The organism is Metapseudomonas phytobenefica (genome assembly GCF_043392685.1).
Classification (GTDB): domain Bacteria; phylum Pseudomonadota; class Gammaproteobacteria; order Pseudomonadales; family Pseudomonadaceae; genus Metapseudomonas.
This window is the reverse complement of record NZ_JBHZGM010000008.1, coordinates 1-114,101: the sequence shown is the minus strand read 5'-3', so window position 1 is coordinate 114,101 and position 114,101 is coordinate 1. Positions and strand designations below refer to the sequence as shown.

109 protein-coding genes and 1 pseudogene (1 of these 110 running past the window's edge) are annotated in these 114,101 nt (G+C 62.5%); 10 read left to right on the top strand and 100 right to left on the bottom strand.

Translation table 11 applies throughout. The annotated features are described in order from the left end of the window. From ACFW0B_RS09500 to ccmA, 10 genes are all read right to left on the bottom strand, one after another. A protein-coding gene (locus ACFW0B_RS09500) for a hypothetical protein (RefSeq protein ID WP_449147660.1) crosses the window boundary here: on the bottom strand, positions 1-223 show its beginning. Its footprint begins 224 nt before the window's first position; only the first 223 of its 447 coding nucleotides appear in the window; its start codon is at positions 221-223; its stop codon lies off the left edge, out of view. Further along, positions 220-1,431, bottom strand: a complete 1,212-nt coding sequence (ccmI, locus tag ACFW0B_RS09495; protein ID WP_449147659.1) for a c-type cytochrome biogenesis protein CcmI — start codon at positions 1,429-1,431, stop codon at positions 220-222. Before ccmI ends, ACFW0B_RS09500 begins: the two co-directional genes overlap by 4 nt. Beyond that, positions 1,428-1,916 carry a cytochrome c-type biogenesis protein gene (locus ACFW0B_RS09490; RefSeq protein WP_449147658.1) on the bottom strand — a complete coding sequence of 163 codons (489 nt, stop codon included), beginning with the start codon at positions 1,914-1,916 and terminating at the stop codon, positions 1,428-1,430. The genes ccmI and ACFW0B_RS09490 overlap by 4 nt, the downstream gene beginning before the upstream one ends. Further along, positions 1,913-2,449: a DsbE family thiol:disulfide interchange protein gene (locus ACFW0B_RS09485; protein ID WP_449147657.1), complete on the bottom strand. Its 537-nt coding sequence runs from the start codon at positions 2,447-2,449 to the stop codon at positions 1,913-1,915. The genes ACFW0B_RS09490 and ACFW0B_RS09485 overlap by 4 nt, the downstream gene beginning before the upstream one ends. Then, on the bottom strand, positions 2,446-4,419 hold the full coding sequence (locus tag ACFW0B_RS09480) for a heme lyase CcmF/NrfE family subunit (RefSeq protein WP_449147656.1): 1,974 nt from the start codon (positions 4,417-4,419) through the stop codon (positions 2,446-2,448). Before ACFW0B_RS09480 ends, ACFW0B_RS09485 begins: the two co-directional genes overlap by 4 nt. Before the next feature lie 4 nt (positions 4,420-4,423). Beyond that, positions 4,424-4,870, bottom strand: a complete 447-nt coding sequence (ccmE, locus tag ACFW0B_RS09475) for a cytochrome c maturation protein CcmE (protein WP_449147655.1) — start codon at positions 4,868-4,870, stop codon at positions 4,424-4,426. Beyond that, on the bottom strand, positions 4,867-5,043 hold the full coding sequence (gene ccmD / locus ACFW0B_RS09470) for a heme exporter protein CcmD (protein ID WP_449147654.1): 177 nt from the start codon (positions 5,041-5,043) through the stop codon (positions 4,867-4,869). Before ccmD ends, ccmE begins: the two co-directional genes overlap by 4 nt. Beyond that, on the bottom strand, positions 5,043-5,795 hold the full coding sequence (locus ACFW0B_RS09465; RefSeq protein WP_449147653.1) for a heme ABC transporter permease: 753 nt from the start codon (positions 5,793-5,795) through the stop codon (positions 5,043-5,045). Before ACFW0B_RS09465 ends, ccmD begins: the two co-directional genes overlap by 1 nt. Before the next feature lie 73 nt (positions 5,796-5,868). Beyond that, the gene (gene ccmB, locus ACFW0B_RS09460; protein ID WP_028626578.1) at positions 5,869-6,540 is read right to left on the bottom strand and encodes a heme exporter protein CcmB; all 672 of its coding nucleotides are present in this window, start codon (positions 6,538-6,540) and stop codon (positions 5,869-5,871) included. Further along, complete coding sequence (gene ccmA, locus ACFW0B_RS09455) at positions 6,537-7,190, bottom strand: cytochrome c biogenesis heme-transporting ATPase CcmA (RefSeq protein WP_449147720.1); 654 nt, start codon at positions 7,188-7,190, stop codon at positions 6,537-6,539. The genes ccmB and ccmA overlap by 4 nt, the downstream gene beginning before the upstream one ends. 134 nt (positions 7,191-7,324) lie before the next feature. Between ccmA and fliK the strand changes: the two genes are divergently transcribed. Both fliK and ACFW0B_RS09445 read left to right on the top strand, forming a co-directional pair. Further along, a complete protein-coding gene (fliK, locus tag ACFW0B_RS09450; protein WP_449147652.1) occupies positions 7,325-8,863 on the top strand; it encodes a flagellar hook-length control protein FliK in 1,539 nt (512 codons plus the stop codon). 58 nt (positions 8,864-8,921) lie between these two features. After that, a complete protein-coding gene (locus ACFW0B_RS09445) occupies positions 8,922-9,251 on the top strand; it encodes an EscU/YscU/HrcU family type III secretion system export apparatus switch protein (protein ID WP_449147651.1) in 330 nt (109 codons plus the stop codon). On the opposite strand, the gene ACFW0B_RS09440 is transcribed toward ACFW0B_RS09445, so the two are convergent. The 67 genes from ACFW0B_RS09440 to ACFW0B_RS09110 form a co-directional block, all read right to left on the bottom strand. Beyond that, positions 9,232-9,669 carry a rhodanese-like domain-containing protein gene (locus ACFW0B_RS09440; protein WP_449147650.1) on the bottom strand — a complete coding sequence of 146 codons (438 nt, stop codon included), beginning with the start codon at positions 9,667-9,669 and terminating at the stop codon, positions 9,232-9,234. The genes ACFW0B_RS09445 and ACFW0B_RS09440 overlap by 20 nt on opposite strands. A 241-nt stretch (positions 9,670-9,910) precedes the next feature. After that, a complete protein-coding gene (locus ACFW0B_RS09435) occupies positions 9,911-10,321 on the bottom strand; it encodes a DUF2802 domain-containing protein (RefSeq protein WP_449147649.1) in 411 nt (136 codons plus the stop codon). 1 nt (position 10,322) lies between these two features. Beyond that, complete coding sequence (locus ACFW0B_RS09430; protein WP_449147648.1) at positions 10,323-10,802, bottom strand: chemotaxis protein CheW; 480 nt, start codon at positions 10,800-10,802, stop codon at positions 10,323-10,325. 94 nt (positions 10,803-10,896) lie between these two features. Next, on the bottom strand, positions 10,897-11,751 hold the full coding sequence (locus ACFW0B_RS09425; protein WP_449147647.1) for a CheW domain-containing protein: 855 nt from the start codon (positions 11,749-11,751) through the stop codon (positions 10,897-10,899). 87 nt (positions 11,752-11,838) lie between these two features. After that, the gene (locus tag ACFW0B_RS09420; RefSeq protein ID WP_449147646.1) at positions 11,839-12,627 is read right to left on the bottom strand and encodes a ParA family protein; all 789 of its coding nucleotides are present in this window, start codon (positions 12,625-12,627) and stop codon (positions 11,839-11,841) included. A gap of 5 nt (positions 12,628-12,632) precedes the next feature. After that, a complete protein-coding gene (gene motD / locus ACFW0B_RS09415; protein WP_449147645.1) occupies positions 12,633-13,565 on the bottom strand; it encodes a flagellar motor protein MotD in 933 nt (310 codons plus the stop codon). 10 nt (positions 13,566-13,575) lie between these two features. Beyond that, entirely contained in the window at positions 13,576-14,316 is a 741-nt protein-coding gene (locus ACFW0B_RS09410) for a flagellar motor protein (RefSeq protein ID WP_449147644.1), read from the bottom strand. A gap of 16 nt (positions 14,317-14,332) precedes the next feature. After that, positions 14,333-15,445 carry a protein-glutamate methylesterase/protein-glutamine glutaminase gene (locus tag ACFW0B_RS09405; protein ID WP_449147643.1) on the bottom strand — a complete coding sequence of 371 codons (1,113 nt, stop codon included), beginning with the start codon at positions 15,443-15,445 and terminating at the stop codon, positions 14,333-14,335. A 44-nt stretch (positions 15,446-15,489) separates the two neighbouring features. Beyond that, positions 15,490-17,700 (bottom strand): chemotaxis protein CheA, encoded by a 2,211-nt coding sequence (locus ACFW0B_RS09400; RefSeq protein WP_449147642.1) that lies wholly within the window; start codon positions 17,698-17,700, stop codon positions 15,490-15,492. Positions 17,701-17,714: 14 nt separating this feature from the next. Then, complete coding sequence (locus ACFW0B_RS09395) at positions 17,715-18,503, bottom strand: protein phosphatase CheZ (protein WP_449147641.1); 789 nt, start codon at positions 18,501-18,503, stop codon at positions 17,715-17,717. A gap of 20 nt (positions 18,504-18,523) precedes the next feature. Then, on the bottom strand, positions 18,524-18,898 hold the full coding sequence (locus tag ACFW0B_RS09390) for a chemotaxis response regulator CheY (RefSeq protein ID WP_003083073.1): 375 nt from the start codon (positions 18,896-18,898) through the stop codon (positions 18,524-18,526). 83 nt (positions 18,899-18,981) lie between these two features. Next, positions 18,982-19,728, bottom strand: a complete 747-nt coding sequence (gene fliA / locus ACFW0B_RS09385; protein WP_449147640.1) for an RNA polymerase sigma factor FliA — start codon at positions 19,726-19,728, stop codon at positions 18,982-18,984. Next, complete coding sequence (gene fleN, locus ACFW0B_RS09380) at positions 19,725-20,558, bottom strand: flagellar synthesis regulator FleN (RefSeq protein WP_449147639.1); 834 nt, start codon at positions 20,556-20,558, stop codon at positions 19,725-19,727. Before fleN ends, fliA begins: the two co-directional genes overlap by 4 nt. A 75-nt stretch (positions 20,559-20,633) precedes the next feature. Beyond that, on the bottom strand, positions 20,634-21,983 hold the full coding sequence (gene flhF, locus ACFW0B_RS09375; RefSeq protein ID WP_449147638.1) for a flagellar biosynthesis protein FlhF: 1,350 nt from the start codon (positions 21,981-21,983) through the stop codon (positions 20,634-20,636). A 15-nt stretch (positions 21,984-21,998) separates the two neighbouring features. Then, a complete protein-coding gene (flhA, locus tag ACFW0B_RS09370; RefSeq protein WP_449147637.1) occupies positions 21,999-24,122 on the bottom strand; it encodes a flagellar biosynthesis protein FlhA in 2,124 nt (707 codons plus the stop codon). Positions 24,123-24,385: 263 nt separating this feature from the next. Further along, positions 24,386-25,522 carry a flagellar biosynthesis protein FlhB gene (flhB, locus tag ACFW0B_RS09365; RefSeq protein ID WP_449147636.1) on the bottom strand — a complete coding sequence of 379 codons (1,137 nt, stop codon included), beginning with the start codon at positions 25,520-25,522 and terminating at the stop codon, positions 24,386-24,388. 41 nt (positions 25,523-25,563) lie between these two features. After that, positions 25,564-26,340 (bottom strand): flagellar biosynthetic protein FliR, encoded by a 777-nt coding sequence (fliR, locus tag ACFW0B_RS09360; RefSeq protein ID WP_449147635.1) that lies wholly within the window; start codon positions 26,338-26,340, stop codon positions 25,564-25,566. Between the two features lie 2 nt (positions 26,341-26,342). Continuing rightward, positions 26,343-26,612, bottom strand: a complete 270-nt coding sequence (fliQ, locus tag ACFW0B_RS09355) for a flagellar biosynthesis protein FliQ (RefSeq protein ID WP_449147634.1) — start codon at positions 26,610-26,612, stop codon at positions 26,343-26,345. A 10-nt stretch (positions 26,613-26,622) separates the two neighbouring features. Beyond that, on the bottom strand, positions 26,623-27,378 hold the full coding sequence (gene fliP / locus ACFW0B_RS09350; RefSeq protein WP_449147633.1) for a flagellar type III secretion system pore protein FliP: 756 nt from the start codon (positions 27,376-27,378) through the stop codon (positions 26,623-26,625). After that, positions 27,378-27,803 carry a flagellar biosynthetic protein FliO gene (gene fliO, locus ACFW0B_RS09345; RefSeq protein WP_449147632.1) on the bottom strand — a complete coding sequence of 142 codons (426 nt, stop codon included), beginning with the start codon at positions 27,801-27,803 and terminating at the stop codon, positions 27,378-27,380. Before fliO ends, fliP begins: the two co-directional genes overlap by 1 nt. 4 nt (positions 27,804-27,807) lie before the next feature. Then, positions 27,808-28,272 (bottom strand): flagellar motor switch protein FliN, encoded by a 465-nt coding sequence (gene fliN, locus ACFW0B_RS09340; RefSeq protein WP_459251695.1) that lies wholly within the window; start codon positions 28,270-28,272, stop codon positions 27,808-27,810. Between the two features lie 42 nt (positions 28,273-28,314). After that, complete coding sequence (fliM, locus tag ACFW0B_RS09335) at positions 28,315-29,286, bottom strand: flagellar motor switch protein FliM (RefSeq protein ID WP_077521914.1); 972 nt, start codon at positions 29,284-29,286, stop codon at positions 28,315-28,317. 13 nt (positions 29,287-29,299) lie between these two features. Further along, positions 29,300-29,824 carry a flagellar basal body-associated protein FliL gene (gene fliL / locus ACFW0B_RS09330; protein WP_449147630.1) on the bottom strand — a complete coding sequence of 175 codons (525 nt, stop codon included), beginning with the start codon at positions 29,822-29,824 and terminating at the stop codon, positions 29,300-29,302. Between the two features lie 172 nt (positions 29,825-29,996). After that, complete coding sequence (locus ACFW0B_RS09325; protein WP_449147629.1) at positions 29,997-31,244, bottom strand: flagellar hook-length control protein FliK; 1,248 nt, start codon at positions 31,242-31,244, stop codon at positions 29,997-29,999. Positions 31,245-31,325: 81 nt separating this feature from the next. After that, on the bottom strand, positions 31,326-31,679 hold the full coding sequence (locus ACFW0B_RS09320) for an Hpt domain-containing protein (RefSeq protein WP_449147628.1): 354 nt from the start codon (positions 31,677-31,679) through the stop codon (positions 31,326-31,328). A 32-nt stretch (positions 31,680-31,711) separates the two neighbouring features. Next, complete coding sequence (locus ACFW0B_RS09315) at positions 31,712-33,406, bottom strand: ATP-binding SpoIIE family protein phosphatase (RefSeq protein ID WP_449147627.1); 1,695 nt, start codon at positions 33,404-33,406, stop codon at positions 31,712-31,714. Between the two features lie 11 nt (positions 33,407-33,417). Beyond that, entirely contained in the window at positions 33,418-33,723 is a 306-nt protein-coding gene (locus ACFW0B_RS09310) for an STAS domain-containing protein (RefSeq protein WP_151132628.1), read from the bottom strand. Positions 33,724-33,882: 159 nt separating this feature from the next. Further along, the gene (gene fliJ / locus ACFW0B_RS09305) at positions 33,883-34,329 is read right to left on the bottom strand and encodes a flagellar export protein FliJ (protein ID WP_449147626.1); all 447 of its coding nucleotides are present in this window, start codon (positions 34,327-34,329) and stop codon (positions 33,883-33,885) included. 6 nt (positions 34,330-34,335) lie between these two features. Further along, positions 34,336-35,688 carry a flagellar protein export ATPase FliI gene (gene fliI, locus ACFW0B_RS09300; RefSeq protein WP_449147625.1) on the bottom strand — a complete coding sequence of 451 codons (1,353 nt, stop codon included), beginning with the start codon at positions 35,686-35,688 and terminating at the stop codon, positions 34,336-34,338. Further along, entirely contained in the window at positions 35,678-36,475 is a 798-nt protein-coding gene (gene fliH / locus ACFW0B_RS09295; RefSeq protein ID WP_449147624.1) for a flagellar assembly protein FliH, read from the bottom strand. The genes fliI and fliH overlap by 11 nt, the downstream gene beginning before the upstream one ends. Before the next feature lie 10 nt (positions 36,476-36,485). Next, positions 36,486-37,502, bottom strand: coding sequence for a flagellar motor switch protein FliG (gene fliG, locus ACFW0B_RS09290; RefSeq protein WP_449147623.1), 1,017 nt, complete (start codon positions 37,500-37,502; stop codon positions 36,486-36,488). Next, positions 37,495-39,282, bottom strand: coding sequence for a flagellar basal-body MS-ring/collar protein FliF (gene fliF, locus ACFW0B_RS09285; RefSeq protein ID WP_449147622.1), 1,788 nt, complete (start codon positions 39,280-39,282; stop codon positions 37,495-37,497). Before fliF ends, fliG begins: the two co-directional genes overlap by 8 nt. Positions 39,283-39,296: 14 nt before the next feature. After that, on the bottom strand, positions 39,297-39,629 hold the full coding sequence (fliE, locus tag ACFW0B_RS09280; protein ID WP_449147621.1) for a flagellar hook-basal body complex protein FliE: 333 nt from the start codon (positions 39,627-39,629) through the stop codon (positions 39,297-39,299). Positions 39,630-39,856: 227 nt separating this feature from the next. After that, on the bottom strand, positions 39,857-41,272 hold the full coding sequence (gene fleR / locus ACFW0B_RS09275; RefSeq protein ID WP_449147620.1) for a sigma-54-dependent response regulator transcription factor FleR: 1,416 nt from the start codon (positions 41,270-41,272) through the stop codon (positions 39,857-39,859). Positions 41,273-41,278: 6 nt separating this feature from the next. Then, on the bottom strand, positions 41,279-42,484 hold the full coding sequence (locus ACFW0B_RS09270) for a sensor histidine kinase (protein ID WP_449147619.1): 1,206 nt from the start codon (positions 42,482-42,484) through the stop codon (positions 41,279-41,281). Positions 42,485-42,594: 110 nt separating this feature from the next. Continuing rightward, positions 42,595-44,067 carry a sigma-54 dependent transcriptional regulator gene (locus ACFW0B_RS09265; RefSeq protein ID WP_449147618.1) on the bottom strand — a complete coding sequence of 491 codons (1,473 nt, stop codon included), beginning with the start codon at positions 44,065-44,067 and terminating at the stop codon, positions 42,595-42,597. 219 nt (positions 44,068-44,286) lie between these two features. Then, positions 44,287-44,583 (bottom strand): flagellar protein FliT, encoded by a 297-nt coding sequence (locus ACFW0B_RS09260; RefSeq protein ID WP_449147617.1) that lies wholly within the window; start codon positions 44,581-44,583, stop codon positions 44,287-44,289. Between the two features lie 25 nt (positions 44,584-44,608). Next, entirely contained in the window at positions 44,609-44,989 is a 381-nt protein-coding gene (fliS, locus tag ACFW0B_RS09255; protein ID WP_449147616.1) for a flagellar export chaperone FliS, read from the bottom strand. A 95-nt stretch (positions 44,990-45,084) separates the two neighbouring features. After that, entirely contained in the window at positions 45,085-46,488 is a 1,404-nt protein-coding gene (gene fliD, locus ACFW0B_RS09250) for a flagellar filament capping protein FliD (RefSeq protein ID WP_449147615.1), read from the bottom strand. 72 nt (positions 46,489-46,560) lie between these two features. Then, positions 46,561-46,941, bottom strand: a complete 381-nt coding sequence (locus tag ACFW0B_RS09245) for a flagellar protein FlaG (protein WP_449147614.1) — start codon at positions 46,939-46,941, stop codon at positions 46,561-46,563. A gap of 77 nt (positions 46,942-47,018) precedes the next feature. Beyond that, the gene (locus ACFW0B_RS09240; protein WP_449147613.1) at positions 47,019-47,867 is read right to left on the bottom strand and encodes a flagellin domain-containing protein; all 849 of its coding nucleotides are present in this window, start codon (positions 47,865-47,867) and stop codon (positions 47,019-47,021) included. A 274-nt stretch (positions 47,868-48,141) separates the two neighbouring features. After that, positions 48,142-51,699, bottom strand: coding sequence for a glycosyltransferase (locus ACFW0B_RS09235; protein ID WP_449147612.1), 3,558 nt, complete (start codon positions 51,697-51,699; stop codon positions 48,142-48,144). 9 nt (positions 51,700-51,708) lie between these two features. Next, on the bottom strand, positions 51,709-52,497 hold the full coding sequence (locus ACFW0B_RS09230) for a class I SAM-dependent methyltransferase (RefSeq protein WP_449147611.1): 789 nt from the start codon (positions 52,495-52,497) through the stop codon (positions 51,709-51,711). A 147-nt stretch (positions 52,498-52,644) separates the two neighbouring features. Then, on the bottom strand, positions 52,645-53,844 hold the full coding sequence (locus ACFW0B_RS09225; RefSeq protein WP_449147610.1) for a hypothetical protein: 1,200 nt from the start codon (positions 53,842-53,844) through the stop codon (positions 52,645-52,647). Then, entirely contained in the window at positions 53,804-54,922 is a 1,119-nt protein-coding gene (locus ACFW0B_RS09220) for a DegT/DnrJ/EryC1/StrS family aminotransferase (protein ID WP_449147609.1), read from the bottom strand. The genes ACFW0B_RS09225 and ACFW0B_RS09220 overlap by 41 nt, the downstream gene beginning before the upstream one ends. Positions 54,923-55,071: 149 nt before the next feature. Next, on the bottom strand, positions 55,072-56,313 hold the full coding sequence (flgL, locus tag ACFW0B_RS09215) for a flagellar hook-associated protein FlgL (protein WP_449147608.1): 1,242 nt from the start codon (positions 56,311-56,313) through the stop codon (positions 55,072-55,074). Positions 56,314-56,324: 11 nt separating this feature from the next. Then, complete coding sequence (gene flgK / locus ACFW0B_RS09210) at positions 56,325-58,397, bottom strand: flagellar hook-associated protein FlgK (RefSeq protein ID WP_449147607.1); 2,073 nt, start codon at positions 58,395-58,397, stop codon at positions 56,325-56,327. A gap of 10 nt (positions 58,398-58,407) precedes the next feature. Then, a complete protein-coding gene (gene flgJ, locus ACFW0B_RS09205) occupies positions 58,408-59,565 on the bottom strand; it encodes a flagellar assembly peptidoglycan hydrolase FlgJ (protein ID WP_449147606.1) in 1,158 nt (385 codons plus the stop codon). A gap of 9 nt (positions 59,566-59,574) precedes the next feature. Further along, positions 59,575-60,675 carry a flagellar basal body P-ring protein FlgI gene (locus tag ACFW0B_RS09200; protein WP_449147605.1) on the bottom strand — a complete coding sequence of 367 codons (1,101 nt, stop codon included), beginning with the start codon at positions 60,673-60,675 and terminating at the stop codon, positions 59,575-59,577. A gap of 11 nt (positions 60,676-60,686) precedes the next feature. Continuing rightward, positions 60,687-61,400: a flagellar basal body L-ring protein FlgH gene (gene flgH, locus ACFW0B_RS09195; RefSeq protein ID WP_449147604.1), complete on the bottom strand. Its 714-nt coding sequence runs from the start codon at positions 61,398-61,400 to the stop codon at positions 60,687-60,689. Between the two features lie 18 nt (positions 61,401-61,418). Continuing rightward, on the bottom strand, positions 61,419-62,204 hold the full coding sequence (gene flgG, locus ACFW0B_RS09190; protein ID WP_449147603.1) for a flagellar basal-body rod protein FlgG: 786 nt from the start codon (positions 62,202-62,204) through the stop codon (positions 61,419-61,421). Positions 62,205-62,249: 45 nt separating this feature from the next. Further along, positions 62,250-62,993 carry a flagellar basal-body rod protein FlgF gene (gene flgF, locus ACFW0B_RS09185; protein ID WP_449147602.1) on the bottom strand — a complete coding sequence of 248 codons (744 nt, stop codon included), beginning with the start codon at positions 62,991-62,993 and terminating at the stop codon, positions 62,250-62,252. A 274-nt stretch (positions 62,994-63,267) separates the two neighbouring features. Further along, positions 63,268-64,605 carry a flagellar hook protein FlgE gene (flgE, locus tag ACFW0B_RS09180; protein WP_449147601.1) on the bottom strand — a complete coding sequence of 446 codons (1,338 nt, stop codon included), beginning with the start codon at positions 64,603-64,605 and terminating at the stop codon, positions 63,268-63,270. 45 nt (positions 64,606-64,650) lie between these two features. Next, positions 64,651-65,334: a flagellar hook assembly protein FlgD gene (flgD, locus tag ACFW0B_RS09175; protein WP_449147600.1), complete on the bottom strand. Its 684-nt coding sequence runs from the start codon at positions 65,332-65,334 to the stop codon at positions 64,651-64,653. Positions 65,335-65,353: 19 nt separating this feature from the next. After that, positions 65,354-65,800 (bottom strand): flagellar basal body rod protein FlgC, encoded by a 447-nt coding sequence (gene flgC, locus ACFW0B_RS09170; protein WP_190830190.1) that lies wholly within the window; start codon positions 65,798-65,800, stop codon positions 65,354-65,356. Between the two features lie 14 nt (positions 65,801-65,814). Further along, positions 65,815-66,222 (bottom strand): flagellar basal body rod protein FlgB, encoded by a 408-nt coding sequence (gene flgB, locus ACFW0B_RS09165; RefSeq protein ID WP_449147599.1) that lies wholly within the window; start codon positions 66,220-66,222, stop codon positions 65,815-65,817. A gap of 324 nt (positions 66,223-66,546) precedes the next feature. Beyond that, positions 66,547-67,251 (bottom strand): NAD(P)H-dependent oxidoreductase, encoded by a 705-nt coding sequence (locus ACFW0B_RS09160; RefSeq protein WP_449147598.1) that lies wholly within the window; start codon positions 67,249-67,251, stop codon positions 66,547-66,549. A gap of 90 nt (positions 67,252-67,341) precedes the next feature. After that, positions 67,342-68,532, bottom strand: a complete 1,191-nt coding sequence (locus tag ACFW0B_RS09155; RefSeq protein WP_449147597.1) for a pyridoxal phosphate-dependent aminotransferase — start codon at positions 68,530-68,532, stop codon at positions 67,342-67,344. Between the two features lie 21 nt (positions 68,533-68,553). Then, positions 68,554-70,161, bottom strand: a complete 1,608-nt coding sequence (locus ACFW0B_RS09150) for a 5-guanidino-2-oxopentanoate decarboxylase (protein WP_449147596.1) — start codon at positions 70,159-70,161, stop codon at positions 68,554-68,556. A gap of 101 nt (positions 70,162-70,262) precedes the next feature. Then, positions 70,263-72,347, bottom strand: coding sequence for an acetate--CoA ligase family protein (locus ACFW0B_RS09145; protein ID WP_449147595.1), 2,085 nt, complete (start codon positions 72,345-72,347; stop codon positions 70,263-70,265). A gap of 74 nt (positions 72,348-72,421) precedes the next feature. Then, complete coding sequence (locus ACFW0B_RS09140; RefSeq protein ID WP_449147594.1) at positions 72,422-73,582, bottom strand: acyl-CoA dehydrogenase family protein; 1,161 nt, start codon at positions 73,580-73,582, stop codon at positions 72,422-72,424. Between the two features lie 18 nt (positions 73,583-73,600). Then, positions 73,601-74,383, bottom strand: a complete 783-nt coding sequence (locus tag ACFW0B_RS09135; protein WP_449147593.1) for an enoyl-CoA hydratase/isomerase family protein — start codon at positions 74,381-74,383, stop codon at positions 73,601-73,603. Between the two features lie 440 nt (positions 74,384-74,823). After that, positions 74,824-76,221 (bottom strand): amino acid permease, encoded by a 1,398-nt coding sequence (locus ACFW0B_RS09130; RefSeq protein ID WP_449147592.1) that lies wholly within the window; start codon positions 76,219-76,221, stop codon positions 74,824-74,826. Between the two features lie 178 nt (positions 76,222-76,399). Beyond that, positions 76,400-78,646: an ATP-binding protein gene (locus ACFW0B_RS09125; protein ID WP_449147591.1), complete on the bottom strand. Its 2,247-nt coding sequence runs from the start codon at positions 78,644-78,646 to the stop codon at positions 76,400-76,402. Further along, a complete protein-coding gene (locus ACFW0B_RS09120) occupies positions 78,643-79,416 on the bottom strand; it encodes a substrate-binding periplasmic protein (RefSeq protein WP_449147590.1) in 774 nt (257 codons plus the stop codon). The genes ACFW0B_RS09125 and ACFW0B_RS09120 overlap by 4 nt, the downstream gene beginning before the upstream one ends. Before the next feature lie 4 nt (positions 79,417-79,420). Then, the gene (locus ACFW0B_RS09115) at positions 79,421-80,134 is read right to left on the bottom strand and encodes a response regulator (protein ID WP_449147589.1); all 714 of its coding nucleotides are present in this window, start codon (positions 80,132-80,134) and stop codon (positions 79,421-79,423) included. Between the two features lie 83 nt (positions 80,135-80,217). Continuing rightward, positions 80,218-80,868 carry a TetR family transcriptional regulator C-terminal domain-containing protein gene (locus ACFW0B_RS09110; RefSeq protein ID WP_449147588.1) on the bottom strand — a complete coding sequence of 217 codons (651 nt, stop codon included), beginning with the start codon at positions 80,866-80,868 and terminating at the stop codon, positions 80,218-80,220. Positions 80,869-81,017: 149 nt separating this feature from the next. Between ACFW0B_RS09110 and ACFW0B_RS09105 the strand changes: the two are divergent. From ACFW0B_RS09105 to ACFW0B_RS09090, 4 genes and pseudogenes are all read left to right on the top strand, one after another. Beyond that, positions 81,018-82,112 (top strand): annotated as a pseudogene (locus ACFW0B_RS09105) (polyamine ABC transporter substrate-binding protein). Positions 82,113-82,143: 31 nt separating this feature from the next. Further along, the gene (locus ACFW0B_RS09100) at positions 82,144-83,562 is read left to right on the top strand and encodes an aminotransferase (RefSeq protein WP_449147587.1); all 1,419 of its coding nucleotides are present in this window, start codon (positions 82,144-82,146) and stop codon (positions 83,560-83,562) included. A 43-nt stretch (positions 83,563-83,605) separates the two neighbouring features. Beyond that, positions 83,606-84,454 (top strand): helix-turn-helix transcriptional regulator, encoded by an 849-nt coding sequence (locus ACFW0B_RS09095; RefSeq protein ID WP_449147586.1) that lies wholly within the window; start codon positions 83,606-83,608, stop codon positions 84,452-84,454. A 317-nt stretch (positions 84,455-84,771) separates the two neighbouring features. Then, the gene (locus tag ACFW0B_RS09090; protein WP_449147585.1) at positions 84,772-85,197 is read left to right on the top strand and encodes an organic hydroperoxide resistance protein; all 426 of its coding nucleotides are present in this window, start codon (positions 84,772-84,774) and stop codon (positions 85,195-85,197) included. Positions 85,198-85,238: 41 nt separating this feature from the next. Here ACFW0B_RS09090 and cheR read toward each other — a convergent pair whose 3' ends face one another. Together cheR and ACFW0B_RS09080 are read right to left on the bottom strand one after the other, a co-directional pair. Then, positions 85,239-86,066, bottom strand: coding sequence for a protein-glutamate O-methyltransferase CheR (cheR, locus tag ACFW0B_RS09085; protein WP_449147584.1), 828 nt, complete (start codon positions 86,064-86,066; stop codon positions 85,239-85,241). Between the two features lie 42 nt (positions 86,067-86,108). Further along, positions 86,109-87,041, bottom strand: coding sequence for a chemotaxis protein CheV (locus ACFW0B_RS09080; protein WP_449147583.1), 933 nt, complete (start codon positions 87,039-87,041; stop codon positions 86,109-86,111). Between the two features lie 109 nt (positions 87,042-87,150). On the opposite strand from ACFW0B_RS09080, the gene flgA reads away from it, so the two are divergent. The 4 genes from flgA to ACFW0B_RS09060 all read left to right on the top strand — a co-directional run bounded on the left by flgA (position 87,151) and on the right by ACFW0B_RS09060 (position 89,702). After that, complete coding sequence (flgA, locus tag ACFW0B_RS09075) at positions 87,151-87,879, top strand: flagellar basal body P-ring formation chaperone FlgA (protein ID WP_449147719.1); 729 nt, start codon at positions 87,151-87,153, stop codon at positions 87,877-87,879. A 129-nt stretch (positions 87,880-88,008) separates the two neighbouring features. After that, on the top strand, positions 88,009-88,347 hold the full coding sequence (gene flgM, locus ACFW0B_RS09070; RefSeq protein ID WP_449147582.1) for a flagellar biosynthesis anti-sigma factor FlgM: 339 nt from the start codon (positions 88,009-88,011) through the stop codon (positions 88,345-88,347). A 49-nt stretch (positions 88,348-88,396) separates the two neighbouring features. After that, positions 88,397-88,864, top strand: coding sequence for a flagella synthesis protein FlgN (locus tag ACFW0B_RS09065; RefSeq protein ID WP_449147581.1), 468 nt, complete (start codon positions 88,397-88,399; stop codon positions 88,862-88,864). 88 nt (positions 88,865-88,952) lie between these two features. Next, positions 88,953-89,702, top strand: coding sequence for a flagellar brake protein (locus ACFW0B_RS09060; RefSeq protein WP_449147580.1), 750 nt, complete (start codon positions 88,953-88,955; stop codon positions 89,700-89,702). A gap of 61 nt (positions 89,703-89,763) precedes the next feature. On the opposite strand, the gene ACFW0B_RS09055 is transcribed toward ACFW0B_RS09060, so the two are convergent. The 21 genes from ACFW0B_RS09055 to ACFW0B_RS08955 form a co-directional block, all read right to left on the bottom strand. Then, positions 89,764-90,384, bottom strand: a complete 621-nt coding sequence (locus ACFW0B_RS09055; RefSeq protein ID WP_449147579.1) for a TIGR04282 family arsenosugar biosynthesis glycosyltransferase — start codon at positions 90,382-90,384, stop codon at positions 89,764-89,766. 99 nt (positions 90,385-90,483) lie between these two features. Next, positions 90,484-91,809 carry an MFS transporter gene (locus ACFW0B_RS09050; protein ID WP_449147578.1) on the bottom strand — a complete coding sequence of 442 codons (1,326 nt, stop codon included), beginning with the start codon at positions 91,807-91,809 and terminating at the stop codon, positions 90,484-90,486. Between the two features lie 60 nt (positions 91,810-91,869). Continuing rightward, entirely contained in the window at positions 91,870-93,213 is a 1,344-nt protein-coding gene (locus ACFW0B_RS09045; protein WP_459251694.1) for a glutamine synthetase family protein, read from the bottom strand. A 461-nt stretch (positions 93,214-93,674) separates the two neighbouring features. Further along, complete coding sequence (locus tag ACFW0B_RS09040) at positions 93,675-95,681, bottom strand: polysaccharide biosynthesis protein (RefSeq protein WP_449147577.1); 2,007 nt, start codon at positions 95,679-95,681, stop codon at positions 93,675-93,677. A 218-nt stretch (positions 95,682-95,899) separates the two neighbouring features. Continuing rightward, positions 95,900-96,910, bottom strand: a complete 1,011-nt coding sequence (locus tag ACFW0B_RS09035) for an MraY family glycosyltransferase (protein WP_449147717.1) — start codon at positions 96,908-96,910, stop codon at positions 95,900-95,902. 192 nt (positions 96,911-97,102) lie between these two features. Beyond that, a complete protein-coding gene (locus tag ACFW0B_RS09030) occupies positions 97,103-98,059 on the bottom strand; it encodes a UDP-glucose 4-epimerase family protein (RefSeq protein ID WP_449147576.1) in 957 nt (318 codons plus the stop codon). 19 nt (positions 98,060-98,078) lie between these two features. Further along, a complete protein-coding gene (gene wecB / locus ACFW0B_RS09025; protein WP_449147575.1) occupies positions 98,079-99,206 on the bottom strand; it encodes a non-hydrolyzing UDP-N-acetylglucosamine 2-epimerase in 1,128 nt (375 codons plus the stop codon). After that, the gene (locus tag ACFW0B_RS09020; RefSeq protein WP_449147574.1) at positions 99,199-100,209 is read right to left on the bottom strand and encodes a polysaccharide biosynthesis protein; all 1,011 of its coding nucleotides are present in this window, start codon (positions 100,207-100,209) and stop codon (positions 99,199-99,201) included. The genes wecB and ACFW0B_RS09020 overlap by 8 nt, the downstream gene beginning before the upstream one ends. A gap of 30 nt (positions 100,210-100,239) precedes the next feature. Further along, the gene (locus tag ACFW0B_RS09015; protein ID WP_449147573.1) at positions 100,240-101,097 is read right to left on the bottom strand and encodes a dTDP-4-dehydrorhamnose reductase family protein; all 858 of its coding nucleotides are present in this window, start codon (positions 101,095-101,097) and stop codon (positions 100,240-100,242) included. Positions 101,098-101,102: 5 nt separating this feature from the next. Then, positions 101,103-102,329, bottom strand: a complete 1,227-nt coding sequence (locus ACFW0B_RS09010) for a glycosyltransferase family 4 protein (protein ID WP_449147572.1) — start codon at positions 102,327-102,329, stop codon at positions 101,103-101,105. After that, positions 102,326-103,498, bottom strand: a complete 1,173-nt coding sequence (locus ACFW0B_RS09005; protein ID WP_449147571.1) for a glycosyltransferase family 4 protein — start codon at positions 103,496-103,498, stop codon at positions 102,326-102,328. Before ACFW0B_RS09005 ends, ACFW0B_RS09010 begins: the two co-directional genes overlap by 4 nt. Continuing rightward, positions 103,495-104,679 (bottom strand): O-antigen polymerase, encoded by a 1,185-nt coding sequence (locus tag ACFW0B_RS09000; protein ID WP_449147570.1) that lies wholly within the window; start codon positions 104,677-104,679, stop codon positions 103,495-103,497. The genes ACFW0B_RS09005 and ACFW0B_RS09000 overlap by 4 nt, the downstream gene beginning before the upstream one ends. Next, positions 104,676-105,818, bottom strand: a complete 1,143-nt coding sequence (locus ACFW0B_RS08995; RefSeq protein ID WP_449147569.1) for a polysaccharide pyruvyl transferase family protein — start codon at positions 105,816-105,818, stop codon at positions 104,676-104,678. The genes ACFW0B_RS09000 and ACFW0B_RS08995 overlap by 4 nt, the downstream gene beginning before the upstream one ends. Positions 105,819-105,833: 15 nt before the next feature. Next, a complete protein-coding gene (locus ACFW0B_RS08990) occupies positions 105,834-106,823 on the bottom strand; it encodes a nitroreductase family protein (protein WP_449147568.1) in 990 nt (329 codons plus the stop codon). Next, on the bottom strand, positions 106,820-108,151 hold the full coding sequence (locus tag ACFW0B_RS08985) for a flippase (RefSeq protein WP_449147567.1): 1,332 nt from the start codon (positions 108,149-108,151) through the stop codon (positions 106,820-106,822). Before ACFW0B_RS08985 ends, ACFW0B_RS08990 begins: the two co-directional genes overlap by 4 nt. Positions 108,152-108,273: 122 nt before the next feature. Further along, entirely contained in the window at positions 108,274-108,540 is a 267-nt protein-coding gene (locus ACFW0B_RS08980; RefSeq protein ID WP_449147566.1) for a GNVR domain-containing protein, read from the bottom strand. A gap of 2 nt (positions 108,541-108,542) precedes the next feature. Then, positions 108,543-108,923, bottom strand: coding sequence for a hypothetical protein (locus ACFW0B_RS08975; protein WP_449147565.1), 381 nt, complete (start codon positions 108,921-108,923; stop codon positions 108,543-108,545). Between the two features lie 10 nt (positions 108,924-108,933). Then, positions 108,934-109,080, bottom strand: coding sequence for a hypothetical protein (locus ACFW0B_RS08970; protein ID WP_449147564.1), 147 nt, complete (start codon positions 109,078-109,080; stop codon positions 108,934-108,936). A 383-nt stretch (positions 109,081-109,463) separates the two neighbouring features. Continuing rightward, positions 109,464-110,768, bottom strand: coding sequence for a Wzz/FepE/Etk N-terminal domain-containing protein (locus ACFW0B_RS08965; protein ID WP_449147563.1), 1,305 nt, complete (start codon positions 110,766-110,768; stop codon positions 109,464-109,466). A gap of 736 nt (positions 110,769-111,504) precedes the next feature. Beyond that, entirely contained in the window at positions 111,505-112,782 is a 1,278-nt protein-coding gene (locus tag ACFW0B_RS08960) for a Wzz/FepE/Etk N-terminal domain-containing protein (RefSeq protein WP_449147562.1), read from the bottom strand. A 344-nt stretch (positions 112,783-113,126) separates the two neighbouring features. Beyond that, on the bottom strand, positions 113,127-114,101 hold a 975-nt coding region (locus ACFW0B_RS08955; RefSeq protein ID WP_449147561.1), incomplete at its 5' end, for a calcium-binding protein.

Below are 114,101 nucleotides of genomic sequence, written 5' to 3'. Positions count from 1 at the left end.
GCGGCGCCTGCTTTGGCGGCTGCGGCTGGACCGGCGGCATCGGGCGGTTCTGCGGTGGCGGGGTATGGACCGCTGGCGGCTTGCGGGAGGGTTCCCAGTCGGGTTCGCCGGGTTCCTGGTACGGACCCTGACCGGCGCAGCCGGCCAGGGTCAGGAGGAGGCAGATCAAGGGCAGGCCGAAGCGGGTGCTCGGCGCTGCCGGGAGTGCGGTGTGGGCGGTCATTTCTTGTCCGGGCTGTCGATGGTCAGTCGTTGGGTATCCGACGAACCAGTAGACAGCGGCGAACTGCTTCCTATCCATTCACCTGCGGTCGCGTTGCCACTACGGGAGATCCGGGCGACCAGCTGCACCTGCGGGAAGTTGGAGAGCTTGAGCTGGGGCATCATGGCGTCCGCGTCGCTCAGGCTGACTTCCACCGGCAGGTCGGCGACGGTCATGCGCTTGACCGCCAGCGGCATGGGTGGGCCGGAGGTGGCGCGGGCGAAGATGAACACGCTGTCGCCGGGCTGCACCTTGTCCTTCAGTTCCGCGGCCAGGTCCACGCGAACCTTGAGCTCGGCACCGGCCGGCGCAGGAGCGGCCTTGGGTTCTTCGACTGCGACGCCGCTTTCCTTGAGCTTCTCGCGGGCCTTGTCGATGCCGCCCTGCAGGGCGCCACGGGAAGGATCCTCGACCGGCAGCTGGCCGATCAGGCGCTCCCAGTAGGTGATCGCGTCCTGGTAGCGGCCATCCTCGAAGCCGGCGATGCCCAGCAGGCCAAGGCTGGTGATCTCGTTGGGATCGGCCTTCAGCGCTTCCTCGGTGAGGGCCTTGACCTCGGGAGTCAGTTTCTTCTCGCTGGCGAAGTACAGCGCCTGGGCCCACTGGCCCAGCAGCTCAGGCTCGCGGCCACCACGCTTGACCGCCTGTTCGTAGGCGCGGGCGGCATCGGCGGCGCGATCCTGGGCCATGTAGGTACGGCCGAGGAAGTACCAGCCTTCGGCGGACTCCGGCTGGGCCTCAACCACACGTTCGAGGCGCGCGGTCATTTCCTCGATGCTGCGCGGTTGCTCGCGCAGTTCGCGGGCCAGTTCCACCTTGTCGCTGGCGCCCCAGTGCAGGTACAGGCCGAAGCCCAGCAGCGGCACGATGATCGCGGCCAGCAGCGGCAGGGTCTTGCCCAGGCGCGCGGTACGGCCATTGCCAGCGCCCTCGGTGTCGGCCAGCAGCTCACGGGCGGCCTCGGCGCGGCCGGCCTCGAACTGTTCAGCAGTGAGGGTGCCAGCGGCGCGCTGGGATTCCAGCTCGTCCAGGCGCTCCTGGTACAGGGCGACGTTGAGGGAAGTGCGGTCTTCCTCGGTCTGGGCCTTGCGGCCGCGCAGCACGGGAATCAGCAGGAAGGCCAGGGCGACCAGCAGGAGCAGGCCGGCGGCGAGCCAGAAATCGATCATGAGTCTTTCTTGTCCTGGTTCTCGGAATTGAGCAGCGCGTCGAGACGCGCCTGCTCATCGGCGGAAAGCAGTACCTGGGCCGGACTGTTCTCGACCCGGCGACGGCGCACGACGATGATGCCCAGCACTACCAGGCCGCCCACCAGCAGGCCCGCGGGGCCATACCAGAGCAACAGGGTGCGGGCGTTGACCGGCGGCTTGTAGCGCACGAAATCGCCATAGCGGGCCACCAGGAAGTCGACGATCTCGTCGTTGCTCTTGCCCTCTTCCAGCATGCGGAAGATTTCCCGGCGCAAGTCGGTGGCAATCGGCGCGTTGGAGTCGGCAATGTTCTGGTTCTGGCACTTCGGGCAGCGCAGTTCCTCGGTCAGGACGCGGAAACGCTCGCGCTCGGCCTCGTCCTTGAACTGGTAGGTATCGATGGCGGCCCGGGCGATGCCGGTCAGGGCCAGGCCCAGGACGGCGGCGGCAAGGAGGCGCTTCATTTGTCCTCCCCGTCCACCAGCGACTGGTACAGCGGCGCCAGCTGCTCGCGCCAGACAGTGTCGTCGATCACACCAACGAACTTGTGGCGGATGATGCCGTCCTTGTCGATCAGGAAGGTTTCCGGGGCGCCATAGACGCCGAGGTTCAGGCCGAGACTGCCCTGTTCGTCGCGGATGTCCAGCTGGTAGGGGTTGTGGAACTCCTTCAGCCATTTCAGCGCGGCGGCGTTGTCGTCCTTGTAGTTGACGCCGTAGATGGTCACGCCCATCTGCGACAGCTTGTTCAGCACCGGATGTTCGACACGGCAGGACACGCACCAGGTGCCCCAGACGTTGACCAGCGCCGGTTTGCCCTTGATGTCGGCTTCGGTGAGCGTGCGGTCGCCGCTGACGCTGGGCAGCGAGAAGGCCGGGAACGGCTTGCCGATCAGCGCCGAGGGCAACTCGGCCGGATCGAGGAACAGCCCGCGATAGAGGAACACCGCGATGGCGAGGAAGCCCACCAGGGGCAGGACCAGGATCAGACGTTTCATGCTTGGGCTCCAGCCATGCCCAGCGCCTCGCGGACGCGGGTCTTAACCTTCACCCGGTAGCGCCGGTCGAAGGCCGCCAGCAGGCCGCCGAAGCCCATCAGCAGGCCACCCAGCCAGATCCAGCGGACGAAGGGTTTCACGTGTACACGTACCGCCCAGGCGCCATTGTCCAGCGGCTCGCCAAGGGCGACGTAGAGGTCGCGGGTGAAGCCAGCGTCGATGCCGGCCTCGGTCATCACCGACTGCTGCACGGTGTAGAGGCGCTTTTCCGGGTGCAGCACGGAAATCTGCTTGTCGCCGTCGAAGACGATCACCGTGCCCTTGTCGGAGGTGAAGTTCGGGCCTTCGTGGTGCAGCGCGCCTTCGAAGAGGAAGCGGTAGCCGCCCAGTTCGACCGACTCGCCCGGCGCCAGGCGCAGGTCACGCTCGGCGCTGTACTGGCTGGAAAGCACCACACCCAGGGCGCAGACAGCGATACCGGCGTGGGCCAGCTGCATGCCCCAGTAGCTGCGGGTCAGGCCAGCGGCGCCCTTGAGCATGCCCTTGTGGCGGGTCTTGTCGATGAAGTCGCGGACACCGGCCAGCACCACCCAGGCGGACAGCGCGCCGACGGCCAGCACCGCCCAGTGGAAGTCGCCGAAGAGAACAGTGGCCAGGCCGCCAAGCAGCAGGCTGCCGATCAGCACCGGGCCGAGCATGCCCAGCAGCCACTTCAGCGGGGTGTCCTTCCAGCGCACCAGCACGCCGACGGCCAGGGCCAGCATGAGCACGGCCATCAGCGGCAGGAACAGGGCGTTGAAGTACGGCGGGCCGACCGACAGCTTGGCGCCGGAGAGGGCATCCAGCACCAGCGGGTAGAGGGTGCCCAGCAGGATCATCGAGGCCGCCACCACCAGCACCAGGTTGTTCACCAGCAGCAGGGTCTCGCGGGACCAGAGGGCGAAGCCCACCTGGCTCTTGACCACCGGGGCACGTACGGCGAACAGCGTCAGCGAGCCACCCACCACCAGCAGCAGGAAGGCCAGGATGAACACGCCGCGCTCCGGATCGGAAGCGAAGGCGTGCACCGAGGTCAGCACCCCGGAACGCACCAGGAAGGTACCCAGCAGGCTCAGGGAGAAGGCCGCGATGGCCAGCAGCACGGTCCAGCTCTTGAACACGCCGCGCTTTTCGGTGACCGCCAGGGAATGGATCAGCGCGGTGCCGACCAGCCAGGGCATGAAGGAGGCGTTTTCCACCGGGTCCCAGAACCACCAGCCGCCCCAGCCCAGTTCGTAGTAGGCCCACCACGAGCCGAGCACGATGCCGACGCTGAGGAAGGCCCAGGCGATGATGGTCCACGGCCGCGACCAGCGCGCCCAGGCGGCGTCGAGGCGGCCGCCGAGCAGTGCGGCGATGGCGAAGGCGAAGGCCACCGAGAAGCCCACGTAGCCCATGTAGAGCATCGGCGGGTGGACGATCAGGCCGAAGTCCTGCAGCAGCGGGTTGAGGTCGTTACCGTCGGCCGGCATGTTCGGCAGCAGGCGGTTGAACGGGTTGGAGGTGATGATCAGGAACAGCAGGAAGCCGATGCTGATCATGCCCATCACGGCCAGCACGCGGGCCAGCATCACTTCCGGCAGCTGCCGGGAGAAGATCGACACGGCGAAGGTCCAGCCGCCGAGAATCAGCGCCCAGAGCAGCAGCGACCCCTCATGGGCCCCCCACACGGCGCTGAACTTGTAGTACCAGGGCAGCGCACTGTTGGAGTTGCTGGCGACGTAGGCGACGGAGAAGTCGTCCACCATGAAGGCGTAGGTCAGGCAGCCGAAGGCGAAGGCCAGGAAGGCGAACTGCCCCCAGGCGGCCGGCTGGGCCAGGCTCATCCACTGGCGATCACCGCGCCAGGCGCCGATCAGCGGCAGGGTCGCCTGCACGGCGGCCATGCACAAGGCAAGGATCAGGGCCAGGTGGCCGAGTTCGGGAATCATCGAATCAACCCTCTTTATTGGGGAGCTGGCCGCTTTCCTTGAGGGCCTTGGTGACTTCCGGCGGCATGTAGTTCTCGTCGTGCTTGGCCAGCACTTCGTCAGCCACCAGCACGCCATCGCCATTGAGCTTGCCGAGGGCGACGATGCCCTGCCCTTCGCGGAACAGGTCGGGAAGGATGCCGTGATAACGAATGGTCACGCGCTTGGCGAAGTCGGTCACCACGAACTGCACGTCCAGGGAATCACCGCTACGCTGCACCGAGCCCTCCTCCACCATGCCGCCGGCGCGGATGCGGGTGTCCTGGGGGGCTTCGCCGTTGGCGATCTGGGTGGGGGTGTAGAACAGGTTGATGTTCTGCTGCAACGCCGACAGCGCCAGCGCCACCGCGACTCCCACGCCGGCCAGGATGGCCAGGATGATGTACAGGCGCTTCTTGCGAACCGGATTCACTTCGACTCCTCCCGGCGCAAACGGCGCGCCTCGTCTTGCAGGTAACGGCGCCGCGCGATCAGCGGCATGGCGACGTTGATGGCCAGGACCAGCAGGCTGATGCCATAGGCGGTCCAGACATACAGGCCATGGTTGCCCATGGCGAGAAATTCGGTGAAGGAAGAAAAACTCATCAGACCCTACCCACTTGTGCCTGAATCTCGGCCTTGGCCCAGCTGGCGCGGGACTCGCGCCTGAGCACTTCCAGGCGCATGCGCATCAGCGTCACGGCGCCGAAGAAGCAGTAGAAGCCGAGCACCATGATCAGCAGCGGTACCCACATTTCCGGCGGCATGGCCGGCTTCTCGGTGATCTTGAAGGTGGCCGGCTGGTGCAGGGTGTTCCACCACTCCACCGAGTACTTGATGATCGGGATGTTGATCACGCCGACGATGGCCAGCACCGCACAGGCCTTGGCGGCGCTGTCACGATTGCTGATCGCCTGGCCCAGGGCAATCACACCGAAGTACAGGAAAAGCAGGATGAGCATCGACGTCAGTCGGGCATCCCACACCCACCAGGCGCCCCAGGTCGGCTTGCCCCAGATGGCGCCGGTGACCAGCGCCACGAAGGTCATCCAGGCGCCGATGGGCGCGGCAGCCTGCAGCGCGACGTCGGCCAGCTTCATCTTCCACACCAGCCCGACCACGCCGCACACCGCCAGCATGACGTAGCAGGACTGGGCGAGGAACGCCGCGGGCACGTGGATATAGATGATGCGGAAGCTGTTGCCCTGCTGGTAGTCCGGCGGCGCGAAGGCCAGGCCCCAGACCAGGCCAACGGCGATCAGGATCACCGCGCCCCAGGCGAGCCAGGGCAGCCAGCGGCCGCTGATCTCGTAGAACCATTTAGGCGACCCGAGCTTGTGGAACCACGTCCAGTTCATCGGGACCACCTGCTCGGCGCTTGGGCCTGTTCGGACATCGGCAGCTTTCTCATGGTCAGGCAACTCTTGTTTCTTATTCGCCGACGCTGATGGTCAGGCCGGCGGCTATGGCAAAGGGTGTCAGGGTCACCGCCAGGGCGGTGAGGCTCGCCAGCCACAACAGGTGGCCGACGGTAGGCAGTCCTTGCAGGGCCGCCTGCAACGCCCCGCTGCCGAGAATCAGCACCGGGATGTACAGCGGCAGGATCAGCAGTGCCAGCAGCAGGCCACCCCGCTTGAGCCCCACGGTCAGCGCGGCGCCCACGGCGCCCAGTAGGCTCAACACCGGGGTACCGAGCAGCAGCGAGAGCAGCAGCACCGGCAGGCAGCGCGCAGGCAGGCCGAGCATCAGCGCCAGCAGCGGCGCCAGCAGCACGAGGGCCAATCCGGAAAAGAGCCAGTGTGCCAGCACCTTGGCCAGGACCAGAAGCGGCAGGGGGTGCGGCGAAACGACCCACTGTTCGAGGGAACCGTCCTCGAAATCACTGCGGAAAAGCCCGTCCAGCGAGAGCAGCACCGCCAACAGGGCTGCCACCCAGACCAGGCCGGGAGAAAGGCTTTGCAACAATTGCGTCTCGGGACCGACGGCCAGCGGGAACAATGCAACCACTATGGCGAAGAACACCAGCGGGTTGGCCAATTCCGCCGGACGGCGTACCAGCAGGCGTGCTTCGCGGGCGACCAGCAGGGTGAAGACGTTACTCATGCGCGGCGTTGCCCCAGATCAAGTTCGCGATAACCGGCGGGCACCTGTCCCATGCTGTGGTGGGTGGTGAAGACCACCAGGCCACCCTGCTCACAATGCGCCGCAAGATGCGCCTCGAGCTGGGCGACGCCCTGCTTGTCCAGGGCAGTGAAGGGTTCGTCGAGAATCCACAGGGGCGGCGCGTCCAGGTACAGGCGTGCCAGGGCGACGCGGCGCTGCTGGCCGGCAGACAGGGTGTGGCAGGGCACGTCTTCAAAACCGCGCAGGCCCACGGCCTCCAGCGCCCGCCAGATGGCGTCGCGCTCGGCGGGCTGGTGCAGGGCGCAGAGCCAGCGCAGGTTTTCCTCCGGGGTCAGCAAGCCCTTGATGCCGGCGGCATGGCCGACCCACAGGAGATTGCGCGCCAGCTCGCTGCGCTGGCTGGCCAGCGGCTTGCCATTCAGGCGGACTTCCCCGGCGGTGGGCTGCATCAGACCGCAGAGCAGGCGCAGCAGGCTGGTCTTGCCGCTGCCGTTGGGCCCGGCGACCTGGAGCATCTCGCCCCGGGCCAGTTGCAGGTCCAGCCGCTCGAACAGCAGACGCCAGTCCCGCTCGCAGGCGAGGGCCACGGTCTCGAGATAGGGACTGGTCACGACATGGGTACCCGGGATGCATTCAAGTCAGGGAGGTGCCGGCCGCTATACTGGGGAACTCCAGGGTTCGTGGCCGGCCCGGACGGGGCCGCATTATACATGCCAACCCCCAGCCCCGAAGCGAGCTTTTTCGACAGGTTGTAACCCCTTTCATGACCGAAATCAGCGGTACGCGCCCTCTCCCTCCGACCCAGCCCGCCGTCCGTCCCGCGCAGAACCCCGCGGACATGGCGCTCAAGCTGCTGCAGCCGCTGGACGGCCTGCTGTCTGCCGGAGAAAGCGCCGACGCCGAAGTCATCGCGCTGAAGGAAACGGCGCAGAGCTTCCAGGTCCTGCTCAAGCTGACCCTGGGCAACGGCAGCCAGGCCACCCTGGAAGCCAGCAGCACGCGCCCTCTGGTCCAGGGCAGCCTGCTCAACGTCACCGCCCTGTCCGATTCCCGCCTGAGCATCGCCCTCAGGGGCGGCGAGCGCGCCCTGGGCAGCCTCGACCTCGACCTGCTGCCGGTAGGCACCCTGCTCCAGGGCAAGGTGGTATCCAGCGAACTGGCCACCCAGGGCAAGGCCCAGGCGGCGGTCTACAAGGTGCTGGTCAATCTGCTCAATACCCCGCTGGCCGGTAGCCAGCTGAATATCGAGAGCCCCCGTCCGCTGGCCATCGGCAGTCTGCTCAGCGCCCAGGTGCAGGGCAGCCGGATGCTGCAGTTCCTACCCCTGGCGGCCCAGCTCGACCGGCTCGAACTCACCCAGCAACTGGCCGGACAGCAGAACCGCCAGGGTTCCCTCGATGCCCTGCTCGGTGCCTTGCAGTCCACCGGCCGCGAGAACCTGCCGGAGAGCCTGCGCGCCGCCATGGACAAGCTGCTCGGCGCCCTCCCCGACATCCGCCAGCTCGGCGATCCCAAGGCCCTGGCCGCCGCCCTGGAGAACAGCGGCGCGCTGCTGGAATCGCGCCTGCTGGCCGGCCAGGCCGGCGCCCTGCCCCTGGACTTCAAGGCCAACCTGCTGCGCCTGATCGCCCAGCTGCTGCCGGCCCTGCCGACACCCACCAGCCTGCCCGGCACCGGCACCAGCAACGCCATGGCCCAGGCCCTGCCGGCCTTCATCCGCAATGCCCTGGGCGCCCTCGGCCAGGCCAATGCACGCCAGCAGGCACTCAGCTTCCCCCTGCCCTCGCGCCTGGCGCAGACGGCCGAAGAAGAAGGCGACCTGGAAACCCTGCTCAAGCTGGCCGCCGCCGCCGTCTCCCGGCTGCAGACCCACCAGCTCTCCAGCCTGGCCCAGACGCACGTGACGCCCGAAGGCAACCTGCTGACCACTTGGCAGCTGGAAGTGCCGATGCGCAATCAACAGGAGATCGTGCCGCTGCAGATCAAGTTGCAGCAGGAGCAGGATGGCAAGCAGGAAAAGAACGAGCGCAAGGAAAGCCTCTGGCGCATCGAACTGGCCTTCGACCTGGAACCGCTGGGGCCGCTGCAGGTCCAGGCGCAACTGGTCCAGGGCTGCCTGTCCAGCCAGCTCTGGGCGGAGCGCGCCGACACTGCAGGCCTGATCGACCGCGAACTGCCGAACCTGCGCGACCGCCTGCTGGCGGCCGGCCTTGCCGTCGGCGAACTGGCCTGCAGCCAGGGCAGACCACCGCGCGGGCAGCGCACGTCACTGGAACAACGCTGGGTGGACGAAACCGCATGATTCCCACCCCCTTGCAGGCGTTCAGCCTTGTCGGCTGCGCATTTGAGAGAGCGCCGCAATGAGTAGGAAGCCCCTTCAGGCCATCGCCCTGTCCTACGACGGCGCCAGCGCCCCCAGCCTGACCGCCAAGGGTGACGACGAACTGGCTGAAGCCATCCTCGCCATCGCCCGCGAGTACGAAGTGCCCATCTACGAAAACGCCGAACTGGTGCGCCTGCTGGCGCGGCTGGAACTGGGTGACGCGATTCCCGAAGCGCTCTACCGCACCATCGCGGAAATCATCGCCTTCGCCTGGTACCTCAAGGGCAAGTGCCCGGCCGGCTTCGACCCGGATGCCGAGCGCGACGTCTCCCCGGCCGCGCCACAGCTCACGGGGCCGTGCGATTGAACACCAGCCGCTCGCCCTCCACACCCTTGCCTTGCGGGAAGTCCAGCAACTGCCAGGCGAAATAGCCTTCGCGGAAGTAGAACACCTGCCGATAGCCCCAGCTCACGGCCAGCTTCACCGCATGGGCGCCGTGGGGGCAGACCTCGCTGTCGCAATAGATCACCAGCGGCATCTCCCGCGGCCAATGCGGCTGGGCCAGGTCGTTGAAGCGGCCAAGCAGGTCAAAGTGCAGGGCACCGTGGATATGGCCCCAAGTCCATTCGCGGGTAGGCCGCACGTCGATGAAAACCACCCCGCGCTCATACAGGTAACGTGCCTGCAGCACGTTCACCGTCATTGCGCCCTCTACTTCCATGGGGGCCTCCTGGGCTTGCAGGCAAGACACCAGGCAGAAGAACAGGATCGGAAGTAGACGCATCGCCGGACCTCCCCGGAGAGAAGCCCCGGAATTTCAGCTTAGGCCAGTCCGCATGCCCGGACGCGGCGCATCCGGGGTGACCCGACGACAGGCTAAGAACACTCCGCGCTAAACCACTTCCGGACAACTCCGAAATGGCTGGAACGGCTCGCCGAGCAGTTTCCGGAGGCGCTGGAGGTCCGGGTGATCCAGGCATTGATGGCGCCGCGGGAATGGGCGCCTGGACGGGGCCGGGGATGGCTCAGCCGCGATCCTTGCGGGACTGGTGCAGCCTGCTCACCAGTTCGGCTTCGGCCTGGGTCAGGCCGCAGGATTGGGTGAGGTCGTCGACGCTGGCGCCGAGCCCCACCAGGCGTGCGGCCTGGGAGAAGGAAAGGTTGCCGGGGTCGCGCTGCTCGAGCTGGCTCAGCTTGTCCGGCAGGGGCGCGACCACGCGGCGTAGTTCGTGGAGTTCCTCGCCCATGCGCACGCTGCCTTCCAGGTAGGTCTCCAGGCGACGCCCCAGCTCCTTGAGCTTCTGGTCACGCTCCGCATCGCGCGCGGCCTGCGCCTCGACCTCCTGGCGCAAGCGCTGGGCCAGGCGGTGGCAGGTCAGGCCCAGAACCCCGCAGGCCAGGGCGAGGGCCACCGCGAGCAGTGCAATCCAGATCAACTCAGATGCTCTCCAGCTCGGACCACTCTTCCTCGCTCATCATCTTCTCCAGCTCGACGAGGATCAGCAGTTCGCCGTTCTTGTTGCAGACGCCCTGGATGAACTTGGCGGACTCTTCGTTGCCGACGTTGGGCGCGGTCTCGATCTCGGACTGGCGCAGGTAGACCACCTCGGCGACGCTGTCGACCAGGATGCCCACCACCTGCTTGTCGGCCTCGATGATGACGATGCGGGTGTTATCGGTGACCGGCGCCGGGCCGAGGCCGAAGCGCTGGCGGGTGTCGATCACGGTCACCACGTTGCCGCGCAGGTTGATGATGCCGAGCACGTAGCTCGGCGCCCCCGGCACCGGCGCGATCTCGGTGTAGCGCAGGACTTCCTGCACCTGCATCACATTGATGCCGTAGGTTTCGTTGTCCAGGCGGAAAGTCACCCATTGCAGGATGGGATCTTCGGCACCTTGAGCGGACGATTTCTTCATGTTCCCTAGCCTCTCTTGAGCCACCCTGGGCGGCGTTCGCGGGTTGACCCGCTGTCATGTTCATGGGGTCCCGCAGCCTGCAGGACCTCTCCCCTCAATTCAGCGACATGCGCTTGACCGCGCCGCTGGCGATCAGCTCGGCCAGGGCCGAGACATCCAGCAGCGCGCACATGTGTTCGATCACGGTACCGGCCAGCCAGGGCCTGTGGCTACGCTGGCTGCGCCATTTGATTTCACTCGGGTCCAGGCGGATGGAGCGGCTGACCTGATGCACCGCCAGTCCCCACTCGTAGCCCTGCACCGAAATGACGTACTGCAGGCCTTCGCGGAAGTCGTCGCGATAGCGCTCGGGCATCACCCAGCGCGCGGTATCGAGCACCTTCAGGTTGCCCGCCTGGCACGGCAGTATGCCGAGGAACCAGTCGGGCTGCCCGAAGAGCGGCGTCAGTTCCTGGCCGGCCAGGGCGTAGATGGACCCGAGCGACACCAGGGGCACGGCCAGGGTCAGGCCGGCGACATCGAACAGCAGGCACTCGAAGGGCTCCTCGCCCCAGGCCGGACGGCCCCCGGCGACGAGCAGCGGCACATTGGCCTGTGATGCGTTGGAAACGCCGAGCTCCACCAGCGGCTCGACGCGCGCCAGCACCGGCGGCGCCTCGGGTTCGTCCATGACCGGCGTCGGGAACTCGGGCTCCAGCACCAGCAGCGGTTCCACTTCCGGTTCGGCGGCCAGCACAGGCTCGGGCGGCGGCTCGGGCGCCAGCAGGGGCGCCTCGGCCAGCACGCGGGTCAGGCGAGCATCACGAACCTGCTCCTCCAGCACCGCGGCTTCGAATTCTTCCCGGCTGATGCTTTCGGACAATTCGACCGACGCCTCGTGCAACAGTGCATCCAGGTACGACTGCAGGGCCAGTTGCGGGCGGGTGGCGGTGGCGACGGGACGACTCATGTTGGAAACCCACGGGATTGATCTGTAGAGCCTATCGGCAGGCGGCATCCTTCACTTGAGCCGCGGCGATCGACGACACGCGCCATCTCAGGCCACCTGGGCAGCCAGCTGCTGGCTGAGCAGATGCTTGAGCAGGGCGCGGTAGGCGATCACGCCACGGCTGTTGGCATCGTACTGGGACGGCGTGACGCCGGCGCGGCTGGCATCCCGCAGGCGGGTGTCCACCGGGATGTAGGCCTGCCAGAGGTTCTCCGGGTAGTTGTTGCGCAGCACCTTGAGGGTGCTGAGCGAGGCCTGGGTGCGGCGGTCGAACAGGGTCGGCACTATGGTGTAGGGCAGCGCCTGCTTGCGCGAGCGGTTGACCATGCCCAGGGTGCTGACCATGCGCTCCAGGCCCTTCACCGCGAGGAATTCGGTCTGTACCGGGATCACCAGCTGCTGGCTGGCCGCCAGCGCGTTGACCATGAGCACGCCGAGCAATGGCGGGCTGTCGATGATGGCGTGGTCGAACTGCTGCCAGAGCTGCGCCAGGCTCTTGGCGATCACCAGGCCGAGGCCGTTCTGCCCCGGCGACTGGCGCTCCAGGGTGGCCAGCGCGGTGCTGGAGGGCAGCAGGGAAATGCGTTCGTGGCTGGTCTGCAGCAGCAGTTCGCGCGGCAGGCCATCGGGCACCCCGCCCTGATGCAGGAACAGGTCGAAGCAGCTGTGCTCCAGGGTGTCCGGGTCATGCCCGAAATAGCTGGTCATCGACCCGTGGGGGTCGAGGTCGACCACCACGACGCGCTTGCCGGCATCGGCCAGCAGGCCCGCGAGGGCGATGGATGTGGTGGTCTTGCCGACTCCACCTTTTTGGTTGGCTACTGCCCAGACTCTCATCTTCTTCATCCTCCCGGCTGCGCGGCTGCACCGAGACTCTTCGCCGGCCCCTGGTGGGCCGGTGACGGGGAATTGACGGCACCCGTTACCGGGGCCTGTGCTGGCGCTGCTGGTGCAGGTTGCGTGCCAGCCCTCTTCAACGCGGCATCCGGTTTCGCATGGGCACTGCCGACACCGCTCACGCTGCGGCGCACATCGAGGTTGCGGGAAATCACCAGCACCACACGGCGGTTGCGCGCGCGCCCTTCGGCGGTGGCGTTGTCCGCTACCGGCTGGAACTCGCCGTAACCCACCGCTGCCAGGCGGCCCGGTGCCACGCCATCCATCGCCAGCATGCGCACGATGCTGGCGGCGCGGGCCGTGGACAACTCCCAGTTGGAGGGGAACTTCGAGGTGGCGATGGGCAGGTTGTCGGTGAAGCCTTCCACATGCACCGGGTTGTCGTAGGGCGCCAGAATCCTGGCGACCCTCTCGATCAGGCTGAATGCGGCGTCATCGGGAATGGCGTCGCCGCTGGGGAACAGCAGGCTGGAGTTCATTTCGATCTCCACCCAGAGTTCATTGCCGCGCACGTTCACCTGGTCGGAGTCGATCAGGTCGCCGAAGGCATCACGCATGCTCTGCGCGATCTCCTGCAGCGGATCGGCGCCCGGGTCGTCGATCGACGTCTGGGTGCGCTCGCTCTCCTCGGCCATGGAACGATCCGGCTCGGTGGTGCGAGGCTTCTCCTCGCCCACCGGGATCGGCTTGAGCGAGCGGTCCGGCTGGTTGAACACGCCCACCAGGGTTTCCGAGAGGATCTTGTACTTGCCTTCGTTGATCGAGGAGATGGAGTACATCACCACGAAGAAGGCGAACAGCAGGGTGATGAAATCCGCGTAGGACACCAGCCAGCGTTCGTGATTCTCGTGTTCTTCCTGATGCCGCCTGCGCGCCATGGCCTGCTCCTCAATCCATGAAGCCTTGCAGCTTGAGTTCGATGGAGCGCGGGTTCTCGCCTTCGGCGATGGACAGGATGCCCTCCAGCAGCATCTCGCGGTAACGCGACTGGCGCATGGCGATGGACTTGAGCTTGTTGCCGATGGGCAGCAGCAGCAGGTTGGCGAAACCGACGCCGTAGATGGTGGCGACGAAGGCCACGGCGATGCCGCCGCCGAGCTGGCTGGGATCGGCCAGGTTGCCCATGACGTGGATCAGCCCCATCACGGCGCCGATGATGCCGATGGTGGGCGCGTAGCCGCCCATGCTCTCGAACACCTTGGCGGCCGAAAGATCGCGGCCTTCCTGGGTGAAGAGGTCGACTTCGAGGATGCTGCGGATGGACTCCGGCTCGGCGCCATCCACCAGCAGTTGCAGGCCCTTGCGGGCGAAGGGATCGGGCTCGCCGTCCGCTACCGGTTCCAGGCCCAACAGGCCTTCCTTGCGCGCGGTCATGCTCCAGTTGACCACGCGGGTGATGCCGCCGGGGAGGTCCACCTGGGGCGGCAAGAGAATCCAGCGGATGATGCCCAGGGCGCGCTTGAAGACGCTCATCGGCGTCTGCAGGAATGCCGCGCCCAGGGTGCCGCCCAGGACGATCAGCGCCGCCGGCCCGTTGAGCAGGGCCGTGACGTGGCCGCCTTCGAGGTAGTTGCCGCCGATGATGGCGACGAAGGCCAGGATTACCCCGATGAGGCTCAGTACGTCCATTACCTGGGTTTCTCCATTACATGCAGGCCTCGACCAGGTGGCGACCGATGTCGTCCAGGCTATAGACGGCGTCGGCCAGGTTGGCCTTCACCACCGCCATGGGCATGCCGTAGATCACGCAGCTGGCCTCGTCCTGGGCCCAGACCTGGCTGCCGCCCTGCTTCAGCAGGCGCGCGCCTTCACGGCCGTCGGCGCCCATGCCGGTCAGCACCACTGCGAGGACCTTGTCGTTGTACGACTTGGCCGCCGAGCCGAAGGTGATGTCCACGCAGGGCTTGTAGTTGAGGCGCTCGTCGCCGGGCAGGATGCGGATCACGCCACGGGCGTCGACCATCATCTGCTTGCCGCCGGGCGCCAGCAGGGCCAGGCCCGGACGCAGCACGTCGCCGTCCTCGGCTTCCTTGACGGAAATCCGACAGAGCTTGTCCAGGCGCTCGGCGAAGGCCTTGGTGAAGGCCGCCGGCATGTGCTGGATCAGCACCAGCGGCGCCGGGAAATTGGCCGGCAGTTGCGTGAGCACGCGTTGCAGGGCAACCGGCCCGCCAGTGGAGGTGCCGATGGCTACCAGCCGGTAGGCCTTACGCTTTGGAGCGGCGGAGCTGGCCGGGGCCGCCGGTGCGGCAGGGCTTGGCTGGGTCGGGACCTGGGCCGGACGCACCGGGGCGCTGCTGGCCGGCGTCGGGCTCGGAAAGGCTGATTGCGCCGGGGCGCTGAAAGCACTGTAGCGGCGGTTGCTGCGGGCGATGCTGTGCACCTTCTCGCAGAGCAGTTGCTTGACCTTCTCGGGAGTGCGCGAGATGTCCTCGAAGTTCTTCGGCAGGAAGTCCACCGCACCGGCATCCAGGGCATCGAGGGTGACGCGGGCGCCTTCGTGGGTCAGCGAGGAGAACATCAGGACCGGCGTCGGGCAGCGCTGCATGATGTGCCGCACCGCGGTGATGCCATCCATCATCGGCATCTCGTAGTCCATGGTGATGACGTCGGGCTTGAGCGCCAGCGCCTGGTCAATGCCTTCACGGCCATTGGTGGCGGTACCCACCACCTGGATATTGGGGTCGGAAGAAAGGATTTCCGTGACACGGCGGCGGAAGAACCCGGAGTCATCCACCACCAGAACCTTGACTGCCATAAGAAAAAAGCTCCTAGCGGGCGGCCATTGCCGGCCGCCCCAGATCAACCACGGCGTGCGTAATGCTTGAGCATGCTCGGCACATCGAGGATCAGCGCGATACGGCCGTCACCGGTGATGGTGGCGCCGGACATGCCCGGCGTGCCCTGGAGCATCTTGCCCAGCGGCTTGATCACCACTTCCTCCTGGCCCACCAGCTGGTCGACCACGAAGCCGATGCGCTGGGTACCCACGGAGAGAATCACCACATGCCCCTCGCCCTGCTCTTCCACCGCTGCGTCACGCACCAGCCAGCGCTTGAGGTAGAACAGCGGCAAGGCCTTGTCGCGGACGATCACCACTTCCTGGCCATCCACCACGTTGGTGCGGGACAGGTCGAGGTGGAAGATCTCGTTGACGTTGACCAGCGGGAAGGCGAAGGCCTGGTTGCCCAGCATCACCATCAGGGTCGGCATGATCGCCAGGGTCAGCGGGACCTTGATGACGATCTTCGAGCCCGCACCCTTCTGCGAGAACACGTTCACCGTGCCGTTGAGCTGGGAGATCTTGGTCTTCACCACGTCCATGCCGACACCACGGCCGGACACGTCGGATATCTCGGTCTTGGTCGAAAAGCCCGGGGCGAAGATCAGGTTGTAGCACTCCAGCTCGGTCAGGCGTTCGGCGGCGTCCTTGTCCAGCAGGCCCTTCTCCACCGCCTTGGCGCGCAGCACGGCTGCGTCCATGCCCTTGCCGTCGTCGGTGATCATCAGGAGGATGTGGTCGCCTTCCTGCTCGGCGGAAAGCACCACGCGGCCGGTACGTGGCTTGCCGGCGGCCTCGCGCTCGTCCGGGGACTCGATGCCGTGGTCGACGGCGTTGCGCACCAGGTGCACCAGCGGGTCGGCCAGGGCCTCGACCAGGTTCTTGTCCAGGTCAGTGTCCTCGCCCACCAGCTCGAGGTTGATTTCTTTCTTCAGGTTGCGCGCCAGGTCGCGGACCAGGCGCGGGAAGCGGCCGAAGACTTTCTTGATCGGCTGCATCCGCGTTTTCATCACCGCGGTCTGCAGGTCGGCGGTGACCACGTCCAGGTTGGACACGGCCTTGGCCATGGCTTCATCGCCGCTGTTGGCGCCCAGGCGCACCAGGCGGTTACGCACCAGCACCAGTTCGCCGACCATGTTCATGATCTCGTCCAGGCGCGCGGTATCCACCCGTACGGTGGTTTCCGCCTCGCTGGCCACGGCCGCGCCAGCCACGCCGTTGCCGGCAGCCGGTGCCGCAGCCTGGCGCGGTGCGCGAGCAGGTTCTGCCTTGGGCGCCGGAGCCGGAGCCGGACTACTCGCCACAGGCGCGGGGAACGGCTCTTCGCTGGCGCCGCTGAACTTGCCTTTGCCGTGCAGCTGGTCAAGCAGCGCTTCGAATTCGTCGTCGGTGATGTGTTCGTCATTGCCAGCGGGGGCGACCGGAGCGGCAGGCGCCACGGGTTCAGCCGGGGCGCTGGCAGCCGCTTCCACGGCGCCGTTGAACTTGCCCTTGCCGTGCAACTGGTCGAGCAGCGCTTCGAACTCGTCATCGGAAATTTCGTCACCCGCACCAGCACCGACCAGCGCCGGTGCCGAGGCCGACGCATGGGCAGCGACGGCAGCTTCCGGCTCCACGGCGCCGGCGAACTTGCCCTTGCCGTGCAACTGGTCGAGCAGCGCTTCGAACTCGTCGTCGGTGATTTCATCAGCGGCAGCGGCGACCGGTTCGGCAACCTTGCCAGCGACGTCACCCAGCGCATCGAGCAGCTGCTCGAACTCGCTGTCGGTGATGTCGGCGGTCGCTGCGATGGGGGCCGGTGCTTCGACGGGCGCGGCAGCTACGGGGGCAGGCGCGGCACCGGCCGGCTCGGCCAGACGCGACAGCGCGGCCAGCAGCTCCGGCGTGGCGGGCGTCGGTTCGCTGCGCTCGCGCACCTCGCTGAACATCTCGTTGACCGTATCCAGGGCCTGCAGCACCACGTCCATCAGTTCGGCATCCACGCGGCGTTCGCCCTTGCGCAGGATGTCGAAGACGTTCTCGGCGATGTGGCAGCACTCCACCAGCGCATTGAGCTGGAGGAAGCCGGCGCCGCCCTTCACGGTATGGAAACCACGGAAAATCGCGTTGAGCAGGTCCATGTCGTCCGGGCGGCTTTCCAGCTCGACCAGCTGCTCGGACAGTTGCTCCAGAATCTCGCCGGCCTCTACCAGGAAGTCCTGGAGGATTTCTTCATCGGCGTCGAAGCTCATAAGTGGAGTGCTCCCTAGAATCCAAGGCTGGATAGCAGATCGTCGACGTCGTCCTGTCCGGACACCACGTCTTCACGTATATCGGCATGGATCTGCGGACCTTCACCCCTCGAAGGATTTTTTTGTTGCTCCAGCTCGGCGCGCAACGTGGCATGGTCGTGCTCGATGCCGGCGTAGCGATCCACCTGGCTGGCCATCAGCACCAGCTTGACGAGGTTGCTCTCCACTTCGGTGACCAGCTGGATCACGCGCTTGATGACCTGGCCGGTGAGGTCCTGGTAATCCTGGGCCAGCAGGATGTCGTTCAGCTTGCCCGACAGGGCGCTGGTATCGCGCTGGCTGCGGGAGAGGAACTGCTCGATGCGGCGGGCCAGGTCGCGGAACCCGTCCGCGCCGATTTCCCGGCGCATGAAGCGGCCCCACTCCTCGCCCAGCTGCTGGGCTTCGTCACTCAGGCCGCCCAGCAACGGCGCGCTTTCCTCCACCAGGTCCATGGTGCGGTTGGCGGCCCTCTCGGTCATCTGCACCACATAGGACAGGCGATCGGTCGCGTCGGCGATCTGCGACATTTCCTGGGCGTGGGGCAGATGCGGGTCGATCTGGAAGTTGACGATGGCGTTGTGCAGCTCACGGGTGAGCTTGCCGACTTCCTGGTAGAGGCCGCGGTCACGGACGTGATTGAGTTCGTGGATGAGTTGCACGGCGTCGGCGAAGTTGCCTCTCTCGAGGCTGTCCACCAATTCGCGCGCACGGTCTTTCAGGGTCGACTCGAAGTCTCCCAGCAGGTGTTCATTCTGGTCCATGGTGCCCCCGCGGCTGGCATTCAGCCGTTGACCCGCTCGAAGATCTTCTCGATTTTTTCTTTCAGGACCTGGGCGGTGAAAGGCTTGACCACATAGCCGTTCACACCGGCCTGGGCCGCCTCGATGATCTGGTCGCGCTTGGCTTCGGCGGTCACCATCAGGACCGGCAGGTGCTTCAGACGCTCGTCGGCACGCACGGCGCGCAGCAGGTCGATGCCGGTCATGCCGGGCATGTTCCAGTCGGTCACGAGGAAATCGAAATTGCCGCTGTGCAGCATCGGCAGGGCCGTGGTGCCGTCGTCGGCTTCGGCGGTATTGGTGAAACCCAAGTCGCGCAAGAGGTTCTTGATGATGCGTCTCATCGTCGAGAAATCGTCAACGATGAGGATTTTCATGTTCTTGTCCAAGTCGACCTCCGTACAGTCTCAAACGCCCCTCTTGCCGGGTGCGCCGTTCAAATCTGGAATCGGTATGCCGTTCAGCGCGCGCGCCAGTCGCCAAGCCGGGCGCGCAGGCGTGCCGCGCACTGGCTATGCAACTGGCTGACCCGCGATTCGCTGACCCCCAGCACTTCACCGATTTCCTTCAAGTTCAGTTCTTCGTCGTAATACAGCGCCAGCACCAGGCGCTCACGCTCGGGCAGGTTCGCGATGGCATCGGCCAGCGCGGCCTGGAAGCGTTCTTCTTCCAGATCATGGGAAGGTGAGGAATGGGTGACACCGGCGTCCTCGCGCAGACCGTCCTGCTCACCGTCCTGCATCAGGTCATCGAAGCTGAACAGGCGGCTGCCCAAGGTGTCGCTCAGGATGCCGTAGTAGTCTTCGAGACTCAATCCAAGTTCGGCAGCAACTTCCTGATCTTTAGCGTCACGTCCAGTTCTCGCCTCGATGGCGCGGATGGCGTCGCTCACCATGCGCGTATTACGGTGCACCGAACGCGGCGCCCAGTCGCCCTTGCGGACTTCGTCGAGCATGGCCCCGCGGATGCGGATGCCGGCGTAGGTCTCGAAGCTGGCGCCCTTGCTGCCGTCGTATTTCTTCGAGGCTTCGAGCAGGCCGATCATCCCGGACTGCATCAGGTCTTCCACCTGCACGCTGGCCGGCAGGCGCGCCAGCAGGTGATAGGCGATGCGCTTGACCAGGGGGGCATAGCGTTCGATCAACTGGTGTTGCGAATCCCGTGCCTGGGCCTTGCCGTACATACGCAGTCCAGTGGCAGGTGTCATACGGGGCTTTCCGTGGAGGGCTGCTTGACCAGCCGCTCGACGAAGAACTCCAGATGGCCCCGCGGATTGGCCGGCAGCGGCCAGCTGTCGACCTTCTGCGCGATGGCCTTGAAGGCCAGCGAGCACTTCGAACGCGGAAAGGCCTCATAGACCGCGCGCTGCTTCTGCACGGCCTTGCGCACCGACTCGTCGTACGGAATGGCGCCCACGTACTGCAGGGCAACGTCGAGGAAGCGGTCGGTGACCTTGGTCAGCTTGGCGAACAGGTTGCGCCCTTCCTGCGGGCTGTGGGCCATGTTGGCCAGCACGCGGAAGCGGCTCATGCCGTAGTCGCGGTTGAGCAGCTTGATCAGCGCGTAGGCGTCGGTGATGGAGGTCGGTTCGTCGCAGACCACCACAATCACTTCCTGGGCCGCACGGACGAAGCTGACCACCGAATCGCCGATGCCGGCAGCAGTGTCGATCACCAGTACGTCGAGGTTGTCGCTGATTTCGCTGAATGCCTGGATCAGGCCGGCGTGCTGCATGGGCGAAAGCTGCACCATGCTCTGGGTGCCGGAGGCGGCGGGGACGATGCGGATGCCCCCCGGCCCCTGCAACAGCACGTCGCGCAGGTCGCATTCGCCATTGATCACATCAGCCAGTGTGCGCTTGGCGGTGAGGCCGAGCAGGACGTCGACGTTGGCGAGCCCCAGGTCGGCGTCCAACAACATGACGCGGCGGCCGAGGTCGGCCAGTGCCAGCGAAAGGTTCACCGACACGTTGGTCTTGCCGACGCCGCCCTTGCCGCCGGTCACCGCGATCACCTGTACGGGATGCATACTACCCATTTCAAATACCTTGCCTTAGGTCGACTGGGCCATTTGGCTGTCCAGCACCGCCCCTCCGGGCGGCTTACACATTCTTCAACCGGCGCGCCGCGCCGGATTCTGATAAAGCCCGGCGAACAGGTCGGCCATGGCTTCTTCACTCGGATCTTCCGGGGCCTGCAGGCTGACCGCCCGGCTCACCAGCTGGTGGCTGCGGGGAACCTGCAGATCATCCGGGATTCGCGGGCCGTCGGCCAGATAGGCTACCGGGAGATGCTGGCCGATAGCCAGTCCCAGGACCTCGCCCAGGCTGGCCGCCTCGTCCGCCTTGGTGATGATGCAACCGGCCAGGCCGCAACGCTTGTAGCTGTGATAGGCCGCCTTGAGCACCTGGCTCTGGCTGGTGGCCGCCATCACCAGGTAATTCTTCGCGTTTATCGCCCGGCTGGCCAGCGCTTCGAGCTGCATGGCCAGGGCCGGATCGTTGGTGGGCAGACCAGCGGTATCGATCAGCACCACGCGCTTGCGCGCCAGCGGGGCGACGGCCTGGGTCAGGGACTGGCCCGGATCGACCAGGGTCACCGGCACATCGAGGATGCGACCGAGGGTCTTGATCTGCTCCTGGGCGCCAATGCGGAAACTGTCCATGCTCACCAGGGCGACGTTCTGCGCGCCGTACTTGAGCACGTAGCGGGCAGCCAGCTTGGCCAGGGTGGTGGTCTTGCCCATGCCGGCCGGGCCGACCAGGGCGATCACGCCGCCCTCTTCCAACGGCTCGACCTGCGGGGTGCGGATGGCGTGGGCGAAGTGCGCCAGGAGCATGCGCCAGGCCTGGCGCGGATCACTGACCTTGTCCACCTTGTCCAGCAGCGCGCGGGCCAGTTCGGCCGGCAGCCCCATGCGTTGCAGGCGGCGCCAGAGGCTGGCCTGCTGCGGACGGCGGCTCTGCATCTGGCTCCAGGCGATGGAGCCCAGCTGCACTTCGATCAATTCACGCAGGCCACTCAGTTCGAAGCGCATGGCGTCCAGGGCGGCCTGGTCCACGCCGGCGGGTTTCGGCGCGCTCACCGGCTCCACCGGACGCGAAACGCCGCGGGGACGATCCAGAGCGGCGGCCAGGGCGGACTCCGGCAGTTCCGGTTCGATGGCGGTCAGTGGCTGGCCGGCGAACAATTGACGGTCCTTGCCGGCATCGGCGATGGCCCGGGTGGTCAGTTCGGCCTGGGCTTCGGCGATGCGCGCCTGGGTCTTGCGCAGTTCGGCTTCGAGGGCCGGGTTCGGCCTGCTCGGGGCCGGCGCGGGCAGCGGGTAGTCCAGCGCCGCGGTCAGCTCGACACCGCCGGCAACCCGACGATTACCGATGATGGCGGCATCCGCGCCCAGTTCATCACGCACCAACTTCATGGCTTGACGCATATCGGCGGCGAAGAAACGTTTGACCTGCATGGTCCTTGACCTCGGTTAGTTCTGCCCCACAGTCGCGACTATGGTGACCTGCTTGTTGTCCGGTATTTCCTGGTAGGCCAGTACGTGCATGGTTGGCACGGCGAGCCTGGCAAAGCGCGACATCATCGCCCGGATCGGCCCGGCCACCAGCAGGATCGCCTGCTTGCCGAGCATTTCCTGGCGCTGCGCCGCTTCCACCAGGGAACGTTGCAGCTTCTCGGCCATTCCGGGTTCGAGGAGAACGCCATCTTCCGAACCCTGTCCGGCCTTCTGCAGGCTATTGAGCAATATCTGTTCCAACCTGGGCTCCAGGGTGATCACAGGCAGCTCCGGCTCTAGTCCCACAATGCTTTGCACGATTGCGCGGGACAGCGCGACGCGGGCCGCCGCCACCAGAGCGGCGGGATCTTGACTCTTGGCCGCCACGTTGGCGATGGCTTCGGCGATGGTGCGGATGTCGCGCACCGGCACCTGCTCCTGCAGCAGCGCCTGGAGCACCTTGAGCAGCGTGGACAGCGACACCATGCCGGGCACCAGCTCTTCGGCCAGGCGCGGCGAACTCTTGGCCAGGTTCTGCATCAGTTGCTGGACTTCTTCGTGGCCCAGCAGCTCATGGGCGTGCTTGTGCAGCACCTGGTTGAGGTGGGTGGCGACCACGGTACTGGCGTCCACCACCGTGTAACCGAGCGACTGCGCCTGGTCGCGCTGGCTGGCGTCGATCCATACCGCTTCCAGGCCGAACGCCGGATCCTTGGCGGCCACGCCGTTGAGGGTGCCGAACACCTGGCCGGGGTTGATCGCCAGTTCGCGGTCCGGGTAGACCTCCGCCTCGGCCACGCTGACGCCCATCAGCGTCAGGCGGTAGGCATTGGGCAGCAGGTCGAGGTTGTCGCGGATATGCACCGAGGGCATCAGGAAGCCCATCTCCTGGGAGAGCTTCTTGCGCACGCCCTTGATCCGCGCCAGCAACTGGCCGCCCTGGTTGCGGTCCACCAGTGGAATCAGCCGGTAGCCCACTTCCAGGCCGACCAGGTCCACCGGAGTCACGTCGTCCCAGCCCAGCTCCTTGGTTTCCTGGGCACGCTGGGCCGGCAGCAGTTCCTGCTGGCGCTTCTCTTCCTGTACCGCCACTTCCCTGGCCAGTTTCTGGCGATGCCAGATGAACCAGGCACCGCCGGCGGCCACCAGGCCCAGACCGATGAAGGACACATGCGGCATGCCCGGCACCAGACCCATGGCGATGAGGATGGTGGCCGATACCGCCAGTGCCTTGGGCGAGGCGAACATCTGGCGGTTGACCTGCTGGCCCATGTCTTCGGAAGACGACACGCGGGTCACCATGATGGCGGCCGCGGTGGACAGCAGCAGCGAGGGGATCTGCGCCACCAGGCCGTCACCGATGGTCAGCAGCGAATAGATGCGGCCGGCATCGCCGAAACTCAGGCCGTGTTGCAGCATACCGATGGCGATGCCGCCGAGCAGGTTGATGAAGAGGATCAGCAGGCCGGCGATGGCGTCGCCACGGACGAATTTGCTGGCACCGTCCATGGAGCCGTAGAAGTCGGCCTCCTGGGACACCTCGGAGCGGCGCTTCTTGGCTTCGGCCTGATCGATCAGGCCGGCGTTGAGGTCGGCGTCGATCGCCATCTGCTTGCCGGGCATGGCGTCCAGGGTGAAGCGCGCGCTCACCTCGGAGATACGCCCGGCACCCTTGGTGACCACCACGAAGTTGATGATCATCAGGATCGCGAAGACCACCGCACCGACCACGTAGTTGCCGCCCACCACCACGTCGCCGAAGGCCTGGATCACCTTGCCCGCGGCGTCGTGGCCATCCTGGCCGTGGAGCAGCACCACGCGGGTGGAGGCGACGTTCAGCGCCAGGCGCAGCAGGGTGGCGACCAGCAGGATGGTCGGGAAGACAGCGAAGTCCAGCGGGCGCATGGCATACACGCACACCAGCAGCACGACGATGGACAGGGCGATGTTGAAGGTGAAGAAGACGTCCAGCAGGAACGGGGGCACCGGCAGGGTCATCATGCCCAGCATCACCAGTACCAGCAGCGGCACCCCGAGGTTGCCACGACCAATGCCCAGCAGGTTGTTGCGGACATTGCCGATCAGTTGCGTACGATCCACTGCTGTTCCCCTACCCCTTTCGCGGAGCCCTGCCCCGCACATCCAAACTTTTGACGCATCGATGCGTCCTGAGCCCCCTTGTGCAAGAAGCTTTCCAACTTGGCTAAGGGATTGATTGCAAGGGAGTAAGGAGCTGTTCCTGTGGGGGCGAATTCATTCGCAAAGGGCGGCGAAGCTGCCCCATCTGATTCTGCAGGGCAGGTCTTCGACCTGCTTAGCGAATAAATTCGCCCCCACAAAAAACGAGCAGAACAGGAGCAATGTCACTCGTCCCGCCGCAAATCCGCCGGGATCGGCAGGTCGTGCAGCGGCGCCGGGCGTTTGCCGCGGCCGGCGCGGAACTGTTTGAGCTGGTAGACGTAGGCCAGCACCTGGGCCACGGCCAGGTACAGGCCGGCGGGGATTTCCTGGTCCAGTTCGGTGGAGTAGTACACCGCCCGCGCCAGCGCCGGAGACTCCAGCACCGTCACCTGGTTGTCCTGGGCGATCTCGCGGATCTTCAGGGCGGTGAAGTCATTGCCCTTGGCCAGCAGCACCGGCGCGCCGCCCTTCTCGGCGTCGTACTTCAGCGCCACGGCGAAGTGGGTCGGGTTGGTGATGACCACATCGGCCTGGGGCACGGCAGCCATCATGCGGCGCTCAGCCATCTCCCGCTGCAGGCGGCGGATGCGCGACTTGACCTCGGGCTTGCCCTCGGTGTCCTTGTATTCGTCGCGCACCTCCTGCTTGGTCATCATCAGCTTCTGCTTGTTGCTCCAGAGCTGGAAAGGCACATCCACGGCGGCGATCAGGATCAGGCCGCAGGCCAGCCAGAGCGCACTCCAGCCCACCACCTGGACGCTGTGCAGGATGGCCATGTCCAGCGGCTCATGGGCAATCGCCAGCAAATCGTCACGGTCGGAGTTGAGCACCGCCAGGGCCACCAGCAGGATCAATGCGAACTTGGCCAGGGCCTTGAGCAGCTCCGCCAGGGCGTGCAGCGAGAACATCCGCTTGATCCCGGACAAGGGGTTCATCCGGCTGAACTTGGGCAGCAAGGCCTCGCTGGAAAACAGCCAGCCGCCGAGGGAGATCGGGCCGATGATCGACACCACCAGCAGGGTGATCAGCAGCGGCAGCAGCGCATCCAGCGCCATCCGGCCCGAGGCCAGCAGGAACAGCCCCATACTGCGCTCGTCCATCAGCACCGCCCGTGGCAGGTCGAAGTTGGACTGCATCATCTGCATCAGCATGTCCGCCAGGCCGCCGCCACTGGCCAGCAACCCGCCAGCCCCGGCCAGGGTCACGGCCAGGGTGTTGAGCTCCCGGGAACGGGCGATCTGGCCCTTCTCGCGGGCCTCCTGCAACCGTTTACCTGTGGGCTCTTCGCTCTTGTCCGCGCCGCTTTCGCTTTCCGCCATGGAACACTACCTGCGTTGCCGATGCTGCGTTGATGAAGTGTTCATCGCGCCCTCGCCAGCTCGCGCATGAGCTGCAGGGCATCGCTGGCCAGCACCTGGTACTGGGCGAGGATGTCGGCCATGCCGATCCAGACGATCAGCAGGCCAAGGGCCAGGGTCAGCGGAAAGCCGATGGAGAAGATGTTCAGTTGCGGCGCTGCGCGGGTCATCACGCCGAAGGCCAGGTTGACCACCAGCAGCGCGGTGATCGCCGGCAGCGCCAGCAGCAATCCCGCACCCATCACCCAGCCGAGCTTGCCGGCCACCTCCCAGTGATGGTTGGTCAGCAACCCGCCGCCCACCGGCAGGGTGACGAAGCTTTCAGCGAGGATCTCGAACACCACCAGATGCCCGTTCATGGCCAGGAACAGCAGGGTCACCAGCATCAGGTAGAACTGGCCGAGCACCGGCACCGAAACACCGTTGGTGGGGTCGACCATGGAGGCGAAGCCCAGGCCCATCTGCATCGAGATGATCTGCCCCGCCACCACGAAGGCATGGAAGAACAGCTGCAGCGTGAAACCGAGCAAGGCGCCGACCAGTATCTGTTCGCCGATCAGCAGGATGTTGCCGAGGCTGATCGCATCCACCTGCGGCATGGGTGGCAGGGTCGGCACCAGCACCACGGAAATGGCCAGCGCGAGATACAGGCGGACCCGCGTCGGCACGAGCTGGGTGCCGATAATCGGCATGGTCATCAGCAACGCGGCAATACGGAACAGCGGCAGCAGGAAGCTGCCGACCCAGCCGCCGATCTGTGCGTCGCTGAGTTCGAGCATGGTCAGCCGATCAGCAGCGGGATGTTCTGATAGAGCGTCTGGATGTACTCCATCAGTTGGCGGGTGAGCCAGGGGCCGGCCCAGATCAGGGTGAGCAGCATCACCAGCAGGCGCGGCAGGAAACTCAGGGTCTGCTCGTTGATCTGCGTGGCCGCCTGGAACATGGCGACGATCAGGCCCACCACCAGGCTCGGCACCACCAGGATGCCGACGATCAGGCAGGTCAGCCAGAGCGCGTCACGGAACAGGTCGACTGCAACTTCCGGGGTCATCGCAAGCCTCCTAGACGCCGCCGAAGCTGCCGGCGAGCGTACCGATGATCAGCGCCCAGCCATCCACCAGGACGAAGAGCATGATCTTGAACGGCAGGGAGATGATCAGCGGCGAGAGCATCATCATGCCCATCGCCATCAGCACACTGGCCACCACCAGGTCGATGATCAGGAAGGGGATGAAGATCATGAAGCCGATCTGGAACGCCGTCTTCAGCTCGGAGGTGACGAAGGCCGGAACCAGGATGGTCAGCGGCGCGGCGTCCGGGCTGGGAATGTCGGTGCGCTTGGACAGGCGCATGAACAGGTCCAGGTCGCTGGAGCGGGTTTGCGCCAGCATGAAGTTCTTGATCGGCACCTCGGCCTTCGCCACTGCGTCCTGGGCGCTCAGCTGTTCGTTGAGATAGGGCTGCAGGGCCTCGCGATTCACCTGGTCGAACACCGGCGCCATGATGAACAGGGTCAGGAACAGCGCCAGGCCGATGAGGATCTGGTTCGACGGCGTCTGCTGCAGGCCCAGCGCCTGACGCAGGATGGAGAAGACGATGATGATCCGGGTGAAGCTGGTCATCAGCATGACGAACGCCGGAATGAAGCTCAGCGCCGTCATGATCAGCAGGATCTGCAGGCTTACCGAGTATTCCTGCTGGCCTTGCGGATTGGTGGACAGGGTGATGGCGGGCACCGACAGCGGATTGTCGGCGCCAAGCGCCAGGGGCGCAGCCAGCACCAGCAGCAGCGCAATGAGGAGACGGTGCAGGGGCATCAGCGCTTGTCCTTGCCGAGCAGTTCCAACAGGCGTTGGGCGAACTCCGGGGGCGCAGCCTCGGTTTCGGCCAGATGCACGGGCTCTTTCAATACATGCAGCGGCGTGATGCGCCCGGCACTGATGCCGAGCAGGATCTGTTCCCCGCCCACCTGTACCAGCACCAGGCGATCACGCGGGCCGAGGGCCTGGCTGGCCACCAGCCTGATCACCTGGCCACCACGCGGACCAAGCTGCTGGACCCGGCGCAGCAGCCAGGCCAGCAGGAAGATCAGCCCCACCACCAGCAGCAGGCCGAGGGCCAACTGGCCGAGTTGCGCGGCCATGCCGCTGCCAGCCTGGGTTACCGTGACGGGCGCCGCGGGTTCGGCGGCGAAGCCGCTCAGGGGTAGCAGGAACAGCCCCGCGAATAACAGTCGACCCATGGTTTCAGCGCAGCTTCTTGATGCGTTCGCTCGGGCTGATCACATCGGTCAGCCGGATACCGAACTTCTCGTTGACCACCACCACTTCGCCGTGGGCGATCAGGGTGCCGTTGACCAGTACGTCCAGCGGCTCGCCGGCCAGGCGGTCGAGCTCGATCACCGAGCCCTGGTTGAGCTGCAGCAGGTTGCGGATGGTGATATCGGTGTTGCCCACTTCCATGGAAATGGACACCGGGATATCCAGGATCACGTCCAGGTTGGGGCCGTCCAGGCTGACCGGGCCGCTGGCCTTGGGCACGCTGCCGAATTCCTCCATGGGCGCGCGCGGCGAACTGGGCGCGGCGGCGTTCTGGTTCATCAGCGCATCGATATCGTCCTGGGACGTATCGCCGGCCTCGGCCAGGGCGGCGGCCCATTCATCGGCCAGGGCCTGCTCTTCGGGAGTGGGGGTATCCATGTCGTTTGCCATCGCTTGACCTCGGCTGGCTCGGTATTCGTGGAACAGGCGCAATCAGCGCTGACGTTCGATCGGTTCGAGGATCTGCAGGGACAGGTTGCCCTTGTGCGACCCCAGCTTGGCCTTGAAGGCCGGCACGCCGTTGGCGCGCATGATCATGTGTTCGGGCATTTCCACCGGGATCACGTCGCCCGGCTGCATGTGCAGGATGTCGCGCAGCTTGAGCTGGCGGCGCACCACGGTGGCGGCCACCGGAACGCTGACGTCGAGGATGTCCTCGCGCAACGCCTTGATCCAGCGCTCGTCCTGGTCGTCGACGTCGGACTGGAAACCGGCGTCGAGCATCTCGCGGATCGGCTCGATCATCGAATAGGGCATGGTGATGTGCAGATCGCCGCCACCGCCATCCAGTTCGATGTGGAAGGTGGACACCACCACCACTTCGCTGGGGCTGACGATGTTGGCCAGCGCCGGGTTCACTTCCGAGTTGATGTACTCGAAGTTCACATCCATCACCGCGTGCCAGGCTTCGGCCAGATCGACGAAGGCCTGATCCAGCACCATGCGCACCACGCGCAGCTCAGTGGGGGTGAACTCGCGGCCTTCGATCTTGGCGTGACGGCCGTCGCCACCGAAGAAGTTGTCCACCAGCTTGAACACCAACTTGGCGTCGAGGATGAACAGCGAAGTACCGCGCAGCGGCTTCATCTTCACCAGATTGAGGCTGGTGGGCACGTAGAGCGAATGCACGTACTCGCCGAACTTCATCACCTGTACGCCGCCCACCGCCACGTCGGCGGAGCGGCGCAGCAGGTTGAACATGCTGATGCGGGTGTAGCGGGCGAAGCGCTCGTTGATCATTTCCAGGGTCGGCATGCGCCCCCGGACGATGCGGTCCTGGCTGGTCAGGTCATAGCTTTTGACACTGGTCGGGTCCGCATCGGTTTCCGTTTCAACCAGGCCGTCGTCGACGCCGTGCAGCAGCGCGTCGATCTCGTCCTGGGACAGCAGGTCTTGAACAGCCATGATCGTACCTTGCCTACTGCAATACGAAGTTGGTGAAGAGCACTTGTTCGACGGTCATCGCGCCGGTTTCCTGCTTGGCCAGTTCCTGCACGGTGGCGGTGGCCTGCTGGCGCAGCATTTCTTTGCCGACGGGGGTGACCAGGGTGTCGAAATTCTGTCCGGAGAAGAGCATGACCAGCTTGTTGCGCAGCACCGGCATGTGCACCTTGAGCGCGTCCAGCTGGGCCTTGTCACGGGCCATCAGCGACACGCTCACCTGCATGTAGCGCTGGCGACCATTGTGGTTGAAGTTGACCACGAAGGCCGGCGCCAGGTCCTGGTAGATGGCCGGCTGCCTGGCCGGCGCGGCAGCGGCTGCGTCCCCGCTGGCGGGCTCGGCGGCCTTGTCGCCACGGCTGAGGAAGTACCAGGTGGCACTCACCGACAGGCCGATCGCCAGCAACAGCGCGACACCCCCCAGGATGATGAGCTTCAGCCTGCTCGTGCCGCCTGCCGCAGCAGTGCGCTCTGCCGGGGACTTCGCTTGTTTCTTCGCCATGCCAATAATCCGTCGCGGAGCGGGATGGGCCCGCCATTTCCAGGGGAGTGAGCAAGTGCCATGCCAGTTCGCCGGCCAACCGGCGGTTCAGGCAATCGCTTCAGGGCTGCGGATATACCAGTGTCGAGGGCGGCTGTCACGAGTGGTTGCCGGAAATCCCGGCGCAGGGTGGTCAGGCGTAGAAATCCACCAGTCCGCGCCCACCGGCCGTCGAGGCCGGACGGATTTCGCTGTGGCTCACGCTGATCTCTTCGTCGCCACTGTCGCCGAAGCCGGTGCGACCACCAGCGGCACGACGCTCGCCATCACTGCCCTGCCCTTGCCAGCCGCGATTGAGGGACTGGTCGGAGACGTTCACGTCGAGCTGGTTCATGCCCTGCTGGGCGAACATCTCGCGCAAGCGGTGCATCTGCCCTTCCAAGGCGTCACGGACGTTGGCGTTGGGGCTGGCGAAGGTCACCTGGGTCTGGTCCTGGGTCATGTGCACGCGGACTTCGAGCCGGCCAAGCTCCTGCGGATCGAGCTGGATCTCGGCGGACTTGAGGTTCTGGCTGGACAGCCACATCACCCGGTCCACCACGGCTTCACTCCAGCCGCCCTGCTGCATGTTCACCGGTTGCCCCGGCACCAGGGCCGGCGCGCGCTGGGTCTGCTGGCTGATGGCCTGGCTCAGGGCGTTGAGACGGTTCGCCAGCAGTTCATTGCGCACCTCACCCTTGTTCTCGCCCGCTCCCTCGGCCAGTTCCACCGAGAGCTCGGCCGACGCCAGCGCCTTGTCCAGCTTGCCCTCGCCCGCCTCCAGCGGCTGGTCGGAGAACGCGGCCATGGCAGCGGCGAAGTCCGGGTCAGCCGTGGGCGCGGTTTGCGCCGCCCGGGTAGCGTCTTGCATCTGCTGTGCAGCCTGCCCCCCCTGCTTCACCGCCGGCATGCCGTTGAGCTGATCCAGCTCGGCGTCGAGGCTGGCTTCGCTCAGGGTTGCCGGAGCGCCGCTGTTTACCTGCGGCGTGACGGGCAAGGCAGCGGCCGCGCCATCCGCCTCGACTGGCGCATCGGCCGGCAGTTGCCCGGCCATGGCCATCAGCAGCAGCGGGTCCATCACCTGCTCGTCGGAGGGCTCCCCGGTATCGCCTTCTTCGGCCGGCAAGGGCTTGCCGCTTTCGGCAACGGACGACTGGCCAGCGGCAGGATCGGCCGCCGGCCTGGCCTGGCTTGCCGCCTCATCCGCCTTGTCCCTGGCCTGCCTGGCAGCGGCTTCGTTACGCTCGGCAGCCTTGGCCTGACGTTCTTTCGCATACATCCGGGCGAAGCTGGAAGCCTCGCTCTTGCTGGTTTCCGCCGGTTTTTCCGGGGCTTTTGCGGCCGGTGCTTTCGGCTTCACTTCAGGCCGGGCCTGCAGAAGCAGATCGGGGGCAACGGGCATGGGCACTCTCCGCTCGAGTTGGTTCGTGCCGGGAGGTCTGCAAGGGATGGGCCAACATTCTGACCAGGGAAAGGAGCTCGATCAGCGCGTCGGGCCACGACGCTCCTGCATCAGCAGATCATGGACGACCAGAAACTCCTGCTCGATCTGCTGGATCAGGCCCGGCGCATCGGCAAGCTGCTCGCGCCGGGCGATGTCTTCCAGTTGCTTGCACAGGCCGGCCAGCACGGGAGCGCCCATATTGCTGCAGCTGCCCTTGAAGCTGTGGGCGGCCAGGCGCAAGGCCTGGCAGTCGGAAGCAGCCCTGGCCTGCTGGATCTGCCGCAAGCGCTCGGTCGAATCCGCCAGGAAGGTATCCAGCAGCACCGGAAACTCGTCTTCCATGACGTCCCGCAGGGCAGACAGCACGGAATGGTCGAGATGGATATCGGACAAACCCTTCGCTCCCTCTACTGAACCTCGAAAAATTATGCCCTGACGGGCCAGCGGAATTCGACGTGGATTCCCTTGCCGTTGTCGGCGGGCTCGCACCGCGCCGAGAGGTGTTTCACCAGGCTCAGGCCCCGGCCACAGAAGCTTTCCATCGACGGCTGGCGGGCCAGCACCGCATCCAAGTCGAAGCCCTCGCCGCTGTCTTCCACCTGGATCAGCAACCGCCCTCCCCGGCCCTCGGGAACCAGCTGCAGGTTGAAGCGCACGTACCCCGCTTCCAGGCTGGCAAGGCGCTCGCCGCGCTCGCGATAGTAGCGGGCGAAGCCCTCGGCGTTGCTCTTGAGGGAGGAATCCAGCCCCAGCACGCCGTGCTCCAGGGCGTTGGAGTACAACTCGGCGAGCACCGTATAGAGGGCCCCGCCCTGATCGCGCAACCCCTGGACCTCCAGCAGCAGCTGCAGGAGGAATGGCAGCGGATTGAAGCGTTTCAAGGTCTGCGCGCGGAATTCGAAGGAAGCGGACCAGTCCAGCGGGCTGGACTGGCCGCTGTCGGTGAACGCCAGTTTCGCGCGCTCGGTGGACTCATCGAGCATGCGAATCTCGATCATGCTCACGTCGTCCTGGGCGTGGCCACGGAAGGCGCTCAGGGCCAGCTGGATTTCGTCGAACAGCCGGTTGCCGTCGCTATTGGCGTCGAACACAGCGCGCAGGCGCTCGTCGCCGAAGGTCTCGTCGTTGTCATTGCGCGTCTCCAGCACACCATCGGACACCAGCAGGATGCAGTCGCCGGTTTCGATGGGGTAGGACTCGAAGTGCGCACTGAAGCTGCCCTGGTCGCGTACCCCCAGCGGCAGGTGGCGCGACACCAGCGGCAGCAGCTCGCCGGTCGCGGCGCGGCGCAGGTAGCCGTCGGGCAGGCCGCCGTTCCACACCTCCACCATGCGCCGCTGGAAGCTCAGGTTGAGGAAGGTGGCACAGCAGAACACCCCGACCGGCAGGATGCGTTTCAGCTTGGCGTTCATCTCCCGCAGGATGTCCGCCATGGCATAACCCTTGGCGGTCATGCCGTAGAACACCTCGGCCAGGGGCATGGCGCCGATGGCCGCCGGCAGGCCGTGGCCGGTGAAATCCCCCAGCAGCACATGCATGCCGCCGGACGGCTTATAGGCGGCCAGCAACAGGTCGCCGTTGAACAGCGCGTAGGGCGATTGCAGGTAGCGGATGTTCGGGGCGTTCAGGCAGCCGGAATGCGCCACCTTGTCGAACACGGCCTTGGCCACCCGCTGCTCGGTGACCAGGTGCTCGTTGTGCCGGGCGATCAGGTCGCGCTGTTGCAGCACGGTGTCCTGCAGGCGGCGCAGGCGGTCCAGGGCCTTGATCTTGGCGTCCAGGATGACCCGGTTGTAGGGCTTGGCGAGGAAGTCATCGCCACCCGCATCCAGGCAGCGCACCAGGGCTTCGTTCTCCGTCAGCGAGGTGAGGAAGATGATCGGCACCAGCGACTCGCCCGCCAGTTGCTTGATCCGCCGGGCAGCCTCGAAGCCGTCCATCTCCGGCATCAGGGCGTCCATCAGCACCAGTTGCGGCTGCTCCTGCTGGAACAGCGCCACGGCTTCGCGGCCATTGGCGGCGGTCAACGCACGATGGCCCTGGCGGCTGACGATGGTGGACAGAAGCAGCCGGTCCGCCGCGTTGTCCTCGGCAATCAGGATCGTCAGCGGCGACGGCATGACAACGGGCCTCAGGCGATCTGGAACAGTTGTTCGAAGTTGGAAATGGCGAGGATCTTGCGAACGTCGGGGTTGCAGTTGGCGAGGCGGATCTGCGCACGCTCGCCACCGGCGTGGTCGCGCAACAGCAGCAGCATGCCCAGGGCAGAGCTGTCGAGGTAGGTGGTGCCCTTGAGGTCCACGACATAGCGCTTGGGCGTGGTATTGACGCGCTCGTAGGCGTCGCGGAATTCCTGATGGGCGCCGAAATCGAAACGTCCCTGTATGTAGATGGTCAGCTCCTGCCCATCATCGGAGGGCATCGAGGTGATGGCCATGAAAAGCTCCTTGTTCAAGTTCGGGATGCGCGTTGTGAAGATGTAGCACCCACCATGAGGCAGGGCAACCGGAAAGCCGCGCCGCGGGAGAATTTATGGTTCTGAGATGACGCGCTGAAGAATGCATTCGCTCTTCGGCGCACCCGTGCCGCTTCGCCTCTACAGGTCTTTGGCCGGCAGGCGCTGTACCAGTTCGTCCAGGAGTTTCTGCTCGCGCTTGTCGTCAGCGACACGGGCTTCGTCGAGGTAGCGCTGCACCAGCTTGCGCAGGCCCTCCAGGCGGGCATAACGCTGTTGCCAGGCGCCACGGGCCTTGTCGAGGTTGTCGCGATGCCAGTTGACGCTCTGCATCTGCTGGCCGATGGCACTCTCCAGTTGGGACAGGAAGCGCTGGTAGTTCATCAGCCACTGGCCGGAAACGCCGCGCCGCCCTTCCTCGATCCATTGCTGCTGATAGTCGGCGCGGTAGCGCTCGAGTTCGCCGAGCTTCATCTCCGCCTGGGTCAACTGGCCCTGGCAACGACCGAGCATGCGCGCCGCTTCGCGCTCGGCGCGCTCTGCCATCTCCACCACCGGCGCCAGGCGCGCCGCCCGATTGCGCGACATGCCCTATCAGCCCTTGAGGCCCAGGCTCGCGGCCAGGCGCTCGGTGCTCTGGGCCAGGCTCTCGCTTTCCTCCAGGCCCTGGCGCAGGAAGGCGCTCATGGCCGGCTGGCGGGCGATGGCCAGGTCAGTGTCGGGATCGCCGCCGGCGACGTAGGCGCCGACGCTGATCAGGTCGCGGCTCTGCTGGTAGCGCGACCAGAGTTGCTTGAAGCGCTGGGCCATCTTCATGTGCTCGGGGCTGACCACCTGGGGCATCACCCGACTGATGGAGGCTTCGATATCGATGGCCGGGTAATGCCCTTCCTCGGCCAGGCGACGGGACAGCACGAAGTGCCCGTCGAGCACACCGCGCGCGGAGTCGGCGATGGGGTCCTGCTGGTCGTCGCCTTCGGACAGCACGGTGTAGAAGGCGGTGATCGAGCCACCACCCTGCTCGGCATTACCGGCCCGTTCCACCAGCTTCGGCAGCTTGGCGAACACCGACGGCGGATAGCCCTTGGTGGCCGGCGGCTCGCCGATGGCCAGGGCGATTTCGCGCTGGGCCTGGGCGAAACGGGTCAGGGAGTCCATCAGCAGCAGGACGTTCTTGCCCTTGTCGCGGAAGTATTCGGCGATACGGGTGCAATACATGGCGGCGCGCAGGCGCATCAGCGGCGCATCATCCGCCGGCGACGCCACCACCACCGAACGCTTGAGGCCCTCTTCACCGAGGATGTGTTCGATGAATTCCTTCACCTCGCGGCCCCGTTCGCCGATCAGGCCGACGACGATGATTTCCGCTTCGGTGAAGCGGGTCATCATGCCCAGCAGCACCGACTTGCCCACGCCGGTACCGGCGAACAGGCCGAGACGCTGGCCGCGGCCGACGGTCAGCAGCGAATTGATCGAGCGGATGCCCACATCCAGCGGTTCGCTGATGGGGTGGCGCTTGAGTGGGTTGATGGTGGGGCCATCCATCGGCACCCAGTCCTCGGCCTTCATGCCGCCCTTGCCGTCCAGCGCACGACCGGCACCATCGAGCACGCGGCCGAGCATGGACATGCCCATGGGCAGGCGGCCGGTGTCCGGCAGGGGCACCACGCGGGCGCCAGGGGCAATACCGGAAAGGCTGCCCACCGGCATCAGGTAGATCTTGCTGCCGGCAAAGCCCATCACTTCGGCTTCCACCTGCACCGGGTGGTAGCTGTCGTCGTTGATCACCAGGCAGCGGCTGCCCATCGGCGCGCGCAGCCCTTCGGCCTCCAGGGTGAGGCCCACCATGCGCAGCAGGCGGCCTTCCACCAGGGGCTGCGCGGGCAGATCGATGACATCGTTGTATCCCGCCAGGCGCTTGGCGAAGCTGGTGCGTTCAATACGCATGGTCGAGGCTGTCCGGGGCGTCCAGATCCAGCACCAGGTCGGCCTTCGGCGGGTGGACCTTCTGTTCGCGCTGTTGCTCGAAGAGCTGCTTCATGGCCTGGTTCAGGCGCGTCTCGATGCTGGCATCGATGCGCGAGTGCTCGGTTTCGACCCGGCAACCGCCCGGCTCCAGGGATTCGTCTTCGAGGATGCGCCAGGTTTCTTCATGGCGCTCACGCAGGGCCTTCACCTGTTCGAAGTCCTGCGGGTTGATGTGGATGCGCACGTTGCTGGCGCCCATTGGCAGCAGCTTCAGCGCCTCGCGCAGCACATGGCGGATCTGCCCGGAATCCATGCGCAGCTCGCGCTGGATCACCTGGCGGGTGATCAGGCTGGTGAGGTGCACCAGGGATTCCTCGATCTGCCGGTCCTGCTCGGCGATGGGGTCCATCAAATGCCCCATCAGGGTTTCGAACTGGGCCAGGCGGGCGCCGAGAGCGGCATCCGCTTCCTGTTTGGCCTTGAGCTGGCCGGCATGGAACCCGTCGCGCTCGCCGGTGGCGAAACCTTCGTTGTAGGCGTCCTGGCGGATGGCCTCCAGCTCCTCCAGCGTCAGCGGCTTGACGGCCTCGACCGGTACTTCCTCGATCTGCGGCTCAGGCTCGGGCTCGGGCAATGCAGCGGTTTGCGGCTCTTCCGGTCGTTCCGGCTCCGGGGCGTCCGGGTCGAAGCTGGGCAGCGACCAGCGATCGAAGCCGCTGATGTCCCTGGCGCGGATCAGTTCGCTTGCCGAATCCTTGTTGGCCATGGACACCGCCTCAGATCATTTCTTCGCCGCCCTTGCCGCCGAGGACGATTTCCCCGGCTTCGGCCATGCGGCGGGCGATGGTGAGAATTTCCTTCTGCGCCGACTCCACGTCGCTGACGCGTACCGGCCCCTTGGCTTCCAGGTCGTCGCGCAGCAGTTCGGCGGCACGCTTGGACATGTTCTTGAAGACCTTTTCCTTGATGGCGTCGTCCGAGCCCTTGAGGGCCAGCACCAGCACATCCGACGACACTTCGCGCAGCAGTGCCTGGATGCCACGGTCGTCGACATCGGCCAGGTTGTCGAAGACGAACATGAGGTCTTCGATCTGGGTGGAGAGGTCTTCGTCCACCTCGCGGATGGAGTCCATGAGCTGGCCTTCGACCGAACTGTCGAGGAAGTTCATGATGTCCGCCGCGCGCTTCACGCCGCCCATGGCGGTGCGGGTGGTGCTGGCGTTGCCGGCGAACTGCTTCTCGAGAATCAGGTTGAGTTCCTTGAGCGCGGACGGCTGCACGGTGTTGAGCGAGGACACGCGCAGGACGATGTCCAGGCGCACCTTGTGGTCGAAGTGGCTGAGCACTTCGGCGGCCTGGTCCGGGTCCAGGTAGGCGACCACGATGGCCTGGATCTGCGGGTGCTCGTAGCGGATCACGTCGGCCACGGCGCGCGGTTCCATCCATTTCAGGCTGTCCAGGCCGCTGGTGCTGCCGCCCAGCAGGATGCGGTCGATCAGGTTGTTGGCCTTGTCTTCGCCCAGGGCCTGGGTGAGCATCTTGCGGATGTAGCCGTCGGCGCCAACGCCCAGGCTGGTCTGGTCGCCGACGATCTCGACGAACTCGCTCATCACCTGCTCCACCTGTTCACGGTGGACGTTGCGCATCTGCGCCATGGCAACGCCGACCCGCTGCACTTCCTTCGGCCCCATGTGCCGGAGCACCTGGGCAGCGTCGGTCTCGCCCAGGGACAGCAGCAGGATGGCTGCCTTGTCGACCTTGTTCAGTTTGGCGGGGGCGCGATTATCACTCATCGGCGTTGATCCACTCTTTGACTACCAGGGCCACGCGGCCGGGATCTTCAGCCACCAGGTTCTTGATGGCATTGAGTTGCGCATCATACCCGTCGCTCGGACTGGGCAGGAGGATGCTTTGCGGTCCACCGAGGCTGACGCGGTCATCCGACAGTTCGCCGGCCAGGCCCATCTCGCCGAGGTCCACGTCGCCAACGCGGTCGCCTTCCAGTTCCCTGGACTTGCCGCCACTGATGTTGCTCAGCACCGGACGCAGCACACCGAACACCAACACCAGGATGAAGAGCACGCCCAGGACCTGCTTCACCACGTCCCAGAACCAGGGCTGGGTATAGAACGGGATGTCGATGACTTCTTCGCTGTTATCGGCCTGGAACGGGGTATTGATCACGCTGACGCTGTCACCGCGGCTGGCGTCATAGCCCACCGAATCCTGCACCAGGCGGGTGAAGCGTGCGATCTCTTCGGCGCTCCAGGGCACCCGGGTGGTTTCGCCGGTCTGCGGGTCCACCTTGATCTGGTCATCCAGCACCACCGCGACGGAAAGCCGGCGCAGGCGGCCCTGCTGCTGCCTGGTGTAGCTGATCGAGCGGTCCAGCTCGAAGTTGCGGGTGGTCTGGTCACGCTTGTCGGTGGGATACGGCGCGAGCATCGGCTTGCCGGTGGCCGGATCGATGATCTGCTGGCCGTTGTCGTCCAGGAGCGGCTGGCCCGGCTGCACGCTCGCGGTTCTGGTACTCGTGGCCTGCTGCGGCGCGGCACCGGGCGCCGGCGGCTGGTTGGACAGCGCACCGGGCACGCCCTGCGGGCCTCCGCTGGTCTGGCGTTCCTCGGCGAGCTTCTGTTCGCTGCGCAGGGCTGGCTGGTCCGGGTTGTACATTTCGGAGGTGGATTCGACGGCACTGAAATCCACGTCCGCAGACACTTCGGCCTTGTAGCGGCCATTGCCCAGCACCGGCTGCAGGATGCTGTGCACGCGCTGGGTGTAGAGCGTCTCCATGCGCCGGGTGTAGTCGAACTGCTTGCCGGCCATGGTCAGCTCGGAAAGCTCCTGCTGGTCGGACAGCAGGTTGCCTTTCTGGTCGACGACGGTGACCTGGGACTTTTCCAGTTCCGGCACGCTGGTCGCCACCAGATTGACGATCGCCATCACCTGGCTCGGTTCAAGGGAACGCCCCGGATAGAGCTCGACCAGCACCGAAGCGGTCGGCTTGCGCTCGTCGCGGACGAACACCGAGCTCTTCGGAATGGCCAGGTGCACGCGCGCACCCTTGACGTTGTTCAGGCTGGAGATGGTGCGAGCCAGTTCGCCTTCCAGGCCACGGCGGTAGCGGGTGGCTTCCATGAACTGGCTGCTGCCCAGGCCCTGCTCCTTGTCGAGGATTTCGAAGCCCACGGTGCTGTCGCCAGGGGCCACGCCGGCGGCGGCGAGCTTCATGCGGGCGCGGGCGAGGTCATCGGACTTCACCAGCAGGGCGCCGGAGTTGGGCTCGATCTTGTAAGGGATGTCGGCAGCGCCAAGGGCTTCCACGACCTGGTTGGCGTCCATCCCGGACAGGCTGCCATACAGCGGGCGGTAGTCCGGCTGTTGCGACCAGAGCACCACGGCGAAGCCGATGGCGACGCTCGCGGCCAGGCCGACCAGCAGGCCGACCTGGCGCAGCATGGTCATCTGCGAGAGGTTGTCCAGGAAGGACAGGCCGAACAGTGGCTTTTTCCCTTCCGACGCCCCGGATGCATCCGCCTGGGCGGGAACCTTTGCAACAGCGGCTTCAGCCATTTCTCAACCCGTCCTCAAACCGGCATCTGCATGATGTCTTGGTAGGCCTGGACCAGCTTGTTCCGCACCTGGGTCATGGCCTGGAAGGAAACGCTGGCTTTCTGCGACGCGATCATCACATCGGTGAGGTCCACGCCCTTCTGCCCGACCTCGAATGCGCTGGCCATGTCAGTGGAAATCTTCTGGGTTTCAGCCACCTTGTCGACCGCCTTGCCGAGCATGTCGGCGAAGCTCGGCGCACTGGCTTCGGGCGCCGCCACAGGGGCGGGTCTGGCACGGGCCATCGCATCCATCTGCATGGCCCGCATTTCCAACATCAGGCGATTGAACTCAACACCCTGGCTCATCACGTTCCTCCAACTGCCGCGATTTTTTGACGCTACGCGGTCCGATGAAGGGGTATCTGCAAAAAGGGTGCCAAAAGGGGCGGCTGCAAGCTGCAAGCAAAAGCAAAAGCAAAAGCAAAAGCAAAAGCAAAAGCAAAAGCAAAAGCAAAACTTCGTAGGATGGGTAGAGCGGAGCGAAACCCATCAGCCCGGTTCGACGGGTTTCGCAAGCGCCATCCATCCTGGCGTCAGCTGGCGTAGAGGTAAGCCTCCACATCCATACCGGCATCACGCATCTGGGCCAGCTTGTAGCGCAGGGTACGCGGGCTGATGCCCAGACGCTCGGCGGCTTCCTTGCGGCGGCCGCGCTCCGAACGCAGGGTGTCGATGATCAGCTGGAACTCGCGGCGGCGCAGATCATCGCCCAGGGCACCTGGCGCTTCGGCTGGCGCAGCGGCCGTCGGCAACGGCACCACCGGCGCGGAAACCGGCATGGCAGCGAGTGCCGGCGCGGCGGGCGCGATGGCCATGCCGATCGGCGCAGTCAGGCACAGGTCGCAGGGCTGGATCACCCCGCCCTGCTGCAGGATCAGCGCGCGCTGCACGGCGTTGTCCAGTTCACGCACGTTGCCCGGCCAGGCGTGGGCCAGCAGCGCGGCCTGGGCTTCAGCGGAGAAGCGCACGGCGGCGTGATTCATTTTTTTGACGTGCCTGGCGAGCAGGCGTTCGGCCAGGGGCAGGATGTCCGCCGGACGCTCCCGCAGCGGTCGCCAAGCCAGGGGGAAGACCGAGAGACGGTAATAGAGGTCTTCACGGAAACGCCCCGCTGCCACTTCAGCGGCCAGGTCGCGGTTGGTGGTGGCGAGCACGCGGATATCCAGGCTGATGGGACGGCGCGCACCCACGCGCTCCACTTCACGCTCCTGCAGCACGCGCAGCAACTTGGCCTGCAGGCCCAAGGGCATTTCGGAGATTTCGTCGAGCAGGATGGTGCCGCCATCGGCCAGCTCGAACTTGCCCGGCGCGCTGGCGATGGCGCCGGTAAACGCGCCCTTCTCGTGGCCGAACAGGGTGGCCTCAAGCATGTTGTCCGGAATGGCCGCGCAGTTGATGGCGATGAAGGGTCCATTGGCGCGAGTCGATTGCTGGTGGATGTACTGCGCCAGCACTTCCTTGCCGGTGCCGGACTCGCCGGAGATCAGCACGGTGGAATCGCTGCGCGCTACCCTTGCTGCCAGTTCCAGTAGTTGCCGGCTGGCCGGCTCCAGGGCCACCGGACCGTCGCCAACCGCCTGGCTCACGCGGCCCAGCGCATGACGCGCCACCAGATCCAGCAGGGTACTGGGCTCGAAGGGTTTGACCAGGTAATCGGCGGCGCCCTGGCGAATCGCATCCACTGCACGCTCGACAGCCCCGAAGGCCGTCATCAGCAGCACCGGGAGCTGCGGGTAGCGCTGGCGGACGATGGCCAGCAACTGGTGGCCGTCCATGCCCGGCATGTTGACGTCGCTCACCATCAGGCCGAAGGACTCTTCACCCAGCGCCACCAGGGCGGCCTCGGCGCAATCCACGGCGCGGTAGTCATAGCCACCGATCATCAGGGTGTCCGCCAGGGCTTCACGCAGGGCGCGGTCGTCTTCGACCAGCAGAATTTTGGCAGTCATCGTTCTTTACTCCTGTGAATCCGACTGCGCCGCGGAAATCAGCGGCAGAACCAGGGTGGCGCAAGTGCCACGGCCCGGACGCGAGCGCAGCTGCAGCTCGCCGCGGTGGGCACGCGCCACCGCCTTGACCACGGCCAGCCCCAGACCGGTGCCGGTGGTCCTGGTGGTGAAGAAGGGCTCGCCCAGGCGCGCCAGGGTGGCGGCATCGATGCCCGGGCCGTTGTCGCTGATGGTGAGAAGCAGGTCGCCCCCGCGCCTGTAGAGATGAACCTTGAGGCGCAGGTCGCGGCCGGCGGCCTGGCTGGCATTCTCGATCAGGTTGAGCATCGCGCCGACCAGCGTGTCGCGATTGCATAGCAGCTCACCCGCAGCGAGGTCGCACTGCCAGCGCACCCGCCTGCCTTCGAGGTGGGATTCGGCCGAGGCGCGCAACGCGGAGAACAGCGCCGACGGCGCCAGGCGATCCGGCAGCGGCAGCTCGCCACGGGCGAACACCAGCATGTCGCGCACCTGGTGCTCCAGCTCGTGCAGACGCTCCTTCAGGCGGCCGGCGAAGCGTTGCTGCTGCTCGGTGGGCAGCACCTGCTCGGCCAGGTGGCTGGCATAGAGCAAGGCAGCGGACAGCGGCGTGCGGATCTGGTGGGCCAGGGACGCGACCATGCGTCCGAGGGAGGAAAGGCGTTCGTGGCGGGCCAGCTGATCCTGCAGGCGACGGGTTTCCGTCAGGTCATTGAGCAGTATCAGTTGGCCGGGTTCGCCATTGAGGGAGCGGGTAGCGATGGAAACCCGGCGGCCATCCTTGAGGGAGATTTCATGGCCGTCGTCTTCGCGCGGGGCGAAATTGCGGGCGATCACTTCGCGCCAGAGCATGCCCACCAGGGGCTGGCCAAGCAGGCTGCGCGCCACAGGGTTGGCTTCGCGCACCACGCCCTGCCCGTCGATCACAATGACACCGCCGGGCAGCAGGTCCAGCAGGCTCTGCAGGCGGTTGGCGAGGCGTTCCTTCTCCGCCAGCTCCTGCATGCGCTGGGCACTGACCAGGGCCAGTTGGCCCTTCAACTCGGTGACCCGCGCCTCCAGCATGCTGTAGGACTCGCTGAGCTGGGTCGACATCTGGTTGAACAGCGCAAAGGCCTGTTCAAGACCGGCGCGGCTGGCCTGCTCGGCTTGGGCGGATTGCGGATTCTGTGCGGGGATTACGGCGTGGCTCATGCTCTTCTCTCGCTCCATCGACCGTCAGCAGACGGTCGGTCGAGGGAGATATAGCAATACCCGTGCCTAAAATTTATTCCTTTAAAAACAACAACTTGTAAAAAACGGAATTATTCTTCCGCCAATTCCTCGTCACGACGGCTCATGCCGTACTTGCGCATCTTCTCCACCAGGGTGGTGCGGCGGATGCGCAGACGCTCGGCAGCGCGGGCCACGACGCCGGAAGCATCATCCAGCGCCTGCTGGATCAGCCCCTGCTCCAGGTTGCCGAGGTAATCCTTGAGGTCCAGGCCTTCCGGCGGCAGCAGCGCGGGCGAGGAAACGCCCGGCAGACCGGCACCGATGGCCGCGCGCTCTTCGATTTCCTCGCGCAGGCTGGCCTTGAGATGCTCGTCCTCGTCATCCACGTGGCGGAATTTCTTCGGCAGTTCGCTGACGCCGATGACACCGTAGGGATGCATGATCGCCATGCGCTCGACAAGGTTGGCCAGCTCACGGACGTTGCCCGGCCAGTCGTGGTTGCACAGGGACATGATGGCGGCGGAGTTGAAGCGGATGGAGCCGCGCTTCTCGTGCTCCATGCGCGAGATGAGCTCGTTGATCAGCAGCGGAATGTCTTCCACACGCTCGCGCAGCGGCGCCATCTCGATGGGGAATACGTTGAGGCGGTAATAGAGGTCTTCGCGGAAGCTGCCGGCCTCGATCATCTGCTCGAGGTTCTTGTGGGTGGCGGCGATGATGCGCACATCGACGTTCTGCGTCTTGTTGCTGCCCACGCGCTCGAAGGTGCGCTCCTGCAGCACGCGCAGCAGCTTGACCTGCATCGGCAGCGGCATGTCTCCGATCTCGTCGAGGAACAGGGTGCCGCCGTTGGCCAGCTCGAAGCGCCCTGCCCGGCTGGTGATAGCACCGGTGAAGGCGCCCTTCTCATGGCCGAAGAGTTCGCTTTCCAGCAGCTCCGCCGGAATGGCACCGCAGTTGACCGGCACGAAGGGCGCCTCGCGACGCTTGGAATGGTAGTGAAGGTTGCGCGCGACCACTTCCTTGCCGGTGCCGGACTCGCCGAGGATCAGCACGCTGGCGTCGGTATCGGCTACCTGCTGCATCATCTGCCGCACCTGCTGGATGGCGCGGCTGGTACCGACAAGGCTGCGGAACAGGTTGGGTTCGCGCTGGCGGCCACGCTCGCGGGCGTGGTCGTACATTTCGCGGTAGACCTGGGCGCGGTGCAGGGAGTCGAGCAGCTTGTTGTAGCTCGGCGGCATCTCCAGACTGACCAGCAGGCGGCGGCGCAGGTCTTCGGGCCAGTCGGCCTGGACCTGGTCGCCCATCAGCAGGATCGGCAGGAACTCGTCCCAGGCCAGCAATTGCTTGATCAGTTCGAACACACCGCCCTTGGCGCTCACTTCGCCCAGCAGGACGCACAGGACGTCGCGGCTGGAATCCAGGGAGCCTGTCAGGTCGCGCCAGTCACTGCTGGCACAGCCCAGGTGCTCTTCCCCGAGAAAATTCAGGATCACCGCGAAATCGCGGCGGCGATCGCTATTGTCGTCGATCAGCAGAATCTTGGTTTCACGCCACATTGTCTGGCTCTTGCTTCCAGGGCTGGACGCCGCATTCCACGGCGTATGGACAGACGGTGCATCCCGGGGGAAGGGACCAACCGGCAATTGGCCACTAGTAAAGTGAAAAACCCTTGCCGTGTCAATTTTATGGCGTGCTTTTTTTGTGCGAGCCGACGGAATGGCTAAGCGATTGTGGGCGCAGTATCGAAGTAATGGCAGTTGGAAATTGTCCGGCCATCAGCCGAACAATTGGTAGACCTTGGCGCCCTGCTTGGCCTGGTTGAGCTGAAGCAACTCGCCGGCGATGCGTTGCTGCTCCGCCTGGCAAATGCTCACCAGTTCGCGGTAAAGCGCCAGGAGATCCTCCATGCGCGCACGCAACAATGCTTCGTCTGCTGGCACTTCATCCATGGCTTCGTCGATCGCCTGGCGGCATTGCTGGTCAAGCACACCGATGGCTTCCCAATCCCTTCGATTCAAGGCATCGCGCAGCATCGCGCCCGTCGCCTCGAGAAGTTGGACAGATTTACTCATGGACACTCCTAGGACACCGACTCATTCAGGGCGCGATCGCGTCCCAGCCGGACTTGATTGTACGCATCAGCTGAGAGACTTCATCAAGTATCGCGGAGTCATCCCTGGCATTGGCTTCGACCAGGCGATTGCCCATGTACTCGTACAGGCGATCGAGGTTGACCGCCACTTCACCACCACGCTCCATGTCGAGCGCGCCACGCAAGCCACCCACGATGGAGATGGCCTTGCCGATCAGTTCACCCTTGCTGGCCAACTGGCCTCGTTCGAGCGCGCCACGCGCCTGGGCCAAGCGGGAGAGGCTTCCCTCCATCAACATCTGGATCAGGCGGTGCGGGCTGGCGTCAGCCACCATGACATTGGTGTTGACGTTCTGATACTGGCGGAGAGCGGAGGCGACATTCATGTTCGTTCTCGCAGGGCTGCTGTCTACATACCTTGCTTATCGGTACGAAGCGCAAAACCTTTAGCAGCTTCTTCCGCTTTATTTCAACGTCGGGCTCAGGACTTCGAGCGCGCCGCCAACGCATCGAGGCTGGACAGCAACGAATTGCCCGTGCTGGTCAATTGCCCGACCAGATTGTCCATCGCGTTGTATTGCGAATAAAGGCGCTCTTCGAGTGCTGCCATCGCACGCGTGTGAGCATCACGCTGTTTGCTGATGCTGGTGAGTGTGCCCTGGAGCGATTCGGAACGCTCCTTGAGAATGCCGCCTGCCTGGGTATAGGTCTTGATCTGATTGTCCAACCGTTTGAACAGGCCGTCGGTACCGGTGAAAAAGGCACCAATGGTCTCGGGACTGTCCTGGATCACCTTGTCCAGCTTGCTCTGCTCAATGGCGAGGGTCCCGTCGCTCTGCGTCTTGATGCCCAGATCCGCAAGAATCTTGATCGCATCGTTGCCGGTATCGGCGGAAGTCGTCAGCTCCTTGCGCAGGATATTCATCATCTGCCGCACGGTGGAGTCACCCACCAGGGCACCACCGCTGGTGGTCGTGCCATCGGCACCCTTGGTTACCTTGGTCAGGTTACTGGTTACCTTGACGACCTGGTTGTAGGCATCGACGAACTTCTGGATCGAATCCTTCAGACCGGTCTTGTTCGGTCCGACGGTCAGCGTCGTGGTCTTGCCTACCCCTTCGGCCAGCAGCTCGAAGGTCAGTCCGCTGACCGCCCCTTCGACCTTGTTGGTGGCACTGGAAAGCGCAAGTCCGTCTATCTCGAACTCGGCATTCTGGGCCTTGGTGATATAGCCCGCCCCACTGCCCTGTTGTTGCACGCTGCCATCGACGTTCAGTTGGGCCAGGGAGGCGTTGGAGCCGGATACGGAAATATCCTTGCCCGCGCCGGTAACGGTGGAACTGAGGATCAACCGGGAACCCGCCTGCGGATTGGCGGGGTCGCTCACGACGTTGGCGGTCACGCCCTTGTCCTTGAGCTTGGCGTTGATCGCATCGCGAACCTCTACCAGGGAAGCACCTTCGGCGATGTCCACGATGAAGTCGTTACCGCTGCCGAGACTGATGGTCAGCGAACCTGCATCGAAAGTACCGCTGGAGGGGGTGAAGCCAGTCGCGACCTTGGAGGCAGTGGCAAGCTGATTGATCTTGACCTGGTAGCTGCCGGCGACTGCGTTGTTCGCCGCGCTGACGGTGATCTGTTCGGCCTTCGAAGACGTGGCCGCCAGGGCATTGAAAGCCTCTCCGGCGCCGAGGTCCTTCATGGCCTTCTGAAACGCCTCGAGGGCACTCTGCAGTTGCCCTACCCCGGAAATCTTGGCATCGGTCTGGCTCTTGAGACGATCGAGCTGGGCGGTTTTTGGCGCGCTCTGGGCATCGACCAGCGACTTCACGATCGAGTTGATATCAAGTCCGGAGCCGAGACCGGTGCCAGTAATCGTTGCCATGTTCCTTCCCTCGACAGTCTTTTGACACTAACGACATCGCCCGAGCTGAATAGCAGGATTCAGGCCAAGTGTTCAGGCCGTCGTCTTGAGCATCAGGCTTCGCGCTTCCTCGAGATGCTTGAGCAGTTGCAGCGCTTCCTCGGAAGGGATCTGGCGAATGACGTCGCCGGAAGACTGGTCCCGCACCTCGACCACAATCCGCCCGCTGGAATCATCCACTCGAAAGGAAAGATCCCGCTGGATGGACTGGGCGAATTCCCGGAGAGAGGCAACGGTGTTGCCGATGGCCTCGGCCTTGTCTACGGACGGAGCTCCCCGCTCATTCGTTTCGGAAGCCCCCCCCTGCACGTTGAAGCGCGCATCCGCCACGCTCGAACGCTGCGACTTCTGCTCTGCGGCCGGCCTAGTATCAATCGCGCCAGAGCTTCTGACGCCTTGCACATTGATATCCATATCCGCCTCCTTGAAAACGCAAAAACAGGGGCAGGCGTCCTGGGACCCTTCCCCTGTTCAACTTGCTGAGTTGGACCTTATTGCAGCAGGCTGAGAACAGCCGACGGCAGCTGGTTCGCCTGGGCAAGAATAGCGGTACTGGCCTGTTGCAGCACTTGGTTCTTGGTCAGGTTGGCGGTCTCGGCAGCGAAGTCAGTGTCCTTGATGCGGCTGCGCGAAGCCGACACGTTCTCTGCGATGTTCTGCAGGTTGGCGATGGTGTTCTGGAAGCGGTTCTGCACGGCACCGAGGTCGGCACGCTTGCTGTCGATGGCCGCCAGGGCTGCGTCGATCGCGGAAACAGCTGCCTGGGCACCGGAAGCAGTGGTGATGTCCACATCACCGGAGGCAACGGCAAGACCGGACGAGTCGAACGAGGCCGAGCCCATGGTGATGCTGATGGTTTCGTTGGCGTCGGCACCCACCTGGAAATCCACGTCGCCGCTGAAATCGCTGGCATTGAGCAGGTACAGCTTGTTGCTGCCGCTACCGAAGCTGGTGGTGTCGGCAATACGGTCCAGTTCGCTCTGCAGGGACACCACTTCCTGATTCAGGGAAGTGCGGTCAACGCTGCTGTTGCTGCCGTTGGCCGATTGCAGGGCCAGTTCGCGCATACGTTGCAGAATGTCGGTGGACTGCTGCAGGGCACCTTCGGCCACCTGGGCGATGGAGATACCATCGTTGGCGTTGCGCACCGCAACGTTCAGGCCGTTGATCTGGCTGGTCAGACGGTTGGAGATCTGCAGGCCGGCGGCGTCGTCCTTGGCACTGTTGATACGCGAACCGGTGGAAAGGCGCTGCATCGATACGCTCAGCGAGTCGGACGCACGGTTCAGGTTGCGCTGAGTGTTGAGGGAAGCAACGTTGGTATTGACAGTCAATGCCATGATTTTCGTCCTCCAAAGGACCGAGCTTGTTTGCCTGAGCTTGCGACTCTGAGCCTGCAGCTCATGAGGCCATTGAGTTCGCGTTCACTTTGCGTATCGGCGCTTCGAGAAAAACCTTTAGCCCTGATACGCAGTTTTTTTGCCTGGTTCGAGCACACCGGGAAACCGTACTGCTCAAGCCTTACCAAGCTCATCGGCGGGTTGGAGGAAAACTTTAGAGAAAGATCGAAAACCGAAGGCACCCATACTCGAGTGCCCCGGCAAATGACGCGCGTCAGTCAGGCAACCATGCCTTGCGCCAGTCCAGCAATGCTTCGCCCTGCAGCATCCAGTCGCGGCGCACCACTTCACGTAGCGCATCCCCTCTCCTGGCCGTCTCGTCGAGATCGGAGAGGTGCATGCGGATCGCCTCAAGCCAGTCTTCGGTGCGATTCTTCACCAGGGTGACGGGCATGCCGCAACGGTAGGGATCGATATCCGTACAGATCACCGGATACCCACAAGCGCCGTATTCCAGAATGCGCAGATTGCTCTTGCACTCGTTGAACAGATTCATTTCCAGCGGTGCCAGGGCCAGGTCCAGATTCAGGCGGGCAAGGCGCTCCGAGTAGCGCTCAATGGAAATGCCCGGATGAAACTCGTGGACATAGGGGCGCAACAGGTCAGGACACATGCCGAAGAATACCCATTCGACCTCGTTGGCCAGCTCACGCACCACATCGAAAATGAGCTCAAGATCCCCGGTATGGCTGGAGCCACCCGCCCAGCCGACCCGGGGCTTGCGTCCTACGCGCCGCTCGCTGTGAAGATTGCTCCACCACTCCACCGGCAGGCGGTTCTGCACGATGCGGATATCGGGATGCAATCCGGCGAAGGCCTCGGCCAGCGGTGCGGTCGACACCACGAAGCGGTCCACCAGGCTCAGCGACTTGTTGATGTATTCCATTACATTCTTGGGAACCTTGTTGAAGTGGATGCTTTTCGGTGGAACGCCAGGGATGAAATCGTCCATGTCCATCACGCGGAACGCGCCGGAATAGGTTTCGCCCTCTTCCCTGCGGAACAGGCTTTCCGGCGTGAACTGGCGCTGATAAATGATGCTGTCGGGAGCAAAGCGCTCGAGTTCGACCGGCGACAGCAACGACCCGCAGGAAACCCCTTCGATCAGCGCGTCTCGCTCCATGCTCAGGAAGGGCTGGTAGAGCCGATAGTGCCCACATCCGCCGCCATCGGACGGATGACACAGGATACGCGGGAGCAGTGGCTGCCCGATTGGCTGCCATTCACGGGTCTTGGAATAGTCGGGGGTGAAACCGAAGCCGCTGATGGTCAGGTTCTGGTTGTAGGCCGGGTCCCGGGCAAGCACGGGCAACCACTTCTCGTACATGGCGATCCGGGCCTTTTGCTGCTCTTGCGATTCGAACGACGCCTCGACGCCCTCCGCCGGCGCCTCCCCTGCCTGACGAACCACCGCATGCGCAGCCCATAGAATCAGGTAGCCGGCCTGGCCCAGCTTCAGGCAGAAATCGACATCGGCATGCTCTGCGCGAATGTCATCACTCCCCATGCCACCCACTTCATCGAAGAGCGACTTGCGTACCAGCATGCAAGCGCGACTCACGGCGCTGTAACTCTGATCTACCTGCAAACGGCTCATGTAGCCGGGCGCATCCCCCGCTTCGCCAATGAAGGCGCCTCCTGCCGGGCCACGCAGCCCCAGGATGATCCCGGCATGCTTGACCGGCCCGAAGCGATAGAGAACCTTTGCGCCCACGACCGCCACTTCCGGACGCAGTGCGTGATTCAGCATTTCATCCAGCCATTCCGGCTGGCTCATCCAGGTGTTGCTGGCCAGCAGAAGCACGTATTCGCCCCGAGCTGTGCTTGCGCCCAGATTACACATGGCCGACAAGTCGCAATGGCCGTCGTAGCGTGCAACCCTGATTCGCTCGGTCCCCATCCCGGCAAGGGTGTCCAGCCAGTCGCGCACTGCCGATGAGTCGTCCAGGCTGCCGACCAGCACCACTTCGTAGTGCGGGTAGCGCGTGACTTCCAGGATGCTTTCGACGCACTGCTCGAGTCGTGCGAGGTCGTCCTCGATCGGGATGACGATACTGACCAGAGGCTGCTCCTTGTGCGCGTAACGCACGCGATAGCGCCCGGGCAACACGGATACTACGGAAGCATCTTCATAGCCGCGCTCCGCCAGGTGCCGGCCGATCGCACGAAGCTCGTCCGCATTGTCGGCGGGAGCTTTGCTCGCGGCGACCAGCAGGGGCTCATCGACATGGGCAAGTCCCGAGAAGCCACAGTGCTCCACCATCCGCAGGATGAAGTCGAGCTCGAACGCTCCGGCGAACGCGGGGTCGAAGCCATCGAGCTCAAGCAGGGTTTCCTTGTGGAACAACCAGTGCGAAGCCATCGCGCCGGGAAATGCAAGCAGGTAATCGAGGTTGAACCCGGGTCTGAACAATGGCGTACGGACGCCTTCATCGTCGACTTCCAGCTCATCCCCGTAGACGGCTCGGCATCCCGGTGCCGCCAGCAACTCGATCGCCAGGGTCTGCAATCCGGCCGCCGTGAACTCGGTCCCCGCCTCCACCAGCATCAGCCAGTCGAAATCGATTCCAGCGGCGACCTGATTGACCGTATCGACCAGGTTCTGCTCGTTGACCCGGACGAAACGGAGCCCTTCCGAGGAGTTTTCCCTGGGGATATCGAGCGACGTGAGCACTGTGATCTTCACGTTCTGGTAGAAGCAGCGATCGTTGTCCAGGCTCTTGATAGTCGCGATCACCCGCTGCAGGTCACCGGCCAGGTCCTTGACCACCACATTCAACAGCGGCGCAGCCGAATCTCTCTCAAGGCTGGAATTGATCAGGCGCACATGGGTTTCCGCTGGCACCCTGGCACTCATCCAGCGGTCCAGCCAGAAGCGCTGGCTGACGGCCTCCCTGTTCGCCTGCTCCTGCGTCTTCCGGGTGAACACGACCAGCTGTTCCCAGAAGCGCTCCTCCAGCTCCTCGTGCCATTGGCGAATCACCGGAAGACCGCTCGCTGCCTTCTCCAGCGAAATCGCAGAATCGTCCAGTGCAACGCCGCTGAACTGATAGAACGCCAGCGTTTCGTCAGTGAATGCAAGATGCTCGTAACCCTTGGCTTGCAAGGCGACGACAGGGCAGCCGCAAAGCATTGCCTTGGTACAGGTTGAGGAGGTCTCAAACGTATAGAGAAGCTTTCCGGCTCTGAATTTCTCTGCCAACTGCGCCAGCGGAAGCGGATTGGCCATCGACAGTACTTCGATATCAGGCGGCAGTCTGGAAAAATCCACCGCGTCACGAGGCACGCGATTGAGATAGAGCAGCGGCGTAGTCCGCTCACGCCCAGGATCAGGCGAGAACATCTCCATGTCGGTTCCCGGCAAAGTCAGGAGATCGACCGCACGGTCAGCCTCCACGAACTCCTGGCGGAAATAGAAGAACAAGTCATGACTTCCTGCGCCAATCTGATTGCCACCAATCAGACCTTCCTTGTTCAGGATGTATCGCGCCACCACCGGCGTCATCAGCGCATTGCCGGAAGCAACTTCTGGATAAACGCCGATCGGTACTTTCCCCGCCTGTTTATGGCGCTTCTTGATCTCGTCAGTCAGCAAGGGGGTCTTCAGGTCCGGGTTGGTCCTCTTGCCTCCGGCGATATAGGCCTCGAACCCCTCCAGATTCAATGCATGACAGAGATAGTGAAGTACACATACGCCCGAGGACGACTCCCGGTAGTCCGGAGCCAAGATGTAGTACGGATGCCCAGGCTTGCGGTGCAGTCTGCTTTTCATGCGATTTCCTTAATTCCCGCGGCCTAGAGATTTCATGATGAAAATGGGCCGATTGAGAAACTCTCCCAAGGCATCGTCACGCTGAATGTTGTGCTCATCGAGATCGCTATAAACAAGCTCGCCATCCTGCCGCTGGGCGACACCAATGGCCTCGATCTCCCAGAATTCCGAAGTACCCTGGCGGATGTAATCGATCATCTCGGCCTTGGTGCCGTGGCTGAACAGACAATGCGCCGGATCACCACGCCAATTGAACCCCAGCTGGAAGATCAGCCTGTCCGCCAGGCGACTCATTCCGTTCAACTGTCCGAGGATCGTTACCCGGGCTTGTTCGATGGTAAGGGCCGGATCACCATAGTCGTCGCCGACGTGATGCAGCACATTCAACAGAAGCGCGACATCGAATCGACCATGTCGGCGATCGAAATCGAAGTACTGCGAGTGGACCTCCACTACCTCATCCAGGCCGAGCAACGATGCCGCCTCGCTGACGAAGGCCGCGTGCGCAGAACTACCTTCGTAGCCGGTGACCCGGGATGCTCCCGCCTGCAGCAGCTCGAATAGAAAGAAGCCCGTATTGCAGCCGATATCAAGAACCGAGTTATCACGGAGCTCGACCTTGGAGCGCATGTAGTTCAGCCGCTCGCGTTCGTGCTTGGAATGCACCTCAACGCCGGTATCCCCCAGCAGTTTCGCTACAGGCGCTGCCAGAAGCTGATAGGCCGAATGCTTTCGAGTACGCGTGGTATCGGCCAGTAGGCACTTGAGTTTGTCGAGCCGCTCAGCAGGCAATGACATTGCCGGCCCCCCTTCTTGATATCAATGAATGAACCTGCTCGAGTTCGCTGAAACGCAACGGAATCTGCTCTTGCGCAGGGATAGGTACCCATTCCGCGCAACAGCGCTGGTGAACACTCACGGAACAGGCCGGATTACAACTCACAGTCACAGTGCATCCCTCACCACGCGACGCCGCAGCCTCGAGTACGCCAGCAGAAACGCATTACTCAATTCGTGGCCCAGCAGGCGCAGGGTATCGGCACGCAGATAGATGTCCGCGCCGAACAGCGCGAAAGGACGAGATACCAGCTTGCGCAGGTACTGCGGGTAGCGACGAGGCCGTCCGCCCGCCAACAGCGAGAGCACCAGGCCACTCGTCCAGAAATACAACGCACTTCTCCTGCCGCGCTCGTGATGCGCTGCCCCGGCGATGGCCTCTGGCCGGAAGCCGGCCTTGATGGCCAGCTCGAACGGCCCCCACAGCCTGGGATTGGCTTCGATGAGGTGGAATACGCCGTTCACCTCGATCAGTTCCACCATGACGAAACCGAAGAACCCCACCGACCGGAAGCCGCGAATCAGGCGCTCCTCGCTGCGGGCATCCGGACACTCGCACAGGCGGGCAGCCAGCATCGACTTGCCGTTGGGCTGCTGCAGCAGGTTCTCCTGGTAACGCACCGTCGGCTCGCCGGAGCGCGGGAAGAAGGCCAGGAAGTAGTAGCTGCGCCCGTCCAGGTAACGCTGGAAGAAATAGTCGTCGACCACATCGCTGGCGAGGAAGGCCTCAAGCGCCTGTTCGGTGAAAATGAGTTCCGGATAGAGCTTGCGGCCGCTCCGCGGCGACACTTCATGGAAGGGTTTGGCGACCACCGGAAGATCACTGGCGGCCACCCTGTCGATACGCGGAGGAAGGGGCATGCCGGCCCCGGCCATGAGCTCCAGAAAGCTGGACTTGTCAGAAACTCGCTCGTAGAGCGACTGGTCGACCAGGGGTACTTCCAGGCCAGCGGCCTCGAACGCCTCACGCTGATCGAGTACGAGTCGAATGATCGACTCCGCAGTAGGCAGGAAGATCAGCCGCTCGCCCGAATGAAGTGCCTTGATCCGCGCGAGCGCCGCCAGCATGTCGTCGACGTCGAGCCCGTCCACGCGGCGGACCGCTTCGATCCACCCGACGAAGCGGGTCTTGCGCATGGGGTCCGGCCCCGGCCTGGCGATCAGGGAACAGGCGATCCCGCTCCGCCGGAAGTGACGGCAGACGGCAATCACGGCGCGCTCGTTGGCGCCGGTGAAGATGACATAGCGGACGCAATCGACCACCGGTTCAGGCTCGCACGGCATCGAGGACGATTGCGATGACCTCATCCTGCTCCTGCTCCTGCATATGCGGGAAAATCGGCAGGCAGATCACCTGGCGGGATATCTCGAATGCATTGCCGAGCCGCTTGGGCTGTGCGCTGTCGAGCCCGCGGTACATGGGAAACTCCGAGATCAGCGGATAGAAGTAGCGGCGGGCGAGTATTCCCGCGTCGCGCAGACGCAGGAACAGGACATCGCGGGAAACCGGGAAGCACTGATCGTCCACGAACAGGGCGCAATAGGAATAGTTCCAGTCCAGCCCCGGCGCGGGCGAAACCAGACGCAGGCCCGGAATGCCATTGAAAGCTTGGCGATAACGCTCGAACAGCTGCCGGCGAGCTGCCAGGGCGCCATCCAGATGCTTGAGCTGGAGGAGGCCGAAGGCGGCCTGCACCTCGTTCATCTTGCCGTTGATGCCGGGGGCGACCACCGTCACCTCGTCAGCGAAGCCGAAGTTCTTCAGGTAATCGATGCGCTTCTTGATCTTCGCATCCGGGCAGATGATGGCTCCGCCCTCGAAGGTGTTGAACACCTTCGTTGCGTGAAAGCTCAGGATCGACAGGTCCCCGCTGCGCAGGATGCTGACGCCATCCTGACGCACGCCGAACGCGTGGGCGGCGTCATAGATGACCTTGAGACCGTAGGTGTCGGCCACCCGCTGAATCCCTTCCACATCGCAGGGAATGCCGTAGCAGTGCACGGGCATGATCGCGGAGGTGGCCGGTGTGATGGCTTCCTCGACCCGTGCGGGGTCCAGATTGCAGGTAACCGGATCGATATCGACGAACACGGGCTTGAGGCCGTTCCACAGCACCGAGTGCGTGGTCGCCACGAAGGAATACGGGGTGGTGATCACCTCGCCGGTGATCCGCAGGGCCTGGAGGGCCGCCACCAGGGCAAGCGTGCCGTTGGCGAACAGGCAGATATGCTCGACCCCCAGGTAGTCGGCCAACTCCCGCTCGAGGCGCTCGTGCATGGGACCGCCATTCGTCAGGCGGCGGCTTTCCCACACGGCTTCCAGATAGGGAAGAAAATCTTCAAGCGGCGGTAGTAAGGGGCTGGTGACCGGAATTGGTTTAGTCATGCTCGAACCGTGCATTGAGTGAGCCGGCATCTGGAAGCGCCAGATTCGTGACGCGAATCCTCGTCAGCTCCGTGTACAGCAAGATGCCTGCCAAGAGCGGGCAAGGCGGCACCGGCACACCTCAATTCAGGTTCGGGCAAACGGACTCATCACATCTTGCTGAACAGATTCAGCCGGGCAATCGCCACATAGCTCTTTTGCGAAGCGTCGAGGATCAACTGCTGGAACGACAGCCTCGACAACGCCTCGGCGTAATCCAATTCACGCAATTCGGCCTGCACGGACTTGTTGACCAGGCTGACATCCTCGTTGTCAGTCAGGCTGGATTCGACCACGTTCAGGCGGGCACCGATCTGGCCCTGGGCCAGATCCACGCCGGCCATGCCATTGGAAATGTTGGAGAGCCCCAGCGCGACGGCATCTCGAACCTCACGCCCGTCGGTGCTGGTTTCGAGCACCTGTCGCAACTGCGAGATGCTATCCAGGATGCCTGTCTTGACCGACGGATCGCTCGCGGTTGCGCTCGCCGCGGGTCCAGGCCCTGCCAGCGTGAAACTCGACGAGGCGGGCGGCGTGCCATTGACGTAAAAGCCGATGCCGCCATAGGTGACCAGGGTGTCGCCATCCTCGGCAAGGCGCCCCGTCACTGCCGCGCCGGACGGCAACGGCGTGATTGTGTAGTTCTTCGGATCCGCAGCATCGAAGGTGATCTGCACACCGCCTGCGGGGAAACTGGAGAACGACACTTCGTCCTTCACCAGCGCACCGCTGATGGTGCCGCTGGGCGCCGGGGGCGTCGAGCCATCGGTGATGGTCAGCCGGCCGGCATTCAGAGCGTTCTGAAACACCTGCCGGCCGTTGTCGCTGATCGGTACTTCAAGGGAACTGGCTATCTGCAGCGTGCGCTGACCTTCATCGCCCATGTATGCATAGCTGCCATCGGCCTGGCGAACAAATGGCTGCGACTTGCCCTGGAAACCGGCGAAGAGATACTCGCCGCGGGCGTTCCGGGTATTCATCAGCGCCAGCAATTCGTCTTCGCGCTCGGCAAGTTCGGCCGCGATGGACTTCCGGTCATCCAGGCCAAGCGCGCCATTGCCCGCTTGCCCGACCAATTCCTTCACCCGCTGCAGAACCGTGGTAACGGACTGAAGCGTGACTTCTTCCTGGGTCAGGCTGTTCTTGGCCGCCGTCAGGTTGGAAGCGTACTGCTCCAGCACGCCTTGCTGCTGCTCAAGCTGCAACAGGCGCACGGAGGCCACCGGATCGTCCGCCGGGGTAAGGATGCGGTTGCCGGTGCTGATCTGTTCCTGGGTGCGGGTGACGTTGGAGTAGTTGCGCTGCAGCCCCATCACGCCGCTGTTGTACTGCTGGATTGTGGAAATTCGCATGATCGGGCCCGTTACCGGAAGGCATTCATCAGGGTATCGAACAGGCTGCGCGCAACTTGAATCACTTGCGACGAGGCGTTGTAGTACTGCTCGAACTTGATCAGGTTGGCCGCCTCTTCATCCAGGCTCACGGCCGAAAGGGAATCGCGGTTGTCCGTGGCCTGCTTGAGGATCGCCGTGCTGGCCTCACTGTCCACCCGCGCCTGGGCGGTCAGGGTGCCGACTCGCTCGACCAGATCGCCATAACCATCGGAGAAACTCACCCCGGTGGTAACGGGCGAGTTCAGGTCGATCCCGATGGTGGCCTTGGATTGCAGGTCCGCCAGCTTCAGACCATTGCGGTTATCCGAGACGCCGTTCCGGTTAAATGCAACGGTGAAGATGTCGTCGTCTTTCGGACTCCCACTCATGGTGAAACGAACCTTGCTGCCGTCACTGAGGGCGAGTTCGTAGGTATTCTGCTGCCCGGACTGGAACTCAGGCGGAGTGGCCGGCGTGCCGTCCGAATCGATACGGACAAGGGTGGCACCAGCCGGCACGGTGAAGTTGCCGGAAGCGGCGTCGTAGGTCAGGTCTACGGGCAGGGCCGCGTCCAGCGTGGCCGGGTCGATCGGGCTGTTGGCGCCCTGCAGATCGGGCTGGCCGATCACACCGGTGCCGCGATTCTGAGAGTTGGCCTCGGACCTTACGGGAGCGGCGAAGGCCAGTTCATCCGCCTGGTCGAGAACTGCACCTATGTCCGCCGCGCCCCGTCGCGTAGGTTGCAGCAGGAATACGTCGCCCTGGCTTGCCTTGCCAAGTTCCGTTGCACTGAAAGATACCTGGAAGCCCTGGTTGCCGTTGGGAGCACTCGCCGGATCGCTGAAGTCGAGACTGTATCCGCCGGTTGGAGCCGGGTTGGCGGTAGCGGTCACCGTCATCACCGCACCGTCCGACAAACGCCGGGCAGAGAAGGTCGGAGGTGTGGTAGTAGAATCCGTGAGTTCCAATCGATAGTCGCTGGTCGTCAGCGTACGGGTGTCGGTGATGTTCAACAGCGGCTGGGCATTACCGGCATTGGTGCCAAGGTTGCGTGCGCGCAATGCGGCCAGTGCCGGGTCGTTGTAATCGGCAAAGAGGGCCGAACCCGCCTTGCCCTTGAGGTCGAGCCCCATGCCAAGCTGGCTGTTGACCTGATCGGTGATCGCCATCGCCAGCCGGCCCAATGAGTTCATCGCGGTGTCCAGGGTTTCGCTGCGGTAGCGAATCAGGCCCCCCAGCTCGCCGCCGCTGATCAGGCTGGTAATCCCCTGGCGGGAGCCACCACTGACGAACTGCAGTTCGAAGCGAGTCGGGTCACCGTTACCCGGAACCGCTTCGAGACGGTTGGCGGTGTTGCCCACCACCAGCGGCTGGCCGGTGCCGATGAAGATGCTCTGGGTACCATCGCTTTGCGGCACCACACTGACGCCGACGTAGGTGGACAACTGGCGAATCGCTTCTTCGCGAGCATCCAGCAGGTCGTTGGGTTGCTGGCCGTTGGCCGACGCCACGGCGATGGCGTCATTGAGGCTGGCAATGGAACCGGCCAGGCGATTCACCTGATCGCTGACCGAAGCCAGCTGCTTGTTCAGCGAGTCGTTCTGCGCCGAAAGCCGGTCGTAGACGGTATTGAAACGCCGTGCCAATCCCTCCGCCTCAGACAGCACCAACTGCCGCGCCGGGATGTTGGCGGGGTCCTCAGAGGCAGTCTGAATAGCGGCGAAGAAGCTCTTGAGCGACGGCGTGATGCCGGTGGTGGTGCCGGACAACAGCGAGTCGAGCTGGTCGATCTGGCTCTTGTAGGCCTCCACGTCGCTGCTCAGCGAGGTGGTGTTGCGCAGTTGCGCGGTGAGGAACTCGCTGTAGCTGCGACGGATATCCGTCAGGGTGGCGCCGCTGCCGATGTAACCCGCGCCGGAGAACTGCGGCAGCGTGGTGGACTGCGTCGCGCTCTGCCGTGTGAAGCCGGGGGTATTGACGTTGGCGATGTTGTGGCCGGTGACGGTGAGCTGTGTCTGGCTCACGCGCAGCCCCGACAGGCCGATGTTCAACAAGTCAGCCATGACTCAAGCCTCATATCCTGGTGGTCGTGCTGTCGACTGCAGCAACGGCCTGGTAAACCTGCATGCCGCGGGCAATCTGGGAAATCTTGCGGGCGTACTGCGGATCGGTGGCGTAACCGGCCTTCTGCAGCTCACGGACGAACTGCTCCGGTTTCTCCGCGGAGGCCAGCGCCCGCTGGTAGCGGTCGTTGTTCTGCAGGAAGCTCACATAGTCGTGGAAGCTCTGCTCGAAAGAGTTGTAGGAGCGGAACGATGCTGCCTCCTTCACCGCCTTGCCGCCCTTGTACTCGGTGGTCATCACCCGCGCGGAGTCGCCGCCCCAGCTCTTGTGGGCCTTGATGCCGAACAGGTTGTGGCTGCTGGAGCCATCGCCCTCGCGGATGATCGACTTGCCCCAGCCGGTTTCCAGTGCCGCCTGAGCCACCAGGTAGCGCGGATCGACGCCGATGCGTTCGGCGGCCTTCTCGGCCATCGGCAGCAGCGTCTCGATGAATTCGTTGCGTGAGGCGAACACGCGCTTGCTGGTGCCCCTGGCCGCCTCGACGCCCACCGGCTCACGCTCCGGCGCAGCGTAGACCTTGGCCGGAGTCCAGTCCTGGCCGGCCAGCGGGGCACCGGCAACCCGCTCGGGCGACGGCACGATACCGGCCGCCTGGCGCTCGCTCAGCTTGCCCGGCAGGGCCAGGCGGCGCTGGTTGAGCAGCCTGGAGTCGTCGCGTTCGGCGAAGCCCGGGGCCTCGGCTTTCGCCACCGGCTTGCTGCCCTGCGTCGGCCAGCTGGCCTGGACGCCGGACTGCACCTGGGCGAAGGGATTGGGCGCCGTGGACTTGTTGGTCCTGGACAACTGGCGGGTCAGCACATCGGCCAGGCCGACGCCGCCCTGCCTGGACAGGGTCACGGCCAGCTGCTGGTCGTGCATGTCCTGGTAGGTCTTGCTCTCGTTGCTGTTCAGGTAGTTGCCTTCGGCGAAGGCTTCGCCCGCCTGACGCATGGACTTCATCATTTCGCTGAGGAAAAGCGACTCGAATTCCTGGGCCACCTTGCGGATGTTGGCCTCGCTGTCACGATCCTTGCCGGCCTTGAACTGGCTGAGCCGGTTCAGGTCGGTATAGGCGCCGCTGTCCACCTTGGAACCGCTGGCGAAACCTGCAGAGAATTTCGCGTTCATCGCTTTCCCTTAAATCACGATCAGGTCGGCTTGCAGGGCACCGGCCTGCTTCAGCGCTTCGAGGATGGCCATCAGGTCGGACGGCGCAGCACCCACCTGGTTGACCGCACGCACGATCTCGTCAAGCGTCGTGCCGGGGCCGAACTTGAACATCGGTTTGGCCTCCTCCTCGGCATTGATCCTCGAGCGCGGCACCACGGCGGTCTGGCCACCGGAGAAGGCTTCCGGCTGGCTGACGATGGGGTCCTCGGTGATGGTGACGGTCAGGCTGCCGTGGGTCACGGCGGCCGGCTGCACCTTCACGTTCTGGCCGATGACGATGGTGCCGGTGCGCGAGTTGATGATGACCTTGGCCACGGCCTGGCCAGCCTCGATTTCCAGGTTCTCGATCACCGAGAGGTAATCCACGCGCTGGCCCGGGTCCAGCGGCGCGCTGACCCGTACCGAGCCGCCATCCACCGCCTGGGCAACGCCCGGGCCGAGCAGTTCGTTGAGCTTGTCGACGATGTTCTTCGCCGTGGTGAAGTCCGGACGGTTGAGGTTCAGAGTGAGGAAGTTGCCCTGCTCGAAACCACTGGGCACCGGACGCTCCACGGTGGCGCCGGACGGAATACGCCCGGAGGACGGGACGTTGACGGTGATCTTCGAACCGTCGCTGCCCTGGGCATCGAAGCCGCCCACCACCAGGTTGCCCTGGGCAATGGCGTAGACGTTGCCGTCGATACCTTTCAGCGGTGCCATCAGCAGACTGCCGCCGCGCAGGCTCTTGGCGTTGCCGATGGAGGAAATGGTCACGTCGATGGTCTGGCCCGGCTTGGCGAAAGGCGGCAGGTCGGCGTGGATGGACACCGCGGCGACGTTCTTCAGCTGCACGTTGCCGACGTTGGGCGGCACCTTGATGCCGAACTGCGCCAGCATGTTGTTGAAGGTCTGCAGGGTGAACGGCGTCTGGGTGGTCTGGTCGCCCGTGCCGTTCAGGCCCACCACCAGGCCGTAGCCGATCAGCTGGTTGGTCCGCACGCCCTGGATGCTCGCCAGGTCCTTCAGGCGTTCGGCCTGGGCGAGGCTCGCGGCGAGCAGCAGGCAGAGGGTGGTGATCAGTCGCTTCATGGTCGGTCTCATCAGAACGGGAACAGCGGGCTCATGAAGAACCGGTCGAACCAGCCGGGCTGGCTGGCATCAGCGAAGGCACCGGTGCCGGAATAGGTGATGCGCGCATCGGCCACGCGGGTGGACGGCACGGTGTTGTCGGTGCCGATGTCGTCGGAACGAACCAGACCGGCGATGCGCACCAGCTCGTCGCCGGTGTTCAGGGTCAGCCACTTCTCGCCACGCACCGCGAGGATGCCATTGGGCAGCACTTCGGACACCGTGACAGTGATGGAGCCGGACAGGCTGTTGCTCTGCCCCGCCTTGGCATCGCCCTTGGTGTCACGGCTGGCGTTGTATTCGGCGTCCAGCGACAGGCGCGCGGCATCCAGCGGGTTCAGGCCGCCGTTGGGGTTGTTCACCGACACGCCGCCGCCGAAGAGCGAGGTCAGGCCGATGTTGGCGTTGCTGTCCTTCTGGATCTGCGAGTTGGCGTTCTTGCTGGCCTGGGTGCGCTCATTGAGGGTGATGGTGATGATGTCACCCACGCGGTAGGCCTTGCGATCGTCGTAGAGGTTGGTCTCGAAACCGGCCTGGTAGATGGCGCCATTGTTCTGCGCCGCCGGCAGCGGAGTGCGCGGCAGGACCGGCGCGTAGTACGGATCGTTCGGCCGCGGAGCCGGCTGCACACAGCCCTGGATGAGGGCGATACCGAGCAGCGGGAGAAGAATGATCAGCCGGTTCATTGCGACTACCTCGGGGCGTTACAGGTTCTGCGTGACGAAAGCGAGCATCTGGTCGGCGGTGGAGATGACCTTGGAGTTCATCTCGTAGGCGCGCTGGGTGGTGATCATGTTCACCAGCTCCTCGACCACGCTGACGTTGGAGTTTTCCAGGGTGTTCTGCTGCAGGGTGCCAAGGCCGGTGAGGCCCGGCGTACCCACCTGCGGCGCGCCGCTGGACGCGGTCTCCAGGAAGAGGTTGTTGCCGATGGCCTGCAGGCCGCCGTAGTTGACGAAGTCGGCGGTCTGGATGTTGCCGATCACCTGGGCGGCGGGGTTGCCGAGGGTGGTTACGGAGACGGTGCCGTCCTCACCCACGGTGAAGGTCTGCACTTCGGCCGGCAGGACGATGGCCGGCTCCAGGGCGAACCCCTGGGAAGTGACGATCTGGCCGTCGGAGTTCAGGTGGAAGCTGCCGTCGCGGGTGTAGGAGACGGTGCCATCGGGCAGCAGCACCTGGAAGAAGCCACGGCCGTTGATGGCCATGTCCAATGGTTGTTCGGTGGTCTGCAGGCTGCCCTGGGTGAAGATCTTCTGGGTGCCGGCAATGCGCACACCGGTACCCAGCTGCAGGCCGGTGGGCAGCTCGCTGTCCTGGCTGGTCTGGCCACCGGGCTGGCGGCGGATCTGGTACAGGAGGTCCTCGAACTCGGCGCGGTCGCGCTTGAAGCCCGTGGTCGAGACGTTCGCCAGGTTGTTGGAAATGGTGGTCAGGTTCATGTCCTGGGCGGACAGGCCGGTCTTGCTGACCCAGAGTGCCGGAAGCATCTATTTCTCCTCGGGCGCCGGAAACATGGCGCCGCCTGCTGGTGATTAGCTGAACTGCAAGACCCGCGCCATCGCCGAGGCATTGTCCTCGGCGGTGCGCATCATCTTCACGGAAAGCTCGAACTGGCGGGACAGCGAGAGGATCGCGGTCATCTCTTCCACGGCGTTGACGTTGCTGGCTTCGATGAAGCCGGAGGTCACGCGGACATTGGCGTCGGCCTGCACCACCTGCTGCGGGTCCTTGATCCGGATCAGGCCGTCGGTGCCCTTCTCCAGCTGCCCGGGATCGGGATTGACCAGCTTGATGCGGTCGACCTCGGCCACCACGTTGGGAGCTTCACCGAGGGCGCGGATGCTGAGGGTGCCGTCCTGGCCGATCTCGACCTTCTGCTCCGGCGGAATGGCGATGGGACCGGCATTGCCCATGACCGGCAAACCATTGCCGGTACGGAGCTGGCCAAGGGCATCGATCTGCAGGCTGGCGGTGCGCACATAGGCTTCACCGCCGTCGGGGGCCTGCACGGCGATCCAGCCCTCCCCTTCGATGGCCACGTCCAGGTCGCGACCGGTTTCCTGCAAGGCACCGGGGGTGAAGTCGGTACCGGGCCGCTCGGTCATGGCATAGACCCGCGACGGAAAGCTGTCGCCGAACACCGGCATGGAGCGCGCCTGTTCGAAGTCGCGACGAAAACCGGAGGTCGAAATGTTCGCCAGGTTGTTGGCATGAGCACGCTGGGCCAGGCTGTTCTGGCTGGCTCCGCTCATTGCGACATAAAGCATCTTGTCCATGAATCTCTCCGAGTGGGCGTTGCCGCCCTTGGCGCTTTGCATGCCATATAGCAAGCGTCATGCCAACGCCGGAGACAACCCACAAGATATTGAAATAAAAGGACTTTTCAGAAAAGAAAAAGGCCCAATCGAGGGCCTTGTCAAAGCGCTGGCGGCGAGGGGATGCCGCCAGCGGCAAGGGGATTTGCCGCCGGTAGGAGCGGGCTTGCCCGCGAATGGGCAAACCTTCGCGAGCAAGCTCGCTCCTACAAAAGCCATTACATGCAGCCACTCATCAGCGCAGGTTGATGATGGTCTGGGTCACGGCGTCCTCCGTCTGGATCGTCTTGGCGTTCGCCTGGTAGTTGCGCTGGGCGACGATCAGGTTCACCAGCTGGTCCGACAGTTCGACGTTGGAGTCTTCCAGGGCACCGGCCTGCAGGGCACCCAGGGTGCCGGAGCGCGGGGTGCCGACCACCGGCTCGCCGGACTCGAAGGACTGCACCCAGCCGGTCTTGCCTACCGGGGTCAGGCCCTGGACGTTGGCGAAGTTGGCGAGGATCACCTGGCCCTGCACCTTGGACTGGCCATTGGTGTAGCGGGCGAAGATCACGCCGGTATCGTCGATTTCCAGACCTGCCAGTTGGCCGGTGGTGTAGCCATCCTGGCTGATGCTGTTGACGGCGAAGGCACTGGAGTACTGGGTGGAGCCACGGATATCGATGCTGATGCCGCCCGCGTTGGCAGTGGCGCCGTTGGACGACCAGTTGGCCGGGGTACCGCCGTCGGAAACCGCGGGCACCCAGTCGTCGAGGTTCATCAGACCGGTGACGGGGTCGAAGTTCAGTTCGCCGCCCGCCGCCATGCCAACGGTGTCCAGGCTGCCGTCGGCGTTGAACAGCAGGTTGGTGGTGTGCGGGTCGGTGCTGGCGGGGTTGGACGGATTGCGTCCATCCACCAGCACGGCCATGGTCCAGTTGTTGGTCACCGGCGGGGTGGCGGCCGGGTCCGAGTTGTTGATGAAGTACTGGGTCATGACATGGGCGTTGCCCTGGGAGTCATAGATGTTGACCGAGGTGGACGAGGTGTAGGTCGTCGGGTCGCTCGGATCGAACGGCGTATTGGTCGGCGCCTTGGTGGTGGAGTTCAGGTTGAACTTCTGCGCGACCTGGGTGGTGGCCTTGGGCGCCTGGTTGGAGGTCTGGATCTGCAGGTCGCTGATGACGCCGTTCTGCACATTGCCATTGCCATCGATGCCGTAGCCCTGCAGGCGATAGCCGAAGTTGTTGACGATGTAGCCGAGGCGGTCGGTACCGAAGTAACCGGCGCGGGTGTAGCTGATCTCGCCGTTGTTGCTGGTCTGGAAGAAGCCGTTGCCATTGATGGCCAGGTCCAGGGCGTTCTGGGTGTAGTTGATGTTGCCCTGGTTGAACAGCTGGGACACGTCACCCAGGCCCACGCCGCTGCCCTGCGCGTTCTTGCCGGTGCCGAGCACCGAGGCGGCATAGACGTCGGCGAACTCGGCACGGGACTGCTTGAAGCCTGCGGTGCCGGCGTTGGCAATGTTGTTGCCGGTGACGTTGAGGTCGCTGGTCGCTGCGCGCAGACCGCTGAGACCGATGTTGAACGCCATTACTCTCTCCTTTGCCGGTGCTTCCCGGCGCTCTTGACCGGGAGGTTACTGACCGATGACCTGGACCTTGGACAGGCCGACGCTGCCGATGCCGGCGAGGTTGAGCATCAGCTCGCCGCCGTTCTGGCTCAGGGTGACGCTGTCCACGTTGGCCGGCAGCATGGTGTAGAGGGCCTTGGTTTCGCTGCCGTACTGGGCCTGCGCCTCGAACTTGTAGGTGCCGGGCGGCATGACCTTGCCGCTGGAGTCCTTGCCGTCCCACATGAAGCTGACGCTGCCGGCCGGCTGCTCGCCGAGGTTGATGCGGTTCACCAGGGCGCCTGCGTTGTCGTAGACGTTGACCCAGACGTTGCTGCTGGAAATGGGCAGATTGGCGCTGGCCTTGAAAGTTTCCGCGGTATCCACCACCGCCTTCTCGCTCGGCACGATGACCTTGCGCCCCACCAGGGACGAGGCCTGCAGCGCCTGGGAAGACTGGTAGCCGGACAGCAGCGAGCCCATGCTGCTGTTCAGTTTCTCGATGCCTTCCACCTGGCTGAACTGCGCCAGCTGGGCAATGAACTCGCCGTTCTCCTGGGGCGACAGCGGGTCCTGGTTGTTCAACTGGGCGACCAGCAGTTCGAGGAACTCGTTCTTGCCGAGGTCCTTGCTGCTGGATGTCTCGTTCTTGATGGCGTACTGGTCGAGGAACGACTGGCCATCGGTGGATGCTACGTTGCTGACACTCATGCTGTTCCCTCGCGCGCTATCACTGACCCAGGGTCAGCACCTTCTGCATCATCTGTTTGGCCGTGTTCATCATTTCCACGTTGGTCTGGAAGGACCGGCTGGCGGAAATCATGTCGGCCATTTCCTCGACCACATTCACATTCGGGTAGTAGACGTAGCCATCGGCATTGGCCGCCGGATGGTTCGGCTCGTAACGCGGGGTCAGGGTGCTCTGGTCTTCGATCACGCCAAGCACCTGGACGCCGGCGCCGGACTGGTCCTGGTCGGCGAACAGCGAGCCACGGTCGCCATTGCCCAGGCTGTCCTGCATCACGGTGGCGAACACCGGATGGCGGGCGCGGTAGGTCTGGTCGAGGCTGGAGGACACCGTTTCGGCGTTGGCAATGTTGCTGGAGATGGTGTTCAGCCGGGTGTTCTGGGCACTCATGCCGGTGCCGGCGATGTTGAAGATGCTGGACAGGGACATGGCTGGACTCTCCGTTATTCGCCGCGCAGGGCGTTCATCAGCCCTTTGAACTTGCTGTTGAGGAAGGTGAAGCTGGCCTGGAACTGCATGGCGTTCTCGGTGTAGTTCGCCTGCTCCAGCTGGGCGTCGACGGTGTTCTGGTCGATGGCGGCCTGGAACGGCACGCGGTACTTCAGCGCGGCGTCGGCGATCTCGAAACCTTCGGCGGCAATGTGGCGCTCGTTGGTCCGGGCGGCCTGGAAGCTGCCGTGGGCGGCCTTCTCCGACTGCTGGGCCAGCACGCTGGCGAAGTCCAGGTCACGAGCCTTGTAGTTCGGGGTATCGGCGTTGGCGATGTTGTTGGCCAGCACCTCACCACGCTGGGCGCGGAAGCTTAGAGCTTGCTGATGGATGCCGAGGGCCTTTTCGAAACTGATGCTCATGTCCGGAACCTTTGCCAGTGGCAATCTGGTTTTGCTTGCCTGACATTCAGCAAAGGCCGTGCCACTTTAATTTTTCCTTTATTTTCAATGTCTTGAAGGAAAAACACGCGGCAAGAAGCGGCAACAGGCGCTGGTCGGGCGGCAAAGCGGCAAGGGCAGCTTGCCGCTGGTTGCCGCTTTGCCGGGGCATCGGGCGATAAAACAGGTAGGAGCGAGCTTGCTCGCGAATGATCGCGCTCGGGACGTTCGCGAGCAGAGCTCGCTCCTACAAATTTGCGTTGATCGGGGAAATAAGAAGGCCGCCCGTAGGCGGCCATGCAGCACTCATCGCGCCAGTGGGTACAACCTGTCGTCGAACTGCTCCAGCCGCGGAAAGGCGAGCGGCGCATCCTGCTCCAGCTGTTCCAGACGGGCCTGGTAGCCACGCAGGAAATCCTCGCGCGCGTCATTGCTGATATAGGGCACGTGCCAGGCCACGAAGGGCGGCAGCACGTCCATACCGACATAGGCCAGGGTGCCGCGCAGCAGCGGACGCAGCATGTCTTCCAGCGGGCCATGAATGGCGCCTTCACCGAACATGTGCTCGCGGCCACCCAGGGTCAGGGTCACCAGCGCCTTCTTGCCGGCCAGGCCGCCCTGGTCGTAGAAACGCTTGCCGCCATAGCAGACGCCGGACACCAGCACCCGATCGATCCAGCCCTTGAGGATGGCCGGAACCGAGAACCAGTAGAGCGGGAAGTTGAGAATCAGCAGGTCGGCCCAGAGCAGCTTGTCCAGCTCGCGCTGGATATCCGGCGCGATATTGCCGGCCTTGACCCCTTCACGCTGCTCCAGGGCGTAGACCAGGTAGTCCGGGTTGGCCCGTTCGGAGAAGTCGGCAGCCGATGCCACCGGGTTCCAGTTCATCGCGTAGAGGTCGGAGACCTGCACCTGGTGGCCCTGCCCCTGCAGCGTCTCCACGGCCAGATCGCGCAGGGCGCTGGTGAAGGATTGCGGCTCGGGGTGGGCGTGGACGATCAGTACGTTCATGGGAATTCCTTGTACGGGATGTGCTACGGATTGGCGCTGGACATTAGCGGACCCGACGCGGGGATTTCCGCACCCGGCGCCAACCCTCATTCATGCGATCGCTCGCTGCTCAAGCAGCTCGGCCGCGCAGCGGGCGATGCGTCGACAGGCTTCCTGCAACGGTTCGCTGCCCAGCACCAGCCCCAGGCGGATATGCCCCGCGGCGCTTGGCCCGAATGCCTCGCCGGCCAGCACCGAGACGCCGTAACCGTCCAGCAGGCGGTCGGCGAAGTCCTGGGCGGAAAGGCCGGTTTCACGGATGTCCACCATCACGAACATGCCGCCGTCCGGCTTCAGCGCGCGCAGGCCGGGGCAACCTTCGAGGGTGGCGCACACGAGGTCACGCCGCTGGCGATAGGCCTCGCGCATGGCATCCAGCTCCGGCAGGCGCGCCTCCAGCGCAACACAGGCGGCGTCCTGAACGAAGTCCGGCGAGCCGTAGAGCATGCACAGGGCGAGGTTTTCCAGGTGCCCGGCCAGCTCCTGCGAACCGACCACCCAGCCCACGCGCCAGCCGGTCATGGCGTGGGACTTGGACAGGCTGTTGATGGTGGCCGTGCGCTCGGCCATGCCCGGCAGGCTGGCCGGGCTGACGTGCTCGCCCTCGAAGAGCAGTTCGCTGTAGACCTCGTCAGAGATCATCCACAGGTCATGGGCGATGCAGAGTTCGGCCAGGGCATTCCAGGTGGAACGCGGCAGACTGGCGCCGGAGGGGTTGTGCGGGCTGTTCAGGGCCAGCGCGCGGGTACGCGGGGTGATGGCGGCGGCCACGTCCTCGGGCTGGATGCGGAAGCCGTGCTCCGAGCGCACCGGCACCGGCACGACCTTGGCGCCACAGGCACCGAACACCGCCTCGTAGGTAACGTACATGGGCTCGGCGACTATGACCTCGTCCCCCGGGTTGAGCAGGCACTGCACCACGCAGAACAGCGCACACTGGGCGCCGGCCAGCACCGCCACCTGGTCGGCCCCCACGCTCTGTCCGCTGCGCTGGTTGTGCCAGGCGGCAATGCGTTGCCGCAGGGGGAACTTGCCGCGCACGTCGGAGTAGTGGGTATTGCCGTTGAGCAGGCTATCGATGGCGGCCTGGATGATGGGTTGCGGGGTGTCGAAATCAGGGTCGCCTACCGACAAGAGGAGAATGTCGTCTCCCCGGGCCTGGCGTTCCAGTGCGCGGTAGTGGATGTTCCAGGCCGCCGCGCCGTCGCCGGCAATGCGTTGGGTGAGGTCGGAAAAGCGCATATTCAGCTCCTTGCCCTGTGCTCAGCGAGCACAGGCATGTTTCAGTTCGATCAGGGTGACGCCGGGGTGGCCGAAGCCTGCGCGCAGGTCACGTTCCAGCTCGTCGAGACTTTGCGGCTGCTTCACGCTGCAACCGAAGGCCCGGGCAAGGTCGGCGAAATCCGGGTTGCGCGGCAGCACGCCCACCGGCTCGATATCCAGGGCCAGCATGTCGTCGCGGATCTGGCCCAGGGCGTCGTTGTTCCACAGCAGCACCACCAGCGGACTGTCGAGTTCCTCCGTGGCGGTCGCCAGTTCCTGCGCGGTGTAGAGGAAACCGCCATCCCCAACCAGCACCAGGCCGGGCCGTTCCGGTGCGCCGAACTTGGCGCCGATGCCGGCCGGCAGGCCGTAGCCGAGGGTGCCGTAGCCGGTGGGGTGCAGCCAGCTGCGCGACGCCCGGCTGGCGAAGGCGTAGTTGCCGGTGTAGGCCAGCTGGGTCATGTCGGTACTGATGAAGGCATCCGCCGGCAAGGCAGCGGCAATGCGGTCGAGAATCGCCTGGTGAATACCCTGCAGCGGCGCGTGACCATTGCGGATGTCCTCACGCAGACGGGCAACGCGGGCGGCAGCGGCCTCCCCTGCCCTGTTCGTTTCCGGCAGGCACTGCAGCAGCGCTTCCAGGGTCTGGCCGGCATCGCCCTTGAGCGCGACGGCACAGGGATAGAAATCGTTGAACTTGCGTGAGTCGATATCGACGCGGATCAGCTCGCCGGACAGCGGCAAGCGCTCGCGCCAGAAATCGGTGTCGGCCATCTCGGTGCCCACGGCGAGCACCAGGTCGGCCTCGGCGATCATCTCCCAGCCCGGTGCAACACAAAGGCTGGCACCAGCGTTGAGCGGAGCCTCCGGCGGCAACAGGCCCTTGCCGGCCACGCTGGTGAATACCGGCGCGGCCAGGCGCTCGCTGAGTGCCTGCACGGCACCGGCCGCGTCCAGCGCACCACCACCGGCAATGATCATCGGCCGGGCGGCTGCCGCCAGAAGCCTGGCTGCGGTATCCAGCGACTCGCCATCGGCCACACCCCGGCCGGGGCGGCGCACCACCTCGGCGGTCCAATCACGCGCCACAGGGGCGGCGAGCACGTCCAGCGGCACGGAAATATGCACCGGACGCGGGCGCTCGCCATCGAACACGGCAAAGGCACGGGCAACCAGCTCCGGCAGGTCCTCGGGACTCAGGGCGACCGCCGAAAAGGCCGTGATGGGCGCGGTGATCGCGCGCTGGTCCTGGGTCTCGTGCAGGCAGCCCCATCCCTTGCCGAGGCTGGCGCTGTGGTTGACGCTGGAAATCACCAGCAGCGGAATCGAATCGGCGTAGGCCTGGCCGATGGGCGTGGCGGCATTGGTCACGCCCGGGCCGGTGATGATGAAGCAGACGCCCGGCTTGCCGCTGACCCGCGCGTAGCCGTCGGCCATGAAACCGGCGCCCTGCTCGTGGCGGGTCAGCACATGGCGGATGCCGCTGCCGGGCAGGCCGCGATACAGCTCCAGGGTGTGCACGCCGGGAATGCCGAACACGGTGTCCACGCCGTAGTTGGCCAGCAGGCGAACCAGGGCCTGACCGCCGGTAAGAGTGTTCTGTTGCATGAGGTATCTCCTCGAATCGATGCCAAGACCTGTAGGAGCGAGCTTGCTCGCGAACGGCCGTGTGCCGGACTTTCGCCAGCAAGCTGGCTCCTACAAGAGCGTCATTTACCCAACCGGATCAGCGCATCCACCGCCATGGCACCGTCGGCACCGACCAGCAGCGGATTCACGTCCAGCTCCAGCAAGCGCCCGACGTTCTCACAGGCGTAGTCGGCAACCGCGCGAATGGCGGCCACCAGCGCGTCCAGATCCGCCGCGGGGCGCCCGCGGAAGCCGATGAGCAGCGGCGCACTGCGCAGGCTCAGCAGGGCATCGCGGATCGCGGCATCGTTGGTGGGCAGCAGCAGGCTGCGGCTGTCCTTCAGCAGCTCGACGAGAATGCCGCCGGCCCCTATCACCAGCGCCAGGCCGAAACCTTCCTCACGCTTGACGCCCACGATCAGCTCCGCGAGTGGCGGGGTGGCCATGCGCTCCAGCAGCACCTGGTCGAAGGCCACGCCGGGCGCGTAGGCGGCAATGCGTTGCCGCATTTCGTCCAGGGCATGTTGCAAGGCTTCGGCATCACGCAGATTGAGGGCCACGGCGCCGGCTTCGGTCTTGTGCGGCAGCTCTGCACTGACGGCTTTCAACACCAGCGGATAGCCAAGCTCGCCGGCATCCTCCACAGCCCGTTCCGGCGTGCTGAGCCGCGCTTGCGGAACCGGCAGGCCAAAGGTGCGCAGGGCCTGCTTGGACTGCCACTCATCCAGCAGCGCGCCACCGGCCAGAGGCAATGGGTTGAGGGGCACCAGGGCCGACTCGCCCCGGGCCAGCAGTGCCTCCCGACGCTGCCGGTAGGTGGCGATCCGGCCCCAGGCGGCCAGGCCATCCTCCACGCCCTGCAAGGCAGCGACGCCACGGGCGTGCAGGTACTCGCGGGCGGATTCTGGCAGCAGTTCCGGGAAGGCCGAGGCAATGAATCCGGTCTTGCCGTGACGCTCCAGGGCTTTGCAATACAGTTCCAGCAGCAGGTCGCACTGGGGCCGCTCGCCGGTTTCCTCGCCCGGGTAATCCAGCACCAGCAGCGCGGCATCGGCGGCACTGCGCAAGGCGCTGTCGAGCATGCGCTCCAGCGCATCGCCGTCGCCCCAGATGGCCGTGGTGAAATCGAGCGGGTTGGCGATATTGGCGTACCCCGGCAGGACCTGCGCCAGTTCATGGCGCTGGCCGTCGTCCAGTTTCGGCAGCTGCAGGCCATTGGCCTCGGCGTAATCGGCGATCAGGCCGGCATCGCCGCCGGAGCAGGCCAGGGCGATCAGGCCGGGGCCGGCAGGCAGCTTGCCGCAGGCAGCGGCCTTGAGGGTCTCCATGAAGCTCACCGGGCCGCTGACACGGATCACCCCGAGGCGCTCGAAGAGGCTGTCGTACAGGGCATCGGAACCGGCCAGGGAGCTGGTGTGGCTGAGGGCCAGCTCGGCGCCGATCTGCGAGACGCCGGTTTTCAGGGCAATGACCGGGATGCCCTTCTCCAGGGCCTTGTGTGCCGCACGGGCAAAGCCCGGGACGTTCTTCAGGCCTTCCAGGTGCAGGCCGATGGCGGTGACGCGGGGCTCATCCAGCAGCACGTCCATCAGCTCTGCCACGCCCAGTTGCGCCTGGTTGCCCACCGAGGCCATGTAGGCGATCGGCAGGGAGCGGTCGCTCATGGACAGGTTGTAGGCGAAGTTGCCGCTCTGGGTGAGCACGGCCACGCCCTTCTCCACCAGCTGGCCACCATGGGCCACCGGCCAGAGTGCGGCACCGTGGAGGTAGTCCAGCAGGCCATAGCAGTTGGGGCCGAGCAGCGCCATGTCACCCGCCGCCGCCAGCAATTGCGCCTGCAGGGCCTGGCCCTCGGCGCCGGTTTCGGCGAAGCCGGAGGCGTAGCAGATGGCCCCGCCAGCCCCCCGGGCGGCCAGGGCAGCGACGCTGTCCAGCGTCTGTTCACGGTTGGTGGCGATGAACACGGCGTCCGGCCCGCACGGCAGGTCCGCGACGCTGGCCACGCAGGGCACGCCTTCCAGTTCGGCGTGCTGCGGGTTGACCAGCCACATCTGGCCGGCGAAGCCGCCTTCGGCGCAGCGCTTGAGGGCACGGGCCATGCTGCGGCCGCCGATGAAGGCCAGGTGCCGGGGCGCCAGCAGGCGCTTGAGGTTTTGTCTTTTCATGTCAGGTCTCGGTACAAGGCTCATTTCCCTCTCCCCCAACCCCTCTCCCGCAAGCGGGAGAGGGGAGCAAGGCGTCAGCGCAGCAGCGGGCGCAGCAGTTCGCGGGAAATGATGTGGCGCTGGATTTCCGAAGTGCCTTCCCAGATCCGCTCGATCCGGGCGTTGCGCCAGATGCGCTCCACCGGGCCTTCATCCATCAGTCCCATGCCACCGAAGATCTGCACCGTTTCATCGGCCACCTTGCCCAGCACTTCGCTGGCAAACAGCTTGGCCATACCGGCTTCGCCGTCGGTCATGGTGCCCTGGTCCATTTTCCAGGCGGTGTGCAGGGTCATCAGCTCGGCCGCACGAATCTGCGTGGCCATGTCGGCGAGCTTGAAGGAGATGCCCTGGTAGGTGCCGATGGGCTGGCCGAACTGCTTGCGGTCGGCGGCCCATTGCAGCGACAGGTCGAGGGCACGCTGGGCCTGGCCGACGCAGTTGGCGGCGACCATCACGCGGCCGGCGGTGAGCCAGGCGTTGGCCACTTCCCAGCCCTTGTTCACCTCGCCAAGAACTTTGGAGGCCGGCACGCGGCAGTCGTCGAAGAAGATCTCGTAGGTGTGGTAGCCCTTGTTGCTCACGCATTTCGGGCCACGGCGCACGGTCATGCCGGCGGTGCCCTTGTCTACCAGGAAAGCGGTGACGGCATTGCGCTTCTTGCCGTTGTGTTCGTAAGTGTCGGTGACGGCGAAAACGATGGCGAAGTCGGCATGGCCGGCATGGCTGATGAAGTGCTTCGCGCCGTTCAGCACGAAGTCGTCGCCATCGCGCACCGCGCGGGTCTTGATCGAGTTGGCGTCGGAACCTGCACCCGGCTCGGTCAGGGCGAAGCAGTCGATCTTCTCGCCCTGGACGCAGGGCAGCAGGTATTGCTCGATCTGCTCACCCTTGCAGGCCATGAGGATCTTCGAGGGCCGCGCGACGAACACGTGCAGCGCCCAGGAAACCTTGGACAGCTCGCGCTCCACCAGCGCCTGGGACAGGTAGTCGAGGCCGCCGCCCCCCACTTCCTCCGGCATGTTGAAGGCATAGAAACCGGCGGCGAGCGCCTTGCCGCGAATCTGCGCGGCCAGCTCTGGAGAGACCGCGTCGGCACGGTCCACTTCTTCCTCGTAAGGCAGCAACTCTTTCTCGACGAAGCTCTTCACGGCCTCGACGAGCATTTCCTGTTCCTGGGTCAGTTTGAAATCCATGGCGTCACCTGCCCGCTATCAGCGGCCTTTGAATTGGGGAGAACGTTTTTCGGCAACCGCGCGCAGAGCCTCGGCGGCATCTGCACTGCGTCCGCAGAGCAGTCCGGCGGCCTGTTCCGCAGCCAGTTGCTCGGCCAGGCTGCGATTGGCGCCGCCCTGGATCAGCGCCTTGGTCTGGGCGAACGCGAAGGTCGGACCAGCGGCCAGGCGCGCAGCCAGTTCACCGGCGACTGCCTGCAGTTGCTCGTCGGCGCACACCTCGCCCACCAGGCCAACGGATAGCGCCCGCTCGGCGCCCCAGAGTTCATCGAGGAACAGCAGGCGCTTGGCCTGCTCGGCGCCGATCAGGCGCGGCAGGTGCCAGCTGGCGCCAGCGTCGGGGGAATAGGCCATGCCGGTGTAGCCGGCCTTGAAACGCGCGGAAGCGGCCGCGATGCGGAAGTCGCAGCACAGCGCCAGGTCCATGCCCGCGCCGACCGCCGTGCCGTTGACAGCGGCGATGGTGGGCTTGGCCAGGCCGTGCAGGCGGCTCATCAGGGCATGGGCGGTTTCGGTCCAGCCGTAAGTTTCCAGCTCACCCCGAGCCTCGGCTTCGGCCCACTCGGCGAGGTCCGCGCCGGCACAGAAGCTGCGCCCCTCACCACTCAGGACGACCACGCGCACAGCAGAATCCGCCTCGTGGGCATCGAGCAATTCGAGCAGACCTTTCAGGGTGGGGATGTCCAGCGCATTGCGCTGCTGGGGACGGTTCAGGGTGATGCGGGCGACGCCGTCATCGACCTGGCTGAGCAAGGTGGTCATGGGAACCCTCGTCTTGTTGTATTGCTGTGAGGAAGAATCTGCAGCGATCCTAAACGAGTGTTCAGCAAGGCGGCAATCCTGCCCATTTGGGGTATGTAACGTCGCAGACAACACCTATCCATTTGTTTTTATTGGTTTTTTATTCATAGATCGGGGATGGATAAGGCGGGCTGTTACATCTTCGAACAAGTCGGAACGGGCCCTCTCCGTGCCCCAAGCCTGCAGGTGCGAATGGATTGGCTGCCGTTGCATCAAGTGCTGCAAGCGGCTGCATTGCCCGTAGGAGCCGGCTTGCCGGCGAATGGACCCGTTTCGCCAGCAAGCTGGCTCCTACACGAAACGGAAGGCCAATCAGCCCCGCGTCCTGCCCCGCGAAACGCCAACGGCCTTCTCCCTGGGGAGAAGGACGTTGGATGTACCTGAGGCCGGGCGCTACGCGATCACACCGCCGGAGCGGCAATCGCCTCGCGTTGACGCTTGAACTGCAGGAAGTAGTAACCGCCGTAGCAGAGCGCAATGAAGCCGAAGCCCCAGTAGAGCGACGGGCGCTGGGTCGGATCCAGGGCGAGGAAGACCAGCAGCGACACGCACAGCAGGATGCACGCCACCGGGATCAGCGGGAACAACGGTGCGGCGTACTTGAGGTCCCGCACGCTGCCGCCGGCCTTGTAGTGCTCGCGGCGGAAGCGGTACTGGGCCAGGGCGATGACGATCCAAGTCACGGTGCCAGCCAGGCCGCTGATAGCGGTCAGGACCACGAACAGGGTGTCGGCGGCGACGACGCTGGTCAGCAGTGAAAGCAGCGCGAAGCACAGCGTGATGCACAGCGCATAGACCGGCACGCCACGCTTGTTCAGCCGTGCCAGCCCCTGCGGCGCCATGCCGGTCTTGGACATGGCCCAGAGGATGCGGGTGCACGCATAGAGACCGGAGTTACCCACCGAGAGGATGGCGGTAAGAATGACGAAGTTCATCAGGTCGGCGGCGAAGGGAATGCCCACCATGTCGAAGACCTGGACGAAGGGGCTCTCCATCAGACCCGCCTGCTGCCAGGGCACGATGGCCGACAGCACGATGATGGCCAGCACGTAGAAGATCAGCACGCGGAACACCACGTTGCGCACGGCGCGGGGGATGCTCTTCTCCGGCTCGTCGGTTTCGCCGGCGGCGACCCCCATGATTTCGCAGCCCTGGAAGGCATAGACCACCGTCATCATCACGGCGAACACGGCGGAGATGCCATTGGGGAACAGGCTGTCACCGATCAGGTTGGAGAACATCGGCGCCGGCTCGCCACTGGCCAGCGGCAGCGCGCCAAAGATGGCCAGGAGCCCGACCACGATGAAGCCGAGGATGGCCGCCACCTTGATTCCGGAGAACCAGTACTCGGCCTCGCCGAAGGCGCGGGTGCTCAGGGAGTTGATGCCGAACAGCAGTGCCACGAACAGTGCCGACCAGTACCAGACGGGCACATCGGGGAACCAGCGGTCCATCAGCATGCCGGCGGCAGTGAACTCCAGGCCGACAGTGGTGGCCCAGCTCAACCAGTAGACCCAGCCCACCATGAACCCCGTGGCGGGGCCGACATAGCGGGTGGCGTGGGCCTGGAAGGAGCCGGAAACCGGCATCTGCACGGACAGCTCGCCCAGGCACACCATCACCAGGTACATCAGCATGCCGGCGACCAGATAGGCCAGCACGGCGCCAGCCGGACCGCCCTGGTTGATGGTGAAGCCGGAGCCCATGAACAGGCCGGTACCGATCACGCCGCCCAGAGACAGCATGAAGATATGGCGGCTCTTCAGCGCGCGGGTGAGCTGGATGCGTTGTTCAGACATGACGGACCTCCGAATGGAGGCGGCAATGCAGGTGGGCTTGGTGGGTCATTATTCTTGTCTCCAATAGGCCACGAGGGCCGCACGAATGCGGTTCGTGCCCGATTATTGGGAGGACTTGTAAGACGCCGTTGTATGCCCGGATCGAAGTTGTAAAAAGTCGTAAGGAAATTGTTCGATTTCAGCCAGCGGGTTGCAGCAGCCCGTCCAGCGCGTGGGCAGAACGCGCCAGCAGTTCTTCCAGACGCGGCTGCAGGCTGCGCAAGGCGGCGGCATCGCAGCCCTGGGCGGCGACTTCCAGTTCCCTCAGGCAGGCGGCCAGGCCCCGCAAACCAAGGGATTCGCTGCTGCCCGCCAGGCGATGGGCGAGATGTCCGGCCTCGGCGAAATCCTCTACCGCCAGCGCTTCCAGCAGGCCGTGGCGGTGCTCGTCGAGCATGCGCCGCAGCAATTGCAGGAGTCCCTGGAGCTTCTGCTCGCCGAGCAGGCCGCGATGGGTGTCCAGCAGTTTTCCGTCCAGCAGTTCGGCATCGCCCGATTGCGCCGGCATGACGGCCTGCCCGGCCAGGGCGCGACGCAGGTCATCGAGCTTCAGCGGCTTGGCCAGGGCACCATCCATGCCGGCGTCCATGCAGCTGCGCACCAGCGCCGGCTGCAGGCTTGCGGTGAAGGCCAGGATGCGGCTGTCGCAGTTGGCGCCCTGGGTATCGGCACGAATCAGCCGGCACAGTTCGGTGCCGGGCATGTCCGGCAGGTGCAGGTCGAGCAGGATCAGGTCGAATCGCTGCTGCCGGCACAGCGCCAGGACCGGAGCGGCCTCTTCGACCAGGGTAACGCGGTGGCCGTCGCGCTCCAGCAGCCCTCTGACCACTTCGCGGTTGAGCGCCACATCCTCCACCACCAGCACGTCCAGCGGCTGCTCCAGCGCAGGGGCAACAACGTCGGTGGAGCGGTTCTGCGCAATGCCCAGCTCCAGTTCGAACCAGAAGCGACTGCCCTCGCCTTCCACGCTCTCGACGCCGATGCTCCCGCCCATCAGCTCCACCAGGCGCTTGCTGATGGCCAGCCCCAGGCCGGTACCGCCATAGCGCTGGGCCACGGCCTCGCTGGCCTGGGTGAAGCGTTCGAAGATCTTCGCCTGCATCTGCGGGGCGATGCCGATGCCGTCGTCGGTGACGCTGATGCGCAGACGCTGTGCCGCGTCCCGCGCCTCCAGCAGCTGCACCTCCACCAGGATCTCGCCGTCCTCGGTGAATTTCACCGCATTGGCCAGCAGGTTGCTCAGCACCTGGCGCAGGAACTGCTCGGCGCCGTGGCATCGCCCCTGCACCTGGGGATCGATGCGCGAACGCAGAATGGTGCCGTTGGCGCTGGCCCTTGGCTCTAGCAGGGTCAGCACCTGGTCCAGCAGCGCCGGCAGGGAGAAGTCGACCCGCTCCGGCCGGCTCTCCCCCTCTTCCAGGCGGGCGAAGTAGAGCACCTCGTTGAGGATCGCCAGCAAGCCCTCGGCGGCCTTGTGCAGGGCTTCCAAGCGCTGGCCGTCGCGCTCGTTGAGCGATGCCCCGCGCAGCAGTTCGGCCATGCCGAGGATGCCATTGAGCGGGGTGCGGATCTCGTGGCTCATGGTGGCGAGGAAGCGCGACTTGGCGAGGTTGGCCGCCTCGGCGTCCTCCTTGGCCCGTTGCAGGCTGGCAGTACGTCGTTCCACCAGGTCCTGGAGGACTGCGCGATCGTCTTCGCGGCGCTGGATGTCGTCGAGGATGGCCCGGCGCATGTCATCCAGGGCCTGGGCGACCGTATCGATCTCGTCGGCGCCGCGCCCGCTCCGGCGATCCAGACGCAGCGCTTCGTGCCAGTCGCCCGCGCCGATACGCCGGGTGAAGTCGGCCATGACCAGCAGATGGCGGGTGACCAGGCGGTGGAACAGCCAGGACAGCGCCACCGCCAGGCCGCAGAGGAACACGCCCATCCACAACAGGCTGGTGAGACCGGTTGCGTAGAGACGCCGGTAGATGGCGCCGAGATCGATCGCCACTTCCAGTTCGCCAAGCTGGCGCAGCTCGCCACCGGGCGGCTGGTAGGCCAGTTGAAAGCGTTCGCGACGGAGCGGGCCGGCGGGCTCGCGGGCCCCCTCCTGCAAGTTGAAGTCGGCACTGGTCAGGCGCACCTGGGCGATATCCGGAAAGTCCGCCAGGCCGCGCATCTGCATCTTCAACTGCACCTGGTTCAGATCCCAGAGGCTGCGTTCGAAGCTGGCCAGGTAGCCATCCCGGATCAGCGCCAGGCGCCCTTCGATCTCGCGCATCTCCCGGCGATATTCGAGGTGCAGCTGCACGGCGCTCGCCACCAGGGTGAAACACAGGCTGAACAGCAGGATGAACAGCAGCAGCCTGCGCAGCAGTCCGCTGCTGGGTTCGCGCCGGCTCACGGCTGCGGCTCCGGCTGAACCACCATGTCGCGGTAGGTGGCTTCGCTCTCATCGAGCCAGCGTTCGATCTGGCCGGAATCGGTCAGGGTTTGCAGCGCCCGATCGATTTCATCCATTCGCGCGGCCAGGGGGGATTGGCGCGATACCGCCAGGTGCAGGTAATCCACCGCAAGGGTGGTCGGCAGGCTGCGGATATCGTCACCGCCTGGCAGGTACTCGACGAACAGGAGACCGGTGCGGCGCTCATGGGGGACGAAGTCGATGCGGCCACGGATCAGTTTGCCGAAATTCTGGCGGCTGTCGGACACCCATTCGATATTGCCGGCACGGACGATTTTCTGGTCGAAGGCCTCGCCATAGCTCTCGCCGAAGAGCAGGCCGCCGCGATAACGGGTCAGGTCCTCCAGCACATCGACCTTCAGTGGCCGCCGGCGGTTGTAGAAGATCGCCACCTCCTCGCGCAGCACCGGTACGGAGGCGAACTGCAGGAAGTCCTGGCGAGGCTGGGTGCGATAGGCCAGCACCACATCCACGCGCCCTTCGGCGGCGTCCAGCAGGCAGCGCTTCCAGTTGTCCAGGGTGACCAGCTCGAGCTCCTGGCCGAGGCTCGCCATGACCGCACTCACCACCCGCGGCGCGAGGCCACGCATGTGCTTGCCGTCGCTCCAGGAAATGGGCGGATACACCGGATGGTCGCAGTAGCGCACCGGCTGCGCGGCCAGGGCCGTGGAGCCCAGCAACAGCGACAACAGCAGCCAGACACGCAGCATGGGCTCAGACGGAGCTCGCGGTGGCGGTGAACAGGTAGCCAGCACCGTGGATGGTGATGATCAGCTGTGGCTCGGCCGGGTCGTCGCAGAGTTTGCGGCGCAGGCGTCCCACCAGAACGTCGATGGAGCGGTCGTTGGGCAGCCACTCGCGGTTGCGGATCTGGTCCATCAACTGGTCACGGCTCAGGGTGTGCCCGGTATTGCGGAGGAAGACGCTGAGCAGCTGGAACTCGCCGTGGGTAAGCAGGGTTTCACTGCCGTTCTGGTCGATCAGGCGGCGCCGGTCGCTGTCCAGCGTCCAGCCGGCGAAGCGCTTGAGCTGGCTGCCGGCGGGCGCGGCCGGCTGTTGTGCATGGCGCACCCGGCGCACCAGGTTCTTCGCCCGGGAGACCAGTTCGCGGGGGTTCAGGGGTTTGACGACGTAATCGTCGGCACCGCATTCAAGGCCGACGATGCGGTCGACTTCATCGTTGCGGCCGGTGATGAGGATGATGCCGACCTCGGAACGCACGCGCAGCTCGCGGGTCAGGGTCAGGCCATCCTTTCCGGGCAGGCGGATATCGAGCATGACCAGCTCGACCGGGCTTTCCGCCAGGCAGGCCTCGGCCTGTTCCGCCGTGCTGGCACAACGCACTTGGTACCCCTCCTGGGCCAGGTAGGACTGGAGCAGTTCACGAATCAGCGGATCGTCGTCGACGATCAGCACACTGGGAGCCATTGCAAGTGCCCTCTGCCTCCGCACGCTGGCGGGGCGCTCTTATTGTTGGAGTGGCAGGAGGTTATCGTCGGTTGAACAGGCGATCAACAGCCTCCGACGGGACGCAGGAAGCGTTGCACGCCGCCGGCCTGCAGGCCGTCCACCCAGGCTTCGCAGATCTGCACGCCCTGCTCGGGGGTGAAAGTGTGGGGATTCAGCCCGGACTCGAGCCAGAGTCCGTCGAGCAATGCACTCAGGCTGATGGCGGCCAGTTCCGCATCGAAACCCTGCCAGCCCTCCTCCCGCGCCAGTTCGTTGAGCACCTTGGTGAGGATCGCGCGGTACTCGCCATAGGAATGATCGTGGGCCTGGTTGATGGCCTGGGCGGTCTTCACCGCGCCCCAGAAGGCCAGCCAGGCATCCAGCAACTGCGGGTCCAGCAGTTCGGCGCAGAAGGAAGCCTGGAAAAACGCCGACAGCCGCGCTCGCGGGGCGGGCGGTGCCGCGTCTATGGCATCGCGCAACAGCTTCATCACCCGCCCGGTGACGGCCAGGTAAGCCTCGGCCACCAGTTCGTCCTTGCTCGCATAGTGGTGGTTGATCAGCCCCACCGAGACGCCGGCTTCGGCGCAGATCTTGCGGATCGACGCCCCCTTGAAGCCATGGAGCTTGAGGCAGGTGAGAGTCGCTTCGATCAGGTGGGCCTTGCGCAACTCAGGGTCCAGACGGGAGTAGCGCACATCCTGGGTCGTCATACCGAAAAGCTCCTGCAGTGATTCGGGTTCTGAACGACTGTACAGGATACCGGTGCCCCAACCTACCCGTTCGGGTTATGGCCCGATGGCCATCCGGCGCCCAGAGTAACCACAGGTGACCCAATAACGACACAAGAGGTGGAACCGACATGCGCAAGACCCTGGCTGCAGCACTCGGCGCGACGCTCACCCTCTTGCCGGCCCTGAGCCCGGCGGACGACGGCAACACCCTGCGCCTGTACAACTGGTCGGACTACATCGGCGAAAACACCCTCGCCGATTTCCAGAAGGCCACCGGGATCAGGGTGATCTACGACACCTTCGATTCCTACGAGACGGTCCAGGGCAAGTTGCTGCCGGGCCGCTCCGGCTACGACCTGGTGGTCATGAACGCCGCCCTGGTGCCGCCGCTGCTGAAAGCCGGAGTCTTCCAGCCGCTGGACAAGAGCCGCCTGCCCAGCTGGGGCAACCTGGACCCGCAGGTGCTGGCCAGCCTGGAGCACTACGATCCGGGCGTGACCTACTCGGCACCCTATACCTGGGGCAGCAACGGCATCACCTACAACGTCGACATGATCAAGGCGCGTATGCCCGACGCGCCCATCGGCTCCCTGGCGATGGTGTTCGATCCCGAAGTGGTATCGCGCTTCGCCGACTGCGGCGTGACCCTGATCGATTCGCCCACCGATGTGCTGCCACTGGCCCTGGCCTACCTCGGCCGCGACCCGAACAGCGCGGCCCCCGAAGATCTCAAGGCCGCCCAGGACCTGCTGCTGAAGGTGCGCCCCTACATCCGCAAGTTCGACTCCATGAGCTACCTCAACGGCCTGGCCAACGGCGAGCAGTGCATCGCCATGACCTGGTCCGGCGACTACGCCACCGCCCAGGCCCGCGCCACCGAGGCCGGCGCCAAGGTGAAGCTGGACTACTTCATTCCCCGGGAGGGCTAGCTGATCTGGTTCGATGACTTCTACATCCCCAAGGACGCGCCGCACGTGGAGAACGCCCACAAGTTCATCGAATTCATGCTGCAGCCCAGGGTGATCGCCCAGGTCACCGACTACATCCGCTACGCCAACAGCAACCTGGCCGCCATGCCGCTGATTTCCGCCGAGGTGCGCAACGATCCGGCGATCTACCCCGACGACGCCACCCGCGCCCGCCTCTTCACCCAGAAGACCCAGCCGCAGAAGGCCATGCGCCTGATCACCCGCACCTGGAATGCGGTCAAGACCGGCAAATGAATTGAACTGCCCAGCATCCGAGAGCACGACCATGAAGACCCCGAACGCCGACTTCTTCGCCCAGTTCGACAATGAGCGCCTGGTGGCCGCCGACAAGGCGCACTACATGCACGGCTACCACGTCTTCGACGACCACCGGGAAAACGGCGCACTGAACATTGCCGCAGGCAGTGGCGCCTACATCTATGACACGGCCGGCAACCGCTACCTGGACGCCGTGGGCGGCATGTGGTGCACCAACATCGGCCTGGGCCGCGAGGAAATGGCCGAGGCCATCGCCGACCAGGTTCGCCAGCTGGCCTACTCCAATCCGTTCTGCGACATGGCCAACACCAGGGCCATCGAACTCTGCGAGAAGCTGGCCGAACTGGCCCCCGGCGACCTCGACCACGTGTTCCTCACCACCGGCGGCTCCACCGCCGTGGACACCGCCTACCGTTTGGTGCAGTACTACCAGAACTGCCGCGGGAGGCCGGAGAAGAAGCACGTCATCACCCGCATCAACGCCTACCACGGCTCCACCTTCCTCACCATGTCGCTCGGCGGCAAGGCGGCGGACCGCCCGGTGGAGTTCGACTTCCTCAAGGACCGCATCCACCACATTTCCTGCCCCAATCCCTATCGCGCGCCAGCGGGCATGGACGAAGCGCAGTTCCTGGAGTTCCTGGTCAACGAGTTCGAGGACAAGATCCTCACCCTGGGGGCGGACCGCGTCGCTGCCTTCTTCGCCGAACCGATCATGGGTTCGGGCGGCGTGATCATCCCGCCGGCCGGCTACCACAAGCGCATGTGGGAGGTCTGCCAGCGCCACGATGTGCTGTACATCTCCGACGAAGTGGTGACCTCCTTCGGCCGCCTGGGTGCCTTCTTCGCCTCGGAAGACGTATTCGGCGTGGTGCCGGACATCATCACCACCGCCAAGGGGCTGACCTCCGGCTACCTGCCGCTGGGCGCCTGCATCTTCTCCGAGCGCATCTGGAAGGTGATCGGCGAACCGGGCAAGGGCCGCTGCTTCAGCCACGGATTCACCTACAGCGGTCACCCGGTGAGCTGCGTCAGCGCGCTGAAGAACATCGAGATCATCCAGCGGGAAAACCTGCTGTCCCATGTGGACGAGGTGGGTGCCTATCTGGAGGAGCGCCTGCAGAGCCTGGCCGACCTGCCGCTGGTGGGCAGCGTGCGCTGCAAGAAGCTGATGGCCTGCGTCGAGTTCGTCGCCGACAAGGCGAGCAAGGCCCTGTTCCCCGATGAGCTGAACATCGGCGAGCAGATCCATCTGCGGGCGCAGAAACGCGGTCTGCTGGTTCGGCCCATCGTGCACCTGAACGTGATGTCGCCGCCGCTGACCATCACCCACGCCCAGGTGGACGAGATCGTCGAGACGCTGCGCGAGGCCATCCTCGAAACCGCCGAAGCCCTCAGGAAAAGTGGCGACTATGCGGGCAACTGACGGCGTCTGGTCGCTGCCTCGTGGCGCCAGTAGACTGCCGGGCATGACCGAGCCCCAACCCGCCAGCCCCACCCTCGCCGCCCTGCATGCCTGGCATGCAGGGCTGGCCCGCGCCATGGCCAGCGTCGCGGAACCTTCGTTCTGCGCGCACCTGGTCGATGCACTGCGAAGCCTGGTGCCCATCGAGTCGGTGCTGCTGGGCCTGGAATGCAAGGGTCTGGCGCCGCGGCCGCTCTACCAGTGCGGCATCCCCACCGAGTACCGCGAGGCACTGATCGAGCGCTACTACGCGCGCGGCTACCTGCTGGACCCCTTCTGCCTGGCCATGGAGAACGGCTTGGCCGAAGGCTTCTACCACCTCTCGGAAATCGCCCCGGACGACTTCTTCAACAGCGAGTACTACCGCACCAACTACCTCAAGTGCGGCTCGGTGGAAGACGCGCATTTCATCGTCGACCTCGGCGGCCAGCGCAAGGTATCCCTCTGCGTGTACCAGGGCCGCAGCGGGGCACGCTTCAGCCAGGAAGAACTGGCGCTGCTGCGCACGGCGCACCCGCTGGTGCGCGAACTGGTGCGTCAGTTCGACGACCGCGGCGGCCTGATCCGCAGCCTGGATGGCCACGGCTCGGCGCCCCTGCGCAGCGCTGCTCCTGCCAGCCTCAACCGGCAGATCCGCGAAGCCTTCATGAATTTCGGCAGCGACCGGCTCACCGAACGCGAACGGGAAATCGCCCACCTGCTGCTGCGCGGACACTCGGCGAAATCCAGCGCCAAGGTACTGGAGATATCGCCGGAAACCGTGCGCATGCACCGCAAGAACCTCTACACCAAGCTGGAGATCGGTTCCCAGGCGGAGCTATTCGCCCTGTTCATCGACTGGCTGACGGCCTGAAGCGCGTGTTCATTGGCCAGGTCCACGACCACCCTTGCTGGCGACCAATACGGAGGGGTAGACATAGAATCTCCTACGGGAAATGCGGCTACCTGCAGGGCAGACCTGCGGCCTGCCTGGCGATTGAAATCGCCCCCACAAAAGCGGGTCAATCTCAAGACCCCTTCGCCTTCAGCCCCTCTCCCATAGCCAGGCAGGGAGCGACCAGGGTGCCCCTACAGGTGGCGCGGACACCACCTTTTCAGTCGGACGGTGCTGGGCAGGTCCGCTCCATTGGCTAGGCTTGCTTGTCTCTGCCACCAATCCGGAGACCTGCCATGCCCATCGAGAAAGCCTTGTACACCGCCCATGCCGAAGCCTACGGCGGCCGTGAAGGCCGCGCCGTGTCATCGGACGGCGTGCTGGATGTGAAGCTGACCACGCCGAAGGAACTGGGCGGACCGGGCGGCGACGGCACCAACCCCGAGCAGCTGTTCGCCGCGGGTTACTCGGCCTGCTTCCTCGGCGCCCTCAAGTTCGTCGCCGGCAAGGAGAAGATCGCCCTCAGCGAAGACAGCTATATAGAAGGCGCGGTGGGCATCGGCACCTTGCCCACCGGCTTCGGCATCGAGGTCGAACTGAAGATTTCCCTGCCCGGCCTGGACAGACAGGTCGCGAAAGAGCTGGTGGACAAGGCGCATATCGTCTGCCCCTACTCCAATGCCACGCGGGGCAACATCAACGTGACCCTGACCCTCGTGTAACGCGCGAAGGCAAAAAAAGGGAGGCCACTGGCCTCCCTTGTTCATTTCACCTTGTAGATGATCCCCGGGCTGCACTGGACCATCTGGTAGAGGTCGGGCAGGCCGTTGAGGGCCTCGGATGCGCCGAGGAACAGGTAGCCGCCCGGCCTCAGGGTGGCGTGGATGCGGGTGAGGATGTCCTTCTTCACTTCCGCGGAGAAGTAGATCAGCACATTGCGGCAGAACACGATGTCGAACTTGCCCAGCGCTGCGTAGCTGTCCAAGAGGTTCAGCGGACGGAATTCCACCCGGCTGCGAATGGCCGGTTTTACCGCCCAGCGCCCCGGCCCCTTCTGATCGAAGTAGCGCGCCAGGCGTTCCGGGGACAGGCCCCGGCCCATGGCCAGGCTGTCGTATTCGCCGGAGCGGCAGGCAGCCAGCATGGAACTGGACAGGTCGGTTGCGACGATGCGCACGCCCGCCTTGAGCTGGCCGAGATTGATCTTCTCGAACTCGTCGATCGCCATCGAAATGGAGAACGGCTCCTGTCCCGAAGAACTCGCCGCCGACCAGATGCGCAGGGGCTGGTTCGGGTTGGCCTTGATCAACTCGGGGAGAACCCGGCTCTTGAGCACCTCGAAGGGATAGGTATCGCGGAACCACAGGGTTTCGTTGGTGGTCATGGCATCGATGACCTGCTCGCGCAGGCCGCCCCGGGAGAACCCCTGGATACGCTGGGTAAGCTCACCCAGGGTCTTGATGCCGTTCTGCTCCATCAGCTTGTTCAGCCGGCTGGACACCAGATACTGCTTGTTGCTGCCCAGCAGGATGCCGCAGGTCTTTTCCAGGAATACCCGGAACTGCTCGAACTCCACATTGCCTGAAGACACTAAGGGCGCCTCACCGATCTGTTTCCATGCCAGGGGGCCGAATCAGCCCCCGTCCGTTGCCTTGATGCGTTCCACGACTCGCGCCGCCAGGTCGTCGGGCTTGAACTTGGCGAGGAAGTCATCCGCCCCCACCTTCTTCACCATTGCCTGGTTGAACACGCCGGAAAGCGAAGTATGCAGGAGGATATGCAACTTCTGCATGCGCGGATCGTTGCGGATTTCCGCCGTCAGGGTGTAGCCATCCATCTCCGGCATCTCGATGTCGGAAACCACCATCAGCAGTTCCTGCTCAGGCGCCTTGCCCTCCTCCACCATCTCACGCAGGTAGTTGTAGGCCTGGCGCCCGTCGTTGAGGGCCTTGACCTCGACACCGACGGTTTCCAGGCAGCGGATCACCTGCTTTCGTGCAACCGACGAATCGTCGACGATCAGGACCCGCTTGCTGATGGCCTTGCTCTGGGTCTCGATATCGACCACACCTTCGGACACCACCTCGGAAGTTGGCGCCACTTCGGCGAGGATCTTCTCGACGTCGATGATCTCCACCAACTGCTTGTCGACCCGGGTTACCGCCGTCAGGTAATGCTCGCGACCGGTTCCCTTGGGTGGCGGATGGATCTCCTCCCAGTTCATGTTGACGATGCGCTCCACCGAGCGCACCAGGAACCCCTGCACCTTGGTGTTGTATTCCGTGATGATGACGAAACTGTTCTTCAGGTCATCCAGGCCTCTGCGCCCGGTCGCCATGGACAGGTCGAGAATCGGAATGGTACCCCCACGGATATTGGCGACCCCGCGTACCACCGGGCTGGACTTGGGCATCAGGGTAAGGCGGGGGCATTGCAGCACCTCCTTCACCTTGAACACGTTGATGCCGTAGAGCTGCGATCCGTCGAGGCGGAACAGCAGCAGCTCCAGGCGGTTCTGCCCGACCAGTTGGGTACGCTGGTTAACCGAATCCAAAACACCGGCCATGACCAGACTCCTGTTACAAGCCATTGAACGCCTGCTTCAACCTGGCAGGCGGCACGAGCCTTGCTTCTATGTTCGCATGAACACTATGACGACGCTTTTCCGACACTTGATGGCAAAACGCCGCAAATCGCTTGCGGCTGTTTTACCCGCTTTGTGCTGTCTCGGCTACAGCCCCGCGTCGAGTGCGAATCTGACGTCACCTGAAGTACTTATCGGCACAGCCGAAGGTTTTCTTGAGTTCGCCGTCGAAGAATATCTGCAGCGGAGCAATATTCAGGGCCGCAGCGAAATCCAGGTCAATCGCCTCGACCCACGCCTGCGCCTGGCGGAGTGCGACAAGGATTTGACGACCAGGCTGGAAAGCCCGGCCCAGCCGCTGGGACGCGTCACGGTAAGGATTCGTTGCGATGGCAGCGCCCCGTGGACGGTGTTCGTCCCGGCCCAGGTCAGGCTTTACCGTGAGGTGGTGGTGGTGACCCGGCCACTGCGCCGTGGAGCGCCGATCTCCGTCCAGGACGTGGCGGTCGCCGAACGCGACGTAGGCACCCTGAACCAGGGCTTCCTCACCGATCCGGTGCAGATCATCGGCCAGAAGACTACACGCGCCCTGCTCCCCGACCAGGTACTGGCGCCGCTGCACCTGCAGCAGGCCGAAGTGGTGAGCAAGGGCGACCAGGTGGTGATCAGCGCGGCGAGCGCCTCGATCAATGTCCACATGCCGGGAGAGGCCCTGGCAAATGGTGCGCCAGGCGAGCAGATCCGGGTGCGCAACCTGAGCTCCGGCCGCGTGATCAGGGCCCGCGTCAAGGCGCCCGGCCAGGTTCAGGTAGACATGTAGGCATGAATCCACTGGCACCGAAGCGGGCTGATTTCTTACACTCGGCCGGTGCGAAAGAATTTTCTAAAGTTATCCCGGACAGGGCCGATAAAACGGTAAGCGTCCAATCAGCGTCCGAGGTTCAGCACCATGGCTATCGACTTCAACCGGCTCAATAACGGCCCCCCCGCCGCCAACACGGGGCGTACCGGCAGCACCCAGACCAGCAAAAGCGAAACCGTCGCCAGCAGCCAGGCTGCTACGGCCCAGAACTCCGGCGAGCAGGCTCCGGCTGCCAAGAGCGGCGAGTCCGTGCAACTGAGCAGCGAGGCTCAGATGCTGCAGAAAGCCGGCGAAAAACTGCGCGACCTTCCCGTGGTGGACAAGGAGCGCGTTGAAAAACTCAAGCAGGCCATTGCCGACGGCACCTATCAGGTCGACAGCAAACGTGTGGCCAGCAAGCTGCTGAACTTCGAATCCCAGCGCTAGTCCACGGGCAGCGCTGGGGAACCTGGACGCCCGATCCCCCAGAGCGCGTATGCACGAAACCAACCTGCTTCAGCTGTTCACCGACGATATCGGCCACGCCCAGCGTTTGCTTGAGCTGCTGGACGAAGAATTCCAGGCCCTGGGCGAACGCGATCTCGTCCGCCTGGAGAAGCTGCTTGCCGACAAGCAGCCCCTGCTCGCCCAACTCGACCAGCATGGCCGCCAGCGCAGCCAACTTCTGGCCAGCCTCCAGCTGAGCGCCGACCGCGCCGGACTGCAGCAATTCGCCGAACGCTTCGCCCAGGGCCAGGACGTGCTCGAGCGCAGCGACGAACTGGGCGAGCTGCTCGAACGTTGCAAGGCGGCCAACGAGCGCAATGGCCGCCTGATCCGCGCCAATCGTGCATCGGTCGGCAGCATGCTCGGCATCCTGCGTGGCGGCGACACGCCCAGCCTCTATGACAGCCGGGGTGCGACCGCTAGAATCGGCCAGCAGCGCCCGCTCAGCCAGGCCTGACAAAACATTAGAAGAAAAGCACGGAGACACAGGCACGATGCCGCCGCTCTTCGTGTAACCCGCTTTTGCGTTCGGAGAGACCTGGACCGTGTCCAATCCATTCCACGAAGATAACGGCCCACAGCCCCCCAAAGTGCTCAAGGCACCGGTCGAAATCCTGGCCAATCTTCGTCTGCTGCAGCAGCACCACGATCCCCTGATCATCACCTTCCACGACCGCAACCAGCGATTCCAGAGCTATCTGGTAGAAGTGGACCGTGATCGCGGCCTGATCGCCCTGGACGAAATGATCCCGAACGACGGCGAACGTTTCCTGAAGAACGGCGAGACCTTCCGTGTGGAAAGTTTCCACGAGGGCGTGCGCATCGCCTGGGAAACCCGGCAGCCGGCCACGGTCGGCGAGTTCGAGGGAGATCGCTGCTACTGGTGCCTCCTGCCCGCTGAAGTGACCTATCACCAGCGCCGCAACGCCTTCCGCGCGCCCCTCAGGCAAACCCAGCTGGTGCCCGTCGAACTGGACGGCGACAGCCTGTCGGCACCGATCAAGGGCGTGATGCTGGATATCTCCGCCACTGGCTGCAAACTGCGCTTCGAAGGCGACCTGAGCGGCCGCCTGCAACCGGGCCAGGTCTATGAACGTTTAACTGCCCGCATGCCCATCGGCCCCATCACCACCCCAGCGGAGCTGCGCCACCTGAGCTACGACGAAAAGCTCGGCATGAGCTTCGCCGGCATTCGCTTCCACAAGATGAGCGGGCTGGTGCAGCGCAACGTCGAGCGCTTCGTCTACCAGTTGCAACGCGAAGCGCGACGCTTCGAGAAGGACGAACTCTTCTGACCCGGACGCCGGCCAGGCCACTGCTCACAGCACCTGGCCAGGCCGTTTCATCCATCCGCGTTCAGACAACCCCCAGCTTGAACCCCATTCGCCCCAGGCGAGGCAGGTGTTCGGGACTGTCCAGCACCCAGAGCGACGGCAGTAGTCCATGCTGCCACTCCAGCTCCTGCAAGCGTTCACAAGTCATGGCCAGGACCCGGTCGCTGCCCCAGGGCATGGCTTCGAACAGGCGTGGATCGACGCGCCGCAGTCCGAGCAACATGTAACGCCCGTCCTCGGTCGGCCCCAGCACCGCCTGATGATGATCGAGCGCCTCGCAGGCAGCTGACAGGTAATCGGCATCCAGCGCCGGGCAAGACTGGCCGATGAGCACCACGGCATCGTTCTCGGAGAGGCCCAGGGCAGCGATGCGTCGCATTCGCTCCCCCAGGTCGCCGACCGGCTGGCCCACCACCATCCAGTCGTTATCCTCGGCCAGGGCTTCCAGGGCCTCGTCCGACCCATCCTCGATCCAGAAGATTCGCTCACTGAAGCCCAGCGGCGGAAGGTTGAGTACGCGTGCCACCAGTTGCCGATGCAACCGGTCCACCCCCTCCTCCCCCAGCTCAGGTACCAGCCTGGGATGGAGGTTGCCGGCCTGCGGGGCGCTGGCCAGCAGATGCAGGGAAATGCTCAACGTCATGACCAGTTCCTCCTTGAAGTCCCAAGGCGAGCCTTGGGCTTGAAGCTCGGGTAGCCACATCGGTCGATCATTGAGCAAAAACATTGTGGCATTGGGCCACTACTTATCGGGTTGCGATGGCTCCGGCCTATCGTCTGTGGGCGGCGCAGGCGGCGGGGTATCGCCATTCTGCATCTGGTTGTGCACCGCCCGTTCGTCGACACGTGGATCCAGGGCAGCCACCAGGGGCGAACTGGTCATGTTGTCCGGGGTGGGTACGTGATGCAGCGGCGCCTCTTCGACCCTGTGCAAACCGGTAACCGCGGCCGGGCGCACCCGCAGGACCAGCACCGCAGCGCAGAAGCAGACGAAGGCATAGAGCATGTTCGGCCCCAGTTGCTTCATCAGGGCGCCAGTCAGCAAGGGACCGATGCTCGCGCCTACGCCGAAGGTGATCAGCAGCATGGCGGTCAGCGACACACGGCGCTCCGCCTCGATATGGTCGTTGGAGAAGGCCACCGCCAGTGGATAGAGGCTGAACTGCAGCAAGCTGACCAGGAAGCCCACCGGGAACAGCACCGCCAGTGGCGCCGAGGGCATGATTGCCAGCGGCAGGGACGACAGGGCGAGCAAGACGGCGGTGCTGCGGATCAGCACCGCGCGATCGTGGCGATCCGACAGCCAGCCCAGGGGCCACTGCACCAGCAGGCCCGCGAGGATGCAGCTCCCCATGAACAGACCCACCTGGTCGGTCGGCAGGCCTTGGGCGGTGGCATAGAGCGGCGCCAGACCGTAGAAGGAACCGATCACCAGGCCGGACACCAGCACGGTGGTCATCGATTGCGGCACCCGCTTGATGAAGAAGCGCGGTTCCAGCGGCGCCGGATGCAGCGGCGCCGGGTGCACCTTGCGGGTCAGCGCCACCGGCACCAGGCACAGGGCGAAGCACATGGCCACCAGCATCAGCAGCTCCGGACCGAGCGTCGGATGCAGTACCAGCACCAACTGGCCCAGCACCAGGCCCAGGTAGGACGCCACCATGTAGCCCGCAAACACCTGCCCGCGCTGGCTCGCGTCGGCCTGTTCAGTGAGCCAGCTCTCGATCACCATGTACTGGCACATCATCCCCAGACCCACGAGCATCCGCATGAACAGCCAGGCCGGCAGATAATTGATCAGCCCGTGCCCGAGCACGGCCGCCGTCACCACCCCGGCACACGCCACATAGGCGCGGATGTGCCCGACCCGGGCGATCAAGCGGTGCCCCAGCTTGCCGCCGAGGATCAGGCCGAAATAGTTGGCGGCCATCAGGGCGCCGACCCAGAGCCCATCCACCTTGTCCGCCGCCAGGCGCAAGCCGAGGTAGGTACTGAGCAGGCCGGAGCCGATCAGCATGAGCAGGGTGGCGAAATACAGTGCGCGAAACGACTTCCAGATCCGATGCATCGACGCTCCAGGCGGCTCCTTGTGCAGGGAGGGCCACCCGGACAGGCGACCCTGGGACGATCACACCTGGGTGGCGAGGATGCGCCGCTCCCAAGGGGTGATCTCATCGAAGAAGCTGCTGAGCTCCATCGTCTTCGTAGCAATGTAGCCGTCGATGAACTCTTTGCCGAACAGTTCACGCGCCAGATCGCTGCGTTTCAGACGTTCGATCGCCGCATGCAGGGTACAGGGCAGCAGCAAATCATCCGGCGCTTCGAATTCGCCCTGGATCGGCCCGCTCGGTTGCAACTGCTGTTCCAGGCCGTAAAGCCCGGCCGCCAGGCTGGCGGCGATGGTCAGGTAGGGGTTGGCGTCGGCGCCAGGCAAGCGGTTCTCCACCCTTCTGGCCACCGGCGTGCTGGCTGGAATGCGCAGGCCCGCCGCACGGTTGTCGTGGGACCAGCAGGCGTTGTTGGGCGATGCATAGGGGTGGCACAGGCGCTGGTAGGAGTTGACGTTCGGCGCGAACAGCGCAGTGAACTCCGCCATGGCCGCCTGCTGGCCACCGATGAAATGGGCGAAGGCCGAAGTCGCCTCGCCGTTGGCATCGCTGAAGATGTTCTCTTCGCCGTCGAGGGTCACCACGCTCTGGTGGATGTGCATCGAACTGCCCGGCGTGTGCGCCAGCGGCTTGGCCATGCAGACCACCTGGATGCCGTGCTTGAGCGCGATCTCCTTGAGCAGGTGCTTGAACAGGAAGGTCTGGTCCGCCAGCAACAGCGGGTCGCCATGGAGGAAATTGATCTCGAACTGGCTGACGCCCATCTCGTGCATGAAGGTATCGCGGGGCATGCCGAAAGCCTCCATGGCGCGATAGACCTCTTCAAAGAAAGGCCTCAGTCCATTGTTGGACGACACGCTGAAGGCTGAGCAGCCCACTTCGCGCCGACCATCCAAGCCGATCGGCGGCACGAAGGCCTGGGTCGGATCGGGATTCGGAGCGAAGACGAAGAACTCCAGTTCCGTGGCCACCACGGGCTTCCAGCCGTGGGCCGCATAACGCTCCACCACCTTGCGCAGCAGGCCCCGGGTCGACAGCCCGGACGGACGGCCATCCAGCTCCTGGGCATCGCAAATGGCCAGTGCCCGCGGCCGCTCGCTCCAGGGCAGGCGATGGATCTGACTCGGTTCCGCGACCAGGGCCAGGTCGCCGTCGTCGCTGCCATAGAAGCGCGCGGGCGGGTAACCGCCCATGATGCATTGCAGCAACACGCCCCGCGCCAGTTGCAGACGGCGCCCCGAGAGGAAGCCCTCCCCTGTCATCACCTTGCCCCGCATCACCCCATTCAGGTCGGGGGTGACGCACTCGATCTCTTCAACGCCGGCCAACCGCTCGGCGAGCGGGCTGCGGACTTTGGTAGCCATGATTCCTGTCCTTGTGCACTACGACCGCTGCGAATGGCGGCTTGTACAAAATACGCACCGGCTGTTCGGGATATCAAGCGCCGCAGAGCTACTTGAAGCCGAAGGACTCTAGCAACTTTGTCACGCCAGGAATAAACATCCATGCTGGTAGAACATGGACTTGCGTTTAGCCCCCTATAAGGGGGCATCTCGGAGCAGGCTGGCAATTCATACGGATGCAATCTGGGTATGGACGGCAGGTACTTCTCCGGATTTCACCCGAGCTCTACGGCCTCCCAAGTTCGAAACATGCATTCCGTAGGAGCGAGCTCTGCTCGCGAACAGCCCAAGCACGATCTTTCGCGAGCAGAGCTCGCTCCTACAGCATGACCACATCCTAATGACGTAGATGGTTTCCCGAGTTCAATGAAATCCAGAACTGAGGAAATGCGTTCTCGATGTCGGTTCCAACCTGCCGACGATCAGGGCTCGATCCGACGCTGCTGATGAATCCAGTCGACGATTTCTCCTTCCGGGGTATAACCGCTGACGGTCTCTCGCAGCAATTGACGGACTTTGGCGTAATCGTCCCGCTGAACGGCCTCGAGCAACGCTGCCAGCACTGACTTGAGAGAATCCCAAGTCAGATGCTCCTCATCGGCCCGCATGATCATCGAGTGATCGGTCGGACTGACGTTATCGCCGATCAGCAATTCCTCATACAGCTTCTCGCCAGGCCGCAAGCCAGTGAATTCGATGGCTATGTCCCCGTGAGGATTCTTCTCCGAACGCACACTCAAGCCGGAAAGATGAATCATCTTTTCCGCCAGTTCGAGAATCTTCACCGGCTCGCCCATATCCAACACGAAAACATCCCCGCCCTGCCCCATAGAGCCGGCTTGAATCACCAGCTGGGCAGCCTCGGGAATCGTCATGAAGTAACGGGTGATATTGGGATGCGTGACCGTCACCGGCCCACCATGACGAATTTGCGAATAGAACCGCGGGATCACTGAGCCCGAGGAGCCCAGCACATTCCCGAAACGCACCATAGTGAAACGGGTCTTGTTGACCTGATGGACGGCTTCCTTGTCTGCAAACAATACCGGAGCAGATTCCCGGCTCAATGCCTGCAGAACCATCTCGGCCAAACGCTTGGTGCTGCCCATCACATTCGTCGGTCGCACCGCCTTGTCGGTGGAAATCAGCACAAAATTCTCAACACCAGCCTTCACTGCAGCCTGAGCGGTATAAAGAGTGCCCATGACATTGTTCAGCACGCCCTCGGCGATGTTGTGCTCCACCATCGGCACATGCTTGTAGGCAGCCGCATGGTAGACAGTATCCACCTGCCAAGTCCGCATAATGTCCAGCAGTCGGTCCGGATTGCGGACGGAGCCGAGGATCGGCACCAAGCGTAGCGGCAAGGACTCACGCTCGATCCGTTGCTCGAGCTCCGCATGGATGCTGTACAGATTGAACTCGCTGTGCTCGACCAGCAGCAGAGTTGTGGGTTCGCTCGCCAGGATCTGGCGGCACAACTCAGAACCGATCGAACCACCAGCACCGGTCACCAGTACGGTCTGGTCACGAATGCAACGCTCGAACAACTCCTGTTGCGGCGGAACCGCATCACGACCGAGCAAGTCGACGATGTCCACTTCCTGGATGTCATCAACCTTCACCCGCCCGCTGGCCAGATCCATAAAGCCCGGAATACTGCGCACATGCAGCGGGAACCGTTCAAGAAGCTCCAACACTTCACGCCGACGAGCACGGGAAGCCGAGGGAATCGCCAGCAAGATCTCCTGCGCCCCCGTTTCCTCGATCATCTGTTGAATGTGCTTGGGCTTGAAAACCCGCAGCCCGGCGATTACCCGATCGGCAATACCGCTGTCGTCGTCTATGAACGCCACCGGACGCATCGCGCGCCCCATACGCAAGGCACTTACCAACTGGTTACCGGCAGCCCCGGCGCCATAGATCGCCACCTTGGGTAGACCGTCATCACGGTTCATGAATGGCATCGGGTTGTTGGCTGAAAACCAATCGCCCATGAAGTACTGGCGCATTGCCAATCGTAAGCCGCCAAGCATCACCAGACTCAGCCACCAGTAGTTGAACACCAGTGAACGGGGGACAGTCATCGGTGCATCGCGATACCAATACACCGCAAGGGCGAGGCACAAGGCGGAGATGGAAACAGCCTTGGCAATAGCAAGCAGCGCATCGTTACCGAAGTAACGCATCACTGCCCGGTACATACCAAACCGCACAAATAGTGGGATGGCGATCAGCGGGGCAGCCACAAACAGCCAGAGGTGGCCTCCCAACGGATGAATCAGGTTGTCGGTGCCCAGGCGCACGACAAACGCCAACCATAATGCGGCCCAAACCAGCACCACATCAGTGATCACCTGCAACAAGCGCTTATAGCGACGCGGCAATCGCAACAACCTTTCGCGCACCTTATCAGCAGTCCTTAACACTAGAGCGTCCTCGAAATCGTTAACAAACCAACAGACGGATCTGCAGCAGCGCTATTAACCTTCGGCGCCAAACGTGCAGTCGCCCTCGCCCGGAACCGACACTGGTAAACAGTGCTGCTGCAAGGACTCCATCCCACTCATTGTTGGCGCTCCTAACACCCGGCAACGAACTCGCCTCCCCCTCTCCTCCGGGGAGCTGCCCGAGGTGAGGAGCTATTCTACTCCCGCTGCCCAGCCTTGAACCTTACCGCCAGCCACACCAACGGCAGGTAAGCCACCAGTAATCCCAGGGCGCCATCCAGCCCCCCCAACCCGACCCAAAGGGCAATCGGAAGCAGCCAGAAAAGGTTGAGCCCAGCCACAGCCAGCGTCACCGGCAAGTGTTTGCCAAATTCGCGCGATGCGTATTGGTATGCATGGCTGCGATGGGCCTCGTACACCTTGTCGCCCCGCAGCAGCCTGCGGAAGAGTGTCCAGGTGGCATCGACGATGAAAACGCCCAAAAGAATCAACCAACTCCACAACAGTTGCGGTGCCACCCAGGCCGCTTGCAGCGAGAGCACGCCCAGCGCAATACCGAGGAAGCCACTACCGGCATCCCCCATGAAAATGCGTGCCGGAGGGAAATTCCAGAACAGGAAACCCGCTACCGCCAGCGCCAGCGACAAGGGAGCCAGAGCCGCGCCCCCCTCGCCCATTAATAGATAGAGCAGCGCGCCGCCCAGGCACACGCATATCGCCTCCACGCTGGCAATACCGTCAATGCCATCCATGAAGTTATACAGATTGAGCAGCCAGACCAGGTAAAACGCTGCCAGCGCGTATCCCAGCCAACCCAAGTCCAGGTCAAAGCCAAAGATCACCAGAGGCGGCAAACCACCCAGCCAGCCCAACGCCCAGCCAGCGCCGATGAAATGAGCCAACAGCCGCCAGCGCGCAGCGATATGCCCATGGTCATCGAGAAACCCTACTACCGCGACCCAGCCCCCCGCTCCCAGCAACGCCCACATCACCGGCCACGCCAACACACCAACTAACGCCAAAAGCGGTAGCGCCGCCAGAAAGCTGAGCACAATGGCCACCCCGCCCCCGCGTGGCGTGGGCACCGAGTGTGAACTGCGCCCATTGGGAATATCCATCAAGCTGCGCGCCAAGGCATAACGACGCAAGACCCCCGTCAGGAAAAGAGAAACGCCGGCCAAAGCCGGCAGCAGCCACCAAATCGTTATCACAGGTCAAATTCCTGAAGCAGCTAAAACAAAACCAGGGCCCAAAATGTCAGCTGCTCTATCGAGCAGCTTCTCCCATCGCGAATGGTCACTGAACAAGCGAAACCTTGAAATCAAGCGTTGACAATTCATCGCGGTCAATCATCAGATTCAGGCTTCTGGATGTGCACGGCGATGTCTTTCTGAACAACATCACCCGGCATGATGCTCTAGAAAATGCTTTGCCGTCTTGCGCAGAGCCGCATCAACGCTAATCGGCGGTTCCCAACCCAATAACTCACGAGTTTTGCTGATATCGACCTGCAGGGAGCCGCACAAGCGCTGGTAAAGAGCCTTCTTCCCCAACATCACAGCCCCTGCCTCCAGCAACCAACTCGGAACCGGTAGCAAACGGGCCGGCTTACCCAAGGCAGCGCCCATTCTGCGCAACAGTTCAGTGGTCGAGAGGTCCTCGCCATCGCTTACCAGGAAAGTCTGGTTAGCCGCCGCGGGATGATCGATACAGGTCACGATCAGATCAACTAGATTGTCCAAGGAAACTAAGCTGCGCTGGTTATGGATAGCCCCAAAAGGTAGAGGAATCCCTTTAGCAACAATGTTTATCAATCGTGCAAAGTTACCAGGAGCTTGGGGTCCGTATACCAATGGAGGCCGAATAATCACTACTTCCATACCAGTTTCGGCCGTCAACCTACGTAACCCTAGCTCAGCCTCAAGTTTGGATATAGCATAAGGTTCAACAGGGTTAGGTGTATCATCCACTTTAAAAGGACGAAAACTTTGATTACCATTAACACCGATTGAGCTAATAAAAACAAAGCGCTTTACACCCGCGAGCGCAGCTTGATTCGCAAGTGCTAAGGTTCCGTCAAGGTTTACAGAACGAAACTCAGCTAACGGATCAGATGAGCTTTCTTTAATAACATGAGCTCGGGCTGCAGCATGAACTACAACGTCGGCACCGGTAAGTGCAACCGACCAATCGGTATTTAGAGAAAGCTCACCCACATGAATGCAGGGAACATCAGAATGTAAATCAGCTGATGGACGACGAATAGCTGCAACGGGCAAGTGCAGTCCATCCTGCAATAATCGCTGAAGCAGTCCACTCCCGATAAAGCCAGTAGCTCCCGTCAACAAAACACGCATTTCTCTACCTCGGCAATGCTCAGGCTTTCGACCAAACTGTACGATTGATGTAATCCGTGTAGCTGAGCACCACCCTGACAACCTGCTTCGAAACTGGCCCCGCTTGGTAATCTTTCACCACGGGCATCACGCGGCGGGCACGATAATGCTGGCTGGTCACCACACGCACCGCATCGAGCACGCGTTCTTTTTTCAGGCCACTCATGATTAGCGTGCCTTCATCCATGCCTTCCGGTCGCTCGTGCGCGTTGCGAATCGTGATGGCCGGCAGGTTGAGCAATGAGGCCTCTTCGGTGATGGTTCCGCTATCGGAAAGAACACAGAAAGCCGACATTTGCAGCTTGATGTAATCCAGCAAACCGAACGGCTTGACGAAGCGAATCAGCGGATGTTCAAGCGACTCGCCCAGCACCTCGAGGCGCTTGCGGGTGCGAGGGTGTGTAGAGACGATGATCGGGTACTGATAGGTCTCGGCGAGCGAGCGCAGGGTTTCCAGCAAATCGCGCAGGTTCTCCGGCGTATCGACGTTCTCTTCCCGATGGGTACTGACGATAAAGAACCCGCCCTCTTCCAGTCCTTCTCGTTGCAACACATCGGAAGCCTGGATGCGCGGCATGTAGTAATCCAGCACTTCCTCCATATGCGAACCGGTCTTGATGATGGTTTCCGGACGAATCCCTTCCGCAATCAGGTAACGCCGTGCATGCTCGGTCAGCACCATATTGATGTCGCTCAAATGGTCGAGGACCTTGCGGTTCAACTCCTCTGGCACCCGCTGATCGAAACAGCGATTACCTGCCTCCATATGGAAAACCGGAATCTTTCGGCGCTTGGCCGCAATCACTGCCAGGCAGGTATTGGTATCGCCATAGAGCAAAAGCGCGTCGGGCTTTTCCAACTCGAAAACTTCATCGGCCTTGGCGATCACCTCGGCAATAGTCTTGGCAGCGGTATCACCAGCAGCCCCGAGGAAATGATCCGGCTTGCGAATTTCCAGATCATCAAAAAATACCTGATTCAGTTCGTAATCGTAATTCTGGCCAGAATGTACCAGTACATGCTGCACCTGCTTGTCCAGCTCTGCGATTACACGGCTCATCTTGATCAGTTCCGGGCGGGTACCGACCAGCGTCATTACCTTAAGCATTGAGCTCCTCCCGAATGTAATCCAACTTCAACAGAACGTTCTTAACGTCCTGAACATTCAGACGCTCCGTATTATGCGAGGTGTAGTCATCCAGCTCGGAAATATGCTGTTCACCCTCAACGAAGAACTTTTTATAGTTGAGGTCGCGGTTATCCGCTGGAATTCGGTAATAACGCCCCATGTCCTCAGCCTTGGCCATTTCCTCGCGGGAAATCAGTGATTCATAAAGCTTCTCACCATGCCGCGTACCGATTACCTTCACAGGGTTATCGCGGGAAAACAGTTCTTTAAGCGCTTGAGCCAAGTCGGCCACCGTAGAGGCTGGAGCCTTCTGTACAAAGATATCACCCTGCTCTGCATGTTCGAAGGCATGCAACACCAGATCGACCGAGTCTTCCAGCGACATTAGAAAGCGGGTCATGTTCGGATCGGTGACGGTAAGGGGTTCGGCACCTTTAAGTTGATTGATGAATAGTGGAATCACAGAACCACGTGAGGCCATAACATTGCCATAGCGAGTCGCACATAAAACTGGGCCAGACTCCGGAATCATACGCGACTTGGCAACCATCAGTTTTTCCGCCATTGCCTTGGAGATACCCATGGCGTTAATCGGATATACCGCCTTATCCGTGCTAAGAACCACCACACGCTTGACGCCTGTGGCAACCGCAGCGTTCAGCACATTTTCCGTGCCAATAACATTGGTACGGACCGCCTCCATAGGATAAAACTCGCAAGAGGGCACCTGCTTCAGAGCCGCCGCATGGAAGATATAGTCAACACCGGCCATGGCCTGAGAAACACTGCTGTAATCTCGCACATCGCCGATATAGAACTTGACCTTGTCATTGGCCAAGGCGATACGCATATCTTCCTGCTTCTTTTCATCCCGGCTGAACACCCTAATTTCCTTGACATTCGTATCAAGGAAACGCTTCAACACCGTATTACCGAAGGAACCAGTACCGCCGGTAATCATCAAGACCTTGTCATCGAACATAAACAGTCACCACACTCGAAAATATAATAATCAACGCTGGCTATACATCATCTTGACCAGTTCAGGCCAAGCTGGTGGTACATAACCGGTTGCCTGGCGGAATCGAGACGAATCCAACGAGCGGTCAATACACACTTGCTCATCTGGAATGATTTCGATTTTATGCCCATAGACCTCGCTGACCAGCCGGAGCAGCGACAGTTTGTCGATAGGCTCAACCGATACATGATACAAACCGTGCAACTCGGGATTCGGAATCACGTAATCCTTCATCACACGAGCCAGTTCAACAGTTGGCATGCCGGAAAATATGGCTTTGGCATAGCCCTTGACTGGGCCAGTCTGCGAAAGAAACCAGTCGATCAACGAGAAGTGGGTGCCAAGCTCATGCCCGATGATCGAGGTGCGCAGCGTGACCGCGTGCGGCAACTCGTGCAGTTCGCCAATGTACTTGGACTTGCCATACAGATCTTCCGCGTCTGACAGGTCAGCCTCGGCATACATTCCCTTACGACCAGAGAACACACAATCCGTGCTCACATGGATCAAACGCGCGCCGGCCAGTCCACAGAGTTTCGCCAAGCGATGCGGCAGCATGGAGTTAATCGGCAAAGCCGAAAGCGGATCTTTGGCGTCGGCCAACTGTTTGATCAGCCCGACGCAGTTGATGACGACATCCGGACGGACACCCTCCAGCGCACTGACCAGTGCATCCTGATCAAGTACATCGACTCCGGTCAGCAGGCGTGATCGGCTCTGCTCGGAGAAATGCTGCAGCGCCCCGGCACTACGCATTGTGCCCCAGACTTCATACGCCGGATCTTGGCTAAACGTTTTATATACGGCACTGCCCAGCATGCCGGTTATGCCCAATACCAATATGCGCATCAATATTATCCCTTGGCCCGAGCCTCAAGAATCTCCACCAGGCGCGTCACCTGGCTGCTCATCTCGAAGTGTTCATTGAAATATGCCTTGCCCGCCAGCCCCATGGCTTGCAGCTCGGCAGCAGGTCGACCTTTCATGGAGCGGATCAATGCTGCCAATGCGGCAGGATTTTCCGGCTCACAAGCCTCCCCCGCACCCGCCTCAGCTACGACCCGTGCTCCCTCGCCACGCAATGAAGCGATAATCGGTCGCCCCGCCGCAAGATAAGCCTGGATCTTGCTCGGTATCGTCTGGGCGAAGATTTCCTCATCCTTTAGGGACACCAGTAAGGCTGCTGCACGTTCGAATATCTGCGGCATCGCTTCCATCGGAAAACGCCCAGGCAACAGCAAGTTATCCAGTTGGTGCGACTGTTTCTGCGCCTGCAACCAGGAGAACCGGCTACCGCTGCCGACGAGTACCAAGCGGATTTCAGGATCGTGTTTCAGTTGTATGGCAGTTTCGAGCAGCGTCTCGACGGCTTGGGCCGTTCCCAGATTACCCGCGAAAACAACACTGAAATGTTGGTCAAGCTCCCTGGCCAATTCGGGCGAAATTCTCTCCACAGTTTGGACTGGAACCTGCCGTGGCATTGAATTGGGGTAGTAGATGATCTTGTCGCGCTGCGCATAGCGCGCCACGGGGCCGACGAATGCCCGGGATTGAACCAGCAAGGTATCGCACCCCGCATAAATCCCTCTGACGAGATAGCCAACTGCCTTGAGAAGGTGCGGGTGCCTGACGAACCCTGTGGCCGCAAGGCTTTCTGGCCACAGGTCTTGAACCCATACTGCCAGATGAGTTTTCTTCAACCATTTGAGAAGTATGGCTGGAATGACTTGGGTAATCGGTGATAGTGCGAAAACCAGAATGGCGTCAAACTTGCGTTTTCTCAGTAGCCACGGAAAAAAGAAAATCCCGCAGAGGACAAACGAGAGGTAATTCAGGATCAAATTTCTAGCACCACCCTTACCTCGCGGCCATAGCGGAATCCGAATTACCTCTACCGTCTCTGCAAAAACGTCACGTTGAATCCCACTAGCCCGATAACCGGGAAAAACCTCGCCGTCTGGATAGTTTGGTTTACCTGTAGCTACGCTGACTTCGTGCCCTTGAGCAACGAGCGTACGTGCCACATCGTTAATGATGAAGCTCTCAGGACTGAAATATTGAGAAAGGACAAGAATCCTCAAAACTTTAACCTTGCGCGAAACAAATTACGATTAGCTTCCACGATCTCTGGGTTCTGCAACAACTTTCGAGCTTGGGCCCGAACAACGGTGCGTTGCTGACACCGAATGGCAGGTTCCAGACTTGTAAACTTATCAATCTGCTCTGCAAAAACCTTAGGAGAGCCCAAAGGAATATCCCACCCCAACCCCTGCGACTCTAGATCCAACCATGGGGTCTGGTCGCTGAGTAGAACAGGAGTGCCCACACTCAGCGACTCAGCGATGACATGCCCATAGTTTTCACCATGCGTCGGAAAAAAGAACAAATCATAACGCGAGAATATTTTTTTGGTCTCAGTGGGCAGCACGCTCCCACAATAGCTCACAGAAACATTAGGAGGCAGCCCGGGAAACAATGCCTGACATTCCCGCCAATAAGCATCATCCTCTATGGGGCCATAGATATGAAACTCAATCGCCCTATGCGTGAATGAGAGCGCCTTGATAGCGAAGTCAAGATTCTTTTTAGGGGAAATTCTCGATAAGAAAATAACCCTCAGCGCCTTACCGGCATCACGCTCAGCTGCCGAATCGAAATCAGTTTCTAGAGGCAGATCCAACTCCGGCAAGTCGATCGCTATCTCTATGCGGGTGCGATCCACCCCTAGGACCCGCACTATATCTTGCGCTTCGTGCTCACTGGAAGCCTGAAAGGTCACACCCTTATAGAGCTCAAAGAAACCGCTGACTAAATTATAAAGTTTCTTCTTTTTTGCCTTGAGAGCGATGGCCCCAATTGAAAACTCTCCGCGAGGAGCAACGACGCAGGGTTTCGTAGCGATGCCAAGAATCCGCCGAACCAGTAGAGGCTTTATTGTAAAAATAGGGTCATAAAAGCTATTAAGATACAGAACATCATGAGGGGTTTCAGATATCACTCTAGCAATATGTCGTACTGTGCAACACTCTGGAGAGAGGTAGTACACGTTCGCTCCATGGATATCCTGCCACTCATTGACCCTGACATTGGAGTAAGGCAGTCCATCACCCAAGTCTCTATCCCTGGTAACAATCCAGAATTCAATATCATCCTTGAGGTGCAGCGCCATGTTAGAAATGGTTCGTAGCGGGCCTCCGGCTTTATAGCCCGGAAGGTAATACCCAACAAAACACAGAACCTTGATTTTCACTTGGTCAGCGCCTCGCTACGCGGAGTACCGAAAAAAATATATATAAAAATGACAATCAAGAACGGAAGGATGAATCCGTTAAATAAAGAGACCTTAAGTACGGTCATAAAATTCTCCCTAAAAAAATGGAACATAAGAAGAGGAAGAATGGATAAATATATAGAGCGATAAAAGACCGAGAAGTGCGCCCTCCTATTTAGTCCACCAACCAGCCCCCCTACGCACAGAAAATACAGAGGATATAACATGCCAAAGTTTGAGTATACATTTACAATTATAGAACTCGCACCAAAGGGAGAAAATTTGTTTTCGTCGTATATAAGCTTCTCGATAATCAAGACTTTTTCAGGATAAACAAATGAAGGTATGAAGTTGACAAGTGACGCTAGGACATCAAGTGGCGCACCAAGGACAGGTCTCTCGCCTAAATTATTCATATAGGCTGCTCCACTGGCGGCGGTGAAAATCGGTTCTGCAAAAAAGACAGTTAGAAGCGCCTCCAGAGAAATATTGCCACCGGAACGCCATACTCCTACACTAACAACTAAACACAAAAAAGCACCGCATCCCAAATAAAGCAAAGGGCTTTTAAGTGCACCCTTATTCCTTGAGAGCAACCCAAGAGCTATTGTCATGGAGCCCAGCACAAAAAACATTCTTGACCCTAGGCTAAGCATAAAAAAGGAAGAAGCCAAAAAGACCAAGAAAAAAGAAATCTTGGCAATCCTGCTTTTGAAATAGTTGTGAAATAGTGCAGACAAGAAAATCAATGTAGCAAACGGCCCTAAAACCAAGATATCATAATTCGCATACCCGGAAAAAAATACAGCACCCACAGCCATTGCTCGATAGACGAAAAACATTAGGAGCATTGAAAGCAGGAAGAACAAAAGTATTGGGCTAAGCTTAAATGATGCAGAAAAGTCAACGATGCTTTCTGCCCTAGCCTTTCGACCTCTTTTAAAGAGGAAATACCCCGAGAAAAAGGATAGGACTATCAATAGGATATCGATGAAGTAGGCCCATCCAAAATAGTCCTCCCCAATATACTCTATTGCAGCAGAAATAACTCTGTTCTCGGCAAGTAATCCAAGAGCAATAGCAGGGGAGACGAGGTAGTAGACCACTCCAAACAAAAAGAACGGAGCGGCACTTGGGATCCACAAGTCTACGGATTTCATTGATTAAGCCTAGCGCTCCGAGCCTCCATTCCTTCTAGGCTACTTTTAAGATAATTAAGCGACGCTTCTCTCATACTTTGCAAAGCTTCTCGATAAGAGTAATCAGGCTCGAACCCTGAAAATATTTTCAACTCATCTTCTGAGCCGATCAGTCGATTTGTCAATCCCACCCCCCCCAATAAGCTCTCCAACCTATTCGAGTGCTTGCCAGGAGAAATCGCCATAAATGGCTTATTAAAATTCAGGGAAAAACAGACCCCATGAAAAGAGTCCGTCACAATAAATTCTGCACCAGCAAAAAGCTTCAAGAACTCTAGGGGGCCAGCATCCCGAATCTGACGATCTACCACTGCTCCGGCAGATAATCCTTGATCTAGAGAAATTATTTTAAGCCCCATCTTTTTAGCGACAAGGTCTACAGCCTTACGAATTAGGGGGACTTTAGGTACGGTATACAATAGAATATACTTTTCCTCTGGAAGTTTAGCCTTGTAGTTATTAACATCTAGGCGCACCAGCCATTCTTCCATAGACAGCAGCAATGTCGGATCCAAGACATGCGACACTCCGCCGCCCAGCAAGCTATCCAAGAACTCCTTGGCACTTTTCTCTCGAACTGAAATGTTAGAAAAGTCGCTAAGTAGATTTTTCAGAATAATTTTTTCATTCTCATCATATACATATGAACCCAGACTGGATGCATAAGAAATCTTTCTACATCCATTTGAGGCAAAATCTAAAAAATATACAGGATCAATCTCTCTTCTATCGCTCACGCATGCAGGATTCCAAATCTGATCGCTTCCCGCTACGTAGCAATCGAAATCTTTTAATCCATTCTGAAGTAAATCTCTCTGGCTTAACCTAGCGGTCAGCTTAAAGTTTGTTCGAATGAAGGCTTTAAATTTTTCAATAGCCCTGGCTCGTGGAAAAATACGAAAAATATCCTTGCCCGCCCCTAGGGCCCCATGAAGAGTGGGCTTCAATCTAACCAGATCAAAACTCCGAGAGATGTGTCGATTTTCGTAATCGACTATTTCGACTTCTCCATACCTCGATAACACTTCCTGCAAGGCAAAGGCCTGAAAGATAGCGCCATAATTGTTAGCATTGTGAATAGTAACCAAAGCAATTTTCATAGGCGGAATCCGGCATTAGTCATTGAGATAAGTATATATTTCGTCTACAGAGGTTCGTGCCGAATAACAAACTTTTAATGAGTCCCTAGGATATCCAACAGCAAGCATCATGACGACCGTATGATGAGGCGAGATTTTTATAGCACGCCGAAAAATAAGATCACCTCGCATCCCTTGGCTCCAGTTCAAACAACAGGTCCCAATGCCGAGAGAATGCAGAGCCGAAATAATGGACATTGCATACATCCCTCCATCTATAAGCTGCTGATTCCGCTCCACTGACGCCTCGAAAGCGCGCGCATCAGCAGTAATAATTAGCAAACAGGGAACCTCATGTCCAAAACCGCGGTTACCATTCTGAAAGCTTAAAGCTTCATCAATTCTATCTCGTCTATCTACGTGATACACGTGCCAGCCCTGTCTATTACAGGCAGACGGTGTCTTGCTGGCCAGTGCCAACGCCCGTTTGAGAATTTCGTGCGACACAGGCTCTGTAGAGAAGTCCCGTACAGAATAGCGGCTGAAGAAAAAACGCTCAGGATCGTCCAGTTGGCCATCAGTTAGGCGTTGTCTTGAGTACTGAATAACTCCCCCTTCCTTTGCCATATCTTCCTGAGCCTGAAGAACAAAGTCTTTTAGGGACGCCCGTGTACTACCACCAGCTTCCTTGTCCAGTCCTGCACCATAGAAGTCGCTCAACGTTTTCAAGGCCACTCTATCGTGATAGCTGTAACTTCCATGATGTCTCTTGCTATCAGTGAGGTAATCAACCAAGCTGTTCGCCACCCCCCAGCCTGATGAAGACTTACGATTACGAAAACTTAAACTTTTTTCAAGAGCATGGTAGATCTTGATTGTCTTGAAGTCGCGAGCCTGCCGCCCCTTACGATGGAGCATTCCCGAATATCTAGCATATCGATATAAATCATAAGAGCTGTCAACAAACAATAGAGCAAGATCCCTCATGGGTCTTGCCATGTTCTTCATATACTTAATGATATTCATAAAGCCCTATCACACTCACTATCTCGCCCCTCACTCTGCCCAAAAACTATTTTTTGGGCACACCAGAAATATGTACTCATAAGAGCAAGGCAGCTTAGAACCGTCGATATAGCAGCCCCTGTTGCTCCCCAAGTCGGTATCAAGGCAAGATTCATCAACACGTTGATCAACGCTACACCGCCCATCACCTTTACCTTTAGCCGCATGTTTTCTTGTGTAACCAGTACCCCGCCAAAGCTAAAGGCCAAGAACATTAATGGAGCACAAGGAGCCAATATATTAAGAAGCGTTACGGCCTCAGTGTACTGCTTTCCAAAAAACAAGGGGATGGCCCAGAATGCTGAAATCCAAATTACCAGCATGGCTGCGACCCCCAATAGCAACATAGCAAAGCTTCCCTGACGGTATACTTTATAAAATCTTGCGCGATCAGAGTTTGCCCATCGATGCATTTTGGGCAGTAAGAACTTCTGATATATGACGCTAGGCAGCAGGTACACAGCAGCCATAACCGTAAATGCTACGTTATAGACTCCAGCAGCGCCATCGCCAATCATATACTTCAATAAAATCACATCACTTTGAAAGTAGATAAGTTGAAATACGGCAGCCAGGCCGAAAGGCCAGGATTGAGCTATGACATCACATGCAAAAACTTTCTCTGAATGCCCTTCATAACTGGTTACAGTAGAATGACCTTTGAGAGCGAAATCGCCTCCTGCCATTTTTCTTAGACTCACGCAACCAATTGCACAAATGAGAAATGCAACTAAAGCGTATACTGCAGCAATCGTCAACGCACTGGGCTTGTCCCATCCAATCAATACAATGCACAGTATAAGCATTAATCGTATAAAGTGAGGAATCAGTTGCCATGCAGCCAACAAACTGAAGCGTTCCTCAAGCTGAAACTTACTGCTAACCAACTCATTAAACAAGTAGCCTGGAATTATGGGTAGCAGACAAATCAATAGAATGCTGGTTGACTTGGCATGTCCTCCCAGCAATGCCCAGGCAAAGAGTAAAAGCACGGTGGTAATTGAACTAAACAAAACCACCCTGAAAGATGCGGACAGCCACCTAACAGCATGCCAGCCTTCCGCACCGAAAACCTTCAACCAAAAGCCTTGGACGCCAACACCCGCAAGCGGGGCCAATAACGTAACAGTCGCTAATGCGGCAGCAAAGGCGCCGTATCCCGATGGAGCCAACTCTCGCGCCAGAACTATTTGTGTAAAGAACGCGAGTCCTGCACCGAGTAACGAACCAGCCCATAGCAAGGATACTGCTCTAAGAGCCTTCTTCAGTGCAGATGATGTCTTAATCATCGATCATAACGTCCATAGAACTACCTGAAAGAACAAAGCGGAATCTGCCTGTCAATGAAGGCAGGAGGCCGGTTAGGTTGCTTCACTCGAGGCAGAGAACTGCCAATCTTGGTACTATCCTTCTAAAGATTTCTACCTCCACGACGGAGAAACGCGGATCGAGTTAATGCTACAAACAATCCGAGCAACCCGACTATGACTAAGTCCAGTGTCAGAATAAATGCCTTTTTCGGCTTGATCGGGGTCTGTGGTACTTCCGCGATGCTGTCTAGGATGTACACCGAAACGTTGTCCGGATTCACGTCCACGCCGCCAAGGAACGCCATCTGATTTTCCAGTCTGCGCAGTTCGCCGATAAAGGGGGCATCATTCTTACGCTGCTCCAGCACGGTCAACTCGGCACGTAGTGCCGCAGTTCGCGCGGCATGGATTTCAGGTAATTGACGATTCGACCGCTGCTGCACATTCCGTTCCCTGCAATGACAATGACCGGACGAGCGGTTTCTGTGCCCCACATATTGCAGCGCTTCGCTATCCAAGAAAGGCTTGAGGTCGTGGAGGACCCGGCTTTACGTGTCGTGCAGGGCGAAGCAAGTCTGCAGGGCAAGGCGATGATGCATTTCTCGATTAATTTGATGTAGCGCTCGATCTGCTTTTGATCGCGGCCGAAACTGAGCTTGAAGGCCTCCTCCAGCACGATGGACAGCGGATTGCCGGTGGGCTCACTGCAGAGTATCGGCCCCTTGAAGTCAGCAGACAGCAAATTGGGCATGCGCTCACCGTCATCCATTGGCGACCAGGGCCTTGATCGTATCCATGGCAAATTCGATGGCCAGGCATTCAGCAGCGAATTTGCCTTCGGCCGATGCTTCCGCATTTAGGAACAGGCTGCAATCGATCAGCAGCCTGCGCTGGGCGTCTATCAGCAAACCGGTCCCCCGCTCTTTGCGCGATGGTGCATGATGTCGGGGCAATTCATGTGGTCGATCCCTGCTAGGCTGTTAACAATGCCGGCGGGTGGAGCAGTGCCGGTGATTCATCCCTGTTTTATGGCAGCGTGTTCGATTCGATAGTAGCCCCCCCTGCCTATTTCTGGGTCTACCATGCACAAGACATCGGTGTGCCTGGCGTGCTTGCGTAACCGCATGCCACGCGATCGACTGCACGGCGGACTGTACACTGGGCCCGGGAGTCCGCCCTGCGACCCCATCACTTTCTGACAACTCTTGGTGCCTGTTGATGGTTCGCCAGTACATTGGCTCCTGCACAACGTGCTGCACGACAGCGAAGGCGGAGAGAGCCCCTCTACAAGCTATATGCCCCCCTCAGCGTTCGCCAGAGCAAGTGCATCGGGTTTACGACGCAGCATATTGCGCAGCAGAGCGATGAACAGACCCAGCACACCGCCGAGCACCAGGCCCAAAGCCAGGACCAGCGCCTTCTTGGGCTTGATTGGCTTGAGGGGTTCCACGGCGATCTGATCGATTGATACCAGTTTGAGATCGGCTACATCGAAGTTGAGGTTGCGCAAACGTGCCGCCTCCTCACGCCAGATAGCCAGGTCCTTGAGGAACAGGTCTTCGTTTTCGCGCTGCTTGAGCACTTCGACCTGGCGGTTACTCGCCAGCAGTTGCAGCTCCTTGGCGATCTGCGCAATGCGCGGCTCGGTGAAGTCGTCGGAGCGACGCTGGAGCAAGGCGTTGCGCTCGGCCTCCAGGGCTTCGCTGCCCATGAAATAGAGCGGCACCTGCTGGTTGTTGACTTCGGTACGGATCACGCTGCCTTGCGCTACGCGCTCGCTCTCGCCCAGCGCGGAGGGCGTGGTGGGTTTGCTGATACCCAGCGCCTTGGCGATACGGATCGCCTCGTCAAGCTGGGTGATGCGGTTATTGCGGCGCGCCTTGAGCTGCTGGCGCAGGGCCTTGAGTTCGTCTTGCAACTGCGCGCGCTTGAGGCTGTCGGCTTCAAGCAGCTTGGCGATCCTGGCTTCCTTGTTGGCTTCATAGCTGGCGCGGGCTGCGGCCATCTTCAGATCGAGCTGGTTCAGACGGTTCTGAATCACCGTTTGCAGATCGGCAGCGATCCGCCCGCGCTCCGACTGAATGACGTGGTCGACCAAGCCATTGACCAAGGCAACGCCATTGACATCCGCCGGATAGGTCAGTTGGATGCCGACATAAGCGCTGAGGTTGTTGGTTTTCTTCGGGTCGGGCTGCAGCATCTTGAAAGCCTCCCGATTGAAGCTTTCGAAGGTTTGCTCGAGGCTGCGATTGGGTTGGCGCAGGGCCTCGAACAAACCTTGGTTGGCGCGGAAGAACTCCAGACGGCTGTCATAGGACTCCAAAGCTGCCCCAACGCGCTGCATGGCTTGTTCAGGCGTCAGCTCGTAAACACCAGTGCGGTTCAGGGCATCGAGCTCTTTGAGCGCCGCAGGACGCAGCACACTTTGCACCTGGTATTCCGGGGTGACCAGGAAAGCGTAGGCCGCCGCGACCAAACCAACCAGCAGAGTGACCAGGGCGACCAGCCACTTCTGCTCCCAAAGCGAATGAATTAACGCGGCCAGGTCGATTTCGTCGCTGCTGGCTTGCTGTATGGCGGGGGAGATTGCGTTCACGGCTTGAGGTCCATCTTCAAAAAAAGTGTGTCACTGATGCACCAGCGGGGGACAACGATCCTTGGCAGCACGTTGTAACCCTCTTCTGCCATGGGCCGCTCACTTTGGAGCGCACGGCATCGGGCATATGCCCACCCCCGCCAGTAGGGACTGGGCAGCATTTTGCCTACACCGCATTTCATTACAAGCCTTGACAATCAACTGGTAGCTACTGACAGACGGACGGGAACTTTATGACATGCGCATGGCACGGTATCTCGCACATTGACGCTTGACTCTACCGGCGGATGGCGCCCAATCACCATCTGCCAGGCTTCCCCCCTCGCGCTGCCATTTAGATGGATGAGCTTTTCAGCGTCGCAGCCTTCGGCTGGAAGGCCGTCCAACGCGCGGCGAGCCGGGAAAGTTTCCCGGCACCCGCGAGTCAATGCCCCCATTAGAGCTACCGCTTGGCGTATGGAATGGCTATGCCTGCATCAAGTGTTGCAAATAGCTGCATGGCCTGTAGGCGCTGGCTTGCCAGCGAATGACCCCGTTTCGCTAGCAAAGCTAGCTCCTACAAGGCTACCGGGCCGGAGATCGACCTCCGGCAGCAGCTAGCGCAGACACGGTCTATGAAATCGACGGTAAAAACGGCGTAGAGACTGGCATTGGTCCATATGGGGCGACAGTGGCCTCTTGCGCATGACTAAGGAATAACTGTGGGCACAACGTCGCCACTAGGCGCTTCCTACTATCACGCCCGATGGTTTGCGGTTTGCCTGGGGCGCAGCAGGTTACGCAGCAATGCTGCGAAGACGCCGAGCATCAGGCCACCGCCCCCCCCCAGGCCGATGATCAGTGCCTTCTTTGGTTTGACCGCTTTGAGCGGTTCAAGCGCCTGTTGGTCCAGCCGGACCAGCTGCAAGGTGCTGGTATCGAACTTGATACCTTTGAGTTGCGCCGCCTCCTCCCGCCATTGCGCCAAGTCTTTGAGGTACAGGTCTTCATTCTTGCGTTGCTCGAGGACTTCCACCTGCCGATTGCGGCTCAGCAGGGCCAGTTCCTTCTCGATCTCGGCTATTCGCGGCTCGCTGAAATCGTCGGAGCGACGTTCGCTGAGGGCCTGCCGTTCGGCCTTCAATGCATCTACGCCCATGAAGTACAGCGGAATTTCACGACTGTTGACTTCGGTGCGCACGACCTGCCCCTGTCGCTGTGCGTCAGCCATGGCCGAGGGGGTAGTAGGTTTGCGAATGCCCAGCGATTCGGCGATTTGCATGGCTTCGTCAAGGCTTTTAATGCGGTTCTCCCGGCGCGTTTTCAGTTCGCTGCGCAGGGCCCGCAACTCGTCCTGCAGTTGTGCCCGACGCAAGGCATCCTGCTCGAGCAGGCCGGCGATTTGTGCCTGCTTGCTCGCCTCGTAGCTGGCCCGTGCCGCCTCGATCTTCTGTTCGAGGGCGAGCAGGCGGTTGGCTATCAGCACCTTCAGGTCGGTCGCAATTCGCGCCCGCTCGTCCTCCAGCACGGAGGCGACAAGGCCATTGACTACCGCCACGCCATCTACCCCCCTGGGGTAAGTCAGCGAGACACCAACGAATTCGCTCAGACTGTTGGGCTTCTTCGGGTCGACCTGCAACATTGTAAACGCCGTACGGTTGAACTCCTCAAAGACTTGCTCAAGCGAGCGCCCAGGCTCGACCAGGCCAGTGAATAGCTGTTGATTCTCACGGAAGAACTTGAGGCGGGTTTCATAGGAAGAAAGCCCGGCGCCGACTCGACCCAATGCCTCGGCCGGCGTCAACTCGTAGACGCCTGTGCCATTCAACTCATCGAGGCTGCCGCGATCCACCGGGCGCAGCACGCTCTGCACCTGGTAGTGCGGCGTCGCCAGGAAGGCATAAGCACATGCCCCCAAAGTGACCACGCAGGCAATGGCTAGAATCAGGTACTTTTGCTGGAACAGTGATCGAAGCAATTCGACCAGATCGATTTCATCGTTGTTATAGGTGGGTTGCTGCAGTTGGTCAGGCATAGGTCGGCTGGGGTCCATCTAAAAACAGGTCTATCGCATGGCATGCGATCACTTATAAATTCCCTCCCGGAGCGCCCTGTCCATCTTGTGCAGGCAGCAGGCCTATCCCTTGTACCCAGCGGGGTGTGACAGTCGCGAGGCCCATTTGTTCACGAGGGGTTGGAGAATCAGGATTAATTTTGCCGAACCTCACTAGCTCTGCCCCTCATTGCAGGAAGCAACATGCAACCTCTACGCGCACACTGAAAATATAGGCTCTATTACAATTCCGTGAATGCGAAATGGGGCGACAAGCGCCCCATTTCGCAGTTACTTGCCTCTCGCTCCTACTGTCGGCTGCCTCCTCAGCCGACGATGAAGTCCGCCTGAGTCACCGTGGTGGCATCGGCCACCCCCACCAGGGTGATGCTGTTGGCACCGATCGCCACCCGGGTATCCGCCCCCACATCGGTGATCGCCACGTTCGCCGCGAAGGTCGCCGCGGTGATGCCCATTCCGGCGATGTCGATGCGGTCCTGGCCACCCACCGGGTTGGCGTCGAAGTCCAGGATACGGTCCTGGCCGAAGCCGGCACCGAACATGAACATATCCTCGCCTAGCCCTCCGACTAACAGGTCGTTTCCAACGCCCCCCCGCAGCACATCATTACCTCCTCCTCCTTGCAGGAAGTTGTCAAGGCTGTTGCCAGTACCGGCGAAGTTGCCACTGCCGCCGTAGTACAGGTTCTCCACGTTCGCCGACAAGGTGTAGCTCGACAACGAGGTCCACACCTTGTCGAGCCCCGCATTGGCCCCTTCGATCACCTGGTCACCAGCATCGGTCACCTCATAGATGTCGTTGCCAGCTCCGCCCAGCATCGTGTCGGCGCCTGCCTTGCCGATCAGCACATCGTTACCCGCGCCACCCTGCAGGAGATTCGCCAATCCGTTACCGGTGCCGCTGAAATTACCACTGCCACCGTAGTACAGGTTCTCCACGTTCGCCGACAAGGTGTAGCTCGACAACGAGGTCCACACCTTGTCGAGCCCCGCATTGGCCCCTTCGATCACCTGGTCGCCAGCATCGGTCACCTCATAGATGTCGTTGCCAGCTCCGCCCAGCATCGTGTCGGCGCCTGCCTTGCCGATCAGCACATCGTTACCCGCGCCACCCTGCAGGAGATTCGCCAATCCGTTACCGGTGCCGCTGAAATTACCACTGCCACCGTAGTACAGGTTCTCCACGTTCGCCGACAAGGTGTAGCTCGACAACGAGGTCCACACCTTGTCGAGCCCCGCATTGGCCCCTTCGATCACCTGGTCGCCAGCATCGGTCACCTC

Excerpts from the sequence above, each read along its gene's own strand:
- ccmI (WP_449147659.1), bottom strand. The coding sequence starts at position 1,431 with ATGATCGATTTCTGGCTCGCCGCCGGCCTGCTCCTGCTGGTCGCCCTG.
- ACFW0B_RS09490 (WP_449147658.1), bottom strand. The coding sequence starts at position 1,916 with ATGAAGCGCCTCCTTGCCGCCGCCGTCCTGGGCCTGGCCCTGACCGGC.
- ACFW0B_RS09485 (WP_449147657.1), bottom strand. The coding sequence starts at position 2,449 with ATGAAACGTCTGATCCTGGTCCTGCCCCTGGTGGGCTTCCTCGCCATC.
- ACFW0B_RS09480 (WP_449147656.1), bottom strand. The coding sequence starts at position 4,419 with ATGATTCCCGAACTCGGCCACCTGGCCCTGATCCTTGCCTTGTGCATG.
- ccmD (WP_449147654.1), bottom strand. The coding sequence starts at position 5,043 with ATGAGTTTTTCTTCCTTCACCGAATTTCTCGCCATGGGCAACCATGGC.
- ACFW0B_RS09465 (WP_449147653.1), bottom strand. The coding sequence starts at position 5,795 with ATGAACTGGACGTGGTTCCACAAGCTCGGGTCGCCTAAATGGTTCTAC.
- ccmB (WP_028626578.1), bottom strand. The coding sequence starts at position 6,540 with ATGAGTAACGTCTTCACCCTGCTGGTCGCCCGCGAAGCACGCCTGCTG.
- fliK (WP_449147652.1), top strand. The coding sequence starts at position 7,325 with ATGACCGAAATCAGCGGTACGCGCCCTCTCCCTCCGACCCAGCCCGCC.
- ACFW0B_RS09445 (WP_449147651.1), top strand. The coding sequence starts at position 8,922 with ATGAGTAGGAAGCCCCTTCAGGCCATCGCCCTGTCCTACGACGGCGCC.
- ACFW0B_RS09440 (WP_449147650.1), bottom strand. The coding sequence starts at position 9,669 with ATGCGTCTACTTCCGATCCTGTTCTTCTGCCTGGTGTCTTGCCTGCAA.
- ACFW0B_RS09430 (WP_449147648.1), bottom strand. The coding sequence starts at position 10,802 with ATGAAGAAATCGTCCGCTCAAGGTGCCGAAGATCCCATCCTGCAATGG.
- ACFW0B_RS09425 (WP_449147647.1), bottom strand. The coding sequence starts at position 11,751 with ATGAGTCGTCCCGTCGCCACCGCCACCCGCCCGCAACTGGCCCTGCAG.
- ACFW0B_RS09420 (WP_449147646.1), bottom strand. The coding sequence starts at position 12,627 with ATGAGAGTCTGGGCAGTAGCCAACCAAAAAGGTGGAGTCGGCAAGACC.
- motD (WP_449147645.1), bottom strand. The coding sequence starts at position 13,565 with ATGGCGCGCAGGCGGCATCAGGAAGAACACGAGAATCACGAACGCTGG.
- ACFW0B_RS09410 (WP_449147644.1), bottom strand. The coding sequence starts at position 14,316 with ATGGACGTACTGAGCCTCATCGGGGTAATCCTGGCCTTCGTCGCCATC.
- ACFW0B_RS09405 (WP_449147643.1), bottom strand. The coding sequence starts at position 15,445 with ATGGCAGTCAAGGTTCTGGTGGTGGATGACTCCGGGTTCTTCCGCCGC.
- ACFW0B_RS09400 (WP_449147642.1), bottom strand. The coding sequence starts at position 17,700 with ATGAGCTTCGACGCCGATGAAGAAATCCTCCAGGACTTCCTGGTAGAG.
- ACFW0B_RS09395 (WP_449147641.1), bottom strand. The coding sequence starts at position 18,503 with ATGGACCAGAATGAACACCTGCTGGGAGACTTCGAGTCGACCCTGAAA.
- ACFW0B_RS09390 (WP_003083073.1), bottom strand. The coding sequence starts at position 18,898 with ATGAAAATCCTCATCGTTGACGATTTCTCGACGATGAGACGCATCATC.
- fliA (WP_449147640.1), bottom strand. The coding sequence starts at position 19,728 with ATGACACCTGCCACTGGACTGCGTATGTACGGCAAGGCCCAGGCACGG.
- fleN (WP_449147639.1), bottom strand. The coding sequence starts at position 20,558 with ATGGGTAGTATGCATCCCGTACAGGTGATCGCGGTGACCGGCGGCAAG.
- flhF (WP_449147638.1), bottom strand. The coding sequence starts at position 21,983 with ATGCAGGTCAAACGTTTCTTCGCCGCCGATATGCGTCAAGCCATGAAG.
- flhB (WP_449147636.1), bottom strand. The coding sequence starts at position 25,522 with ATGGCGGAAAGCGAAAGCGGCGCGGACAAGAGCGAAGAGCCCACAGGT.
- fliR (WP_449147635.1), bottom strand. The coding sequence starts at position 26,340 with ATGCTCGAACTCAGCGACGCACAGATCGGCGGCTGGGTCGGCAGCTTC.
- fliQ (WP_449147634.1), bottom strand. The coding sequence starts at position 26,612 with ATGACCCCGGAAGTTGCAGTCGACCTGTTCCGTGACGCGCTCTGGCTG.
- fliP (WP_449147633.1), bottom strand. The coding sequence starts at position 27,378 with ATGCCCCTGCACCGTCTCCTCATTGCGCTGCTGCTGGTGCTGGCTGCG.
- fliO (WP_449147632.1), bottom strand. The coding sequence starts at position 27,803 with ATGGGTCGACTGTTATTCGCGGGGCTGTTCCTGCTACCCCTGAGCGGC.
- fliN (WP_459251695.1), bottom strand. The coding sequence starts at position 28,272 with ATGGCAAACGACATGGATACCCCCACTCCCGAAGAGCAGGCCCTGGCC.
- fliM (WP_077521914.1), bottom strand. The coding sequence starts at position 29,286 with ATGGCTGTTCAAGACCTGCTGTCCCAGGACGAGATCGACGCGCTGCTG.
- fliL (WP_449147630.1), bottom strand. The coding sequence starts at position 29,824 with ATGGCGAAGAAACAAGCGAAGTCCCCGGCAGAGCGCACTGCTGCGGCA.
- ACFW0B_RS09325 (WP_449147629.1), bottom strand. The coding sequence starts at position 31,244 with ATGCCCGTTGCCCCCGATCTGCTTCTGCAGGCCCGGCCTGAAGTGAAG.
- ACFW0B_RS09315 (WP_449147627.1), bottom strand. The coding sequence starts at position 33,406 with ATGCCGTCGCCGCTGACGATCCTGATTGCCGAGGACAACGCGGCGGAC.
- ACFW0B_RS09310 (WP_151132628.1), bottom strand. The coding sequence starts at position 33,723 with ATGGCCATCACCTCGATGCCCTCCGATGATGGGCAGGAGCTGACCATC.
- fliJ (WP_449147626.1), bottom strand. The coding sequence starts at position 34,329 with ATGTCGCGCAATCGGGCGGCGCGCCTGGCGCCGGTGGTGGAGATGGCA.
- fliI (WP_449147625.1), bottom strand. The coding sequence starts at position 35,688 with ATGCGTATTGAACGCACCAGCTTCGCCAAGCGCCTGGCGGGATACAAC.
- fliH (WP_449147624.1), bottom strand. The coding sequence starts at position 36,475 with ATGGCCAACAAGGATTCGGCAAGCGAACTGATCCGCGCCAGGGACATC.
- fliG (WP_449147623.1), bottom strand. The coding sequence starts at position 37,502 with ATGAGTGATAATCGCGCCCCCGCCAAACTGAACAAGGTCGACAAGGCA.
- fliF (WP_449147622.1), bottom strand. The coding sequence starts at position 39,282 with ATGGCTGAAGCCGCTGTTGCAAAGGTTCCCGCCCAGGCGGATGCATCC.
- fliE (WP_449147621.1), bottom strand. The coding sequence starts at position 39,629 with ATGAGCCAGGGTGTTGAGTTCAATCGCCTGATGTTGGAAATGCGGGCC.
- fleR (WP_449147620.1), bottom strand. The coding sequence starts at position 41,272 with ATGACTGCCAAAATTCTGCTGGTCGAAGACGACCGCGCCCTGCGTGAA.
- ACFW0B_RS09270 (WP_449147619.1), bottom strand. The coding sequence starts at position 42,484 with ATGAGCCACGCCGTAATCCCCGCACAGAATCCGCAATCCGCCCAAGCC.
- ACFW0B_RS09265 (WP_449147618.1), bottom strand. The coding sequence starts at position 44,067 with ATGTGGCGTGAAACCAAGATTCTGCTGATCGACGACAATAGCGATCGC.
- ACFW0B_RS09260 (WP_449147617.1), bottom strand. The coding sequence starts at position 44,583 with ATGAGTAAATCTGTCCAACTTCTCGAGGCGACGGGCGCGATGCTGCGC.
- fliS (WP_449147616.1), bottom strand. The coding sequence starts at position 44,989 with ATGAATGTCGCCTCCGCTCTCCGCCAGTATCAGAACGTCAACACCAAT.
- fliD (WP_449147615.1), bottom strand. The coding sequence starts at position 46,488 with ATGGCAACGATTACTGGCACCGGTCTCGGCTCCGGACTTGATATCAAC.
- ACFW0B_RS09245 (WP_449147614.1), bottom strand. The coding sequence starts at position 46,941 with ATGGATATCAATGTGCAAGGCGTCAGAAGCTCTGGCGCGATTGATACT.
- ACFW0B_RS09240 (WP_449147613.1), bottom strand. The coding sequence starts at position 47,867 with ATGGCATTGACTGTCAATACCAACGTTGCTTCCCTCAACACTCAGCGC.
- ACFW0B_RS09235 (WP_449147612.1), bottom strand. The coding sequence starts at position 51,699 with ATGAAAAGCAGACTGCACCGCAAGCCTGGGCATCCGTACTACATCTTG.
- ACFW0B_RS09230 (WP_449147611.1), bottom strand. The coding sequence starts at position 52,497 with ATGTCATTGCCTGCTGAGCGGCTCGACAAACTCAAGTGCCTACTGGCC.
- ACFW0B_RS09225 (WP_449147610.1), bottom strand. The coding sequence starts at position 53,844 with ATGAGGTCATCGCAATCGTCCTCGATGCCGTGCGAGCCTGAACCGGTG.
- ACFW0B_RS09220 (WP_449147609.1), bottom strand. The coding sequence starts at position 54,922 with ATGACTAAACCAATTCCGGTCACCAGCCCCTTACTACCGCCGCTTGAA.
- flgL (WP_449147608.1), bottom strand. The coding sequence starts at position 56,313 with ATGCGAATTTCCACAATCCAGCAGTACAACAGCGGCGTGATGGGGCTG.
- flgK (WP_449147607.1), bottom strand. The coding sequence starts at position 58,397 with ATGGCTGACTTGTTGAACATCGGCCTGTCGGGGCTGCGCGTGAGCCAG.
- flgJ (WP_449147606.1), bottom strand. The coding sequence starts at position 59,565 with ATGAACGCGAAATTCTCTGCAGGTTTCGCCAGCGGTTCCAAGGTGGAC.
- ACFW0B_RS09200 (WP_449147605.1), bottom strand. The coding sequence starts at position 60,675 with ATGAAGCGACTGATCACCACCCTCTGCCTGCTGCTCGCCGCGAGCCTC.
- flgH (WP_449147604.1), bottom strand. The coding sequence starts at position 61,400 with ATGAACCGGCTGATCATTCTTCTCCCGCTGCTCGGTATCGCCCTCATC.
- flgG (WP_449147603.1), bottom strand. The coding sequence starts at position 62,204 with ATGCTTCCGGCACTCTGGGTCAGCAAGACCGGCCTGTCCGCCCAGGAC.
- flgF (WP_449147602.1), bottom strand. The coding sequence starts at position 62,993 with ATGGACAAGATGCTTTATGTCGCAATGAGCGGAGCCAGCCAGAACAGC.
- flgE (WP_449147601.1), bottom strand. The coding sequence starts at position 64,605 with ATGGCGTTCAACATCGGTCTCAGCGGTCTGCGCGCAGCGACCAGCGAC.
- flgD (WP_449147600.1), bottom strand. The coding sequence starts at position 65,334 with ATGAGTGTCAGCAACGTAGCATCCACCGATGGCCAGTCGTTCCTCGAC.
- flgC (WP_190830190.1), bottom strand. The coding sequence starts at position 65,800 with ATGTCCCTGTCCAGCATCTTCAACATCGCCGGCACCGGCATGAGTGCC.
- flgB (WP_449147599.1), bottom strand. The coding sequence starts at position 66,222 with ATGAGCATCAGTTTCGAAAAGGCCCTCGGCATCCATCAGCAAGCTCTA.
- ACFW0B_RS09160 (WP_449147598.1), bottom strand. The coding sequence starts at position 67,251 with ATGAACGTACTGATCGTCCACGCCCACCCCGAGCCGCAATCCTTCACC.
- ACFW0B_RS09155 (WP_449147597.1), bottom strand. The coding sequence starts at position 68,532 with ATGCGCTTTTCCGACCTCACCCAACGCATTGCCGGCGACGGCGCGGCG.
- ACFW0B_RS09150 (WP_449147596.1), bottom strand. The coding sequence starts at position 70,161 with ATGCAACAGAACACTCTTACCGGCGGTCAGGCCCTGGTTCGCCTGCTG.
- ACFW0B_RS09145 (WP_449147595.1), bottom strand. The coding sequence starts at position 72,347 with ATGAAAAGACAAAACCTCAAGCGCCTGCTGGCGCCCCGGCACCTGGCC.
- ACFW0B_RS09140 (WP_449147594.1), bottom strand. The coding sequence starts at position 73,582 with ATGGATTTCAAACTGACCCAGGAACAGGAAATGCTCGTCGAGGCCGTG.
- ACFW0B_RS09135 (WP_449147593.1), bottom strand. The coding sequence starts at position 74,383 with ATGACCACCTTGCTCAGCCAGGTCGATGACGGCGTCGCCCGCATCACC.
- ACFW0B_RS09130 (WP_449147592.1), bottom strand. The coding sequence starts at position 76,221 with ATGTCTGAACAACGCATCCAGCTCACCCGCGCGCTGAAGAGCCGCCAT.
- ACFW0B_RS09120 (WP_449147590.1), bottom strand. The coding sequence starts at position 79,416 with ATGCTGCGTGTCTGGCTGCTGTTGTCGCTGTTGCTGGGCTCCACGGCC.
- ACFW0B_RS09115 (WP_449147589.1), bottom strand. The coding sequence starts at position 80,134 with ATGGCTCCCAGTGTGCTGATCGTCGACGACGATCCGCTGATTCGTGAA.
- ACFW0B_RS09110 (WP_449147588.1), bottom strand. The coding sequence starts at position 80,868 with ATGACGACCCAGGATGTGCGCTACTCCCGTCTGGACCCTGAGTTGCGC.
- ACFW0B_RS09100 (WP_449147587.1), top strand. The coding sequence starts at position 82,144 with ATGAAGACCCCGAACGCCGACTTCTTCGCCCAGTTCGACAATGAGCGC.
- ACFW0B_RS09095 (WP_449147586.1), top strand. The coding sequence starts at position 83,606 with ATGACCGAGCCCCAACCCGCCAGCCCCACCCTCGCCGCCCTGCATGCC.
- ACFW0B_RS09090 (WP_449147585.1), top strand. The coding sequence starts at position 84,772 with ATGCCCATCGAGAAAGCCTTGTACACCGCCCATGCCGAAGCCTACGGC.
- ACFW0B_RS09080 (WP_449147583.1), bottom strand. The coding sequence starts at position 87,041 with ATGGCCGGTGTTTTGGATTCGGTTAACCAGCGTACCCAACTGGTCGGG.
- flgA (WP_449147719.1), top strand. The coding sequence starts at position 87,151 with ATGGCAAAACGCCGCAAATCGCTTGCGGCTGTTTTACCCGCTTTGTGC.
- flgM (WP_449147582.1), top strand. The coding sequence starts at position 88,009 with ATGGCTATCGACTTCAACCGGCTCAATAACGGCCCCCCCGCCGCCAAC.
- ACFW0B_RS09065 (WP_449147581.1), top strand. The coding sequence starts at position 88,397 with ATGCACGAAACCAACCTGCTTCAGCTGTTCACCGACGATATCGGCCAC.
- ACFW0B_RS09055 (WP_449147579.1), bottom strand. The coding sequence starts at position 90,384 with ATGACGTTGAGCATTTCCCTGCATCTGCTGGCCAGCGCCCCGCAGGCC.
- ACFW0B_RS09050 (WP_449147578.1), bottom strand. The coding sequence starts at position 91,809 with ATGCATCGGATCTGGAAGTCGTTTCGCGCACTGTATTTCGCCACCCTG.
- ACFW0B_RS09045 (WP_459251694.1), bottom strand. The coding sequence starts at position 93,213 with ATGGCTACCAAAGTCCGCAGCCCGCTCGCCGAGCGGTTGGCCGGCGTT.
- ACFW0B_RS09030 (WP_449147576.1), bottom strand. The coding sequence starts at position 98,059 with ATGCGTGTTTTGTTGACGGGAGCTACTGGCTTTATCGGGAGTGGACTG.
- wecB (WP_449147575.1), bottom strand. The coding sequence starts at position 99,206 with ATGCTTAAGGTAATGACGCTGGTCGGTACCCGCCCGGAACTGATCAAG.
- ACFW0B_RS09020 (WP_449147574.1), bottom strand. The coding sequence starts at position 100,209 with ATGTTCGATGACAAGGTCTTGATGATTACCGGCGGTACTGGTTCCTTC.
- ACFW0B_RS09015 (WP_449147573.1), bottom strand. The coding sequence starts at position 101,097 with ATGCGCATATTGGTATTGGGCATAACCGGCATGCTGGGCAGTGCCGTA.
- ACFW0B_RS09000 (WP_449147570.1), bottom strand. The coding sequence starts at position 104,679 with ATGAAATCCGTAGACTTGTGGATCCCAAGTGCCGCTCCGTTCTTTTTG.
- ACFW0B_RS08995 (WP_449147569.1), bottom strand. The coding sequence starts at position 105,818 with ATGAAAATTGCTTTGGTTACTATTCACAATGCTAACAATTATGGCGCT.
- ACFW0B_RS08990 (WP_449147568.1), bottom strand. The coding sequence starts at position 106,823 with ATGAATATCATTAAGTATATGAAGAACATGGCAAGACCCATGAGGGAT.
- ACFW0B_RS08985 (WP_449147567.1), bottom strand. The coding sequence starts at position 108,151 with ATGATTAAGACATCATCTGCACTGAAGAAGGCTCTTAGAGCAGTATCC.
- ACFW0B_RS08975 (WP_449147565.1), bottom strand. The coding sequence starts at position 108,923 with ATGCCCAATTTGCTGTCTGCTGACTTCAAGGGGCCGATACTCTGCAGT.
- ACFW0B_RS08960 (WP_449147562.1), bottom strand. The coding sequence starts at position 112,782 with ATGCCTGACCAACTGCAGCAACCCACCTATAACAACGATGAAATCGAT.